The following is a 115,343-nucleotide window of genomic DNA, read 5'->3' as shown; positions in this document are numbered from 1 at the left end:
CAGCATGGTGCCGCCCGCCGCGCCGTCCCAGACGATGATGCTGGTGGCCGGGTTCTCGCCGACCAGGCTGGCGCCGAACTGGTTCTTGGAGACCAAGGTCTTGGTGATACGGTAGGTGCCAGCCGGGAAATACAGGACGGCCGGGGAACCGGGCTTCTCGATGTTCCAGTCGTATTTGTTTTTAATATACTTGTTCATGTCGTCCAGGGCTCTCTGCAACGCGTCCGTGTCGTCGGCCTTGCCGTCGCCGACGGCGCCATATGCCTTCACGTTGCCCCAGCTGGCGAACGGGCCGACCGCTTCCTCGGCGGTGACGCTGACCGACAGTGCCGGCGCCTCGGCTGCAAACGCCGCAGTGGGGCTGGCAAGCAATGCCGAAGCCAGCGATAAAGAGAACAAGGGGATGATTTTCATGGTCAACCTATAGGAAAAAAACAAGCGTTAAGATGCATGGCGCGGGTGCGCAATATGGCAAAAAAAGTCATTTTGCTTCTTTTGCAACTTATCATACTCTTTTTCCAACTCCGCCAGAGGAAATAAATGGCCGCAGGGAATCAATCCGACTAGTCAGACAGAGGGGGGCATTGTTCGAGGGGGGCGGTCAGCCAGCGCAGGAGGTGCCAGGCCGTGAGCCGTTAAACCGTCCTGGCGGCGCGCGGGGTGCTTGCCAAGCTGGCGTAAATACGTCGCTCCCGCGCAGGGCTGGGCGCCCAGCGGGACGACAGGGTGCTAGACAGAGTCTATTTGAGCCAGCCCCGCCGCAAGAACACCCACACCGGGGAAATCATCGACACCAGCATCAGGGTCAACGCCAGCGGGTAGCCGTACTGCCACTCCAGCTCCGGGAAGGCCTTGAAGTTCATGCCGTAAATACTGGCGATCAAGGTCGGCGGCAAGAACGCCACCGAGGCCACCGAGAAGATCTTGATGATCTTATTCTGGTTAATGTTGATGAAACCGACCGTGGCATCCATCAGGAAGTTGATCTTGTCGAACAGGAAGGATGTGTGGCCGTCCAGGGACTCGATGTCGCGCAAAATCTGCCGCGCTTCCTCGAACTGCTCGGCATTGAGCAGCCGCCCGCGCATCAGGAAACTCACCGCGCGCCGCGTATCCATCATGTTGCGCCGGATACGCCCGTTCAAATCCTCTTCGCGCGCGATGGCGTTAAGCGCGTCGGCCGCGTCTTTATCGGTGAATTCCTTCTGCAGCACCAGCCCGCTGACTTCCTCCAGGTGCTGGTAGATCCCTTCCAGCGCATCGGCCGAATACTCGGCGTCGGTGGCGTACAGATCGAGCAGCACATCCATATAGTCGGCGATCGATCCCGGCCGCGAGCGGGCGCGCATGCGCACCAGGCGGAACACGGGCAAATCGTCGGTATGCACCGAAAACAGCATCTTGCGCGCGAGAATGAAAGCGACCGTGACCACGCGCGACGGGCCATCGTCTTCTTCCAGCAGGAAATCGGTGCGCAGATGCAGGTCGCCGTTTTCCGCTTCGTAATAGCGGGCCGACGCTTCGATATCCTTCACTTCGTCTTCGCCCGGCAGAATCACGCCGTAGATTGTCTTGACCCAGGCGCGCTCGTCGTCGTTCGGATCGGTCAGGTCGACCCAGACCGGCGCCACGTTTTCCAGATCCGCGCGGGACTCGATCGGTACCTGATTGAGTCGGCCATTTTGTAGGACAAATACGTTGATCATGCGCTTTCTCGGCCGGATTCAAAACAGCGCAAGTGTACCCGTTAGGCCTGAGCCCGGCCACCCCGAAACACGTAAATCGGGTCAGCGCAGCTGTTTTTCGATGATTTTGTCGAGGACCGGGTTCGAGCCCGGCGCGGCCTTCTCCACCGGCGGCTTTTTCGGCGCTTCAAAGCCCTTGGTGTCGTGGATCTGGATCACCTTGCTGGTGCGGTTCTCCGGCGTGCAATCGGTGTTGGAAATGACGGTCTTGCCGTTGATGACGCACTTGCGCATCACGCCGTCGCCCTTGCCGGTGACACCCTTGACGGCATCCCTGGCCGAATCGATCACCTTGCCGGCCGGACTGGTACCGACCATCTTGCCGGCCTTGGCCGCGCCTTCGGCGAACAGGTTGCGTTCGGAACCGATGGAAAACAAGGCGGCCATGCCGATCGCGGCCAGCAAGGCCGAGCCGATGGCGCCCCAGAACAGGGAAATGGCACCGCGCTGGTAGGTGCCGCGCTGGCAACGCAGAGGATGGAACATGGTCGTCTCCTGAGGAGGGATTAAGGCAATTCCGCCGAACTCATGCGGTTGACGATCAGCGTGGTGCGGCGCGCCAGGTAGCTCGAGCTGCGGTGCCGGTCGTAATAGCGCGGATTGGGCAGCATCACGGCCAGCTTGGCGGCCTGCGCCACGCCCAGCTTGGCCGCGCTGGTGCGGTAATAATAGCGCGAAGCGGCCTCGGCGCCGAAAATGCCGCGCCCGAATTCGGCCACGTTCAGGTAAATTTCCAGGATGCGCTGCTTGCTCATGACCGTTTCGAGCATGAAGGCGATGATCATTTCCTGGCCCTTGCGCAGGTAGCTGCGCGAGCCGGACAGGAACAAATTCTTGGCCAGCTGCTGGGTGATGGTGGAACCGCCGCCGACCACCTTGTGCCTGCGGTTGTTGCGCTCGTACGCTTTCTGCAGCGCTTCCCAGTCGACTCCGTCGTGCTCGGAAAAATTGGCGTCTTCCGAGGCGATCACGGCCCGTTTCAGGTTCTCGGAAATGCGTTCGTAGGGCACCCATTGCTGCTGCAGCACGGCCTTGGGGGTTTTCGCGCGCATCAGCGCCAGCTGGTCGTTCATCATGCTGGTGGACGAGGGATTGAACCAGACCCACCAGCAAATCATGAGGAAAAAGTACAGCTGGACCAGCGCGATGATCAGCAAGGGGCCGAGGAACAGCCACTTGATCCAGCGCCGGCCTCCCGCTTTGCCGCCCTTGCCGCCCTTGCTCATGTCATACGCCCTGGCGCAACCGTTCCAGGATGGCCGCGGTCTCGGGACGGGCGCCGCGCCACAGCAGGAATGCTTCGGCGGCCTGCTCGACCAGCATGCCCAGGCCATCGCGTTCGCGTGCGCCATGCTCGCTGGCGAATACCATGAAGCGGCTCGGCACCTTGCCGTACATCATGTCCAGCGCCAGGGTGCCAGCCCTGAAGGCGCTGCCCGGCACTGGCGGCAAGTCGTCGGCCAGGCTGGCCGAGGTGGCGTTGATGACCACATCGTACGGCCCGGCAATGTCCTCGAAGGCGCAGGCGGCCAGGCGCTGGTCCTGCGCCAGCTGGGCGGTGAAACGGTCGACCAGGGCGTCGGCCGTGGCCACGGTGCGGTTGGCGATGGTCAGTTCGGCCGGCGAGGCGGCCAGCAGCGGCACGATGGCGCCGCGCGCCGCGCCGCCCGCGCCCAGCAGCAGCACGCGCTTGCCTTCCACGTCGACCCCGGCATTGCGGGTGATGTCGCCCACCAGCCCGGCGCCATCGGTGTTGTCGCCGATGATGCCGCCGCTGCTATTAAATATGAGTGTATTGACGGCGCCGGCCGCGCGCGCGCGTTCGGTCAGGCGGTCGGCCATGTCGGCGGCCTGCAGCTTGAAGGGCACGGTGACGTTGGCGCCGCCATAACCGGCGGCCACCAGCGCGCGCACGGTCACGTCAAACGCGTCGAGCGGCGCCAGGCAGCGCTCGTAGAGCATGTCTTGCCCGGTCTGCAGGGCAAAGGCGGCGTGGATCTCGGGCGATTTGCTATGGGCAATCGGGTTCCCGATGACGCAGTAGCGCTCGCTCATCGCGTGTCGCCACGCAGCTCGGCTTCCAGTTTGTCTTCACGCGTGAACTTGAAGCGCGTGATGATGACCCACAGGTCATCCTTATCGGAAGAGAGCATGTTTTTCGGAAAAGCTCCGAACGGCGCGGCGCGGCGCACGATGGCCAGCGCAGCCTTGTCGAGCGCCGGATTGCCGGAACTCTTTTCGATGCGCACGCCGCCATCCTTCTGATAAATGGTGCCATCCTGGAAGATCGGAATGTACACGGTCAGCTCGCCGTACAGCTTCTTGCCGTCGCGCTGGGGGAAGTTCAGGGTGCCGATATCCTCGACCCGCTTTTGCATGGTCTTGTAATAGATCGCATACCCCACCGCTTGCGTGCTCGGCGTGATGTAAGTCTTGCGCGGGCGCTTGTTCTGGTCTTCGATGCGCTGGGCAATCTCGGCCGTCTTGCGCGCCAGCGGCCGCGTGCTTTCGATCAGGTCGGCGCCGTCGCGGTCCGGATCGGGCTTTTCCTTCTCGGTGACGGGTGAGGCTTTCAGGGACGAGTCGCGCGTCTTGGTCAGCAGGTTCTGCTGCATCTGCTCAAGCTCGGTGATGCGGCGCAAGGTCGATTTGACGCTTTCGCCGGTCTCGTTCTTGTGCATGTCGGGCAGGGGCGAGGCGGCGCGTCCGCTGTCGGCATTGCCGCCGCCATCCAGATTGGCCTGGGCCAGGGCATCGGCTTTCAGCGGTTTATTGGCATGCTTGGCGTTGACCAGGATGACTTCGAGGCCGGGATCGGCCGGGGTCAGGGTGAACGCCTCGGGCGCGACGAAACGGACCGCCAGCAGGGCCGCGTGCACCGTGACCGAAACGGCGACGGCGATGGACAGGGAGCTTAAATTTTGAAAGTGCTTCACACGATACCGGGAAGAATCTGTTGAATCAGGGAACGGCCATTCTACATTCTAATGGCCGCCGTGGCGATGCTGACAAGGCACTAGCCGGCCGCCGGTTCGCTGGTGATGACGGTGACGGCGCCTTCGGCTTCCGCCGCTTCGGTGGCGGCCGCTTCGCCGCTATCGGGGGCGGCAGTGTCCGGCGCTGCCGCTTCTTCTTCCTCGTAGTCGAGGTCGGCATCGGCGGCGATCTCGCTGCTGGCGGGCAGTTCCAGCAGGCGCGCTTCGATCGTCAGCTCCAGCTCGTCCCAGCGCAGGATATCGAGTTTGACCTGCGCCCCGCGCGCCACCTGCGGCATGCCGGGCAGGCGGATGATCAGCGGAATGTCGGTCAGGCGCAACACTTCATCCTTGAGCACGACCGCTTCGACCTGGCGCTGGTCTTGCTGGCCGAGCCAGCGCAAGCACCAGTAACGCTCCATGTTCTGCTGGTGATCGTTGTAGGCGGCGTAGGCGGCATCGAACGCCGAGACGATGGCGAACAGGTTGGCGTCGCGCGGCTTGAACGGGGCCACCAGCGGCGCCGTCACGCCGTGCTCGGCGCAAGCGAGGATCTGCCACTGGTTGACCAGGTCGGTGTAGCGGCGCAGCGGCGAAGTGCTCCATGCGTACTGGTCCACGCCCAGGCCCTGGTGCGGGGCGGCGTGGGTGACCATGCGCACCTGCATCTTGGCGGCCCAGCCGGCGCCGCTGCCCGCGCCTTGCGAGCGGTAAATACCCGGCACGCCCGAGTCGTGCATCAGCTTGCCCCAGGTGCTGTTGGCGAAGATCATCAGCTCGGCCACGATCTTGTCGAGCGGGGCGCCGCGCTTGCGCCGCAGCACCGTCACCACGTCGTCTTCGACGTAGAAATTGAAGTCGACCCGGTTATTCTGCTCGGGTTTCAGGCCGAAGCCTTCGCGCTTGACCATGCGCGCCGCTTCCAGGGTGAGCGCCCACTGCCACAGCACGCCCAGCTCGGCCTTGTGCGGATAGTCGCCGGTGCCCGCGGCCAGCGCTTCTTCGCTGACCACATCGTCCAGGTCGTTGTTGCGCAGATTGCTCTTGATCGGCACCAGTTCGGCGCGGGTGACGGTCGACTTCACGCTCCAGTCGGCCGGGTCGATGGTGGCGTACAGCGACACCGCCGGGCACGTCTTGCCTTCGGCCAGGGTGAACGCGGCCACCAGTTCATCCGGCAGCATGGTAATTTTGTCGCCCGGCATGTAGACGGTCGACATGCGCGCGCGCGCCATCTTGTCGATGGCGTCGTCGGGGCGAATGCCCAGGCCCGGCGCGGCGATGTGGATGCCGACCTGCACCATGCCGTCGGCCAGGGTGACGACCGAGAAGGCATCGTCGATTTCGGTGGTGGTGACGTCATCGATCGAGAACGCGGCCACGCCGGCCAGCGGCAAACTGGCCGGCGCGGCTGGGACCGTCACGGCGGGGAAACCCGAGCCACGCGGGAAATTCTCGAACAGGAAGCGCGCCATGTGCAATTCCTTGGGCGAACCGATGCCGCCGGCGGCCAGCATCAGGCGCTGCGGCGTGGTGTGCAGTTCGTTGCAGGCGGCGTCGAGCGCCTTGAATTCGATGCTGTTCTTGTCCGGCTTGAACAGCAATTGCTGCACCAGCGGACGCATGGTTTCCGGCAAGCGGTTGGCCTTGAGCTCGTCCACATAGCCGGCCTGGATCAGACCCTGCTGTTTCTTTTTCTCGATGCCGGCCTGGGCCGCGCGCAGCGATGCTTCCGGGGCCGCCTTGTAGCGTCCGCGTCCTTTTTTGTAGAAGTAGATCGGCGCGCCATGCAGCGCCAGGATCAGGCCGGCCGCTTCCGGCGGCAGCGGAGCGTGGCCGAAATACTCGGCGCCCAGCTCGGCGAAACCGAACTCTTCCTGGCCGGCGACTTCCCACAGGAACTCGAAATCGACGTCGGCGGCGACCGCCTTGGCCGCTTCCAGCAGCTCGGCCGCGGAGGGCTTTTCGTACTGCAGCAGCACGTCCTTGACCTTGACCTTGGTGCGCTTACCGCTTGGCATTTCGACCTGGTAGGCCTCGCCCGCTTGCGACAACACGGTGCCGACCTTGAAATCGCCGGATTCTTCAAAAAATAGATTCATGTGAATGCTTTGTCTTTACTTGGTATTGTTAGTTGGCGCCGCGGTCACGTCGCGCCGGACCAGTGCCGCAACCGGGGGCAAGAACACCTCGGTCACGAGCAACACGCCCCGGTGGCGGCGATACAGGCAGCGCCGTGCATATAAAACAGTCTCGCCCGCCAGGTTCAGGTCCAGGGCCGCGCGGGCGCGCTCCATCAGCGGGTGGCCGGCGCGGATGCGCGCAAACTCCAGTTCGCCGCGCGCGACTTGCGGGTCGTAAAACAGGGTGCTGCCGAGCGAGCGTTCACCCAGGCCGCCGAACAGCGGCCAGTCGCTGGCGGTGGCCGACAGCGGCACCACCGTGTGCGCAAACACCACCGGCGTGTCGTCGCAGCGCAACAAGACCTCGCGTTCCAGTACCTGGACCGCGCGCGGCAGATGCAGTGCGGCGGCCTCGTCCGCCAGGCACGGGGCGCGCCGCTGGTGCAGACGCTGCACGCGAAATGCCTCGCCATGCGCCATCAGGCGCGCCGTGAGCGAGCCGCCGCTGGTGAGCCAGTCGCGCAGCGCGGGCGGCGCGTTGACACGGTTCACATACGGATGCCACAACGCCTGGCGCAGCGAGGCGCCGCTCACCGCACCGGGCCGGCGGCGCCGTCCAGGCAAAACGCCAGGACGTCGTCCACGTAGTTCCCGAATTCGGCGATGGCGTGGTCGCTGCCATCGATCACGTGCTGGCGCGCGCCGGCGTAATGGGCCGTCATGTCGCGGTAGTCGAGCACTTCGTCGCCGGTAGCCGCGATCAGGAAGTAGCGCTCGGGCCGGGTGATGGCGGGCACCGCCAGCGCGCCCAGTTCGTCGATATATTCGCGCTTGAATTCAAAAACTTTGTCGGAATGATACTCGGTCGTGACGCCGACGTGCTTGTCGAGGTCTTTCAGGGGGTAGACCGCCGGATTGAGCAGCACTGCGCGGCAGCCGAGGCGCTCGGCCAGCCAGGTGGCGTAGTAACCGCCCAGCGAGGAACCGATGATGGCCAGCTCGCTGGCGTCATAACGCTCGACCAAGGTCAGCGCCAGGGCCATGGCTGCTGTCGGCGAGGCCGGCAATTGCGGGCAGATCAGTTCGGAAGCGCGTCCCAGCGCCGCCATCTTCTCGCCCACCACGCGCGCCTTGAACGAGCGCGGCGAGGAGCGGAAACCGTGCAGGTAAAGAATCATCGGGCCAGCGCCTCAAGCAGTTTCTGGTGCACGCCGCCGAAGCCGCCGTTGCTCATGACCAGGATGTGGTCGCCCGGCTGGGCCGCGTCGACCACGGCCTTCACCAGGAAATCGATCTGGTCGAAGCTGTGGGCGATGGCGCCCAGCGGACACAGGGCGTCGGCCAGGCTCCAGCCGAGAGCCTGCTGGCTGCCGAAGCCGAACACCAGGTCCGCTTCACGCAGGCTGCCCGGCAAGGCATCCTTCATCGAGCCGAGCTTCATGGTGTTCGAGCGCGGTTCCAGCACGGCCAGGATGCGGCCCTGCGCCTTGTCGCCGCTGCCGATCTTCTGGCGCAAGCCGTTGACGGTGGTGGCAATCGCGGTCGGATGGTGGGCGAAATCGTCGTACACGGTAATGTCGCGCACCACGCCGCGCACTTCCATGCGCCGCTTGACGCTCTCGAACCGGGCCAGCGACTCGGCCGCCTGCGCCACCGGCACGCCCACGTGGCGCGCCGCGGCAATCGCCGCCAGCGCGTTCAGACGGTTGTGCTTGCCGGTCAGGCCCCAGGCCACGGTGGCCACCACCTCGCCCTTGAAGACGACGTCGAAGTTGCCGCCGGCGTGTTCCGTCATGGTCCAGTCGCCCCCGTCGCTGGCGCCGAACGTTTCCTTCTCGCTCCAGCAGCCGCGCTTGAGCACGCGGCCCAGCGAGGCTTCGTCGCCGTTCACGATGAGGCGCCCCACGCCGGGCACGGTGCGCACCAGGTGGTGGAATTGGGTTTCGATGGCACCGATATCGGGGAAGATGTCGGCATGATCGTATTCGAGGTTGTTCATCACGGCCGTTTTGGCGTGGTAATGCACGAACTTGCTGCGCTTGTCGAAAAAGGCCGTGTCGTATTCGTCCGCTTCGATCACGAAGAAGATCGATGGCTCGGCACCCGACAGGCGCGCCGAAATGCCGAAGTTCATCGGCACGCCGCCGATCAGGAAGCCCGGCGCATAGCCCGCGTCTTCCAAAATCCAGGCCAGCATGGCCGAGGTGGTGGTCTTGCCGTGCGTGCCGGCCACGGCCAGCACCCATTTATCGTGCAGGATGTGTTCGCCGATCCACTGGGGACCCGACATGTACGGCAGGCTGCGGTTCAAAATTTCCTCGACCAGCGGATTGCCGCGCGCCACCACATTGCCGATCACATACAGATCGGGATTGAGCTGGGTCTGCTCCGGGCTGAAGCCCTGGATCAGTTCGATGCCCTGGGCTTCGAGCTGGGTGCTCATCGGCGGGTAGACATTGGCGTCACAGCCGGTGACCTTGTGGCCGGCTTCTTTCGCCAGGACCGCGAGGCCGCCCATGAAGGTGCCGCAAATGCCGAGGATGTGAATATGCATGATGTCGGGGTGTGGCCAAATGAATGAATACGCGATTTTACCCGACCCAATGGGATTTACCGTTCCAGAGTATTATCTCGCTCATGATGCCTACCCCGATTGACGATCTCTCCCTGCTGCGCGCGGAAATCGCCGCCGTCGCCGCGCGCATGATTGCCCAGGACGGCGCCGACTATGCCAGCGCCAAGCGCAAGGCCGCGCTGCAGGTGCTCGGCGAGCGCGCCGATGCCGCCCGCGCGTATGCCGCCAACCTGCTGCCCGACAACGCGCAGATCGAAGACGCCGTGCGCGATTACCAAGCCCTGTTCCTGGCCGACACGCAGCCGGCGCGCCTGCTCGCGCTGCGCCAGGCCGCGCTGCAAGTGATGGATGCGCTGGCCGAATTTTCGCCCTACCTGACCGGCGCGGTACTGAACGGCACCGCCGGCGAGTACGACGACATCGAGCTGCAACTGTTCGCCGACAGCGCCAAGGAAGTGCAGATTTATCTGCTGAACCGCAACGTCACCATCGATATTTCCGAAACGCCGCACTTCAAGGGCGCGCGTTACGACCCGGTCGAGACGGTGAGCTTTTTGTGGCATGGCGAAGGCGTGCACGCCGAACTGTATGAAAAGCACGACTTGCGCGGCGCCCTCAAGCCACGCGCCGACGGCCGCTTGCTGCGCGCCGACGCCGCCACCGTGCGCAGCATGATGACACCCCCGACTTCACCCCAGGACCCGACATGAACAAGCAGACCCTTTTCACTTTTGCCGGCATTGCCGTGCTGGCCGGCGCGCTGGGCGCGTATGTCGGCGTGCGGCATAAGCAGGAACCGGCGCTGGCGTCCACCACGCCGGCCGCCGGCCCCGCTGCCGGCGCCGCAGGCACCCCGGTCGAGTCGCTGTTTGCCGAAACCATGAACGACCCGGCCGGCAAGGCCCAGGCCCTGGCGCAGTGGAAGGGCAAGCCGCTGGTGGTCAATTTCTGGGCGCCGTGGTGCCCACCGTGCGTGGAAGAAATGCCGGAACTGGCCGACGTGGCGCGCGAGCACAGCGCGAAAAACATCAATGTGATCGGTATCGGCATCGATTCGCCAACCAACATCGCCGAATTTGCCACCAAATTCAAGATCACCTATCCCATCTACGTAGCCGGCATCAGCGGTACCGATCTGTCGCGCAAGTTCGGCAACAGCGCCGGCGGGCTGCCGTACACGGTGCTGATCGGGGCTGACGGCCTTGTCAAGAAAACTTATCTGGGGCGTATCAAGTTCGACGAGCTCAAGGCCGACCTGGCCGCGCTCAAGTCTTGAGAGGCAAAACCCGTGGTGTAACCGTGCTTTACGGTACGGAATGCACCAATAAGTAATTCCAAGCAATTTTTTTCGCTTGCCAATGCCCGCAGTTGGCGGCAAAATGCGGGACTTTCGCGTAATAACGTACCTTCAACCATGGCAAAAAAGCTCCTTCTGCTCAACGGCCCCAACCTGAATCTGCTGGGGACACGGGAGCCTGAGGTGTACGGCAAGGCAACATTAGCCGACATCGAGAACGCTGCGACAGCCCAGGCTGCCGCGGCGGGTGCCACGCTATCTTGCTTTCAGAGCAATCATGAAGGTGCGCTGATCGATGCCATCCATGCCGCCCGACTGGACGGCGTGGATGCCATTGTCATCAATCCGGGCGGGCTGACGCATACCAGCGTGGGCTTGCGCGATGCCCTGGCCGGCGTCGCCATCCCGTTTGTGGAAGTCCACATCTCGAATATCCATCAGCGCGAAGCGTTTCGCCATCATTCTTTCCTGTCCGCCATTGCGCAGGGCACCATTTGCGGGCTCGGCATTGATGGATATCGCTTTGCCATCGACTTTGCGCTTAAAAAGCGTTAATCTACTGGCATCTTCAAGCATTATGCGCGGTTATGCTTATATCATGAGCACGCCGCATACTCTTAAAACACAATAAATTCCAAGGGGTTTCACATGGATTTACGAAAACTCAAGACCTTGATCGATCTCGTCGCCGAATCGGACATCGCTGAACTCGAAGTAACCGAAGGCGAGAGCAAGGTCCGCATCGTCAAGTCATCCGCAATCCCGCAGAATCAAATGGTCATGATGCAGCCGCAAGGCATGCAGCAGCACTACGCCGGCGGCCAGGCACCGGCACCGGCTCCGGTCGCCGCCCCCGTGGCCGTGCCGGCCGAGCCGACCGGCCACATCGTCAAGTCGCCGATGGTCGGTACCTTCTACCGTTCGTCCGCTCCGGGCTCCCCAGCCTATGTCGAAGTCGGCTCCTCGATCAAGGAAGGCGAGACCCTGTGCATCATCGAAGCGATGAAGCTGCTCAATGAAATCGACTCCGACGTGTCCGGTGTCGTGACCAAGATCCTGGTCGAAAACGGTCAGCCTGTCGAGTTCGGCCAACCGCTGTTTGTGATTGGCTGACCGACCACTATGTTCGAAAAAATTCTCATTGCCAATCGTGGAGAGATCGCGCTACGTATCCAGCGCGCCTGCCGCGAGATGGGCATCAAGACCGTGGTGGTCCACTCCGAAGCCGACAAAGACGCCAAGTACGTGAAGTTGGCCGATGAATCGGTGTGTATCGGACCGGCGCCATCGTCCCTGAGCTACCTGAACATGCCGGCGATCATCAGCGCGGCCGAAGTCACCGATGCCGAAGCGATTCATCCCGGCTACGGCTTCCTGTCCGAGAACGCCGACTTCGCCGAACGCGTGGAAAAATCCGGCTTCGTCTTCATTGGTCCGCGTTCCGACTCGATCCGCCTGATGGGCGACAAGGTCTCGGCCAAACAAGCCATGATCCGCGCCGGCGTGCCGTGCGTGCCAGGTTCGGACGGCGCCTTGCCGGACGACCCGAAAGAAATCATCCAGACCGCGCGCCGCGTGGGCTATCCGGTGATCATCAAGGCAGCCGGCGGCGGCGGCGGACGCGGCATGCGCGTGGTCCACACCGAAGCGGCCCTGCTCAACGCCGTGGCGATGACCAAGACCGAAGCCGGTACCGCCTTCGGCAATCCGGAAGTGTATATGGAGAAGTATCTGGAAAATCCGCGCCACGTGGAAATCCAGATCCTCGCCGACGAACACAAGAACGCCGTCTGGCTGGGCGAGCGCGACTGCTCGATGCAGCGCCGCCACCAGAAAGTGATCGAAGAAGCGCCGGCGCCGGGCATTCCGCGCAAACTCATCGAAAAGATCGGCGACCGCTGCGCCGAAGCCTGCCGCAAGATCGGCTACCGCGGCGCGGGCACCTTCGAATTCCTGTACGAGAACAACGAGTTCTACTTCATCGAGATGAACACGCGCGTGCAGGTCGAGCACCCGGTCACCGAAATGATTACCGGCATCGACATCGTGCAGGAACAGATCCGCATCGCCTGCGGTGAAAAACTGCGTTTCCGCCAGCGCGACATCATGCTGTCGGGCCACGCCGTCGAGTGCCGCATCAATGCCGAAGATCCATTCAAGTTCACCCCGTCGCCGGGACGCATCGTCTCCTGGCACGCGCCGGGCGGCCCTGGCATCCGCGTCGATTCGCATGCCTACGCCGGTTATTATGTGCCGCCGCATTACGATTCGATGATCGGCAAGGTCATCGCCTACGGCGCCACGCGCGAGCAAGCCATCCGCCGCATGCAAATCGCGCTGTCGGAAATGGTAGTTGAGGGTATCCTGACGAATATCCCGCTGCATCGCGAACTGATGATCGATGCGCGCTTTATCGAAGGCGGCACCAACATCCATTATCTCGAGCAGAAACTGGCCGACAAGCCGGACCTGCCGAAAGGCCCGACCAGCCCTAACAAATCGGAAACGAAGGCAGACGCATGAGCTGGACAGAAGTTGTCATTGAAATTGCACGTGAACACGCAGAAGCGCTGTCCGATGCGCTGATGGAAGCAGGCGCCCTGTCGGTGTCGGTGGAAGACGCCGACGAAGGCACCGACCAGGAAAAGCCGCTGTTCGGCGAACCTGGCATGGAACCGACCGAAGCGGCGTGGGAACACAGCCGCGTGGTGGCCCTGACCGATGTCGACGCCGACCAGGCCGCCATCGTGGCCGAAGCGGCCGCGGCGATTGGCATCGAAACCACGCCGGCGTTTACCACGCGCGCCGTGGCCGACGAAGACTGGGTGCGTTTGACTCAGTCGCAGTTCGCGCCTATTCATATCGGCAAGAACATCTGGGTCGTTCCGAGCTGGCACGAAGCGCCGGAACCGGACGCCCTGATTCTCGAACTCGACCCGGGCCTGGCGTTCGGCACCGGCAGCCACCCGACCACGCGTTTGTGCATGGAATGGCTGGAGGCGCATCCCGCCCCCGGCAAGACCGTGCTCGACTACGGTTGCGGCTCCGGCATCCTGGCCATGGTGGCCAAGAAAATGGGCGCGGGCGACGTGGCCGGTGTCGATATCGATCCGCAAGCGATCGAATCGGCGCGCGACAATGCTGCTCGTAACCAGTGCGAGATCGACTATTACCTGCCAGACAGCTTCGCCACCTCGGCCAAGCCGCATCATGCCACCGGCAAGTTCAACACGGTCGTGGCCAACATCCTGTCGAGCCCATTGAAACTGATGGCGCCGATGCTGGCCGGCCGGGTCGCCCCGGGTGGTTCGCTGGTGTTGTCGGGCGTGCTCGCGCGCCAGGCTGAAGAAGTGGCCGAAGCATATGCGCCGTTCATCACGCTGGGCGTGTGGGCGGAGCAGGATGGCTGGGTAGCACTGCACGGCCAGCTTGGCAGCAACGTTCCACCTACCCCTCGCGGTCAATAAAGGCATGGCGCTCGCCACTCGATGCCCCCATTGCAGCACGACTTTCCGGGTCGCTTCCGACCAGCTGAAGTTACGTGGGGGCATAGTGCGCTGCGGCGCCTGCAATGAAATTTTTGATGGCAACGCGGCACTGGTCGAACTCGACGCGCTGCCGCCAGCCATCCCCTCCCCTGCTGCCGAACCGCCTGCCGCCCCGGCGGTGAGTACCTTCGCCGATCCCGGCAATACGGTGTCGACGCTGCAAATGGATACCTCCTTCGTTCCGGTGTGGCTCAGGCCACAACCGGTGGCGGAGCCTGTTCCTGAACCCGAACCTGAACCCGCGCTGGTGCATGCGCCGGAACCGGAACCGGAACCGGAGCCCGAACCGGAACCGGAGCCTGTCGTGGAACCGGAGCCGATGCCGGAACCGGAGCCCGAACCTGAACCGGCGCCGCCACCGCGCCCGAAACCCTTCATCCCGCTCTCGATCGCAACCTTTGTCGAGCCCGAGGACATGTATGACGAGCCTTACGCGGCCCCTTACGTCGAGCCGGAACCGCAGCCCGCAGCCTGGCGCGGCAAGGCCAAGACACCCTGGCCGACGATCGATATCGGCGCGCCCGAGGCATCGCAGCCGGCGTCAAGCCCAGCGCCATTTCCGGCTGACATGCCGATCGATGAAGAAATCGTTGCGATTGCGCCGCCAGAAGACCTGTCAGAGCCGGAATATGGCGAGCTGAGCTTCGACGCGTCGGTGCTCGACCTGACCTACCCATCTGCCCCGGTACGCGATCCGAACGCGCGCATCGAGCCGGTATTGTTCGAGCCGGAGCGCAAGGAGCCGACGTTCGTCGAGCCCTTGTTCGTGGAGCCGCACTTTGCCGAGCCGACATTCGCGGAGCCGCGCTTTGCCGAACCAGTTTTCGCGCAAGCTGCCCCGGCCGAAGCGCCGTCAGCGCCTATCGTAGCCGGGCCGCCTGCCGCGGAACCGGTATTTATCGCGCCTGCGCCAGTTGAACCGGCGCCGGTCGCGCCCACGTTTGTCGAGCCAGTGCGCGGCGAGCCAGCTCAGTTCGAAATGCCGCCGATCGAACCCGCGTTCGAGAAGCCAGTCCGCGTCGAACCGGCCCCGTTCGAACTGCCTCCGATCGAGCCCGCGTTCGACGAACCGGTCCATGCCGAACCCGAAGTCCCTGAGCCGGCCCGGTTCCTGCCGCCGCTGGTCGAGCCTGCATTCGACGAGCCGGTTCATGCCGAACCCGAAGTCGCCGAGCCGGCCCAGTTCCTGCCGCCGCTGGTCGAGCCTGCGTTCGACGAGCCGATCCACGTTGAACCAGCCGTGCCTGAGCCAGCCCAATTCCAGCGACCGCACGTTGAGCCGGCCTTCGACGAACCGGTCCACGTCGAACCACGCGTTGCCAAGCCAGCCAGGTTCGAGCCGCAGGTGGTCGAGCACGCGTATGACGAGCCGGGGCACACCGTGCTGGTGCTTTCCTACGCCGAAGAAACCACGCCGCACGACGACCAGGCGCACAGCGATGCATTGCTGAACCCAAACACCGAGCCGCTCGTGCGCGACCTGGAGCATGCCCCGCTGCCGCTGCTGCGCCAGTCGTCGGGCGAGAATCCGGCGCAAAAGCCGGCGAAAAAGGCGGCGAAGAAGCCGGCCAAGACGCCGGTCGCGCCACCGCCGCCTCCCGCGCCGGTTGCCGCCGAGCCGGACCACGACGAGCCCGATTTCCTGCGCCGTAGCCGCGAACTGGAAGAAAAGCAAGGCTCGCGCCGCATCGCGATGCTGCTCGGCACGGTCTTGCTGGCCATCCTGCTGGTGGGCCAGGGCGTCACCACCTTCCGCAACATCCTTGTGGCAAAGTTCCCTGTCATCAAGCCCGTGCTGGTCTCGGCCTGCGCGACGCTTGGCTGCAAACTCGAACTGCCGGCCCAGATCGACAGCCTGAGCATCGAAACGGGCGAGCTGCAATCGCTCGGCGCCAACGCCTTCACGCTGTCGACCCTGCTGCGCAACCAGAGCGACCTGACCCAGGCATGGCCGAACATCGAACTGGCGCTGACCGATGGCAACGACAAGACCCTGCTGCGGCGCGTGGTGGTGCCGTCCGAATACTTGCCCAAGGGCACGGTCACGGCCAAAGGCTTCGCGGCGCGTTCCGAACAGGCTGTCAAACTGACTTTTGAAGTAAAACAGATCAAGGCGTCCGGCTACCGCATCGCCATCTTCTATCCATAAGGCACATCATGACCAAGACCACATTGATCTGCGGATCGCTCGCATTCGACAAGATCATGCAATACAACGGCCGTTTCGGCGAAACGCTGCTGGCCGACCAACTGCACAAGGTCAACGTTTCCTTCCTGGTACCGACCTTGCGCACCGAATTTGGTGGCTGCTCGGCCAACATTGCCTATAACCTCAAGATGCTGGGCGGCGAGCCCCTGATCATGGCCGCGATCGGCCAGGATGGCGGCGAGTACCTGGAACGCTTCGACAAGCTCGGCATCGAGACGCGCGCGATTCGCAAGATCACCCACTCGTACACCGCGCAATGCTTCGTCACGGCCGACCTCGACAACAACCAGATTAACGCCTTCCACCCGGGCGCGATGGAATTCGCGCATGAAAACAATGTCGGCGACCAGGGCGAGCTGCGCGTGGCCATTATCGCGCCGGACGGGCGTGGCGGCATGATCAAGCACGCGCGCGACTGCGCGGCGCTGAAAGTACCGTTCATGTTCGACCCGGGCCAGCAATTGCCGATGTTCAGCGGCGACGAATTGATCGAATTCATCAACCAGGCGACCTATGTAGCCGCCAACGACTACGAATTCGAGATGCTGATGGACCGCACCGGCCTGACCCTGGCCGACATCGCCGGCCGCCTGGAAGCGCTGATCGTCACGCGCGGCGAGAAGGGTTCGGAGATTTACACCGGCGGCAAGCGCCACGAGATTCCCTGCGTGCAAGCGGCGGCGGTGGTCGATCCGACCGGCTGCGGCGACGCCTACCGCGCCGGGCTGCTGTTCGGCATCACGAACGAGCTCGACTGGCCAACCACGGGCCGCCTGGCCAGCCTGATGGGCGCGATCAAGATTGCGCACCAGGGTGGACAGAACCACGTCGTCACGGCCGCCCAGATCGCCGACAAGTTCGAAGCCGAGTTCGGCTACCGCTTCTAAGTTGCAAAACCGGGGTCAGAGCTCTAAATAGAAATCTTTCTAGTTAGAGCTCTGACCCCGGTTGTAGGACACGGCTGCATTTACTTTAGGAGTATCTGCGCTGCCTGCTCCGGCGTCAGGGTCGCCGACACCACTTCGACCAGCTTGCGCTTGCTGGTCAGCCCGTGCGTGATCGTGAGCGCGCTTTTCGGCACGCCCAATTCTCCCGATAAATATTTGATCAAGGCCTCGTTGGCCTTGCCTTCGATCGGCTGCGCCTGCAGCTTGAGCTTGAGCGCGTCGTCGAGCACGCCGATCACCTCGGTCTTCCTGGCGTTCGGGGTGATCTGCACCGCCAGCCGCAATGCGCCCGGCAACGCCGAACACCAGGCCCGGCTCACCGCAGGCCGAACATCATCTGCACCAGGATGTGCACGATCTTGAGCAGGATCATCGCCACCATCACCGACAGGTCGATCCCGCCGATCGGCGGCACCACTTTGCGCAGCGGACGCAGCAAGGGGTCGTTGAGGGCCTGCACGAAAGGCGCCATGGGCGCCTGCGGGTTGACCCAGCTCAAAATGACTTCGATGAACAGCAAGCCGATGAAGCCATACAGGATCCAGGTCAGGAAGGCGTACAGGGCCATGATGGCCACTATCTCGAACGAGGCGCCAAAGAACAGGATCACGGACGTCGCCAGCGCCACCACCAGAAAGGCGCCGACCAGGCTGGCCCAGTCGTAGCCACCCACGCCGGGAATGATGCGCCGCATCGGCAGCACCATCCAGTCCGACAGGGCGTAGATAAATTGCCCGAGCTGCGACGGCGGACGCACGCGGATCGCCTGCATCCAGAACCGCAGTAACAGGACCCCACCAAGAATGGTGGCGATGGTGTCGACGATCAACTGAACAATACTGTACACGTGCTCTCCTTAAAAAAAAACCGCTGTGTGATACGAGTCACACAGCGGTATTTTGCCTGATCCAGGCCCAACAACCTGTTACGGACGGCTGCTGGTCGGGAAAGGCCATGCTGCTGCCGGAGCCAACACAGTTTTCGCCGCTGGCGCCGGAGCCGGTGCTGCCGCTGCTGCTGGTGCAGGAGCTGCTGCTGGCTTCGATGCTGCGTCGGCTTTCGGTGCAGCTGCCTTCTTCGGCGCTGGTGCTTTCTTTATAACCGGCTTGGCTGCCGGAGCGGCTGGAGCCGCTGGCGCCGCTGCTGGCTTGGCTGCTGGCTTCGCCGCAGCCTTAACCGGCTTTTTTGCTGCTGGCTTAGCCGCCACCTTTTTTGCTGCTGGCTTTGCTGCTGCTTTCGCTGCTGGCTTTGCTGCTGCTTTAGTTACTGCTGGTTTTTTGGCGGTCGACGTCGCTGCTGCTTTTTTGGCGGCTGGCTTGGCTGCGGCTTTGCTGGCTGCTGGCTTCGCTGCTGCTTTTTTAGCGGCTGGCTTGGCGGCCGATTTGGCTGCGGCTTTCTTCGCTACCGGCTTGGCTGCTGGCTTCGCTGCCGACTTGGCTGCTGGCTTGGCCGACGACTTCGCTGCGGCTTTTTTCGCTGCCGGCTTCGCTGCTGCCTTCTTCGCTACTGGCTTGGCCGTGGCTTTTGCCTTGGCTGCTGGCTTGGCTGCTGCTTTTTTGGCGGCTGGCTTTGCTGCTGCTTTTTTAGCGACTGGCTTGGCGGCCGACTTGGCTGCTGCCTTTTTCGCTACTGGCTTGGCTGCCGGCTTGGCTGCCGACTTGGCTGCTGGCTTGGCGCTGGTTTTTGCTGCGGCTTTTTTCGCTACTGGCTTCGCTGCTGGCTTGGCTGCGGCTTTTTTCGCTGCTGGCTTTGCTGCTGGCTTGGCTGCGGTTTTCGCTGCGGCCTTTTTCGCTGCCGGCTTGGCTGCAGGTTTGGCTGCGGCTTTCGTGGCTGGCTTGGCTGCGGCTGCTTTCGCGGCGACTTTCTTCGCTGGTTTCTCGGCAGCGGCTTTTGCGGCTGGTTTCTTTACTGCGGGTTTCTTAGCGGCTGTTGCCATTTGGGTTCTCCTTCATCTGCGATGGAAAAAAATCACGCTACAAGATTTAAAACCCGTCCGACCCGTAACTGGAGGTCAGGCGAATTATTCATCGGCACAAACGTGATCGTGTTTATGCTAATGAATTCGGCACCAGCTGAACTGCTGCAACTCCTCAAGTTTGCAGCGCTTCAGCTATAGTCGTTTCTGAAAACAGAGACGACGGATACGGTGTTCATGGTTCGCTGTCCACATCCAAAAGCCCACAACCGTAAAAGAAAAAGCCGCCATGCCTGAACCGGATCAGGCAGTGCGGCTTTGTCTTTTGCAGAAGTTTAAGCACATATCTGTTGAATCAGCGTCCCATTTTGATCGATGATTTTGTCGTCGCGCGCGGCTTGCATCTTCGCGTTCACGTTTTGACAAATTCAATCACGTAAAGTACACGAAAACCTTGTCAGTGCGCAACCAGCACACTGCGTTTCGCTTACTTTTTTTTTCGACGGCGCGCGCGCCATGCGCGCGGCGCGTTTTGAAAATCGTTTATTCGCAGTTCAATGCGCCGCCGGTTTGGTATCTGGCCACGCGCGTCCCGACAACGTGGCGCTCCTTTTTCGGCTCGATCATCGCGCTCATCGACGGGCCCGGATTTTCTTCTCGCGCGAACAGCGCGCCGGGTCCGAACCGCTGCGCGCGGCGGTGCGCGATGAAGCACAGGCAAGCGTTGAACATGGCCGCGTCGGGGCCGGCACACTGCGCGCCATGATGCCGCCGGCGTGCGCATATTCGCGCTCGGCCGATTGCAGATTCAACGCTTGATCTCTTCGCCGAAAGCCGCCCCCCACGGCAGCGGATTTTCCATCGCGATCGCACCGATCGCGTCGGGCGCAAAATTGCAATGCATTGATTCGTCACGCAAAATGCTCCGATAGCGCTCCGCCGCACCCATCAATTTGTTGTGCCGCGCGAGCGTAGGAATCAGTGGAAAGCCGACGCAAAAGAACACTCCTTCGATCAGACAGGCGAACGCAATGGGCGACTTCGACAGCGCCCAATCGTCCTCCACGGCACCCGTGGCGAAGGCCGGATCGGTCGGGCGATTGATGAACGGAATGAGGAATTCTGCCTTGGCGCGGATCGCTTCGGCCTCGTTGCAGGCGTTGAAAACCTGCCCTTCATCGCGGCCCGGGACTGCATGATGTACTGGCAGATGGGCGAGTCAATCGCGACATCGCAGGCTTTCTGCGGCAGGTATTGGCGGCATTCGGGCGCGTGATGTGGTGCTCGGTTGCGAGCACGATGTCGTTCGCGGCGGGCGAATCGACGCCCGCAACGACGCCTGGATTTCTTTTTACGAGACGTCGCCCGTCATCGTCAAACCGTTGGGATTTTTCCACAACTCTGCCGCGCTGCATGACGCGCTCGCGCAGTTCGCGTTGCGCATGCCACACCGTTCGATGCGCTGACGCTCACGCCGTTGGCCGTGTTCATGTCGTGGCGCCGCGCGCGCCTGCTTGTCTGCTCCCGCGCATGCTGTCGGAGGCCGGCGGCATGAAAGCGCTGAAAGCAGACATCGCGGCATCGAGATTGGCGAGCTGTCCTTGCGCCGGTTTCAAGATAGAGATAGCGGTAGCGGTGGCGAGCATGCCCCGGCCGCGGCACCACATCGTGGAGTGGGCGTGAGGTCCAACTTGCAGTCGCTGCAAGATGGCGCAGAACCTGAGAGAGAGTACGGCCAGGATCGGCGTACCGTAAACGGACTCGGGCGAACATGGAAGTTCGCCCGAAGCTTGAAAGACAATCAATTGAGCAGAATCCTTCCTCAGCTCAATTCTCTGGGCTTACTCCCAGTTCAATGCACCACCGGTCTGATATTCGGTCACGCGCGTCTCGAAGAAGTTGCGCTCCTTCTTCAGGTCGATCATTTCGCTCATCCAAGGGAATGGATTTTCCTCTTGGGCGAACAGCGCATCCAGGCCGATCTGCTGCGCACGGCGGTTCGCGATGAAGCGCAGGTAACCCTTGAACATGGTCGCGTTCAGGCCGAGCACGCCGCGCGGCATGGTGTCTTCGGCGTACGCATACTCCAGGTCGACCGCTTCCAGGAACAGTGCCTTGATCTCTTCGCGGAAAGCCGGCGTCCACAGCAGCGGGTTTTCCATCTTGATCGTGTTGATCAAGTCGATCCCGAAGTTGCAATGCATCGATTCGTCGCGCAGGATGTATTGATATTGCTCCGCCGCACCCATCATCTTGTTCTGGCGTCCGAGCGCCAGGATCTGGGTAAAGCCGACGTAGAAGAACAGCCCTTCCATCAGGCAAGCAAACACGATCAGCGACTTGAGCAGCTTCTGGTCGTTCTCCACGGTACCCGTGGTGAAGGCCGGATCGGTCAGGGTATTGATGAACGGAATCAGGAATTCATCCTTGTCGCGGATCGACTTGACCTCGTTGTAGGCGTTGAAAATCTCCGCTTCATCCAGGCCCAGCGACTCCACGATGTACTGGTACGCGTGGGTATGGATCGCTTCCTCGAACGCCTGGCGCAGCAGGTACTGGCGGCATTCCGGCGCCGTGATGTGGCGGTAGGTGCCCAGCACGATGTTGTTGGCGGCCAGCGAATCGGCGGTCACGAAGAAGCCCAGGTTGCGTTTGACGAGACGACGCTCGTCATCGGTCAAACCGTTGGGATTTTTCCACAACTCGATGTCGCGCTGCATGTTGACCTCTTGCGGCATCCAGTGATTGGCGCAACCGGCCAGGTATTTGTCCCACGCCCATTTGTATTTGAACGGGACCAGCTGGTTCACATCGGTCTTGCCGTTGATGATGCGCTTGTCGTCGGCGTGCACGCGCTTGGCGACCGATGCGGCATCGGCGTCCGTTACGGCTGCGGGTTCGGTCCCCGCTACGGTACCCGCTACGGCGGCGCTTGGCGCCACGGGGCGCGCGGCTGGCGCGCTGGCTGTTTCATCGTCCCAGGACAACATGGTCATTTCCTCTTTTCGTCTGTCTTCAATTCGGTATTGCGCGCAGCGCCGTGGCGCTGCGCCTGTTTGCCGGGGATGACTCCGGCGATGACGCTATTACTGGCAGGCTTCGCATTCCTCGAAGCCATCGTCGCCCGGACGCAGGTAGCACGCCGCGCCGTCTTCCTCGGCCGCCGCCGCGGCTGCCGTCGCGGCCGCTGCGCTCGCAGCCACCTTGGCCGCCGTATCGGCCGCCGCACCCATTGCGTGGGCCGACATGCCGCCATCGACCGCCACCGCGTTCAGCGCGCCGGTCTTGGAAGTGGACTTCTCCATGTGGGTCGCCGCAATGGTGCGCAGGTAGTAGGTGGTCTTCAGGCCGCGCAGCCAGGCCAGCTTGTAGGTCTCGTCGAGCTTCTTGCCCGACGCGCCAGCCATGTAGATGTTCAGCGACTGGGCCTGGTCGATCCACTTCTGGCGGCGCGATGCCGCTTCCACCAGCCAGCTCGGCGAGACCTCGAACGCCGTTGCGTAAATGTCACGCAAGTCTTGCGGGATGCGGTCGATCTTGGCCAGCGAACCGTCGAAGTATTTCAGGTCGGCGATCATGACTTCATCCCACAGGTCGCGCGCCTTGAGGTCGCGCACCAGGTAAGAATTGATCTCGGTAAATTCGCCGGACAGGTTCGACTTCACGTACAGGTTCTGGAAGGTCGGTTCGATGCAGGCCGACACGCCGATGATGTTCGAGATCGTCGCGGTCGGGGCGATCGCCACGCAGTTCGAGTTGCGCATGCCGAACTGCTTGATGCGTTCGCGCACCACGGTCCAGTCCATGGACGAGGACATGTCCACTTCCAGGTAGCCGCCGCGTTCCTCGGCCAGCAGCTTGATCGAATCCTGCGGCAGGATGCCGCGGTCCCACAGCGAGCCGCTGTACGACTCGTAGCGGCCGCGCTCTTCGGCCAGCTCGGTCGAGGCCAGGTAGGCGTAGTAGCACACCGCTTCCATCGAGGAATCGGCGAATTGAACCGCCTGGTTCGACGAATACGGCACGCGCATCATGTGCAGGCAATCCTGGAAGCCCATGATACCCATTCCCACCGGACGGTGGCGCATGTTCGAGTTGCGCGCTTTTTCGACGGCGTAGTAATTGATATCGATGACGTTGTCGAGCATGCGCATCGCGGTGCGGACGGTTTTCTGCAGCTTGACCGGGTCGAGCTTGCCTTCTTTCATGTGCGCCGGCAAGTTCACGGAACCCAGGTTGCAGACGGCGATTTCCGACTCGTTGGTGTTGAGGGTAATCTCGGTGCACAGGTTCGAGCTGTGGACCACGCCGACGTGTTGCTGTGGCGAACGGATGTTGCATGGATCCTTGAAGGTGATCCATGGGTGGCCGGTTTCGAACAGCATCGAGAGCATCTTGCGCCACAGGTCGAGCGCGGCGATCTTCTTGAACACGCGGATTTCGCCGGCGGCCGCTTTGGCTTCGTAGCCGGTGTAGGCCAATTCAAACGCCTTGCCGACCTTGTCGTGCAGGTCAGGCGTTTCCGATGGCGAGAACAGGGTCCAGTCGCCCTTTTCCATCACGCGCTTCATGAACAGGTCGGGAATCCAGTTGGCCGTGTTCATGTCGTGGGTGCGGCGGCGGTCATCGCCCGTGTTCTTGCGCAGGTCGAGGAATTCTTCCACGTCCATGTGCCAGGTTTCCAGATAGGCGCACACCGCGCCCTTGCGCTTGCCGCCCTGGTTGACCGCCACGGCGGTGTCGTTGACCACTTTCAGGAACGGCACCACGCCTTGCGACTTGCCGTTGGTACCCTTGATGTGGGCGCCCAGGGCGCGCACCGGCGTCCAGTCGTTGCCCAGGCCGCCGGCGAACTTGGCCAGCAGCGCGTTTTCCTTGATCGCGTCGTAGATGCCTTCCAGGTCGTCCGAGACGGTGGTCAGGTAGCACGACGAGAGCTGCGAGCGCAGGGTGCCGGAATTGAACAGGGTCGGGGTCGAGCTCATGAAGTCGAACGACGACAGCAGGTTGTAGAACTCGACGGCGCGCGCTTCGCGGTTTTCTTCGCGCAGCGACAAGCCCATGGCAACGCGCATGTAGAACGCCTGCGGCATTTCGATGCGCACGTCGCGCACGTGCAGGAAGTAGCGGTCGTACAGGGTTTGCAGGCCGATGTAGCCGAACTGCAAGTCACGGTCGGCGACCAGGGCGCGGGCCAGCTTGGCCAGGTCGAAGGTGGCCAGGACCGGGTCCAGCAACTCGTTCTCGATGCCCTTGGCGATGTATTTCGGGAAGTACTCTATATAGTGTGCCGCCGCTTTCGCTTGCGGCACTTCTTCGCAGAACACTTCCTTGCGGATGGTGTGCAGCAGGATGCGGGCGGTCACTTGCGAGTAAGCCGGGTCCTTTTCCATCAGCGCGCGCGCAGCCAGGATGGCGGACTTGTGCAGCTCTTCGACCGGTACGCCGTCGTACAGGTTCTTGACCGTTTCAGCCAGGATGGCGTCGGCGTCGACGTGTTTTTCCAGGCCCACGCAGGCGGCGGCGATCAGGTCGCGCACCTGGTTCATGTCGAGCAGGCGGCGCTGGCCGTTTTCAGTCACGTGGATTTGCGGCGCGGCCAGTTGCGCGGAGGCACCTTGTGCCTCCTTCTGCAGGCGGCGCTCTTCCATGTGCTTGGCGCGGTACAGCACGTAGGCACGCGCCACGTCGTGCTCGCCCGAGCGCATCAGCGACAGTTCGACCTGGTCCTGCACGTCTTCGATGTGGAAAGTGCCGCCCGATGGCTGGCGGCGGATCAGGGCGGAAACGACGTTCTCGGTCAGTTGCTCGACCAGTTCGCGCACGCGCGCGGAGCCGGCGCTCTGGCCACCGTTAACGGCCAAAAAGGCCTTGGTGACGGCGATCGAGATCTTGGAGGGTTCAAAGGCGACGACAGCGCCGTTGCGGCGGATGATGCGGTAGTCGCCGCGGGCGGCGACGGCGGCGGCACTGGTCGGTGCTGGCTGGCCTGCTGCTCCAGGTGTGATGTGCAATTGGTTGATCGAAGAATCTTGGGATGTTTGCATTGAACCTCCTGGAGCGGCGGGCTTTGGTCTGCCGCCGGTTGTTATCAAGTGGACGGCGTCAATCAACCGTCCCCAACAAATATAAAAACAAAAAAACTACCCCCGCCAGCCTGGAATATCGAGGCCGGCGCCGTAAGGCGATGGTGGGTGGATTGCGTTAAAAACTAGGCTTGCCGTGCTGCGTTATGGATGCTGAGTTATCGGTGGCAGAGCTTCAAAAACCACTATATCTAGTCGATTCATCAAATGTGGGACTAATTGTAGTACCTCACCCGGGGAGTGGCAATAGAATTAAGTAGCAATATTTTCATGTGCGTCGCTTGACTTTTTTGACTCAGGCCGCATGAAGGACTGCCCGGTTAGCACATACTAACGGGTGCCCTTTTTTGAAGCAGCCGCCAGCGCGCGCCTGCCGTTTTTGCGTCGCGGGCAGCATTATAAACCGTGGGGGGAGCGGGCGTTGGAATGGGTTCCGCCGCGACCGCGCGCGCGCCGTCTTGCGCCCCCCGGCGTCGCCCCGCGCAAGGCGGCCCTCGGCCGGGGAGACCGATGCAGGTTCGCAGGAAGATGGGGAACTGGCGCGACGCCAACAGCGCCGGACCTTCAGAGAAGCGGGCCGGCACCGGGCACCCTAGCCCTCCGGCTCCTGGATATCGAGCTTCTGCATCTGGTACCGCAGCTGCCGGAAACTGATCCCCAGCAGCAGGGCCGCCTGGGTGCGGTTGAACTGGGTCTGGGTCAGCGCGCGCAAGATGATCTCGCGCTCGACCTGTTCCAGATAATCGGGCAGGCTGCTCGGCAACTCCGCCGGCCCGCTTGCGCTCACCGGCGCGGCCGCCACCGGCGTTGGCGCCGGTGGCGCCTCGGCCGCCGGCGCCGGCCGCTCGGCCACCCGCGCGCCCTTGAGCGAGAGGTCGCCCACTTCGATCACGCCATCGTTGGCGAACGCCAGCGCCCGTTCCAGCACATTCTCCAGCTCGCGTACATTGCCCGGGAACGAATACGTGCTCAAGGTTTCCAGCACCTGCGGCCCGAGCGCGGCTTTCTGCCCCGGTCCGGCCAGGCGCGCCAGCATGCCATCGACCAGCACCCCCAGGTCGTCGAGCCGCTCACGCAATGGCGGCACGCTCAATTCGATCACATTCAGGCGGTAAAACAGATCCTGGCGGAACTTGCCGGTCTCGACGCACTGTGCCAGATTCTGGTGCGTGGCGCTGATGATGCGCACATCGACCGGCTCCTCGCTGGTGGCGCCGATCTTGCGCACGCGCCGTTCCTGGATTGCGCGCAGCAGCTTGACCTGCATCGCCAGCGGCAGATCGGCCACTTCATCGAGCATCAGGGTGCCGCCGTTGGCCGCATGGAAAAACCCGTCGCGCTCGTCGGCCGCGCCCGTAAACGCGCCCTTGCGGTAGCCGAAAAACTCGGCTTCCATCAGCGCTTCGGGAATCGCGCCGCAGTTCACGGCAATGAAGGGCTTGCCCGCGCGCGAACTGCGGGCGTGGATTTCGCGCGCCACCAGTTCCTTGCCGCTGCCCGACTCGCCCGTAATCGCAATCGGCGCCATCGAGCGCGCCAGCCGTTCGATCTGATTGCGCAGCGACTGCATCACGGCCGATTCGCCGATCAGGCGCGAGGCCGTGCCGGCGGCGGCCGGGCTGCCGGTCTGCGCGGACGGGGCCGACAGGCGCAGGGCCGACTGCACCATCACGCGCAAATCGTCCAGCACCACCGGCTTGGACACGTAATCGAAGGCGCCCGCTTTCAAGGCCACCACCGCGTTTTCGGCGCTGCCGTAAGCGGTCACGACCGCGATCGGGGTCGATTTATTGGAAGCGTTCACTTCCTGCACCAGTTCCAGGCCCAGGCCGTCGGGCAGGCGCATGTCGGTCAGGATCAGGCCATACTCGTTCTGCGCCAGGAAAGCGCGCGCCTCGCGCAGCGTTTCGGCGCTGTCCACATCGAGCCCCATCCTGACCAGCGTGATTTCCAGCAGTTCGCGTAAATCCGCCTCGTCATCGACGACCAGTACGCGGGGTGATGTCATGTTGTTGCCTTTCTGTTACTAGTGGCGCCGCGCGCTCCCAGCGGCTGCGCGAACGAAATCACAAACCGGCCGCTGGCCTTGCGCACCCCGAAGCCGCTGGCATCGAAGCGATACTCGTAATCGAGCATCGCCGCGTTGTTCAGGCACAGCTCGCGCGCCAGGTACAGCCCCAGCCCGGTGCCCTTGCTCGAGGTCGTATAAAACGGTTCGAACAGGTGAGCCCGCACATCGGGCGTGATGCCCGGCCCGTCGTCCTGCACGTGCAGCTCCATGCCGCCGGCCGCATCGGTGACGACGTACACGCGGATACTGCCCTCCCCGCCGCTGGCGTAGCGCAGCGCATTGGTCAGCAGGTTGATCAGCACTTCGCGCAGGTGCAGCGCGTCGAAACGCACCGGCACGGCTCCAGTGTTGCCCAACCACACTATATCATTGGCGACCCCTTGGGTTTCGTCAAATTCGGCTTTCAGCTCATTCAAAAAGGGGCCGAGCAACAACGGATCGCCGTTGGGCTGGACCTTGCGCGACAATTGCAGTATGTCTTCGACCATGCGGTTCACCCGCGCCACATTGTCGCCGACGATCTTGAGCAGGCGCGCCTGGCCCGGCTCGTGCAAGTCTTCCGCCAGCAGCGCGGTGGCGTGGCCGATGGCCGAGAGCGGATTGCGTACCTCGTGCGCGATGCTGGCGGTCAGGCGTCCCATCGAGGCCAGTTTCAGTTCCTGGGCCTGGTTTTCGATGGCGGTGACGTCCTGCAAAAAAATGACGCAGCGCTCGGACGCCTCGTCGACCGTGTCGACCCGCGCGAAACGCAGCTTGAGGTGGGCCGCCAGGTCGCGCCGGCCGCTCCAGGCGGCCGTGCCGGCGTCGCCGCCGCCGCTGTCGCGGTACGGCTTGACGGTCACGAAAGCGGCGCGCGGCCCGCCCGCGGCCGGTCCGACCTGCCGCTGCCACTCCGAAAACGCATGCGCGACCGGTTCCAGCGCAGGTACCCCGGACAGGGCGAAGCCGCTGTCGCCGTTGGCCAGCCCCAGCATGTGCTGGGCGGCCGGGTTGCCGGCGAAAATGTGCCCGTCGCGGTCGACCACGAGGATGCCGTCATCGACGTCGGCGATGATGATCTGGTTGATCGCCTGCTGGATTTTCAGGTCGGCCCCGTGGCGCGCGGCCAGTTCTTCCTGCCGGATCAGCTTGGCGGCAAGGCGGCTGACCACCATCACGATGGCGAAGAAGGCGGCCCCGTACAGCCCGGCCTGGGTGAGCGGCATGCCGGCCATACCCAGGAACACCTGGTACAGGGAATCGATCAGCAGGAACAGGGTAACCAGCGCGGCCGAAAACAGGGCCAGCAGGCGCGGCGCCAGGATCGCCGCGCCCGCCAGCGGGAACAGGTACAGGATCACCAGGCTGCCGCGGCTCGCTTCCGCGGCCATGAACAGTACCGAAATGACCGCGATGTCGACCGCGATCTGCACCACCACCTGCATCAGGAAGTGCTTGCGCACGTACACGCTGGCCAGCACGAACGCGCCGGCCAGCGCCAGGTAGGCAATGCAGGTTTCGGTATACAGATGGTGGCCGGCGCGGGCCACGCCTTTCTGGTCGAACGCCAGATACGCCAGCAGCACCAGCGAAATGACGATGCGGGTGGCGGTCAGCGCCTGCAGCGAGCGCCAGAATGTTTCGCGCGACTCTGCCGACAGCGCGCTCCAGAAGGACATCACTCAGGCGGGTGGCAAACGGGCGTGGTCCGGGCTGCAATACTCCCGGCCGTCGGCCTTGACCGCTTCCGACTCGGGGAAGTACACGTGGCAGTGGGCGCAGGCGATCATGGTTTCGGCCTCGCGCGCCGGCGCTTGGCGCGGAGCGGCGCCCTGCCCGGGCGGCGGCGCCATGCCGCGCAGCTTGCTGCGGATGGCCGCGATCACCAGCGCCACCAGCGCGATCCAGAACAGAATGCGTGTCATGCCAGTCCCCGGTGCAAAACGACTTCAAGTACGAAACGGCTGCCGACATAGGCCAGCACCAGGGTGGCGAAACCGGCCAGGGTGAAACGCAGCGCGGTCTTGCCGCGCCAGCCGCGCCAGCGCCGTCCGGCCAGCAGCGCGGCGAACAGAAACCACGACAGCAAGGTGAAGACGCTCTTGTGATCCCACTTGAGCACGGTGCCGAACACTTGCTCCGAAAACACGATCCCCGACAGCACGGTCAGGCTGAGCAGCACGAAGCCGATCCAGATCAGGCGAAACAGCAGTTTTTCCATGGTCAGCAGGGCCGGCAGCTGGTCGAGCGCCGTGGCCAGCCAGCCCGCTTGCGGGTTGCGCGCATGCAGGCGCGTTTCCTGCAGCGCCATCAGGACCGCATGGAAGGCGGCAATCGTCAGCGTGCTGTAGGCCAGGATGGCCACCGAGATATGCCAGCCGAAGGCCGGGGCGCGCCCTTCGAGCTGCAGCACGCTGCCCGGGAACACGGCCGGCAGCAGCGCGGCGGCGGCGGCGCAGGGCATGACCAGGCGGCGCAGGCCGTCGAGCGCGAAATTGCGGTTTTCGATCCAGTAGGCCGCCACCGAGATCCACAGCGCGGCGGAAATCATCAGCGCGAAGCCGATCCGCACGCTGCCGGGCGCCATCATGTCGAGCCACAGGGCGGCGCCGTGCAGCAGCCAGGCCCCGGCCGTGACGGCGGAAATGAGCGTGCCCCGGGCCGTGGGGAGAATGGCGCACAGCGCGTACAGCAGCGCCGCTGCGATAAGTAAGTAAGTCTGCATGCTGCAAGTTTACACTATCGGCGCGTGCCGGCGGGGACGGCGTGAGGGCACCGCCGCCAGCCCCGCCGCCGGCGCCCTGCCCGCCTCCCTAATCGACTGCCGCCATGCGCAACTCGTCGTTGTGATGGCGCTGCTGCTCTTCCATGACCAGCTGCCCCAGCTCGCGCTTGAGCGCATTGAACTCGGGCGCGGCCGGGTCGCGCAGGCGCGGCAGGTCGACCATGACGTCGCGCTTGACCGTGCCCGGACGGTAGGTCATCACCACGATGCGGTCGGCCAGGTAGATCGCTTCCTCGATGCTGTGGGTGACGAAAATGATGGTCTTGCCGGTGGCGGCCCAGATGCGCAGCAGCTCGTCCTGCAGGTTGCGCCGGGTCAGCGCGTCGAGCGCGCCGAACGGCTCGTCCATCAGCAGGATCGGCGAGTCCAGCGCCAGCACGCGCGCAATCGCCACGCGCTGGCGCATGCCGCCCGACAAATCCTTGGGGAAACGCTGGCGGAAGTCGCTCAGCGACAGCATCTCGAGCAGACGGGCGACGGTGGCGTTGATGGCACCCTTGTCCACGCCCTTGATTTCCAGGCCGAAGGCGACGTTCTGCTCGACCGTCATCCAGGGAAACAGCGCGTACTCCTGGAACACCATGCCGCGGTCCGGCCCCGGCCCCGTCACCGGATGGCCGCCGGTGCGGATGGTGCCGCGCGTGGGCAGCGCAAAGCCGGCCACGGCGTTGAGCAGGGTCGACTTGCCGCAGCCCGACGGTCCGAGCAGGCAGGTGAATTGCCCGGCCGGGATGTCCAGGTTGATATCCTTGAGCGCGACCAGCTCGCCCCCGGCGCTGCTGAATGTCTTGTCGACGCCTTCGATACGGATCGGTGATGCAGTCATGTCAGTTCTCCAGGCCGCGGTGCCAGCGCAGCAGGTAATTGTTCAGGCGGTTCATGCCGACGTCGATCGCCAGCCCCAGCATGCCGATGGTGATCATGCCGGCCATGATCTTGTCGGACCAAAAATATTCGCGCGCTTCCAGGATGCGGAAACCCAGGCCATTATTGACCGCGATCATTTCCGAGACAATCACGACGATGAAGGCGGTGCCGATCCCGATCCGCACGCCCGACAAAATATAGGGCACGGCGGCCGGCAGGATCACGCGCACGAACATGGTGCGCTGGCTGGCGCCCAGGTTGCGCGCCGCGCGCAGGTAAATGCCGTCCACCTGGCGCACCCCGGCGATGGTATTGATCAGCACCGGAAAGAAGGCCCCCAGCGCGATCAGGAACACGGCCGGCGGATTGCCCAGCCCGAACCACAGGATCGCCAGCGGAATGTAGGCGATCGGCGGAATCGGCCGCAGCAGCTGTACCAGCGGATTGAGCCAGGCGTACACGCGCGCATTGGCGCCCATGGCCAGCCCGAGCGGCAGCGCCAGCCCGGCGCCGATGGCAAAGCCGAGCAGCACCCGGTACATGCTGGTGAGCGAGTCGACCATCAGTTCGCCCGACACAGCCCAGGCCAGCCAGCTGCCGTCCGCGTGCGGCTGCAGCGGCAGCAGGTACTCGATCCATTTGTGCAGCACCGCCAGCGGCGACGGCAATACCTGGGGATTGACCAGGCCCTGCGCCGCCGCCAGCTGCCACAAGGCGATCACCACGGCCGGCACCACCAGGCCGATTCCCACTTCACGCAACTGTCTGCTGTTCATGCCACCTCCGGAAACGTTGTTTTCATGCTGTTGACCCTGTCGGGTTGTCGAACGGGGGACCTGTTCACCTTACCCCCAGGCTTTTCTTGGCCGCGTCGAGCAGATCGGTCCTGACCCAGTCCCTGGCCAGGGGCGGGCGCACCATGCGGCCCACGCCGGTCTTGACCATGGTGTCGGTGGTGATCTGGATATGCTCGGCCGTCACGTCCAGGGAATACGGCGAATTGCTGATCGCATCCTCGAAGTCGTCCCTGGTGATCTGGCCCTTGTAGATCACTTCGCGCACGTATTTCTCGGCGATGGACGGATGGGCCATGAAGGTGCGGGTCGCTTCGACGAAGCAGCGCATGAACTTGTCGGCCAGTACCCGCTTGCCGTTGTAGAAGGCTTCGGTCATCACCATGGTGCGCACCGGCTCGCCGATCGGCGTGTCGTAGGGTTTCATCACCTCCATCCCGAAACCCTTGTTGATGGCCTGCGACGATTGCGGCTCGGACTGCATCATGGCGTCGATGTTCCTGCCCATCAGCGCCTGGTTCAGGTCGGCGAACGGCAGGTAAATCACGTGCACATCCTTGCCGGGCGCGCTGTCGGCGCTCATGCCGAATTTTTTCAGCTGGGCCATCAGCAGCACTTCCTGGATGCCGCCGCGCGTCACCCCGACCTTCCTGCCTTTCAATTCCCGAATGCCCCTGATGCCGAGATCGGGCCGCGCCACCAGGCGCGCGCCGCCCTTGGCGAAACCGGCCACCACGAAGATCGGCGCCCCGCTGGCGCGGCCCGAAATGGCCGCCTCGGATGCGGTCGCGCCGACATCGAGCTCACCGGCGATGATCGCTTGCATCACATCGAGCCCCTTGGCGAAAATCCTTTCCTCGACCTTGATGCCGCACTTGGGTGCGATTTCCTTGATGTACGAAACGGCGCCGAAATGCGCGAACTTCAGGTTGCCAAGACGGATCACATCCTGGGCGTGGCTGTTGCTGGCGGCGAACAGCGCCGCCAGTACGATGGTCTTGCCGATGAACTTCCCTGTCATGCCTGTCTCCGTTGGATGGTGCAGAGTCGATGAGGTACCGCGCGTGTTGTCATGCATGCGAATAAGACGCAACCGGTCTCCGTTTGCCGGGCCGTTGCCGCATTTATTCATGCTTGCCCCAGAGAAAGATAGCCCGGAGAGAAATCAATGTCTAACGACTGGCGCAAGCTTTGCGCTGATAAGATGACGCCCCCCCAGTGAAAGAAATCAATGAAACCCATTTTGCATAAGCGTGCCGGCGCACCGTTGTTTTTCATGATGGTCGGCCTGGCCGCCATGACGACGGCGCAGGCCGGCGAGCGCCGCTGCACCTTTTATGAAGACCCGTCGGCCGACGGCAACGTGTTCGAGCCGCCGCGCTGGCCGGGCAGCCTGACGCCGGGCATGTTCGCCCAGCCCGGCATCGTGCGCGCCGGGCGCGACGACTTCTATCAGTTCATCGCCTGGCGCGCGCTGGCCGGCATGCCGCTCGACGCCGCCGCCCAGGATCGCCTGCGCCCTTTCGACCCCTGCTGGCTGAACGAAACAAGCGAGCGGGGCGGCCACAATCCGCATAACGACCCCGCACTCAAGCGCGCGCTGGAAGGGTGGCAAACCGAGCGCGCGCGCGCCGGCGGGCCCAAGCTCGCCGCGCTCGCCATCACCGGCAAGGACGCTTCCGTGCTGAACTGCCCGGCGGACGCGTTTCGCAACGCTACCCGCACCCTGGCTATCCGCCTGGCCAGCTACGGCAACGACGCCACCTTGCGCGACTGGATCGTGGGCCAGGATGCCGTGTTCGCCAACTGCGCCGCGCCCACCGCGATGCCGGCCGAGGCCCCAGCCGGCGCGCCCCACTGGCTGCGCATGGACCGCGCCTACCAGCAGGCAGCCGCCCACTTTTACCGCGCCGCCTACCCCGAGGCGGCCGTGCGCTTCGACGCCATCGCGCAGGATGCGGCATCGCCCTGGCACAGCATCGCGCCCTACCTGGCCGCGCGCGCCGACGTGCGCGCCGCCACCGCCGTCGGCTACGACACGGTCGATGCGGCGCTCATGGCGAGCGCCTTGAAGCGCCTGGAGCCGCTGGCCGACGCCGCCACCGACACGCCGCTGCGGGCCGACGCGCGCCGCCTGCGCCAGCTGGTCTTGCTGCGCACCGCGCCGGCGCAGGTACTGGCCCGGCTCGACGCCGAACTGGGCAGCGCCGCGCCGTCCGCCACGATCGGACAGGACGTGCGCGACTACAGCTATGCCTGGCGCACCACCGCGCCGGCAGAACGCGGTCAACTGGCGTATGGCGCCTGGCTGGCGGCGATGCGCAGCGCGCGCGCCGCCAGCGCCTCCCCGGCCGAAGCGCTGCGCCAGTGGGAAACGACGCAACAGTTGCCGTGGCTGGTGGCGGCGCTCACACTCGCCACGCCGCAGGCGCCGGCGCCTGCGGCGCTGCTGGCGGCCGCGCAAGCGCTGGAGCCCGACTCGCCGGCCTACCTGACGGCGCGCTACCACCTGGCCCGCCTGGCCGCGAGCGACGCCGAGGCGGTTGCCATCGTCGACGCGGCGCTGGCGCTGCGCCCGGCGATCGGCGCGGACGACGCCAACGCCTTCAAGCGCATCGGCCTGGCCCGCGCGCGCAACCTGGCCGACGCCGGCCGCTTCATCGTGCGCAGCAGCGTGCTGCCGGTACAGGGAGAAGCGCCGGTCGCCGCCATGGACGTGGCCACCTTCCTCAACACCGGCCTGCCGCTGGACATGCTGGTCACCCTGGCGCAGCAAAAAACCCTGCTGCCCAAGCTGCGCGCCGAGCTGGAAACGGTGGCCTGGACGCGCGCCCTGCCGCTGGGACGGCCCGACGTGGCCACCCGCCTGGCACCGGCGATCAAGGCGCGCTTTGCCGGTTCGGGGCCGCTGGTGGACCAGATGCTGGCCGAGACCGATCCGGCGCTGCGGCGCGGCATCAGCGCCATGCTGCTGGCGCGCTATCCGGGCATGGTCGGCAACGTCAGCCCGTTCATCCGCTACCAGACAGACCCCGCCGGGTTCGCCTCCCCGGCCATGCGTGCCAGCAACGACCTCGAACGATCGCGCGAGAACTGGTGGAGCGTCTTCGCCGGCGGCACTCCCACGTACGGCAAGCGCGTCGCGGTGAGCGCCATGCCCTCATTTTTGCCGGCCGGGGCGGCGGCCAGCTTGCGCGCCGAACGCGCCACCCTGGCGGCTTTGCCGAGCGGCACCGACTACCTGGCCGGCCTGGTCATGGAGCACGCCACGCGCGAGCCGCGCGATGCGCGCCTGCCGCAGGCACTGTCGATGCTGATCCGCGCCCATGGCGGCGACGCCAGGGGGCAATACACGGTCCCCATGTTCAAGCACCTGCACGCGCACTTCGCGCGTAACGAATGGGCCAAACGCACGCCCACCCACCGCTGACGGCCGCGGCAAGCGCCCACGGCGTTTTCCTGATACACAACATTACATATAAATAATAGTTTCAGCATACACTCGTCAAAACTAACCAGGAGTCAACAATGAATTCACGCTCGTTTCAGCTGCGCCGCATGACCCTCCAGATCGGCGCCGCGGCGTTCCTGACCGCGTGCGGCGGCGGCGATGGACCGACGCCGACGCCGACGCCAACCCCAACGCCGACCCCGACACCCACGCCGACCCCGACGCCCACACCGACACCAACGCCAACGCCGACCTACCCCGGCCCCGTGCTGCCGGCGGGACTGACCCTGATCGCCGGCGACACCGGCAGTATGGTCACGGCGGACGGCACCGGCGTCGACGCCCGCTTCGGCTACATCCGCGATGCGCTGATCGACAGCAAAGGCACGGTGTACATCAGCGAGACCAGAATGGACAACCGTGGCATCTTCGTGGGAACCGGCCCGACGATCCGTGCGTTCGGACGGGACGGCGTGGTTCGTACCGTATTGTCCGCCCCGGTGCCCGCCGATGAAAATCACGAGTCCCTCGATCCCACAGGCGCCGACCTGTCCTTTGACGGCGACGAGCAGATACGGGCAAGTGTGGGGCGCACGACTTACCTGATCCGGAAAGACGGCAGCACGACCCAGGTGCCGACCGAGCTCAACCCTACCTATCCCGACCAGTCCTTCATCGTCGGCAACGCGGCCGGCGTGCGTTACCGCATCAACTATGGCAGCGAGGGAGGGGGTATCTCGATCGCGCGCATCGGCGCCGACGGCAGCCTGACTGCGTTGGCGGGGAGCACCGTGCGCTCTTCGGAGCCGCGCGACGGCCAGGGCGCCGCGGCCCGCTTCGCCGCCATCCGCACAGATGGCGTGGTGGTCGACCCGGCCGGCAATCTGTATCTGATCGACGCGAATACGATACGCCGGGTCACGCCGGGCGGCCTGGTGACCACCTTGGCCGGCGTCGCCAATTCCACATTGCCGGCCCAGGATGGCAGCGGCAGTGGCGCGTACTTCGACGACCCCCGATCGATCGTCATGCATGATGGCCAGCTGCTGGTGCTCGACAAGACAGGGCTGCGCCACGTCAGCACCGGCGGCGTGGTCACAAGCGTCGGCCCCAAGCTGACGGACACGCAGCGCCTGCTGTCCGACGGCAAGGGAAACGTCTACGCCATCCACCGAAACCATGTTTCCCTGATTGTGCCCGATGGCGGCGCGTCTCTGTTTGTCGGCAAGCCCGACCTGTCCAGGTTGCCGGTGGACGGCAGCGGCGCCGCCGCCCGCCTGGTGCGCCCGAAGTTCATGACGGCCGACAGCGCGGGCAACCTGTTCGCCATCGAACAGCAACACATCGGCTACCGCTACGCCGGCTATGAGGAGGCCGGGGTGTACCTGCGCAAGGTGGCGCCGGACGGCACTACGACCAGCACCGTGACGTACGGAGGTTATCCGAGCGGCATCGCGGCGGACAGGGCGGGGAATGTGTATGTCTCGACCTTGTATTACATTGCAGTAGTCCATGGAGCGAGCCGGGGTGGCGCGGTCATACACAAGGTGGGCAGCGACGGCGTCTGGAGCGTGTTCGCGGGCGCCGACGGCGAACGCGGCAAGCAGGATGGCATCGGCGCCGCCGCCCGCTTCAACGCACCGTCGATTCTGGGCTTCGACAATGCGGGCGATCTGTATGTGCAGGACGAGGGCAACGGCTACCGCCGCATCAGCCCGGCCGGCGCCGTGACCACGGTTGCCGCCGTGCCGCCGGAAGTGGGCCAGATCACTGACGACGCCGGCAACCGCTACGTCGCCGACAGCGAGCACAGCACGATCTCGCGGATCAGCGCGGCGGGCGTCTCCAGTATCGTGGCGGGCATTCCGGATCGCGCCGCCACGGTGCTCGGCCCCCTGCCCGGCAGCATCGAACATCCGCGCGGACTGGTGCGGATCGGCATCAACAGCTATGCCTTCATCTCTGGCAGCGCCATCGTCAGGCCGGCGCTGCCGTAAACGGCGTAGCGGCCCGCATCCAAGACCGGCCCGGCGCCGGTCTTTTTCGTTAACTAATCAAGCTGACGATTCCCCCATGCCTGGCTGGTGATTCATCGCCCCCGAATACGCTCGCCAGGAAAATGGCTGAAGAGTAAGCACGCTTGCCCGATACACAACCTTACAATTTAAAAAATATTTCAACAGTACAATCATCGAAACCTAACTGGAGCCAACAATGACTGCACGCTCGTTTCAACTACGCCGGATGACGATCCAAATGGGCGCTGCCGCCTTCCTGACCGCCTGCGGCGGAGGCGACGGACCGACCCCAACACCCACGCCGACGCCGACGCCCACCCCGCCCCCAACGCCCACCCCGACGCCGACACCGGCCTACCCGGGCCCGGTGCTGCCGGCCGGCCTGACCCTGATCGCCGGCGACACCGGCAGCGCGCTGCGCACCGACGGGCTGCGGCAGGACGCCCGCTTCGAAGCCATCGCCGACGCCGAGATCGACAGCAAGGGCACCCTGTACGTCAGCGATCAAAAGCGCGACAACACCGGTGGCTACTATTTTTTTGGCTATGCGATCCGCAGCGTGGGACGCGATGGCACGGTGCGCACCGTGTACACCCACCCGTTCGACAACAATCCCGGCGCCACGCTCACCCCTGGCGACGCCAGGGTGTCGATCGACGCCCGCGACCAGGTGTTTTTCACCAACCTGAGCCAGACCCATGTTCTGGGCCAGGATGGCACGGCGACGCCGCTGCCCTTCGGCCAGGGCGGCGACCGCGTCGTCACCAGCGCTGCCGGCATCAGTTACCGCATCACCTACAGCACCATCTCGCGCATCGAGGCCGACGGCAGCGTCACCTTGCTCGCTGGCGCCGAAATCACGATACCCCTGGCCAGCAGCGATCCCGCCTTCTCCGGTCCGGTCGACGGCCCGGGCCGCAACGCCCGCTTCAAGTTCATCCGCCCCGAGACCGTCGTGCTCGACCCGGCCGGCAACCTGTACCTGGCCGACGCATCGATGATCCGCAAGGTCACGCCGCAAGGCGTGGTCAGCACCCTGGCCGGCGCCGACGATACCGCGGTCGCGCGCGACGGCACGGGCCATGCCGCCCGCTTCAGCGATCCGACCGGCATGGCGTACCACGGCGGCCAGCTGCTGGTGATCGACAATGGCGTGCTGCGCCGCGTGAGCCTGGACGGCGTCGTCACCACCACCCCGACCAGGCTGCCGAAGGCGCGCGTCCTGCGGGCCGACCGCGACGGCACCGTGTATGCGGTCTTCCCCGACCACATCGCCACCCTAGGCGCGGATGGCCAGCTGACCTTATTCGCCGGCAAACCCAATCTGTCGGAAACATCCGTCGACGGCATCGGCGCGGCGGCCCGCCTGCGCGGCCCGCAATGGCTGACGGCCGATCCGTCCGGCAACCTGTACGCCATCGAACAGCAAACGCTCAGCCACCGCAGCACCGGCCCGTATATCGACAGCGGCGTCAACCTGCGCAAGATCGCGCCCGACGGCAGCGTCACCACGCGCTTCCTCGCCGCCGGCCTGCCCAGCGGCATGGCGGCCGACAAGGCCGGCAATGTGTATGTCTCGACCCGATGGTACACCTCGGTCAACCCGGGCGCCGCGCGGGCCGGACGCGCCATTCACAAGCTCAGCCCGGATGGTCAATGGACCGTGTTTGCCGGCCTCGATGGCGGCCCGGATGAGAAAACCGACGGCACCGGCGCCGCCGCCAGGTTCAGCTCGCCGGTCATTCTCGGCTTCGACAAGGGCGGCAACCTGTACGTACACGATGCCGGCCCGGTCTACCGCCGCATCACGCCGGAGGCGGTGGTCACCACGGTCGGCACCGTGCCGGGCTACGTGGGAGAGGTATTCGACGACGCCGGCAACTACTACGACACCGATACCGCGCACAGCACGATCCTGAAATTCACCCCGGCTGACGTCAAGAGCATCATCGCCGGCACGCCGGACCGTGCGGCGACGGTGCCCGGCCCCCTGCCCGGCGGCGTCGAACACCCGAAGGGCCTGGTGCGGATCGGCATCAACAGCTACGCGTTTATTTCTGGCAACGCCATCGTCAGGCTGGCGCTGCCGTAATCGGGCGCGCGCGGCCATGAGGAGACCGGCCCGGCGCCGGTCTTTTTCGTTGTGACTAGGGTAAAATGACGCCACAACCGGCACGTGCCGGCATCGCCCTATATATTAGTCAGGTCTGCCATGCTAGATAACTTAACCCAACGCCTTGCCAAGGTCGTCAAGACCATGCGCGGTGAGGCGCGTCTGACCGAATCGAATACCGCCGAGATGCTGCGCGAAGTGCGCCTGGCCCTGCTCGAAGCCGACGTGGCCCTGCCCGCCGTGCGCGAGTTCATCAGCCGCGTCAAGGAAAAAGCCCTCGGCGAAGAAGTCATGGCCTCGCTCAGCCCGGGCCAGGCCCTGGTCGGCGTGGTCCAGCGCGAGCTGGGCGCGCTGATGGGCGCGGACCTCGGTCCCGAAGCGTCGCAGCTCAGTTTTGCGCAGCAGCCGCCGGCGATCATCCTGATGGCGGGTCTGCAGGGTGTGGGCAAGACCACCACCGTCGGCAAGCTGGCCAAGTACCTCAAGGAAGAGAAAAAGAAAAAGGTCCTGACCGTCTCGGCCGACGTCTACCGTCCGGCCGCGATCGCCCAGCTCGAATCGGTGACCAAACAGGTCGGCGCCGACTTCTTCCCCTCCGCCGCCACCGACAAGCCGGTCGACATCGCCCTGGCCGCGCTGGACTGGGCGCGCAAGCACTACCACGACGTCCTGATCATCGATACCGCCGGCCGCCTGGGTATCGACGAAGCGATGATGCAGGAAATCTCGGCCGTGCACGCGGCGGTCAACCCGATCGAAACGCTGTTCGTGGTCGACGCCATGCTGGGACAGGATGCGATCAACACGGCCAAGGCGTTCAACGACGCGCTGCCGCTGACCGGCATCGTGCTCACCAAGCTCGACGGCGACTCGCGCGGCGGCGCCGCGCTGTCGGTGCGTCACATCACGGGCAAGCCGATCAAGTTTGCCGGCGTATCCGAAAAACTCGACGGCCTGGAAGCGTTCGACGCCCAGCGCATGGCCAACCGCATTCTGGGCATGGGCGACATCCTGGCGCTGGTGGAAGAAGCGCGCAAGGGCGTCGACAGCAAGGCCGCGGCCGACCTGGCCAACAAGATCAAGGTCGGCGGACGCTTCGACATGAACGACTTCAAGTCGCAGCTGGGGCAGATGAAGAAGATGGGCGGCATGTCGAGCCTGATCGACAAATTGCCGGCGCAGTTCCAGCAGGCGGCGGGCGGCGCCAACATGGACCAGGCCGACAAGCAGGTGCGGCGCATGGTCGGCATCATCGATTCGATGACGCCGCAGGAACGCGCCAAGCCGGAACTGATCAAGGCCACGCGCAAGCGCCGCATTGCCGCCGGTGCCGGCGTGCAGGTGCAGGAAGTGAACCGCATGCTGGCCCAGTACGACCAGATGCAGGCCATGATGAAGAAATTCAAAGGCGGCGGCATGATGAAAATGATGCGCTCGATGAAGGGCATGATGCCGGGCGGGATGCGCTAGAAAGCGCAGTCGTTACAGCTTGATCCGTCGCCCCGCCGCAGAGTGCCGCCTTGGCGCGGGGGCGACGGCTACAGAAAAATCGCCTTCCGGGCCTTAGTTCTGGCTTTTCCCTATGAAAACGCCGAAAAATTCTTGAAAAACACTTGCGTCATCGGTAAATCCCCACCAATATAAGCCGTGCGATGAATTGCGCAATTTCCCATGTGTTCGTTAAGGAGGCTTGAAGATGGCAACAGCCAAAAAAACCCCAGCAGCAGCGCCAGCAAAAAAGGCCGCCGCAGCTAAGCCAGCCGCAGCGGCAAAGCCGGCAGCAGCGAAGAAAGCCGCTCCAGCAAAAGCTGCGGCAGCACCAAAAGCAGCAGCCGCAAAAAAACCTGCAGCAGCCCCACGCAAGCCGAACGCCGCCTTCATGAAGGCGATGACTCCGTCCGCCGTCCTGGCAGCCGTGGTTGGCGCAACGCCGCTGCCACGCACCGAAGTCACCAAAAAAGTCTGGGATTACATCAAGAAGCTCGATCTGCAAGACGCGGCCAACCGCCGCATGATCAATGCCGACGACAAGCTCAAAGCAGTCTTCGGCGGCAAAGCACAGGTATCGATGTTTGAAATGACCAAACTCATTTCCGACCATCTGAAATAAAAAACAGATTGCTCGTCCAAGCCTGATTACAAAAAGCCCCGGTTTCACAACCGGGGCTTTTTGTTTTCCAGCCAGTGCAATGGCAGCGGGCGCCGGACCCGATGTCCGGCGCCCGTCACGTTACGCCAGGCGCGGCGTCAGATCCTGCAAGGCGCTACCGGCCTGCAAGTTCTGGACTGCCGCGCCGAACGGCGCCGCCGCCAGCAAGGCCCCGGCCGGCGCCAGCGACAAGGCCGACAGATTGCCATTTTTGGCGTACTGGTAAGCCAGGTCGCCGCCGATGGCCGCCGTATCGCTGCCGCCCAGGTGGAAGCCCAGCAGCGAGGACGACAAGGCCCAGCTGGTCAAGGCCGGATTGGCGGTGCGCGCCTGGTCGAAGGCCGTTGCCAGCCCATCGAAATTGAAGCGCTCGACCTTCCTGTTGTTGATCGCATTGGGCGAGGCCGCGTTGTAGTCGCTGCCGCCTTCGATCACCACTTGCAGATTGGCCACGTTGCGGTTGTTGGCGCTGAGGTACCAATCCTTGAAGGTCAGCTGCTCGCTGACCCCGGTGACGAGCACCAGATCGTTGCCGGCCTTCTTGAACAGCAAGTCCGCATACGTGACGCCCTTGCCCAGCGACACCGTATTGTCCTTGCCGATACTGGCCGCGACCGTATCCTGGCCATCGCCGCGGTTAAACGCAATGATGTCGGCGCCGGTGGAGGTGACGATGCTGTCGTTGCCCGTGCCGCCGATGAACAGCTCGTTGCCCGCGCCGCCGGTCAGGGTATCGATGCCCGCGCCGCCATCGAAGACGTTCTTCCCGGCCGTGTCGTTCAAGGTATCTGCGCCCGCCCCGCCCTGCAGGATATCGTTGCCATCGGCGCCAGCGAGCACATTGTTGGCGCCATTTCCGATGAGCAGGTTGTCGAGCAGGTTGCCGCTGCCATTGATGAGCAGGGTGCCGGTCAAGGTCAGCGCTTCGACGTTGGCGCCGAGCGCATGGGTCACGCCGGAGAGCACCTGGTCGACGCCTTCGGCCGCGTTCTCGGCCACCGTGTCGGCACTGCTGTCGAGTACGTACACATCATTGCCCTGGCCGCCGGTCAGCTTGTCCGCCCCCGCGCCACCGTCGAGCCGGTCGTTGCCGGCCGCGCCGTTGAGGGTGTCGTTGCCGCCCATGCCACTCAAGGTGTCGTTACCGGCGCCGCCGTTGAGAAGGTCCGCATTGGCCGTGCCGTTCAATACCAGGTTGGCCACGCCAACCACCACGTCGAAGACATCCGAGACAGCCAGGCTGCCGCTGTCGGTGGCCGTCACGCGCACGCTGGCGGTACCGGTCGCCGTCGGCGTGCCGCCAAAGGTGCGCGTGGCCGGGTTGAACGTCAGCCAGGCCGGCAAAGGCGCGCCATCGGCCAGCGTCGCCTTGTAGCTGAGTTTGTCGCCCGTGTCCGGATCGGTGAAGGCCGCCGCCGCCACCGTGTAGGCGAACGGGGTACCCGGCGCCGCTTTCTGGTCGGGCAGCGCCGTGGCCAGCACCGGCGCGCGGTTGGCCGCGCCGACCACCAGGTTGACGCCTTGCCCGGCGCCGTTGCCGCCACTGTCGGTGCCCCACAGCTGGAACTGGAGCGTGCCGATATTGCCGGCCGCCGGGGTGCCCGACAACACCCGCGTGACCGGGTCGAACGTCAGCCAGGCCGGCAGCGCCGCGCCGCCCGCCATCTTGACGCTGTAGGTGACCGTATCCCACACATCCGGGTCGGTCACGGTATCGACCGGCACCGTGTAGCTGAACAAGGCATTGGCCTTGGCCTGCAGGGTCGGCAGATAGCTTTTGACCGTCGGCGGGCTGTTGTGGTTGGCGCGATCGATCACCGTCTGCAATTTGGCCTGGTCCCACACCGCGCCGCTGGCGAACTCGATCCTGTCGATCTTGCCGTCCGTGGCCGCCCCTTCCTCCGTCTGGCCGCCGGCAAAATAATCCTTGAAGGCGATCTGGTCGGTCCCACCCCTGAGCATCAGGAACACATCGGTGCCCTGCTGCATTGCCGAGACATCGGTCTCGAGGATGCCGGCGCCGAAGCGCAGGATATCGATGGCTTGCGCGATATCGGTATTGTCGATGGTGTCCTTGCCGTCGCCCTTCTCGAAGACATACACATCGTCGCCGGCGCCGCCCTCGATGTAATCGCTACCCTTGGCGCCGGTCAGCACATTGTTGCCCGCGTTGCCCCACAGGCCGTTGGCGAGCGCGTTACCGGTGGCGTAGAGTGCCTCGTCGCCGTTCAGTGCCAGGCGCTCGAGGTTCTCGCCCAGGGTCCAGCTGATATTGGCGCGCACGAAGTCGTCGCCCTGGCCGGCAGCTTCCTCGATGCGGTCGCCCGCATCGTCGACTTCGTAATAATCGTCGCCAGCGCCGCCGACCAGCAAGTCCAGCCCTTCGCGCCCGAACATGGCATCCTTGCCCAGGCCGCCGACCAGCGTATCGTTGCCTTCCAGTCCCAGCAGGTTGTTGTCGGCGTCGTTGCCGGTGATGAGGTTATCGAGTTCATTACCGTTGCCGCGCACCGCCTCGCCCACCAGCGTGAGGTTGTCGACGCCGCTGGCGAGGATATACGTGGTGTCGTAGCTGCGGATGATGGTGTCGCGGCCCTCGTCGGCCATTTCATTGACCTCGTCGCTTTCGCTGTCGGTCAGGTAAATATCGTCGCCACGCCCACCGTTCAAGGTGTCGGCGCCGGCGCCGCCGTCGAGCCGGTTATTGCCCTCGTTACCGGTGAGTGCATTGTCGGCATCGTTGCCGGTGCCATCGACATCGGCGCTGCCGGTCAGCGACAGGCCTTCGAGTTCGCTGGCCAGGGTGTACGTCAGGCCCGTTTCAACGGTATCGAAGCCAGCCTCGCCCGCCTCGATGATCTGGTCGGCCAGGGTATCGACCACGTAATAGTCGTTGCCCTGGCCGCCATCGAGCGTGTCGGCCCCGGCGCCGCCATCGAGGTTGTCGCCACCGTCACCCCCGGCAAGCGCGTCGGCGTCGGCACCGCCCATGAGCGTGTCGGTGCCGGCACCGCCATCGAGCGTATCGGCGCCGGCGCCGCCGTCAAGACGGTTGTCGTAGTTGTTGCCGGTGAGCCGGTTGGCGAGCGCATTGCCGCTGCCGTCGAAGGCACCGGTGTTTTCCAGCACCAGCGTTTCGATGTTGTCCGACAGCGCATACGTGGCGCTGGCCCTGACCGTGTCGTGGCCCTCGTCCGCGCCTTCGGCCACCCGGTCGGTGCTGGCGTCGACGATGAAGACATCGTTGCCCGCACCGCCAACGAGCACATCGCTGCCGGCCCCGCCGTCGAGCCAGTCGTCGCCGGCGCCGCCATCGAGGCCATTGGCCGAGGCATTGCCAAGCAGGCGGTTGGCGAGCGCGTTGCCGATGCCATCGGCGGCGCCGGCGAGCGCGTCGAGCTCCAGGTTCTCGACGTTCGCAGACAGGGTCGTGCTGGCCGAGGCGCGCACCGTGTCCACGCCTTCGCCGGGCAGTTCGACCACCACGTCGGCCGTGCTTTGCACCAGGTACAGGTCGTCGCCGGCGCCGCCGCTGGCGCTGTCGTCGCCCACGCCGCCATCGAGCGTGTCGCTGCCGGCGTCGCCGCGCAGCTGGTCGTCGCCCGCCTGGCCCAGCAGCACATCATGGCCGGCGCCGCCGCCGAGCGTATCGGCGCCATCGCCGCCATCGATGCGGTCGTCGCCGCCGCCGCCATTGATGCTGTCAGCCTTGGTGTAGCCGGCGATGAGGTCATTGCCCTCGGTCGGCAGCAACGCCTGTTCGAGTATCGCAGCCAGGTCCCACAAGGTGCCGTCGTGGAAGGCGATCTGCTCGATCCGGTGTCCGGTGCTGGCCTCGTCCTTGAAAAATCCCGGCACCAGCAGACTGTCGCCGCTGCCTTTCAACTGCAGCCGCAAGTCGTCAGTGACGCGGGCGATGCGCACGCCGGCGGGGCTGACCCCGGCGCCGAGGCGGATCGTATCGGTCTTGCCTGGCGTGCCATCGAACTCCTGGATCAGGTCCTGGCCGCCGCCGGCGCCGAACAGGAACACGTCATTGCCCGCCCCGCCGGTCAGGCTGTCGTTGCCGGCGCCACCATCGAGGGTATCGTCGCCATCGCTGCCGAGCAGCTGATCGTCGCCGCTGCCGCCGTCGAGCGCATCGGCGCCGCCATAGCCGCTCAGCGTATCGTTGCCGCCCGCGCCAGCGAGCTGGTCGGCCGTCTCGTAACCCGTGAGGGCATCGCTGCCGGCGCCGCCCAGCAGCACGCGGCGCTTGACCTCGGCCACGTCCCACACCTCGCCGGCGGCAAATTCGATCCGCTCGACCCGCTGGCGCTGACCGTAGAAATAGCCCTCGATGGTCACCGAGTCGGCGCCGCCGGCCACGCTGAGCACCAGCGCATCGCCGACCCGCTGGGCGGTGGTGTTGGCCACCGTCACATTGGCGCCGAAACGCAGCACATCGACCTCGCCCTCCTTGCCTTCCAGCTCGCGCAGCACATCCTTGCCGTCGCCGCCTGCGAACTGGTACAGATCGGCGCCGCCATGGCCTTCGAGAAGATCGTCGCCCGCGCCGCCGACCAGGACATCGTCGCCGGTGCCGCCCGACAGGCTGTCGTTGCCGGCGCCGCCATTGAGGCTGTCGCGGCCGGCCTCGCCCACCAGGGTGTCGTTGCCGCCGGCGCCGCCGATGCTGTCGTCGCCGGGAAAACCGGCCAGCAGGTCGGCCTGTTCGGTCGGCGCCAGGACCCGTTGCTTGAGCTCGGCCACGTCCCACACCACCCCGTCGCTGAATTCAATCCGTTCGAGCTGGGTGACCAACTGCGTGTCGTAGGTGAAGAAGCCGGCGACCGTAACGCTGTCGCCGGCGCCGAAATCGAGCAGCAGATCCTTGCCGACGTGGCGCGCGAGCGTCGTGGACGCGCTGATGCCGCTGCCCAGGCGCAGCACGTCGACCATGCCGGCGGCATCCCAGCCGTTGTTATCGGTGATGGTATCGCGCCCATCGCCGCGCTTGAAGAGATACACGTCATTGCCGAAACTGCCGTCGAGCACATCGTCACCGCGGCCGCCTTCGAGGGTATCGTCGCCGGCGTAAGCGAAGATGGTGTCGTTGCCGGCAAGGCCGGCGATGGCATCGTTCACCTCGTAGCCATAGATGGCGTCGGCCTGTTCGGTGGCGATGCCGACCAGGGTCTTGACCTTGGCCACCGTCCACACGGTCTGGTCGGCGAACACGATCTGGTCGACCTCGTTGCCGCCGGCACCGTCGCGGTAAAAGTAATCCTTGATCGTCACATGATCGGTGCCCCCGAAGGACAGCACCAGATTGGCGACATCGCGCCGCACCACGGTGCCCGCCGGGGTCAGGCCGGCGCCCAGGCGCAGCGTGACCAGCTTGCCGGCGTCACGCTCGTAGGTGTGGATCGCGTCGCTGCCGTCGCCGCGGTTGAACAGGAACACATCGTTGCCGCCACTGCCTTCGAGCATGTCGTCGCCCGTCCCGCCATGCAAGGTATCGTGGCCGCCGCGGCCATCGAGCGTATCGTTGCCGGCCAGCCCGCTCAGGACGTCGTTGCTGGCGGCATAGCCATACAGCGCCTCGTCGCCCGCGGTAGCCACCTGCACCATGGCCTTGATCTTGTCGATCTCCCACAGGGTGCCATCCTGGAACTCGATGCGCTCGATCTGCAGATAGCCCAAGGCATCGTTATGGAAGTACTGGCGCACGGTGACCGACTCGCTCTCGCCGAAGCGCAGCACCAAATCGCTGCCGACCCGGCGCGCCTGGGTGGCGCCCGGCGTGAAACCGGCACCCACGCGCAGCGTGTCAATCGTCTGGTCGCCAGCGTCATGGTCATGAATGATTTCGTGGCCATCGCCTTTTTCGTACAGATACACATCGGCGCCCGCGCCACCTTCGAGCAGATCGTCGCCGGCGCCGCCGTGCAGCACGTCCTTGCCACCGAGGCCGCTCAAGGTATCGTTGCCGGCGCCGCCATCGATCCAGTCGTCGCGCTGGGCTTCACCCTGCAGCACATTATTGCCGCGGTTGCCCAGAATCATGCCGCCGTCGAGCGCATGGCCCACCGGCGCCGGATACGGCAGTTGCGCGCCGATCGCGCGCAGGCGGTCAAGTTCGAGCGGCACGCCGTCCGCTTTCAGGCGCGCCAGCAGGCGCGCCATCGCCACGGTGTCGTCGTAGCTGGTGCTTTGCCCGAGTTTCGCCGCCAGGCTGTTGTTCACGCGCGCCGGATCGAAGGCATCGAAGCGGTCCTGGTCGACCGAGTAGAACACGCCGTCGAGCCAGCCCTTGTCGAAGGCCTGGGTGGACAGGCTGAGCGCCGCGCGGTCGGCGATGAAGCCGAACCGTTCGGCGATGTAACTTTCATCGAAGGTGGTGCGCGACATCGCATAGAAGGAATTGCCTTCGATGAATTTCTTGCTCATTTCGACGCCCGCCAGCGATTCGAGCATCCACACCTTGTCCATCGTGGTCAGTTCGCCGCTGCGCACCCGGCCAACGCGGACATAGGCCGCGTCCAGGCCGGTCCATCGGGCCATGAACTGGTCGATCTCGTCGCTGACGGCGCTCTTGCCGCGCCCGATCAGTGCGCTGACATAGGCGCGCAAGTCCAGGTTGTCCTGGAGCGCGTACGACAGGTCGCGCACGGTGCCGAAGCCGCGCAGGCGCGGCAGCATCGCCACCTCGCCGTCGAGTTCGAGCTGCTCGTCCAGATGGCGGGCCGGATTCGAATCGGTCAGCGCAAAGTTGACGGCCAGCTCGATATCGGCCACCAGCCGGGTCTGGCCATCCTGCACGAATTCGCCCTCGGCGATGATGCGGTTGTCGTTGCTGGCGATGGTGACCTTGGCCGACTGCGTGCCGATCGAGGTGATGCCCAGCTGGTCGAGCGTTTTCAGCTCGCCCGCCTGCGAAATGCCATCCTGGTTGGCGTCCTGCCACACCAGCAGTTCGCTGAACTTGGCGTCGCGGCGGTCGATCACGCCATCGAGGTTGCCGTCGAAACGGCGCTTCAGGCTGCTGAAGCCATCTTCCTGGGCATTGCCGAACAGCTCGGACAGATTGTCGACGAAGCGATTCTTGTTCTCGTCCGAGACCAGAATGCCGTCGGCGGGACTGATCCAGCCGGTGCGTTCGGCGATCGCATCGCCATTGAAGTCGAAGTACACGCTCGACTGGTCGGAGCCGACCGAATTGATCAGGCCATCGTGGTTCAGGTCCAGCACCAGCGGATCGATGCGGGCGCGGGTGCGGTTCGGATCGAACGGCGGCTTGGTCGGCACTTCCTTGTCGGTTTCCGACAGATGGATCTCGAGCTGGCCGTTGGTCCAGTTTTCGATGGTCAGCGCGCCCTCCGGTCCGTTCACCAGCAGGGTCGAGCCCTGGACGGTGTAGGAGATCTTTTTATCCCACGAATAGTAGACCGTCTCGCCCTTCTTGCGCCAGGCGCCATCGATATAGCGGCGCACGAAGCGCACCGTGCCCTGGCCATCGCTGTCGCGGATGGTGTCGCCCCCGGCCGACTGGTAAAAGTCGAAGCCGGCGCCGCCTTCGAGCGTGTCCGAACCCTGGGTGTCCCACTTGTCGGTGGCGCCCTTCAACACATCGTTGCCGATACCGCCTTGCAGGGAATCGTTGTCGGCCTGGCCGTCGAGGGTATCGTTGCCGTCGCCCCCGATCAGGGTATCCTTGCCCTTGCCGCCCAGCAGCTTGTCGTTATCGCCGCCGCCGTCGAGCGTGTCGGCGCCGATGCCGCCGTCGAGCGTGTCGTTGCCCTCGCTGCCGGAAAGATGGTCGTCGCCGCTGCCGCCTTCCATGTAATCCTTGCCCTTGCCGCCCGTCAATACATCCTTGCCGCCCATGCCGTACAGGTGGTCCTCGCCCTCGCTATAGCCGGGCGCATCGCCCGCAGCGGCGCCGAAGATGGTCTTGTGATCGAGGAAAAATGGGGTGAGGCGGCGGTCGGTCTTCAGATCGAGGAACAGGCGGTTGCCGCCCGGCGAGTCCGCACCGTCGGTTTTGTTATCGGCGAGCACGGCCACCAGCATTGCCGCCCGGTCTTTCAGGTAATTCTCGGTCAGCTGGCCGTCGCCGGTCTCTTCGTTGAAAACGTCGAGCTCACCGTTAGGATTGAATGGCGCATAGTTGGCGCCCACCACGGCGAACGGCAGCATTTCGCGCAGCGCGTAGCGGATCGCGATGGCCTCGCCGCTCGAACCGGGCACATTGGCGCGCGCGGCGATCGCTTCGCTGCTCAGGCCAACCAGATTGACCAGTTTCAGCGAGCCGTTGAGCTTGGCGCGCACTTCATTGATCGCCGTTTGCATGGCCGCGTTGTTACCGTACACCAGGTCGGGAGGCGTGGGCGCGACTTCGGCGCCGGCCAGGATGGTGCGCAAGCTGTCCACCACTTTTTCCAGCGATTCGAGCGGCTTGTGCGAGGCCGCTTCGAGCATTTTACGCGCGTCGACCAGGGTCAGCGCCGGGTCTATCCGCTCCAGCAATTCGGCCACGCCCAGCGCCTGATTGAGCAAGTCGAGACTATGATTCGATAATGTCTGGTTCTCGATAAAGACCGGCAGCTGCTGTCCGGGGGCGGTCGTGAATACACCGCCCGCACCGGAAATGATCTCGACGCCGGCGTCGCCGAACACATGGGTGATTTTCGCGCCCACGGTGGCCGTCGTATTTCCATGGAGCAGGATGTAAGGCACATTGATGCCTGGCGCTTCGAAGATGATTGCCTTGTTGACGCTCTCCAGGTGGCTGGCGGTAAACGCCGTAGCCAGGTGGCCGCCGAGCGAATCGCCGGTGACGTCGAAGGTGGTGCCGGCGGGCAGTTTGGCGCCGTCGGCCGCGAACAGCTTGTCATAAAAGGTGTTGAGCGCGAGGATCTGCAGGCCGGCCAGGCCGGTCTTGTAGATGGCGACATCGGCGGCGATATCGCGCAAATCGCCCGAAGTCGCACTGGCCAGTTCGGTGCCGCGGAAGGCGATTACCAGCTTGCCGCTATCCTTGGCCCGGAACACCGAGGCGGCAAAGCCGGAGTCATCCGAATAATGGTAGACCAGGGAATAATTGGCCGTCACTTCCTTGGCGTGCTCGTCGCTTGCAAACTGGAAGACAATATGATTGCTGTTGCTTTGCAGATCAGCTTCGGACATGCTCGATCCCGCGAATTCGGTATAGGCGGCGCGGGACAACATGGAAAACTGATAGGTCTCTTTGATATTCACTGTCTACCTTTACTGGTTAAAATAGCTTCGATAAGTCCCTGGGCGCCGGAAGCGAAGCGGCTGCCGCAGTAGTCATAGGGTGTGTTGCTGTCGTACGGCGCCGGCGCATCGGGAAACGCGGCCCGGCTGCGCCATCCGCCCGTATACGCGTACGTCACCGCGCGCGCCACCAGGGCTCCCGTGGCGCGCTCGGTCATGCTCCAGCGCATGGCGCACAGGCGAAACGTGGCCGCCGGTACGCTGCACGGTTCCATGCGGTGCTCGAGCAGATACGTGCTGGTGAGGGCATCGATGCGGTAGGCGCGAAAGCAGGCGCGCGGCAGCGGCAAGGCGGGGCCGGGCGCACTGCTGCACAGATTATCGACCCGGTAATAACCCGGCGCGGCCGGCTGGCCGTCGAGCGTCAGGCGCCGCGGCGCATTGCGCCCGCTGAAAGGCCCGCCATCGACAGTGGCCGCGACGCTTGCCGAATCGAATTGAAACTCCACATAGGCCAGATGCTTGCCCACATGGTTGGCGGTGTAGGTGGCGGCGATATCGGCAATGTCGCCGCTGCCGCCGATGCCGACCGGGTGCACGGCCAGAGTGTCGAGCCGGTCGATATGCCGGGCAATGTGGTCGCCGCCATCGGCGCGGCAGGCTGGCCTGAAATAGCGCCATTCGCCGTACCAGCGGTCGATATTCACCAGCCAGAAAGCGGCAAAAGGCGCGCCCAGCATGCCCGCCGCAGCCAGGGTGCGCGCCAGCGCCCCCGCACGCCCGCGCGCGGCGCGCCGGATGGCGAACCACAGGACGAGCGTGACGGCGCCGTAGCAAAGCAAGCCGATCAGCGGATCATGACCAAAAAATGGCTTCATGCCCGGCGCCCGGACGCGCGCGGCGCGGTCCAGGCGCGCGGCAAGGATGCCTGGCTATAGGGAGCGGCCGGTTGCTGCTGCGGGAATTCGGGAGAAACAGCTTGTGGGCGCGGTGTGCAAACTCCTTGCCACACCCTGAAAAACGTTTGCTTGCGACTTGCTTGTGGGTTCATGCGGATGAAGGCCTCGGCCGATTGGCAATATCGGCTGATATTTACGTGAAAATATAGCTCAAAAGCTACAATTTCGCTATGGAATTATTGATCATTCCATACATATATCAATTTCCCCACAGCATCGGGATAAAAAAAGCCCCGCTCTCACGAGCGGGGCCTGGATCGGAGGTGCGATTCAGAAGCCGAAGGCCGCTTTCATCAGATGAAACACCCTGGTGTTTTCCATCGTTCCCTTGAACACGCCCGACCCGGCGCCGGTGGCGAACAGCTTCACGTCGCCGCCGCCATGGGTCTCGCTGGTCAGGCGCACGCCGGTCTCCTGATGGTAGCCGTCGGCCAGCGCATGCGCGCTGTCGACGTCGGCCCGCTGATGGGAACGGTTCGGACCATTGCCGAACACCAGCGCCGTGTACGTCTTGCCATCGGCATCGCGCGCCGGCGCGCCATCGCCCACATTGCGCACGATATCGAGGATCGGGTTACCGCGCCTGGCGTAGCCGTTCATCACGATGGTGTGGTCGTGGTCCGCGGTGACCACCAGCAGCGTATTGCGCAGGCCAGGATCGAGCGCCTCCATCTTGTCGAGCGCCGTCTTGATGGCGTCATCGAAGTCGATCGTCTCGGCCAGGGCATTCTTCACGTTCGTGTCGTGCAGCGCGTGATCGATCTTGCCGCCTTCGACCATCAGGAAGAAACCCTTGGGGTTGGCGGCGAGCAGGTCGATCGCCTTGGACGTCATCTGCGCCAGCGCCGGCTGGCCGGCACGCCGGGCCAGGGCGTAATCGAGGTGGCTTACATCGCTGTAGATGCCGACGAATTTCTTACCCTGCGGCGCGGCATGCATCTGGCTTGCATTGGCCGCCACCGTGTAGCCGCGCGCCGCGAATTCGGCCATCATGTCGCGCCCGTCGGCGCGGCCCTTCGGATTGCGCGCCGCCTCGAACGGCGTGAAGTGATTGCGCCCGCCGCCCATCAGCACATCGACGCCGTCTTTTAACGACGGGTTGTAGCCGGCGCCGCCCGGCACCACCTGCGCCGCGATCTGATAGGCCATGTCGCGGTCGCACACATGCGAAAAGGTCGATGCCGGCGTGGCGTGGGTCAGTTCGGTGGTCGTGATCGCGCCCACCGACTTGCCGGCAGCCTTGGCCAATTCGAGGATGGTGGCGGCCGCGCGCCCGTTGCCAGGCGGGCAGGCATCGATGCTGGCATTGCCGTTGGCGTCCTTTTTGGGGCCGAACGGCTTGGCGTCGGCCATCGAGATCACATCGTTGTTGATCTTGATGCCGGTCATGTACGACCCCATCGACGGTGCGCTGTCGGTGGTCTGGGCATCGTTCGAGTACGTCTTGATGCGCGCCGAGCGCTCCATCCGCTCGAAATGCAGCAAGCCCTCCTCCTTGTAGCGGTGGATGCGCGCGGCGGTGATGGTGGTCGGGCCCATGCCGTCGCCGAGGAAGAAGATGATATTTTTCGCTGGTGGTGGCGCTGCGGCAGCGAAGGAAGGCGCCAGCGCGCACGAAGCGGCCAGCAGGAGCACGGGAAAGCGGGATGGCATCATGGTAGGTCTCATAAATGGGGCGCGGCTTACCAGCCGGCGGCCGCCTTGATCAGTTCAAACACGCGGGTGTTATCGATGGTGCCGCCGAAGCGCCCGGCGCCGGCGCCGATGGCGCCCAAGTACACATCGGTGCCGCTGTGGGTCTCGTAACCGGGCTCGGTGCGCACCACCGCCTCCTGGCGGTAATCGTCGGCGCTCACCTGGGCGCTGGTCAGGTGCGGGACCGCGCCGCGGCTGCCCTGCACCCGTTTTTCGCCGCTGCCGAAGCCGATGATGGTAAATGGCGCGCCATCGGCATCGAGCTTGATCTCGTTGTTATCGACGCGGCGCATCAGTCCCAGCACGCCCGGTTCGGACGGCGTGGTCTTGCCGGTGCGGCGCGAGTAGCCGTTCAGGAGCAGCGAATGATCGTGATCGGCGGTGGCCACGATCAGCGTGTTTTTCAGGTCCGGATCGATGGTGCGCATCTGCGCGATGGCCGCCTTGAGGGTATTGTCGAAAACGACCGTCTCCTGCAGGGCGCGGCGCGCGTTCGAATTATGCAGGGCCAGATCGATCATGCCGCCCTCGACGACCAGGAAGAAGCCTTTCGGATTATTCGCCAGGATGCCGATGGCCTTGCCGGCCATCTCGGGCAGGCCTGGTTCTTTGGCGGCATCGCGCATCGAATCGAAGCTCATGTCGTGCGCAGCGAACAGGCCGACCAGCGGCGCGCTGGAGGTGGTGTCGACCGCGTTGAGCTGGGCGCTGTCGGCGACCGAGCGAACGCCCTGCGCGGCCAGTTCGGCCAGCAGATCGCGCCCGTCGCTGCGCTTGCCGCCCTTGGCCGTGGTGGTGAAATGGGCGCTGCCGCCGCCGAGCAGCACATCGAGCCCGCGCGCGCCGAGGGCCGCGTTGTAGCCGGCGCCGCCGGGAACGAGGGCGGCGGCGATATCGTTCTCCATGCCGCGATGGCACACGTGCGAAAAGACCGCGCCCGGAGTGGCATCGGTGACGCGGGTGGTGGTGACGACGCCGACCGACATGCCGCGCTGTTTGGCCAGTTCGGCCAGGGTGGCGACGGGGCGGCCGCTGTTGCAGCGGCCAGCCAGCTTGTTGCCGGCGGCGTCCGGGGCGGGAGCGGCGGCGAGCGTATCGGTGCTCATCGACAGCACATTGTTATTGACCTTCACGCCGGTCATATAGGCCGACATCGACGCGGCGCTGTCGGTGACCTGGGCGTCGTTGGAAAAGGTCTTGATGAACGCCGATTCGGGCAGGGTATCGAGGGTCAGGTTCCCGTCTTCGCCGACGGCATAAATACGGGCGGCGGTCAGGGTATTGATGCCCATGCCATCGCCGAGGAAGAAGATGATGTTTTTGGCTGGCGCGTGGTTGGTGGCTTGGGACGGCGGCTGGACGCTGGCGCATCCCGACAAGACCGCCAGCGCGGACGCTGCGGCAAGAAGAGTCAATCGCATGTGCACTTTCGTGAGCTCTGAGAAAAAAAGCAGTCTACACCGCCGGCCGTCGCCGTGGTGCCGGACTTCAGCAGCTACTCACCTGCACGATTCGATAGTTACCTAACCAAATAGTTTCCTAACCGGGGTCAGAGCTCTGATTCGAAATACTTGCCTGCTTACCTAACCGGGGTCAGAGCTCTAATTCGAAATATTTCCGTGCCTCAGGGGTAAGAAAGTGCGCGTGGTAAAGACATTGAGCAGCTCATTTGCGCATCGACTTATACAGCAGCCGTTTTTTCAGCGCCGCGCGTTCGTGCGGGCTGGCGTTGCGGCCCTTGCGCTGAGCGGCCCAAGCGGCCGAGTCGATCTGATCCTTCAAGGGATGGTAAGCACGGCCATCCTTCCCCATTGCCCACACATTACTGACCTGGCGTTCCAGTACGGGCAGGTGCGATTCCAGCGCCTCGGGCGATGCGGCCACCAGCGCCTGGCGTTCGCGGGGACGAAAGCGACCATGCCAGTCCTTCTTGTCCCACCGCTCACTGCGGCAAATGGCGATTCCCCAAATGGGGTTGCGACGACGGCTACGGCTCAAGACAGGCGGTCCTTTACAAATTGCGGGCAGGCAAACCGGGGCTGGCTACGATATGCCAGCCGCCGGTTTTGCAATCAATTTCGAATCAGAGCTCTGACCCCGGTTGTGGGGGTCGTCCGCATTTTTAGGTAGGAAATTTCCACTTTTCCCAGGCGGCCAGGACGGCGTTCGGGTAGGCGGGCTTGCCGCGGCTGCCGTTGTAGCGGCCCAGCGCCAGGTACAGATTGCCATTTTCGATGTCGATGTACATCCGCAAGATCGAGCAGCCGTAGCGCAGGTTCGTTTGCATGTGGAACAGCTTGCTGCGGTCGCTGTCGCCGATCGCATTGGTCCAGAATGGCATCACCTGCATGTACCCGCGCGCGCCCACCATCGAGACGGCGTACTTGCGGTACGCCGATTCAACCTGGATCAGCCCCAGCACCAACCCCGTATCGAGCCCGGCACGGTTCGATTCGTACCAGACCGATTGCAGGAATTCGAGCCGCACCTGGTCGTCCGGCAGCTTGCGCTTGAGCCGGTCCGACATCGCCGCGAGCCATTGCTGGTAACGCACCCGCCCCGCCTCGTCGCGAAACACAGGCTGCGGCGGACGCGTGTCCTTGATCGCGTTCGACAGCGCCAGCCGCACCGAGTCGGCCATCGCTTCCTCTTTCTGGTTGCCGGCCCACGCAGTCCAGGAACACAGCAGCCCCGCCGCCAGCACCACCTGTGCCAGCGTGTTCACCATGACCGAAGCGCTCACTGGCTCAATTTGCCTTTGATGAACTCGACCATGCCGGCCACCGGCACGGCGGTCGCCTCGGCATCGCGCCGTCCCTGGTATTCGAGGTTGCCTTCCTTCAGGCCACGCTCGCCGATCACCACGCGGTGCGGCACGCCGATCAGTTCCCAGTCGGCGAACATGGCGCCCGGACGCAGCCCGCGGTCGTCGACGATGACGTCCACGCCCGCCGCCTGCAGCGCCGCATACAAGCTCTCGACTTCGGTCTTGACCGTCTCGCTGCGGTCCATCCCCATCGGGCACAGAACCACTTCGAACGGCGCGATCGCAGCCGGCCAGATGATGCCCTTGTCGTCGAAATTCTGCTCGATCGCCGCGCCCAGGATACGCGTCACGCCAATCCCGTAGCAGCCCATCTGCAGCGGCGCAGGTTTGCCGTTTTCGTCCAGAAAAGTAGCTTTCATGCTTTCGGAGTACGAGGTCCCGAGCTGGAACACGTGACCGACTTCGATCCCGCGCTCGATCGCCAGCACGCCCTTGCCGTCCGGCGAAGCGTCGCCTTCGACGACGTTGCGCAGGTCGGCGACGATTGCTTCCGGCAGGTCGCGCACCCAGTTGGCGCCCGTGTAGTGGAAGCCTTCTTCGTTGGCGCCGCAGACGAAATCGGCCATGTTGGCGACCGTGCGGTCGGCCACGATGGTGACCGGCTGCCTGGTGCCGATCGGGCCCAGGTAGCCGGGAATGCTGCCGTAGCAGGCCAGGATCTCGGCTTCGGTGGCAAAGCGGTGGGCGGCCAGGCCAGGTACTTTGCCGACCTTGATTTCGTTAAGTTCATGGTCGCCGCGCAGCAGCAGCATCCAGTTTTCCAGCACCTGCTTGCCGGCGACTTCCTTTTCCACCGTCAGGGCGATGGTCTTGACGGTCTGCGACAGCGGCAGCTTGAGCAGCTCGGCCACGGTTTCGCATTTGGTGGTGCCTGGCGTGGCGGTTTTGGTCAGGGGCGCAGTGGCGGCGGCGCGCGCGGCGGCCAGCGGCAGCGCTTCGGCCGCTTCCATGTTGGCCGCGTAGTCGGACGTCGGGCAGTAGACGATGGCGTCTTCGCCGGTGCTGGCGATGACGTGGAATTCGTGCGAGCCGGAGCCGCCGATGGCGCCGTTGTCGGCCGCCACCGCGCGGAATTTCAAGCCGAAGCGGTTGAAGATCGCCGTGTAGGCGTCGTACATGATCTTGTAAGAGACCTTCATGCTCGCTTCGTCGCGGTCGAACGAGTAGGCATCCTTCATCGTGAATTCACGCCCGCGCATGAGGCCAAAACGCGGACGGCGCTCGTCGCGGAACTTGGTCTGGATATGATAAAAATTGAGCGGCAGCTGGCGGTAGGACTTGATTTCGGAGCGCACCACGTCGGTGATGACTTCTTCCGACGTCGGCTGGATCGCGTACTCGCGGCCGTGACGGTCTTTCACGCGCATCAGTTCCGGACCCATCTTTTCCCAGCGGCCGGTTTCCTGCCACAGCTCGGCTGGCTGCACGAGCGGCATCAGCATTTCGATGCCGCCCGCCTTGTTCATTTCTTCACGGATAATCGCTTCGACCTTGCGGATCACGCGCAAGCCGGTCGGCATGTAAGTGTAGATGCCGGAGCCGAGGCGCTTGATCATTCCTGCGCGCATCATCAGCTGGTGACTGACGATTTCAGCGTCGGACGGTGCTTCTTTTAAAGTTGAAATAAAAAAACGGGAGGCACGCATATCGGTGAATTCTTTTTAAAAAGAGAGGGTTATAATCAACCTAATTTTAAAGGATTAGCTGGCTGATGCGTCCAATCTTTATACAAATGGGCCCGTTTGACGCGGTTCCCGCCGTTTTCGTACCCCGAAAGCCTGGCGGGGGCCAGAATTTGTGGGTAAATATGTAAGAAGGCGCGCGCTGGCAGAAAGTTTCGAGGTGCACTATGCTCGACCGTGAAGGGTTTCGGCCCAACGTCGGCATCATCCTGCTGAACGCCCATAACGAGGTGTGGTGGGGCAAGCGGGTGCGCGAGCACTCGTGGCAGTTCCCGCAAGGGGGCATTAAATACGGTGAGACACCGGAACAGGCAATGTATCGCGAACTGGAGGAAGAGATTGGGTTGCGCCAGGAGCATGTGAAGATTGTGGGACGCACCCGCGACTGGCTGCGCTATGAAGTGCCCGACCATTTTATCAAGCGCGAGATTCGCGGCCACTACCGGGGCCAAAAGCAGATCTGGTTCCTGTTGCGCATGTGTGCGCGCGATAACGACGTGAACCTGCGCCTGACCGACCATCCGGAGTTCGACGCCTGGCGCTGGCACGATTACTGGGTGCCGCTCGATGTGGTGATCGAGTTCAAGCGCGATGTCTACCAGCGCGCCCTGCAGGAATTATCGCGTTTCCTGACCTGGCCGGCCAATGGCGGCCATACGCACGAACGGCGCCACACGGCCCGTTACCTGCGCCAGCCGCATGCGCCGCGCCAGCCGGCACCGGAACAGCCCTGCGCTCCGGAACCGCAGCTGATACTGGTGCCGAGCAAGGAATAGCAGGACCCGACACACCCAACGGCGCTTCACGGCGCCGTTTTTTCGCCCTCGAAGTTGCACATCAGGCAAGTTAACGCGTTCGTATCCCACCCCTGGCCGGCGCGGGCGCTCGGGCCGTCCGGGACGGCGGCGCAGTGATGGCGGTACAATGCGGCTTACCTCATTTGCCTGCCCCGCCAACCATGTTCACCCCTTCTTCCGACGATGTGCGCCGTTTTTTCTGTGAAGCCTACCGCAAGCAGCGCAGCGGCGGGATTCTCAGCCCGATGGACGCCATCGCCGCCGACTGGATCGTCCAGCACCCCGAATACGCCGATGTGCTCTCCGACGCCGAGGCGGCCCTGGCGCGCGACTACTCGGTCGAGGGCGGACAGGCCAATCCGTTCCTGCACCTGTCGATGCACCTGTCGATCGCCGAGCAGGTGTCGATCGACCAGCCGCCGGGCATCCGCGCCGCCTGCAATGCGCTGACCCAGCGCCTCGGCGCGCACGATGCCCATCACGAAATCATGGAATGCCTGGGCCAGATGATCTGGACCTCGCAGCGCAACGGCGTGCCGCCTGACAGCGTCGCCTACGTCGAGTGCGTCCGCGCGCGCTGCGCTTGAACCGTCATTCCCGCGCAGGCGGGAATGACGGTTTGAGGGATAACGATTTTTAGATGCTGTATCGGGCTTGAACAGCTCTATTTATAGTCGGCCGCCAGCGCCTCCCTCGCCGTCTGCTGCCCACGCACCCACACCGTCACCACGCTGTCATACGCGCTCACGTCGTCCAGCGGCGAGGTTTTCATCAGCAGCAGGTTGGCCGCCTTGCCCACTTCGATCGACCCGAGTTCGGCATCGAGCCTGAAAGTGCGCGCATTATTGATGGTGGCCGCCTTGAAGATCTGCGCCAGCGACATGCCGGCTGCGTGCAGCTGCTGCATCTCGCGGTAGCCGTTCAGGCCAGGCAGATTGCCGTATGTCGGCGACGATGGCGTGTCCGAGCCGAACACGAAATTGGCGTCGCGGCTGGCCAGGTAGGCCACCACGGCGCGCTGGCGCCGCAGCGGCCCTTCCATGCCTTGCATGACCGCCGCGTCGTCCTCGCCATCGGTCACTTCGGGCTTGAACCACTGCCCTTGGGGCGTGGAAAACCAGGCCAGCAGCGAAGCCGGCACCACCTTGCGCAGGGCCGGATCGTTCAGGTAGCCCGGCTCCACATAGGCGCGCAGTCCGTACAGCACCTGCATGGTCGGCTGAAAACCGGTGCGCTGGTCGGCGATCTTGTCGAGCAGCGCCTTGATGTCGTTCGGCAGGCCGGCCTGGCCGTTCAGAGCCCCCCAGTGCCACATGCCGTGCGCCAGTACGTCGGCACGGCCAGCCACCGCGAACGACTGCGCCTCGAACGAATTGGCATGCGTGACCAGCACCTTGCCCGCCCGCGTGACGGCGGCGCGCACTTCGGCAAATTTGGCGCCGCTCATCACCGGCAGGTTGCGATCCTTGCCGAAACCGCGCTCGAAATGGGTCTTCACGCAGATGCCGCCGGCCTTGTCCACGCGCGCCACGCCCGCCGCCACGGTGTGGGCCGATGGCGCAAAGTGGGCCGGCACCGCGGTCGGCATGGCCGGATCGAACAGATAGTTACCGAAGCTCTGGAAGCGCGTTTCGGGCGTAAAGAACGACATCGGGTAGCCGTTGGCCAGCACCAGCGCTTCGCCGCAGTGAAATACGTCCGGATGCAGCGGCTCCTTGCGCAAGCGCTCGATCACGCCGTAATCCGACACCGCCAGGTCGATCACGGTGGTAAAGCCGTGATACAGGAAGGAACGCGGCATCTGGCGGAAGTAGTTTTGCGCCAGGCTCTCGCCGGACGCGCCCTGCTCCATGCTCATTCCCGGCACGACGTGCAGGTGCACATGGGAGTCGATCAGGCCCGGCGTGAGGTAGTAACCCTTGCCGTCGACGACTTTGGCGCCGACTGGCGCGGCCGTCGATGGCCCGCGTTCGACCCGGGCGATGCGCCCGCCGTCGATCAGCACACTGCCCGTTTCGATGCGGTCGAGCTTTTCGGGCGAGACCAGTTTGACGTTCGAAATCCAGATCCGGTCGGCGCCGAGGGCCGCGTTGCACAACATCAGGGTGGCCAGGCAGGCCGGCAACAGGGTACGTTTCATGAAAACTCCATGGCTGTGAGTGAAGGGGCGAATGGACCCATTTTCACGATTTAGCCCGGGCGAGTCGTCCCAGATGATGATTCGGCACCTGTTTCCACGCCAGCGCCGGCCCCGCTGCGGCGAAATTCGGACGGGGTCAGGCCGGTCTGCTTCTTGAATGCGCGGTTCAGGGTGGTCTTGCTATTAAAGCCACATGCAAGCGCCAGGTCGAGGATGCTGACGCTGGCCTGGTCGGGCGCATGCAGCGCCAGTTTGAGCGCGTCGACCCGGTAGCGGTTCAGGTATTCCTGCAGGTTGACGCCGCAGGCATCGTTAATCAGCTGCGACAGTTCGTGCGGCGTCATGGCCAGCAGCGCGGCCAGTTCGTCCAGCGTCAGTTCGCCGTTGCGGTAAACCTGGTCGACTTCCATGCACCGTTTCAGTGCATCGAGAAAGCTGGCGCGGTCCGGCTCGGACAGGCGCTTGTTGGCATAGCGCGGCGCCGGTTCCGGCAAAGGCACAGGCACGGGCGCCGCTGCGGGCAGGTGCGCGCGGTAGCCAAGCGGCAGGCGGATTGCCAGGAACGCGGTCGCATACACAAAACACGCCAGCGCGATGGCGCCCAGCGCGTCCGACGACAACGGCAGCTCCATGTCGAGAAATTCGATGCCGAAGGCGGCCACGCTGCCGGCCGCGCCAAGCACCCATATTTTGGTCAGGCGCGCCAGGCCGGCGGCCAACGGGCCGCTTGCCGCGCCGCGCATCAGGCGGTAGCAGGCCGCGACATACCAGATGAACAGCAGCGTTTTGACGAGCACGGACACGCCGACATACCACGGCAGCACCGGACGGCTCTGCATCCAGGCCAGCTTGGCCGCCGCGCTTTGCAGGTAAAACGGCAGCATGGCGGCCGTCGCCAGCAAAAATGGTGCCCCATGGAGCCAGTCGCGCGCGCGCAGGCGCTGCCCGGTCAGGGCGCTGCGCAGATATAAATACAGCAGCGGCCCGCTCAGCAAACCGATGGTGGCGATCGCCATGGCGCTGTGCGGATAGCTTGTATACAGGCGGTTGATGCCCAGCCAGGCATGGCCGATGACGGCCACGCTCCCCAGCAGCAGGGCGGCCAGCAGCCGGTTGGCCCCGTGCAGCTCGGCCTGGCGCGCCGCCAGCAGGGCAATCGCCAGGAACACGCCCTGCCCCATTGCCAGCAGCAGGAGTATGGAGAGCGCGCCCTGGGTCATGGATTCAGGCCAGTTTGTCGTCGGCGATGCGGTAGCGCGGATCCTCGGCCAGATTCACCTCGATCATGTCGCGCGCGTTTTCCAGCAGCTCGCGGCAGTCGGGGCTCAGGTGGCGCAGGTGCAGGTGCTTCCCGGCCTGGCGGTAGCGCAGCGCCAGCGCGTCGATGGCCTGGATGGCCGAATGGTCGACCACGCGCGCGCGCGCAAAATCGATCACCACCTCCTGCGGATCGTCCTTTGGCGCGAACAACTGGTTAAATTGCGCAACCGAGGCAAAAAACAGGGTGCCTTCCAGTGCGTACACGCGCGCGCCCTGCGGGTTGACATGGATGCTGACGCCGATCCGCTTGGCGTGCTCCCACGCGAACGCCAGCGCCGAGACGATCACGCCGGCGACAACCGCAATGGCCAGGTCGAAGATCAAGGTGAGCACCGCCACCAGCAGGCCGACCGCGATATCGGCGCGCGGCACCTTGCCGAACAGGCGGAAACTGCCCCAGGCGAAGGTCTTCTGGCACACCACGAACATGACCCCGATCAGGGCGGCCAGCGGAATGCGCTCGATCCATTCGGACGCGAACAGGATGAACGAGAGCAGGAACACGGCGGTGGCGATGCCCGACAGGCGCCCGGTGGCGCCATTGTTCACATTGATCATGCTCTGGCCGATCATGGCGCAGCCGCCCATGCCGCCAAAAAGGCCCGTGACCACATTGGCCACGCCCTGGGCCATGCTTTCGCGATTGGGCTGGCCGCGCGTGTCGGTGATGTCGTCAATCAGCGTGAGCGTGAGCAGCGATTCGATCAGTCCGACGGCAGCGAGCACCAGCGCATACGGGAAGATGATGCGCAGGGTCGCCCAATCAAGAGGCACGTCGGGCAGGTGAAAGACCGGCAGGCCGCCCTTGATCGAGGCCAGGTCGCCCACCGTCCTGGTATCGATGCCCAGGGTAGCGACCAGCACCGACACCAGCAAGATGCCGGCCAGGGTGGAGGGAATGGCGCGCGTCACGCGCGGCAGCAGGTAGATCACGGCCATGGTCAGCGCCGCCAGGGCGAGCATCGTGTACAGCGGCGCTCCCACCATCCAGTGCTGCGCGCCGTCGCGGCCCGTGACCTTGAAGTGGCCGAACTGCGCCATGAAGATCACCATCGCCAGGCCATTCACGAACCCGAGCATCACCGGATACGGCACCATGCGGATGAATTTACCCAGCCGGGCGGCGGCGAACAGCAGCTGCAGCACCCCCATCAGCACCACCGTGGCGAACAGGTATTCGACGCCATGCGAAACCACCAGCGCCACCATCACCACGGCCAGCGCGCCGGTCGCGCCCGAAATCATGCCCGGGCGCCCGCCGATGGCCGACGTAATCAGGGACACCATGAAGGCGGCGTACAAACCGGTCAGCGGCGACACATGCGCCACCAGCGCGAACGCGATCGCCTCCGGCACCATGGCCAGCGCCACGGTCAGGCCGCTGAGCAGGTTGGACTTGAGGTACTGGGGCGATAAAGTCGGCAAGGCGGCTCCGTGAACGAAAAACAGGGGGACAAAAACAAGGCGCCTTCCACCTTCCCGGCGAAGAGAAGATGGAAGGCGCCTTGATGACAGCGTCCGTATTGCCTGGGGCGGTTTAACGCTTCAGCGCCAGGTCCGAAGGAAGGCTGTGCAGGTAAGCGGCGATGTCGGCCATGTCCTGGTTGGACAGGTCCTTGACGAAAGCGCCCATGATCGGATTGTTACGCCCGTTCGGGCCATCGCCACGCTTGTAGGCGACCAGCGCGTGCTTGAGGTAGTCGGCGTGCTGGCCAGCCAGGCGTGGGTAGCTCGGGTCGGTCGGCTTGTTGAAGTCGGCGCCGTGGCAGGTTGCGCAGGTGCGCTTCTTGACCAGGGCTTCGCCGTTGGCGATGTTGCCGCCGGCGGTGGCGCTCAGGGAAACAGCGCCGCAGAACAGGGCGATAATCAGTTTTTTCATGGCTCTGTCCTTATTTTTTCTGCTGCGAATAGTAGGCAGCGGCGTCGGCGATGTCCTGGTCGGACATGCTGCCGGCGATACCACGCATCGAAGGGTGCTTGCGCTCGCCCTTCTTGTAAGCGATCAGCGCGTTTTCGATGTACTTGGCCGACTGGCCGCCAATCATCGGCACCGAATAGACTTCAGGGAAAGTCGCTTTGTAACCGGGGATGCCGTGGCAGCCGATACATTGTTCAACTTTTGCAGCCTTGGCGTTTCCAACGATGTCCGCTGCGGCGGACACGTTCGCGACGCAGGCGAGCACGAGGAGTGCGATGAATTTTTTCATGGTGGCGAGGGTAAGTGATAATCGGGTATCGCACGTGCAAAATTATTATGTTTTGCACTATCAACCTGAGATTTTAACCGAAGTGAAGTGCCCCGTCCACTTTCACTGTGTTGCAGTGCCACCCTTCCGGTTCTGGCTTATACTCCAAATAATTCCACTTTTGACCACACACGCACATGCACGCATCGCATTCGCAGGCGCACCGCTTCCAGGGTTCAAGCAGTTATGTCGCCACCGCCGACCTGAAACTGGCGGTCAACGCCGCCCTCACCTTGCAGCGTCCCCTGCTGATCAAGGGCGAGCCGGGTACCGGCAAAACCATGCTGGCCGAAGAAGTCGCCGCCGCGCTGAACATGCCGCTGATGCAGTGGCATATCAAGTCCACCACCAAGGCGCAGCAAGGCCTGTACGAATACGACGCCGTATCGCGCTTGCGCGACTCCCAGCTCGGCGACGAGCGTGTGCGCGACATCCACAACTACATCGTCAAGGGCGTGCTGTGGCAAGCCTTTACCGCGCCCGAGCCGGTGGTGCTGCTGATCGACGAAATCGACAAGGCCGACATCGAGTTCCCCAACGACCTGCTGCGCGAACTTGACCGCATGGAGTTCTACGTCTACGAGACGCGCGAAATGGTCGTGGCCAAGCACCGCCCCCTGGTCATCATCACCTCGAACAACGAAAAAGAGCTGCCGGACGCGTTTTTGCGGCGCTGCTTCTTCCATTACATCAAATTCCCCGACAAGGACACGATGGAGCAGATCGTCAAGGTGCACTACCCCACCTTGAAACAGGACCTGCTGGCGCAGGCGCTGCAAAGCTTCTACGAAGTGCGCGACGTGCCGGGCCTGAAGAAAAAGCCTTCGACCTCCGAATTTCTCGACTGGCTCAAGCTGCTGCTGGCCGAAGACATCCCGGCCGAAGCGCTGCGCAGCCAGGACGCCAAGGCCATCGTGCCGCCGCTGCACGGGGCCCTGCTCAAGAACGAACAGGACGTGCACCTGTTCGAGCGCCTGGTCTATATGTCGCGGACCAACCGCTGATGATCCAGGTCGACGCCCTCACCCTCGAATTTAACGGTGTGCGCCTCGAGCCGCTGTCGCTCGCGCACGCCGACGGCCTGCGCGCGGCCGCCAGCGACGGCGAACTGTGGAACATCCGTGTCACGTCGGTGCCGGAACCGCAGGACGCGGAGCAGTACATCCGCCATGCGCTCGATATGCCCGACCGCCTGGCGTTCGCCGTGATCGACGCCTCCAGCGGCGCGGTGATGGGCACCACCAGCTACCACGACATTCTGCCCAAGGTCGACCGCGTGGAAATCGGCTGGACCTGGTACGCCAAAAGCCGCCAGCGCAGCCACGTCAACACCAGCTGCAAATTACTGCTGCTCTCGCACGCCTTCGATACGCTCGGCTGCGCGGTGGTGGGCCTGCGCACCGATAACTTCAATCACGCTTCGCAGGCGGCCATCGAGCGCCTCGGGGCGAAGAAGGATGGCGTGATCCGCCACAGCGCCCTGCGGCGCGACGGCACCGTGCGCGACACGGTCATGTACAGCATCCTGCGCGGCGAATGGCCCGAAATCAAATCGCAGCTGCACTACAATCTGCAGCGGGCGGGGGCGAGGGGGGAGAGCATAAGGTGCTGATCGACTTCTTCTTTTCGCTCAAGGACGCCAAGATCCCGGTCACGATCAAGGAATTCCTCACGCTCCTCGAAGCGATGGAGCGCAACGTCGTCGGCGCGTCGATGGACGACTTCTATTATGTGTCGCGCCTCACCCTGGTCAAGGATGAAGCGCACTACGACAAGTTCGACCGCGCCTTTGCCCAGTACTTCAAGGGCATCAACGCCGCTTTCGAGACGAATGCCGCCATTCCGCTCGACTGGCTGGTCAAGCGCATGGAGCGCGAACTGTCGGACGAACAGAAACGCCAGCTAGAAAAATTCGGCTACGACAAGCTGATGGACCGCCTGAACGAACTGCTCAAGGAACAGAAGGAGCGCCACGAAGGCGGCAGCAAGTGGATCGGCACCGGCGGCACCTCGCCGTTCGGGAACGGCGGCACCAATCCGGAGGGTGTGCGCATCGGCGGCAAAGGCGGCAACCGTACCGCGGTCAAGGTGTGGGAACAGCGCGCCTACCGCGACTACGACGCCGAACGCGAACTGGGCACGCGCAACATCAAGGTCGCGCTGCGGCGCCTGCGCAAGTTCGCGCGCGAAGGCGCCGAAGACGAACTGGCGCTCGACGCCACCATTCACGCCACCGCCAATAATGCCGGCTACCTCGATATCAGGATGCGGCCGGAGCGCCGCAACAAAGTCAAGGTGCTGATGCTGCTCGATGTGGGCGGCTCGATGGACGACCATATCGAACGCACCGAGGAACTGTTCTCGGCGGCGAAGACCGAATTCAAGAACATGGAGTTCTTCTACTTCCATAACTGCGTCTACGACTACCTGTGGAAGAACAACCGGCGCCGCAATGCCGAGCGCTTTCCGACCTGGGACATCCTGCGCAAGTACCCGGCCGACACCAAGCTCATTTTCGTCGGCGACGCCACCATGAGCCCTTATGAAGTGCTCCATCCTGGCGGCTCGGTCGAATACAACAACGAAGAAGCCGGCGCCGCCTGGCTGGCGCGCTTTTGCAATGCCTTCCCCAAATTCGCCTGGCTCAATCCGGAGCCGGAAGGCGTGTGGCAGTACCGCCAGTCGATCTCCGTGATCCGCCAGATCATGAGTAACCGCATGTTCCCGCTGACGATCGAAGGCCTCGAGCGTGCCATGCGCACCCTGAGCAAATAAGGCGCGCGCCAGTCCTTGCGGCGCTACCCAAGTCGCATGATTGTGATTTGGCTAACATTTTTCGTTATGCGGAATCGTGCGCGCGGCACGGTCTTGTAGAATCTTGGCGCACCCATCGACCCGATGGAACGAAAGGAATACATGCCCGATCTGCTGACGATTCTCACCAATCTCGCCTGGCCCGTTGCGATCTGTCTCGCATGGCTGGCCGGCGAATTCGGCAAGCGCTGGACCGGCCTGCCGCGCATCAGTTTTTACGGCATCGTCGGCTTCGCCCTGGCCAGCACCCAGATCGGCGTGCTGCCGCCATCTGGCGCCGGCCCTGTGCTGGTGATGGCCGATATCGCCTTCGGCCTGATTCTGTTTGAACTGGGCTACCGCATCAACCTGCGCTGGCTGCGCACCAATCCCTGGTTCGGCATGGCCGCGCTGGTCGAAGCGCTGGGCACCTTTGTCGCCGTCTACTTCGTCGCCATGTGGTTCGGCGTCACCACCATGACCGCGCTGATGCTCGCCTCGCTGGCCATGTCCACCTCGCCCGCCACGGTGGTGCGCATCATCAATGAACAGCGCAGCTCCGGCCAGGTTACCGAGCGGGTACTGCACCTGTCAGCGATCAACTGCGTGCTCTCGGTGTTTACGTTTAACGTCATCGTCGGCTTCTGGATCTTTCACAGTTCGTCCGACATCGGCGACGCCACGATCAACAGCCTGGTCGCGCTCCTGATGTCGGGCGTGGTCGGCGCCGTGTTCGGCGTGGTGGTGCCGGCGCTGCTGCGCCACCTGGGCAACCTGGCGCAGGACGCCACGGTGGGTTTCGCACTGGCCGTCATCCTGCTCGTCTCGATCACCTACACCACGCATCTTTCGCCAGTGGTGGCCACGCTCGCCTTCGGCCTGACGGCGCGGCACCGGCGCGTGGCGTTCAGCCAGGCGCAGCGCAACTTCGGCGCGCTCGGCGAGCTGCTCACCGTGCTGTTGTTCGTGTATGCCGCATCGACCCTGGAATGGCGCGAAGTGATCGCCGGCGGTGCGCTGGCCGTGACGGTGGTGATCGTGCGCCTGGCCACCAAGACGCTGGGTGTGACGATATTCTCGCAGCTGTCCGGCATCTCCTGGCGCAAGGGCGCGCTGACGGGCCTCGCGCTGGCGCCCGTATCGGTGTTCGTGATTTTGCTGCTTGAGCATGCGCGTTTGCGCGGCATCGACATACAGGAACTGCGCTCGATGGCCGCGGTGACCATGCTGCTCGAAGTATTCGGCCCCATTATCATCCAGCGCGCCCTGATCTGGGCCCGCGAAACCACGGAGGCCTGAGATGGCGCTTGAACCGTTTGCCACTTCCAAGGCACTGACCTTTGGCGTCGAACTGGAGCTGCAGTTAGTCAGCCTGTCCGACTTCGACCTGACCGCCGCCAGCCCTGACCTGCTGCACCTGCTGGCGCAAAAGCCGTTCCCGGGTAATGTCACGCCCGAAATCGCCGAGAGCATGATCGAGATTAATTCGAGCGTGCACTCGAGCCACCTGCCGCTGCTGGCCGAACTGCTGGAAATCCGCGACATCCTAGTGGCGGCGGGCGACCGCCTCAATATCGGTTTGTGCGGGGGCGGCACGCATCCGTTCCAGCACTGGTCGGAGCAGAAAATCTATGCCAAGCAGCGCTTCCAGGAACTGTCGTCACTGTATGGCTACCTGGCCAAGCAGTTCACGGTATTCGGCCAGCACGTGCACATCGGCTGCGCCTCGGGCGACGATGCGATGTTCTTGCTGCACTCGCTGAACCGGTATATTCCGCACTTTATTGCGCTGTCGGCGTCGTCGCCGTTCGTGCAGGGGCACGACAGCCTGTTCGATTCTGCACGGCTCAACTCCGTGTTTGCGTTTCCGATGAGCGGACGCGCGCCGTTCACATTGAGCTGGGACGAATTTGCGAATGTGTATTTCGCGAAGATGGAAGGCACCGGCATCATCAAGAGCATGAAGGATTTTTACTGGGATGTGCGGCCCAAGCCGGAATACGGGACCATCGAGCTGCGCGTGTGCGACACGCCGCTGACGGTGGAACGGGCGGCGGCGCTGGCCGGGTATCTGCAAGCCTTGTGCCGGCATCTGCTGGAGCGGCGCGAGGAGCCGCCCGTGGAAGATGACTACCTGGTATATAACTTCAACCGCTTCCAGGCATGCCGGTTCGGGCTCGATGGGGCGATTACGCACCCCAAGACCTACGAAACCATGTCGCTGCGCGAAGATATTCTGACGACGCTACGCAAGATGGAGCCGCATGGCGAGGCGCTCGGAAGCCTGGGCGCGCTGCGGCATTTGTCGACGGCGGCGCAGGAGGCCAGCGACGCGACGTATTTACGCCAGCAGTACGAGGAACAGGGAAGCGCGGAGGGGATGGTCAATGCGGCGATCCGGCGCTTCAGGGGGAAGCGTTAGCCATTGCTCCGTCGTCTCCGGCATTGCCGGAACCGACTTCCCGCGCAGGCGGGAACGACGGGGCTAGAGCCGCGTCTCGCGCGCGGCGCGCAGGAATTCATCGAGAATCGGCGTGCAATCCAACAGGTCCTCCCCGCCGGCCCGGTGAAACTCCGGGTGCCACTGCAATCCCATGACAAAATTGGCGCGCTGATAGCGAATCGCTTCGATGATCCCGTCCGGGTCCGACATCGCCTCGACCAGCACATCGCGTCCCAGGTCCTTGACCGCCTGGTGGTGAATCGAATTGACCACCGGCCGGCGCACATCCGGGAACATGCGCCCGAGCGAGGACCCGGACGGAAAAATCACCTTGTGCCGGTGCGCGTCGTAATCGCTGTGCACGTGCGCATGCGCCGCCGGCACGTTGGTCGCCACGTCCTGGTACAAGGTGCCCCCGAACGCCACGTTGATCAGCTGGCACCCGCGGCAAATGCCCAGCACCGGCTTGCCGGCATCGACGAATTCGTGCAGCAGCTCGAGTTCGTACACGTCGCGCGCGCGGTCGCCGCTCCACTCGGGGCGCGTCGGGCTCTCCGAATACGTCTGTGGCGACACGTCGGCGCCGCCCTGCAGCACCAGCCCATCCAGATGGCGCGCATAGTGGCGCAAGGTGATGTTACTCGGATGAAGAAGCCCGTTGGTATTGACCGTCGGGATCATGAACACCAGCACATCGCGCGACATGACCCACTGCGCGATCGACTCTTCCAGATACTGCAGGTTCTTGCTGCGCAGTCCCGTCGACCCGGGCTCCGGATGAAAAATCCGCGCCGATACGCCAATGCGCAGGGTGCGGCGCATGAAATCGCGCCCGATCCGTTCGCGCAGGTTGCGCCAGCGCGAGGCCAGCACGCGGCGCGCCAACGCCAGCGGCGTATCGCTGTCCTTCTGGTAGCGCGGCAGCGCGTCGGCGCGGCGGTCGGGTACGCGCGGTGCATGAACGCCGCCATCCTTGTCCTGTTCGGACTGCGGAACAGGAACAGGATCAGGAACAGCAATAGGTGGCAAGGGCTTGTCGGTATCGGGCATGCCTTAAATATAGCGCTCCCATGCAAGCGCACGATTCAAAGTTGTAACAAAATTGTGACCGCCGCGTAATCAGGGCGGCAGCGACAGCAGCTTTTTGAGCGCCCCTACCAGATGGCGGTCGGCCATCGGCTTGTCGAGCAGCCCGCGTACGCCGGCCGTGCGCGCACGCGCCGTGTCATAGCCGGAAGCCTGGTTCACCAGCAGCACCACGGCGATGCGGTCGGCACGTTCCTGCTGTTTGATCTCGCTGCACAGCGCATACGGATCGATGCCGGGGGTCGAGGTATTGATCATCACCACCGATACCGGCGTCTCCGCGCACAGGCGCACGGCCGCCGCCGCGCTCTCGGTCCACTCCACCGACACCTGGTGCGCCGACAGCAGCCGCGCCACATGGTCGCGCAGCGCGCCGCGCTTGTCGACGATCAGCACCGCGCCGTTGGGCGCGTGGCGCCGCATCTTCACGAAATCGGCCGGATCGGTGGTGTCGAGATCGAGGCGAATGCGGCGGCGCCGCTCGTGCACGGGTGGCGCCTCGGGCGCCAGCATGCCGGTGAGCGCATCGGCGCGTTTGCGCGCCATCTCGGTGAGCAGCTTGAACATCTGGAACATGTCCAGCGGACGCGCCAGCTGCGCGCAGGGAAACTCCATCCCGGCCGAGCCGATCACCAGAGCGGGACGGGTCAGGTCCGGCTGCCACGCCAGCAAGGCGGCCAGCGCGCTCAGATCGTCGCCATTGGCAATGACCAGGTCCGGTTCTTGCAAACTATCGCCCAGCAAGCAAGAATACGATGGCCCGTCGCGCGGGGGATGCGCCAGCGCCGTGCCCAGCTCGGCCCCCTCGCCGGAAGGAAAGCCCAACAGGCGAACACTGAGTAACTGCCTCTTTGATTGCATTTTTTCTAACTTATGGAATGTTTTTATACACACTTCTTGGTGTGCGTACAAATCTAACCACAATCGCCCGGGCTGGCAAGCACATTCATCCAAGTCAATTTATCTCCTTTTCCGTCCGACAAGATAGAATGCGCAGGCATCCGCATAAAGAATTTAGATATGGCCACCAAAAAACCTGCATCCGACTACAGCGAATCCTCCATCCGGGTCCTCAAGGGACTCGAACCCGTCAAACAGCGTCCGGGCATGTACACCCGCACGGAAAATCCGCTGCACATCATCCAGGAAGTGATCGACAACGCCTCCGATGAAGCGCTGGGCGGGCATTGCAAGAACATCGGCGTGACGGTCAATGTGGACGGCTCGATCACGGTCGAAGACGACGGCCGCGGCATCCCGGTCGGCCTGCATCCCGAAGAAAACGTGCCGACGGTGGAAATCGTCTTTACGCGCCTGCACGCGGGCGGCAAGTTCGACAAGGGTTCGGGCGGCGCCTACGCCTTCTCGGGCGGCCTGCACGGGGTCGGCGTATCGGTCACCAATGCGCTCTCCTCGCGCCTGGAAATCACGGTCTGGCGCAAGGAAGACAACGGCAACGGCCTGCACAAGATGACGTTTGCCGACGGCGAAGTGATCGAGCCGCTGACGTCGATCCCGGCGCCGCGCGACGGCAAGAAGAGCGGCACCCGCGTGACCGCCTGGCCGAACCCCAAGTATTTCGACTCGCCCGCGATCTCGCAGGTCGAGCTGCAACGCCTGCTGCGCTCCAAGGCCGTGCTGCTGCCCGGCGTGACAGTGACCCTCACCCTCGCCAAAACCGGCGACGTGACGACCTGGAAGTACGACGAAGGCCTGCGCGGCTACCTCAATGAAATGCTCGCGCAAGGCACCAGCGGCGAGACCCTCATTCCCGTCTTTGAAGGCGCCCAGTACTCGAACGGCGAAACCGACGGCTTTGCCGAAGGCGAAGGCGCGGCCTGGGTGGTGGCATGGACCGAAGAAGGCGCGGTCGTGCGCGAATCCTACGTCAACCTGATTCCCACCTCGAACGGCGGCACCCACGAATCGGGCCTGCGCGACGGCCTGTATGGCGCGGTCAAGAGTTTTGTGGAGATGCACTCGCTGCTGCCGAAAGGCGTGAAGCTGCTGCCGGAAGACGTGTTCGCGCGCGTGTCCTTCGTGCTGTCGGCCAAAGTGCTCGACCCGCAGTTCCAGGGCCAGATCAAGGAACGCCTGAACTCGCGCGATGCGGTGCGGCTGGTATCGACCTTCGCCAAGCCGCCGCTCGAACTGTGGCTCAACCAGCACGTCGAATACGGCCGCAAGCTGGCCGAACTGGTGATCCGCCAGGCCCAGTCGCGCCTGCGTTCGCTGCAAAAAGTCGAAAAGAAAAAGTCGTCCGGCGTGGCAGTGCTGCCAGGCAAGCTGACCGATTGCGAATCGAGCGACATCGCCCGCAACGAACTGTTCCTGGTTGAGGGCGACTCGGCGGGCGGCTCGGCCAAGATGGGGCGCGACAAGGAATTCCAGGCCATCCTGCCCCTGCGCGGCAAGGTGCTCAACTCCTGGGAAACCGACCGCGACCGCCTGTTCGCCAACAATGAAATCCACGACATCGCGGTGGCGATCGGAGTCGACCCGCACAGCGTCGGCGACACGCCCGACCTGTCGGGCCTGCGCTACGGCAAGATCTGCATCCTCTCGGACGCGGACGTGGACGGCTCGCACATCCAGGTACTGCTGCTCACTTTGTTCTTCAAGCACTTCCCGGCCCTGTTCGCGCCCGGCCACATTTGCGTGGCGCGCCCGCCGCTGTACCGGGTCGACGCCCCGGCGCGCGGCAAGAAGCCGATCCAGAAGCTGTACGCGCTCGACGATGGCGAACTGGTGGCGATCCAGGACAAGCTGCTCAAAGAAGGCTTAAAGGAAGGCAGCTGGAGCATTTCGCGCTTCAAGGGCCTCGGTGAGATGAACGCGGAACAACTGTGGGAAACTACGATGAACCCGGACACGCGGCGTTTGCTGCCGGTATCGCTGGGCGACTTCAGCCACGTCGATGCCTCGGCGCGCTTCAACATGCTGATGGGCAAAGGCGAAGCCGCCGCCCGCCGCGCCTGGATCGAAGAACACGGCAACGAAACCGAAGCCGACATCTGATTCAATTTTTTGTGTGTTGAACAACCGCGGACACTGAACCATGATTATCGGAATCGACCTCGGCACCACCAACAGTCTCGTGGCGGTATGGCGCGACGGCAAGGCGCAACTCATCCCCAACGCACTGGGCAGCTTTCTCACGCCTTCCTGCGTCGGCATGGATGACGACGGCACCGTGCTGACCGGCGAAGCGGCGCGCGCGCGCCTGCAGACCCATCCCCACATGACGGCGGCCATGTTCAAGCGCTACATGGGCAGCGAACGCGAAACCCAGCTCGGGGCGCGCAAGTTCCGCCCCGAGGAGCTGTCGTCGATGGTGCTGCGCGCGCTCAAGGAAGACGCCGAAGTCTGGCTCGGCGAAAAGGTCGAGGAAGCCATCATCACCGTGCCCGCCTACTTCAGCGACGCCCAGCGCAAGGCGACCCGGGTGGCCGGCCAGCTGGCCGGGCTGCGCGTCGAGCGCCTGCTCAACGAACCGACCGCCGCGGCGCTGGCCTACGGCATCCAGGATACCAAGCGCGAAACCAAATTCCTCGTCTTCGACCTGGGCGGCGGCACCTTCGACGTCTCCATCCTCGAACTGTTCGAAGGCGTGATGGAAGTGCGCGCGACCGCCGGCGACAATTTCCTCGGCGGCGAAGATTTCGTCAGTGTGCTGGTGGACGCCTTCCTCTCGCGCAGCGGCATGGCCAAGGCCATGGACGGCACCGAGCTGACCGGCACCCAGCGCCAGCGCCTGCGCGCGGAAGCCGAACGCGCCAAGCGCGCCCTGTCGGACAGCTTGAGCACGCGCATGGCCTACCAGTTGGGCGGCCAGGAATACAGCTGGGAGCTGACCGAGGACTTGTTCGTGCTGCTGTGCGACCACCTGATCGCCCGCCTGCGCACCCCGGTCGAACGCGCACTGCGCGACGCCACCATCAAGGCCTCCGAACTCGATACGGTGGTGCTGGCCGGCGGCGCCACCCGCATGCCGCTGGTGCGCAAGCTGGCCGCGCGCATGTTCGGGCGCTTCCCGTCGATCAGTCTCGATCCCGATCAGGCGATCGCCCTCGGCGCGGCGGTGCAGGCGGGCCTGATGGCGCGCGATGCCGCCCTGTCCGAAGTGGTGATGACCGACGTGGCGCCCTACTCGCTCGGCATTTCGGTGGCGCGCGAAATCGGCCCGAACAAATACGAAGGCGGCCACTACCTGCCGATCATCGAGCGCAATTCGACGGTGCCGGTATCGCGCGTGGAAAATATCACCACCATCAACGACTACCAGAAGGAACTGGTGGTGCACGTGTACCAGGGCGAGTCGCGCAGGGTGTCGGATAACGTTTTCCTCGGCAAGCTCAATTTCCCGATCGAGTCGAAACGGGCCGGCGAAGTAAGCGCCGACGTGCGCTTCACCTACGATATCAGCGGCGTGCTGGAAGCGGAGATCACGGTGCTGCCGACCCAGGAAAAGCATACCCTGGTCATCACCGAGAACGCCGGCGTGATGACCCAGGCCGAAGTGGCAAAGCGCCTGGCCGAATTGAGCGAACTGAAAATCCACCCGCGCGACAAGATCGAAAACCGCACCCTGGTGGCGCAGGCCGACCGCCTCTACGAGCAATTGCTGGGCCACGAGCGCGAATACCTGGCGCAGCACATCGCAGCCTTCACGGCGGTACTGAACTCGCAGCAGCCATCGGCCATGCGGCGCGCGCACGAGACGCTGACCCAGGTCATGCGTGAGCTGGGCGGGAGTTCCTTCCTATGAACGTCTGGAGCGTGCTGGGAATGAAAGCCAGCCGCGACGAGCGCGCCATCAAGCGTGCCTACGCGGCCAAGCTGAAAGTGACCCGTCCGGAAGACGATCCGGTCGCCTTCCAGCTGCTCAACGACGCCTATCAGGCCGCGCTGCAGCTGGCGCGCCAGGCGCATGACATGGACTGGCCGGACGAGGAAGCGGCTCCGCGCGAGCAGGAGCGCAGGCAAGAGCCGGAGCAAGAGCAGCCGGTCTACATGGCGGCCTACGAATTCGATCCGGAGCCGGCGCGGACGCAAACCCAGGAGGAAGCGCCAATCTACACCGCCTTCTATGAATTCGATCCGTCGCTGCCGCAGCCCGAACCCAAGCAATATCGCCTGCCGCCGGCCTTGCCAGTCCCCATTCCCGGGACCGGCCCCGAGTCGCCCGTGATGGAAGCGCGCCGCATCTGGGCCGCATTCCTGACGCGCGCGCACCAGAACACGCGCGAGCGGCTCGAACAGCTGTTCGCCGGCGAGGAGCTGCTCAATATCGAGGTGCGCGACTGCTTCGAGGAGTGCGCGGTCCAGTACTGCGCCGGCGAAGGCTGCGAGGATGACTTCCGCGAAGCGATGGCCGGGCACTTCGGCTGGGCCGACGATGCCAGCTTCATGGGCCGCCAGATGCCCGACGAAACCGGCATGATGCTGGCACGCCTGCGCGCCCAGCGCTCGTACGCGCACTTTTGCCAGCTGGCCCTGGAGGACGAGGTGGTGCGGGCGCTGCTCGACGGCGACCCGCGCGGCGTCATCGGCAGGTATCCCGATGCCGCGTTCACGCAGCGTATGCGCGAACTGCTTGAGCATGTCCACTGCTACCATGGCGAGATGCTCGACCTCAGGCTCGATGCCGATATCGTCGAACGATGGGAAGCCGTCGTCCACGGCAGGGGATGGTCGCGCTGAGCACCGCCTCTGCAGCGCGCGGGATCAACCGTCGCGCCCCAAACAAACACACTCAATTTTCATAAGCACCTACGTACATGTCCTCACAATCGAATCTGTTTGATCCACCTCCACCGCCGCCGCCGCCGGAAGACGGCGAAACGCTGACGCTGTCGACCTTCGCCGAGCGCGCCTATCTCGATTACGCCGTGTCGGTCGTCAAGGGCCGCGCCCTGCCCGACGTGTGCGACGGCCAGAAGCCGGTGCAGCGCCGCATTTTGTACCGCATGAATGAACTGGGACTGAGCGCGACCGCCAAGCCAAGCAAGTCGGCCGCCGTGGTCGGCGACGTCATGGGAAAACTGCACCCGCACGGCGACCAGTCGATTTACGACGCGCTGGTGCGCATGGCGCAGGACTTCTCACTGCGCTATCCGCTGATCGACGGCCAGGGTAACTTCGGCTCGCGCGACGGCGACGGCGCGGCGGCGATGCGCTACACGGAAGCGCGCCTGACGCCCATCGGCAAGCTGCTGCTCGAAGAAATCGATGAAGGCACGGTCGACTTCCAGCCCAACTACGACGGCGAACACGCCGAACCGAAAGCCCTGCCGGCGCGCCTGCCGATGGTGCTGTTGAACGGCGCCTCCGGCATCGCGGTCGGCCTGGCCACCGAAATCGCCTCGCACAACCTGTCCGAAGTGGCACGCGCCACCGTGGCCATGATCCGCAATCCCAAGATCACCCACGCCGAACTGATGACGCTCATTCCGGGGCCGGATTTCCCGGGCGGCGGCCAGATCATCACGCCGCCGGCGCAGATCTCCGACATGTACGCCAGCGGACGCGGATCGATGAAGGTGCGCGCGCGCTGGAAGATCGAAGAACTGGCGCGCGGCCAGTGGCAGGCGGTGGTGTCGGAACTGCCGCCGGGAGTGTCGTCGCAGAAGGTGCTCGAAGAGATCGAGGAGCTGACCAATCCCAAGATCAAGCTGGGAAAAAAGGCGCTCTCGCCCGAGCAGCTGGCCCTCAAGCAGACCATTCTGGGCTCGCTCGATACGATTCGCGACGAATCGGGCCGCATCGCCCCGGTGCGCCTGGTGTTCGAGCCGAAATCGAAGAACCAGGATCAGACCGAATTCATGCTGATGCTGCTGGCGCATACCTCGCTTGAGTCGTCCAGTTCGATCAACCTGGTGATGATCGGCGGCGACGGGCGGCCGCGCCAGAAGGGGCTGACCGAAATCCTGCAGGAATGGATCGATTTCCGCTTCGTGACGGTGCGCCGCCGTACCGATTTCAGGCTGGGCAAGGTCAACGACCGCATTCACATTCTCGAAGGACGCGAAGCGGTCCTGCTCAATATCGACAAGGTGATCCAGATCATCCGCAATTCGGACGAGCCGAAGGCCGCGCTGATCGCCGAATTCCGCCTCTCCGACATCCAGGCCGAAGACATCCTGGAACTGCGCCTGCGCCAGCTGGCGCGCCTGGAGACGATCAAGATCCAGCAGGCTTTGGCAGAACTGCGCAAGGAAGAAGGCAGCCTGCGCGACATCCTCGACAACCCGTCGACGATGAAGCGCCTGATCATCCGCGAGATCGAAGGCGACGCCAAGCAGTTCGGCGATGCGCGCCGCACGCTGATCGAAGAAGCGCAGCGCGCCACCGCCGAGCAAAAGATCGTCGACGAGCCGGTCACGGTGATCGTGTCCGAAAAAGGCTGGGTGCGCGCGCGTACCGGCGTGGGCCACGACGTGGCGCAGTTCACCTTCAAGGCGGGCGACTCGCTGTATGCGGCGTTCGAGTGCCGCACCACCGACACCCTGCTCGGCTTCGGCGACAACGGCAAGGTGTATTCGGTGCCGGTGGCGGCGCTGCCGGGGGCGCGCGGAGATGGCGTGCCGATTACCACGCTGGTCGACCTGTCGGGCGGCGCGCGCATCCTGCATTATTTCGCGGGCAGTGGGCAGACCGTGCTCTTGATGGCGTCGAACGCGGGATACGGTTTCGCGGCCAAGGCGGGCGACATGGTCAGCCGCCTCAAGGGCGGCAAGTCCTTCATCACGCTTGACGACGGCGCGCAGCCGCTGCCGCCGCGCGTGATCGCGGCCAATGCCAGCGCGGTGGCCTGCCTGACCGAAAAAGGCAAGCTGCTGGTGTTCGGCATGGATGAACTCAAGACGCTGACCAACGGCGGACGTGGCGTGACCCTGATCGAGCTGGAAGACAAGGAAAAGCTGCTGGCGGTGCAGCCGATTTCGCAAAAAGGCGTCACCGTGCACGGGACCTGGGCGGGCGAGAAGCCGCGCGTGGTCGATTTGTCGGCGTCGGGCCTGGCGGTCCACTTCGGCAAGCGCGCACGCAAGGGCAAGGCGCTGGTGGCCAGGATCAAGGTGATTACGCTCACGCCGATCGGCTGATTCGCGGCGTTCCTGCCACTGGCAGGAACGCTTCGCGGGGCGGCTAAAAACAAAAACGGGGTAAGTGTTGCTTAACCGGGGTCTGACCCCGATTGAGCAATACTTACCCCGTTTTCACATCCATCACCCTGCAAGCAGGGTAATGCGATAATTACTTGGTAGCAGCTTTTTTAACGTCCGAAGCGGCTTCAACTTTAGCTTCGTGGGTTTTAGCAGCAGCGGTCGCTTTGTCGGCGCCAGCTTCTACAGCAGCTTTTTCAGCTTTTTCGTCGGCCTTGATCATTTTTTTCTCGGCTTTCAGATTGGCTTTACCGACTTTTTTCTCGGCCTTGGCTTCGGCTTTCATTTTGTCTTCCGGATCAGCCTTGGCAACGTCAGTGCTCGCTTCAGCGTGCTCTTTCACTGCTTTCGAGTGCGCTTTGGTTTTTTTCTCGGTAGCGTCGGCGGCTGCCTTGGTGGCTTTTTCGTCGGCTTTGGCGACTGCTTTGGCTTCCTTGGCTTCGGCTTTGGCGATGTCCTTGTTGGCGCTGGCTTCAGCTTTGACAACCGCTGGGGTAGCGGCTGGAGTTTGTGCGTAAACCGAAGTAGCGAACAGGCCGGCGATCAGGGTAACGAGTAATTTGTTCATGGTGTGTACCTTTAGAAGAGTGGTTGGGGTTTCTTATCCGTGGACGTTTGGGACCGAAGTCCGTTCGCCATCTATCGTTCTCAACTTTATATTTCGTCAAGGAACGGTGTCCAGAATATGTCTTACGAGACACGTGGTCTGTTCGTTAGCGCACGCAGTTTGAAGCTACCCAAAAGCAACTTACAACTAGGCGAACTGAGCATAAAAATGCCCGGATCGCCCGCCGTTGCAGGCGCTACGCCTATTTCCCCGCCCCCTTCTTTGCATACAAATCAATGATGGTGGTGATGCCGTCGTTACAGACGTTACAGAATCTTTCACTTCGATCGAACATCAAACACTGCATTTCCGGCCGATAGTAGCCGCTCGCCTCGTAATTGGCCCCCTCGAAGGCGCCCACGTCGTGCCGGTGCGCGGCCTTGGCGAACAGAGTATTGGTGTGCGTCAAGTCTTCGCGGAACAGCGCGCTCATCTCGGATTCGGGCCGGTTGGCGGCGCGCAGGGCGGCGCGCCGCTTCTGGTAGGCGCGCGCATATTCTTCGTATTGCGCCTTGGGCCAGGCGGTCGGCAGCGGCGTGCCGGCCTTGACGCGGCGCTGCCATTTCAGCTTGGCCGGGTCGCGCAGCGCGGTCACATTCGGCTCCCACGGCTCCATCCGCCCCGCGCTCGACTGGTACGCCACGGGCGAGGTGTAGTACTCGTCGGCCAGGCCGGCAAAGTGGTGGCCGAATTCGTGCACGAACAGGTAATTGGCCCAGTCGTTGCCGGCCGCCGCGGTGCTGAACTGGCCAAAGATGCCGCCGCCGCCGTAGGTATCGTTATTGACCAGGATTTCAATGAACTCGTACGGCGCATGCTGGGCGATGTCGCGCAGCGCGCGGTTATCCAGCGTGAGCACGTAACGCTCGCTGCCGAAAATATCGTAGCGCGTGCCCAGCGCCGATGCATGGTGCACGCCGGTCGACGGACGCGACACGCCGGTAGCAAAGGTCGGCACCGCAATGGCCCACACATTGAAATCGCCCGCGCGCTCCTTGAACGGCGAGACGGTAAACAGGTGATCGGCCAGGCGGCGCGCGTCGGCCTCGAATTTTTTCATCTCGCCGGCGGTGTAGCCGTCGCCCATGACCAGCAGGTCGACCTTGGCCGGCGACGCTCCGCTGACGCGGATAGGAATCGGCTTGGCGGGCGCCGGCGCCTGTTTGCGCACCACGTCCGGCGCGTCCGGGTCGACCTCGACGCTCCATGCGACCGAAAACTGATTGCGCTCGTCGCGCTTGAGCACCCGCACCCGCACCGGTTTGCCGAAGGCGGGAAAGCGCACCGATTCCTGGAAGCCGCGGCTGATGCGGTTTGCTTCCTCGGTGGTGCGCCATTCGCCGAAAATGGTCGAGAAGCCGCGCGAATAGAGCAGGTCGCCGGTCTTGGCGTCGACCACTTCGACCATGTTCTGCCCACGGTTGGTGGTGTCGACGTTTTGCGACAGGTCCCCGGGCCACGGCAGCGGTTCGATCACCACCCGTTCCAGCGCATACTGGTCTGACAGGGCATTGCCGCTGTGCTGATAGTCGACGCGGACGGTGGCGGGCGGCTGGGCGTGGGCGTGGGCGGCGGCGGCCAGCGCCAGCAGGCCGGCAACGCGGCGTATGAAACGGACGGGGGACAGCGGCATGGCGGTTTCCTTGCAAGCGTGGATCGTGCTGCATTGTAAACCCGCACTGTTGGGCGTTAAAGAGCTTAATCGGCATAGCGTTTCTGGCGCGCGCGGCGCCGTGGTAGCATGGCGCTTCCTTTGGAATCCCAGCGACGATGTACACAACGATTGAAAGCCAGGCTGAATCACTGATCCGCGACACCGGCGCGCGCCTCACCAAGCCGCGCTCGCGCGTGCTGGCGTATCTGCTGGCGCAGAACAAGCCCCTGACCCACCACGAGATCCAGGAAGGCCTGGCCGGCGCGGCGCTCGATTCGGTCACCTTGTACCGGGTGCTCGAATGGCTGACCGAGCACGAACTGGTGCACCGCATCGCCGGCGCCGACCAGGTGTGGCGCTTCAACGCGGGCGCGGGCCAGCACGGACACCAGCACGCGCACTTCCAGTGCACCCGCTGCGAAATGGTGACCTGCTTCACCGACATCGCCCTGCCCGCCCAGATCACTCTTCCGGACGGCTTTACCAGCGCCCAGGTCGACTTCCTGATCAAGGGCATTTGCCAGGTCTGTAACGCAAAAAAGTAAGGACCCGTGCCGCAGCGGCCACGCGGTTAACGCAACCCTATTGCATTAAAGAGGCATTCGACCTATTATAGCAACTCAGTTGCATTAAACCCTCCGCCTTGTCCGGCCCTTCCACGCCTGAAGAAATCCCACGCATGCACATCAAAACCGCCACCGCCGCCCTCCTTGCCAGTCTCGCGCCGCTGGCCGCCATCGCCGCGCCGGCGCCCACCGACACGGTGGTGATCGGCGGCCAGCGCGAACACTATCGCAGCCTGTCGGCCACCGGCGCGACCAAGACCGATGCCCAGCTCAAGGACCTGCCGCAAAGCGTGCGCGTGCTCACCAGCGAAGTGCTGCGCGACGCCGGCGTGAGCACGCTGGCCGGTGCGCTCGACCTGGCCAGCGGCATTTCGCGCCAGAGTGACCTGGGCGGTCTGTGGGACAGCTACGCCATGCGCGGCTTCACGGGCGACCCCAATTTCGGCTCCGACTTCCTGGTCAACGGCTTCAGTTCGAGCCGTGGCTACAACGGCCTGCGCGACACCGCCAGCACGCAGTCGATCGAAGTGCTCAAAGGCCCGTCCGCCGCCCTGTACGGGCGCGGCGAACCGGGAGGCACGGTCAACATCGTCACCAAAAAGCCGCGTTTCGTCCAGGAGCGCAGCATCAGCGCAGCGGTCGGCAGCTTCAACACCTACCGCAGCGCGCTCGACGTCACCGGTCCCGTGAGCGACACGCTGGCCTACCGCGTCAACGCCGCCTGGCAGCAAGGCGAGAGTTTCCGCGACACCGCCCGGCGCGACACGCTGCTGCTGTCGCCATCGTTCGTCTGGCTGGCGGGCGAGCACACCACGCTCTCCTACGAGATCGAAGCGACCCGGCAAAAAGCCCCGTTCGACCGCGGCGTGCCTGCGGTGAACGGCAAGCTCGGTGCGGTTCCCGTATCGCGCTTTCTGGGCGAGCCTGGCGATGGGCAGGTCAGCGTCAAGTCGCTGGGGCACCAGCTGTTCGTGCAGCACGTCCTGAACGACGACTGGTCGCTGCAATCGGGCCTGTCGTACCGCGACAGCGAACTGGCCGGTTTTTCGACGGAGGCCAACAACCTGCTGGCCGACGGGGCTACCTTGCGCCGCCAGCGCCGTCACCGCGATTTTTCAGCCACCGACACCTCCGGCCGCATCGAACTGCTCGGAAAACTGAGCACCGGCGGCTTGCGCCACAGTGTACTGTTCGGCGTCGACGCCTACCGCTTCGACGACCGCCGCGTGCAGCTGCGCCGCAATCCGTCAGCCGCCAATCCATACGCGATCGATATCTTCCAGCCGGTCTACGGCGGCGTGGCCGATCCGCTGACGCTGTCGATCGATACGCTGGAGCGCCAGCGCTCGCACGGCTTCTACGCGCAGGACCAGATTGACCTGGGCAGCCAGTGGAAAGCCCTGCTGGGCATTCGCTACGACAGCGCCGATCAAACCGTCACCAACAACCGCCTCAAGACGAGCAGTGCGCAAAGCCTGCACGCCAGCAGTCCGCGCGCGGGCCTGGTGTACCAGCCGGCCAAAACGTTGTCTCTGTACGCGACCGCGGCGCGCGCCTACCGCCCAAACAGCGGCATCAGCATCGACAACCGCGCTTTTGAAGCGGAAAAGAGCCTGTCCTATGAAGTGGGCGCGAAATTCGACGCCCTGGACGGAAAACTGAGCAGCACCGTGGCGCTGTACAAGATCGACAAGAAGAACGTCCTCACGACCAACCCCGCCAACGCCGACTTTGCGATCCCCGCCGGGGAAGTCGGCAGCCGCGGCCTGGAACTGGACGTGGCCGGCGCCGTGGCACGCGACCTGCAGCTCTCGGCCGCCTACGCCTGGACCGACGCCACCGTCACCAGGGGCGACAAGACCATCCGCACCGGCAGCCGCTTTCCGAACGTGGCGCGCCACAGCGCCAACCTGCTGCTGGTGTCGAGCTTCAAGCTGGGCGAGGCCAAGGCCAGTGTAGGGGGCGGCGCCAGCTACGTGGGCAAGCGCATGGGCGACGTGGCCGCGTCGAGCAGCTTCGAGCTGCCCGCCTACAGCACCGTCAAGCTGGTGGCGGCCTACGCGCCGGACCGCAAGCTGCGCATCGCGCTCAATATCGACAACCTGTTTAACAAGACCTGGTATGCCAGTTCGTACAGCCAGATGTGGGTAGCGCCGGGCACCGAACGCGCCGCCACGCTGACGGCCAGCTACAGCTTCTGAGGCACAGCATGACCGCCATGACCGCCAGCGCAGCCGTGCCGTCCAGGCGCATCGCCGCCATCGATGCGATGCGCGGTTTGATCATCCTGATCATGACGCTCGACCACGCGCGCGAAACCTTCTTTTTGCACCGCCAGGTCAGCGACCCGATGGACCTGGCCACTACCGAGCCGTCGCTGTTTTTCAGCCGCCTGGCGGCGCATTTCTGCGCGCCGATGTTCGTGTTCCTCACCGGCCTGTCGGCCTGGCTGTACGCCAATCCGCCCTCCGGGCCGCGCAGCCCGCGCGGCTTTTTGCTCAAGCGCGGCCTGTTCCTGATCGTGCTGGAACTGGTGTTCGTCAGTTTTGCGTGGTCGGGCCGCTTTCCCCCGCCGGTGCTGTACTTGCAGGTGATCTGGGTGATCGGCCTGTCGATGATCGCGCTGGCCCTGCTGCACAAGCTGCCGCTGCGCTGGCTGGCACTGCTCGGCGCCCTGATCGTGGCCGGCCACAATGCCTTGTCCTTCCCCGGACTGGAACTGGGAAGCCTGGCGCACGCTGCATGGACGGTGCTGGAGCAGCGCGGCTTCCTGGTGACCGAGGGCGCCACCCGCGTCAAGATCAGCTATCCGCTGCTGGCGTGGATCGGCGTGATCTTGCTCGGCTACGCGGCCGGCCCGCTGTTCTCGACAACGGTGCAGCCGCCGGCGCGGCGCCGTATCCTGCTGCTCGCGGGCGCGTCCTGTCTGCTGCTGCTTGCGCTGATGCGCGGCTTTAACATCTACGGCGAGGCGCTGCCGTGGACCGTGCAGGCAGACCTGCTGCACACAAGCATGTCGTTCCTGAACCTGACCAAATATCCGCCTTCGTTCAACTTCCTGTTGATGACGCTCGGCGTGGGGATGCTGGCACTGGCATGGATGGAAGTGGCCAATGAGCGCGTGGCGGCCTTCTGCGCCACCTTCGGCGCGGCGCCCTTGTTCTACTACCTGGCGCACCTGTACCTGCTGCTCGCGCTGCGCGGCCTGATGGCCGCCTTGTCGAACGGCGAGGCGCACCAGGCGGGCGGAATCGGGGAAGTATGGCTTTGGTCGGTGGCCGTGATCGCGGCACTGTACTACCCGTGCCGCTGGTTCGGGCACTACAAGCGCACCAGCGGCCGGGCGTGGGTGCGCTACCTGTAGCGGCTTACTTGTACTGGTACAGCGGCTGGCGGATCAGGATCGGCAGCACGTCGAGGCGGATGTTGAAGACCGAATAGGTATCCGAGATGGCCGACATGTAACCGATGCTGTCCTTGGTGCGGCTGAAGCGGAACTCGAAGCCCAGTTCCGGCTGCAGGTCGCGCGGGCTGCCGAGGGTCAGGCCGATGGCGTCGGTCTGGTCGCTGTCGATCAGGCGGTGCATCAGGTCCACCACCGTCGTGTTACCAAGAATATCGGCAAAGAACAGCGGGCCGCGATAGTAAGGCTTGGCCGAATCGAGCTTGTTGGCCAGCTTCTCGCGCGAGGGCGTAAATACTCCGCTCAACAGGTTGAAGCGGTCGCCGTTATCGAGGTAACTCAGTTTGGCGTTACTCACGTTGAAGTCGCCCGGCGTGAAGGTGGCGCCGTTCAAATCGATCACCAGAGCGCCCTTGTAGCCGAGGACCTCGACATCGCGGTTGCCGTGAATGATCATCGAGGTATTCTCGTCGATCCCCAGTCCCATCTTGTAGCCCTTGGCCAGCATGGCCGGCAGCATGCGCCCGAAGCGGCCGCGTACCAGCAAGTGCTGGTCCACGAAAACGTCCTTGCCGATGAAGCCCAGGCCCGGCGACAGTTCCATGCCGTCGGCCACGCCGCGCTTGAGGGTCGACAGCACCGAACTGGCATCGTAGAACATGGTGTCGCTCATGATCGCCGCGCCCGCGCTGGTACCGGCGATGACACCGCCGTTGCGGTACATGGCCCACAGCGCGTCGAGCATGCGGGTGCTGCTGCCGTCCTTCTTGCGCAGCGCTTCGGTGATGCGGGCCTGGTTGCCGCCGACGAAGTAGGCGCCATCCGCATGGCGCACCGCAGCGGCCAGCACCGGGTCGTTGGCCGCGACCCGGTAGTCGACGCCTTCGAGCTTGACGGCGACGGGGACGAAAAAGGCGTCGGCACCGTAGGAATTGAGTACTTCGACGTTGTTCTTGCCTGCGACATCCGGGCTGGCCGAGGCCGAGCCGAAGACGGCGATGCGCGCACCCGGACCGCCCGCCAGTTCGACGATGCGCTTCCAGACCGCCGCGTTCTCGCCGCGCAGCGCGCCGCCGATGATCACGAGCGAGCCTTTCGGTCCGCCCGGCGGCACGCTCGGCGCCGGCGCGGCCACTGCCTGCACCTGAGCTGCCGCCAGCAGAATGAGGAACAGGAACTGTAGGTATCGGCGGGCCAGGGTCAGCATCGGTGGTTCTTCCTTTATTCGGTAGGTCGGGCTGCGGGTGCGCGAGGCAGCGGCGCAGCCGATGTTATGTACAAGCAAGATGATACCCCGCTCAGAAATAATATGTCGTATTCCAGAAATGCGCCCTGGCGCATATTCGCAAACTACGCCCGCCGGGGCACGACGGCGGCAGTTTTTTATGCCACACTTCCGCCAACGTCATTTCACGGTCCCGACCATGCAAGCAAAAACCCATCGCATTTCCCTGGAGGACAGCAGCATGTCCTCGCAACTGGCCAGTTTCCATTTCGGTGCGCCCGGCGCCGGAAAAAAGGTGTATATCCAGGCCGCCCTGCACGCCGATGAAGTGCCCGGCATGCTGGTGTCCCAGTTCCTGCGCACGGAACTGCTGGCGCTGGAGGCGGCCGGCAAGATCCGGGGCGAGATCATCCTGGTCCCGGCAGCCAATCCGATCGGGCTGGCCCAGGCCATCCACGGCGCGCCCTTCGGCCGCTTCGACCTGTCGACCGGCACCAATTTCAACCGCGCCTACAAGCATGTGGCCGAGGACCTGAAAACCTCGCTCGAAGGCTTGCTCGGGCCCGATGCCGATGCCAACGTGGCCCTGATTCGCGCCCATGCGCGCGATTCGGTCGGCGCCTGGCAGCCGAAAACCGACGCCGACGCGCTCAAGAAGATCTTGCTGGGGATGGCCATCGATGCCGACATCGTGCTCGATCTGCACTGCGATAACGAGGCGGTGCTGCATATATATGCGGGCACGCCGCTGGCCGAGGCGGTGGCCCCGCTGTCGGCGCTGATGCAGGCGCATTGCGTGCTGCTGGCGCTCGAAGCGGGCGAGGAACCGTTCGACGAGGCTTGCAGCCGCCTGTGGTGGGACCTGGCGGCGCACTTCGGACCAGATTTTCCGATTCCTGCGGCCTGCCTGTCGACCACCGTGGAGCTGCGCGGCGAGATGGAAGTGAGCTACGAACTGGCCGAGCGCGACGCGCGCGCCCTGCTGCAGTTCCTGGCGCATGCGGGCGTGCTGGCCGTGGCGCCGCCCGAGCTGCCCGCGCCTCTGTGCGCAGCGACGCCGCTCGAAGGGGTGGAGCCGATCGCCGCGCCGCATGCCGGCGTGGTGGTGTTCCTCAAGCAGCTTGGCGAGAAGGTCAAAGCCGGCGACGCCATCGCCGACCTGGTCGAGCCGGTGAGCGGACGCACCACCACCCTGCGCTGCAGCGTCGATGGCGTGTTCTTTGCCCGCACCGCGCACCGCCATCTGCTGCGCGGCATGGCGGTCGGTAAAATCGCAGGACCTGTGGCTTTCCGCGCCGGAAAGCTGCTGAGCCAATGAAACTGCGCATCCCCAATACCTTCGTCCTGCTGTTCCTGATCCTGGCGATGATCGCCGTGGCCACCTGGCTGGTGCCGGGCGGCCAGTACGAGACCGTTCTGGTCGATGGCAAGCCGCGCATCGATCCCGGCTCCTTCCACTACGTGCAGAGTAATCCGCAGGGTTTCGTGGCGCTGATGATGGCGCCGATCAAAGGCTTCAAGGAAGCGGCCCAGATCATCGGCTTCGTGCTGATCGTCGGCGGCGCGTTCGCGGTGCTGCAAAAGACCGAGGCGCTCGATGCGATGATCCGCAGCGTGGCGCGCGCGCATACGCATTCGGCCTTCGTGCGGGCGATGCTCATTCCGGTGTTCGTGACCATCTTCTCTCTGGGCGGGGCCACGTTCGGCATGAGCGAGGAGTCGATTCCGTTCGTGCTCATTTTCGTGCCGCTGGCGCTCGCCCTGGGCTACGACTCGATCATCGGCGTATCGATTCCCTTTCTCAGCGCCCAAGTGGGCTTCGCGGCCGCCTTCCTCAATCCCTTCAATGTGGGTGTGGCGCAGAATATCGCCGGGATCGAGATGTTTTCGGGCGTGGGCTACCGCCTGATCGTCTGGTTCGTGGCGACCGCGATCACCATCGCGTTCCTGATGTGGTACGCGGCGCGCATCAAGCAGGACCCGACCCGCAGCCCGACCTACGCGCTCGATATCGACAAGCGCAAGGAAAGCAGCGACGCCCTCAGTAACCTCACCGGCATGACGCGCACCCACGGCACGGTGCTGCTGCTGTTCGTCGGCTTCATGGCCGCCATGGTGGTCGGCGTGATTCGCTACGGCTGGTACATCAATGAGATCGCGGCGCTGTTCCTGGTGATGGCGATCGTGGTCGGCGTCATCGGGCGGCTCGACAGCGATGCCTTCGTGGCCGCTTTCCTGCACGGCGCGCGCGACCTGGTCGGCACCGCGCTGGTCATCGCCCTCGCGCGCGGCACCATGATCCTGGCGCAGGATGCCAAGATCATCGACACTATGCTGCATTCGCTGGTGCCGCTGGTGCAGTCGTCCAATCCGGTATTCGCGGCGCAGAAGATGTTCATTATCCAGACGGTGATTAACTTCTTTATTCACTCGGGGACGGGACAGGCCGCGCTGACTATGCCGATCATGGCGCCGCTGGCGGACCTGGTGGGCATCACGCGCCAGACCGCAGTGCTGGCGTTCCAGCTCGGGGAACTGACTTTGCCGATGATTCCGACGTCGGGCGTGACGGTGGGGGTGCTGGCACTGGCGCGCATTCCGTGGCTGACCTGGGCCAAGTGGATGGTGCCGCTGCAGCTGGGGTATTTCGTGATGGCGCTGCTGTTGCTGATTCCGCCGTGTTTGATGAACTGGAGTTGATCTTCGTCGTTCCCGCGCAGGCGGGAACCCAATTTCGTTGAGCCGGTGACTGCGCTACAAACTTGGGTTCCCGCCAAGTGCCGCCCTAGCGCGGGAAGTCGTTTCTGGCAGTGCCAGGAACGACGGTTGCCTTAGCTAGCTGACGTAAATATTCGGAAAATACCGCTCCATCAGCGATTCCGGCCTTTGCGGCGGCGTGAATCCGAACTGCGCGTACAGCGCATGCGCATCGCCCGTGGCCAGCATCAGCCTGCGCAGCCCCTTCAGACTCGGATGCGCCAGCACCGTCTTCATCAGCTCCTTGCTGTAGCCGCGCCCCCGGTATTCGGGAATCACAAACACATCCACCAGGTTACCGAAAGTCGCAAAATCGGTAATCACCCGCGCAAACGCCACCTGGCACCCGTCCACATACCCCCCGAAACACAGGGAGTTTTCGATCGCGCGCTCCACTACCGGTCGCGAAATGCCGATGGCCCACGTCGACTGCTCGCTCAGGAAGCGATAAATTAACGGAACGTCGAGCTGCGAGCGGTCGGTACTGATCTGTAAATTGGACATGGCTGGGCGCATCCCTTTAAAAGAAACAATTCTACCTTCGTTCGCCGCGAGCGCAAGGGCCGCGCGTGAATTCGGAACACCTGTGCAACCCCCAACAGGAATTGCCCGCAGCCTGCTTTCCTTGTTTATAATCAGGTAACGCAAAGGAACTCTTCACATGACCGCACAACTCTCAAAGAAGGGCGAAGCCTGGTCGGCGCGCTTTTCCGAACCTGTCTCCGACCTCGTCAAACGCTACACCGCTTCCGTCTTTTTCGATAAACGCCTGGCCCTGTTCGACATCGCCGGTTCGCTCGCGCATGCCGAGATGCTGGCGGCCCAAAACATCATCAGCGCCGGCGACCGCGCCGAAATCGAGCGCGGCATGGCCCAGATCAAGGGCGAAATCGAAGCCGGCAGCTTCGAATGGCTGCTCGACCTGGAAGACGTCCACCTGAATATCGAAAAGCGCCTGACCGAACTGGTTGGCGACGCCGGCAAGCGCCTGCACACCGGGCGCTCGCGCAACGACCAGGTGGCGACCGACATCCGCCTGTACGTACGCGCCGCCATCGACGACGTCGTGGTGCTGCTGGGCGCCCTGCGCCTGGCGCTGACGGACCTGGCCGAACAGAATGCCGACACCATCATGCCCGGTTTCACCCACATGCAGGTGGCCCAGCCGATCACCTTCGGCCACCACATGCTGGCCTACGTCGAAATGTTCGGCCGCGACGTCGAACGCATGCAGGACACCCGCAAGCGGGTCAATCGCCTGCCGCTGGGCGCCGCCGCGCTGGCCGGCACCACCTTCCCGATCGACCGCGAACGGGTGGCGCGCACGCTCGGCTTCGACGACGTGTGCCACAACTCGCTCGACGCCGTCTCGGACCGCGACTTCGCGATCGAGTTCTGCGCCGCCGGCGCCCTGATCATGACGCATATCTCGCGCATGTCCGAAGAACTGGTGATCTGGATGAGCCCACGGGTCGGCTTTATCGACATCGCCGACCGCTTCTGCACCGGTTCGTCGATCATGCCGCAAAAGAAAAACCCGGACGTGCCGGAACTGGCGCGCGGTAAAACCGGCCGTGTTTACGGCCACCTGACCGGTCTCCTGACCCTGATGAAGGGCCAGCCGCTGGCCTACAACAAGGACAACCAGGAAGATAAGGAGCCGCTGTTCGACACCGTCGACACGCTGGTCGACACCCTGCGCATTTTTGCCGACATGGCCGGCGGGATCACGGTCAAGCCGGACGCGATGCGCGCCGCAGCACTGCAGGGCTACGCCACCGCGACCGATCTGGCCGACTACCTGGTCAAGAAAGGCCTGCCGTTCCGCGATGCCCACGAAGCCGTGGCGCGCGCCGTGCGTGCCTGCGACGACCTCAAATGCGACTTGTCCGACATGTCGATCGAGAAGCTGCGCGAGTTTTCCGACCTGATCGGCGACGACGTGTTCGCGGTGCTGACGCTGGAAGGCTCGGTGGCGGCGCGCGACCATGTGGGCGGCACCGCCCCGCGCCAGGTGCGCGCGGCGATTGCCCGCGTGCGCGCCCAGCTGGCCGGGTAGCCGCAGTACCATCAGTGACTGTTTATAGTCGACCGGCGCGCAAGACGCCGGCGACCGTGCTTGTTTTTGAACTTTTTGTTTGAAACTACTGGAGATACCAGCACCATGCTCATGTCACTTTTCATTGCGCTGTCGCGCGCGATCGATTCTCTCAACGAGAAGATTGCCAGCGCCGTCAGCTGGGCTCTGCTGGCCGCGGTCATCATCTGCGCCGCCAATGCCCTGATCCGCTACGCCTTCCATACCAGTTCCAATGCCTGGCTCGAAATCCAGTGGTACCTGTACGCCGCCATGTTCATGCTCGCTTCCGCGTACACGCTCAAGCGCGACGAACATGTGCGCATCGACGTCATTGTCGGCCGCTTTTCGAAACGCACCCAGGTCTGGATCGACCTGTTCGGCTTTTTGCTGTTCCTGTTGCCCGTGTCGCTGCTGATCCTCTGGTACGGCATCCCCTTCGCCCGCATCTCGATCGAAAGCGCCGAAATGTCGAGCAATGCCGGCGGCCTGATCGTCTGGCCCGCCAAGCTGATGGTGCCGGTGGCTTTTGCCCTGATTATCCTGCAGGGTATCTCCGAAATCATCAAGCGCGTCGCCTTCCTGGCCGGACGCATCGACGCGACCTCGTTTTCCAAGCAGGTCACCACGCCGCAGGACGAGATCGACGCGATCAAGGCCGCCAACAAGATCACCTAGAGCAGTTACGCAAACAGCCACTTCGGTCAGGGACACATGGAACAATTCATCATCGCCAATCTGGCGCCCATCATGTTTGGGGCGCTGGTCATCTTCTTGCTTTCCGGTTTTCCGGTCGCATTTTCGCTGGCCGCCAACGGCCTGTTTTTCGGCCTGGTCGGCATCGAACTCGGTTTGCTCAAGCCCGAACTGCTGCAGGCGCTGCCCAACCGGATCTTCGGCATCATGGCCAGCGACACCCTGCTGGCGATCCCCTTCTTTACCTTCATGGGCCTGATCCTGGAAAGGTCGGGGATGGCGGAGGACCTGCTCGACACCATCGGCCAGCTTTTCGGGCCGGTGCGCGGCGGCGTGGCGTATGCGGTCATTTTCGTCGGTGCGCTGCTGGCGGCAACGACCGGCGTGGTGGCCGCGTCGGTGATCTCGATGGGTCTCATTTCGCTGCCGGTGATGCTGCGCTACGGGTACGACAAGCGCCTCGCATCCGGCGTGATCGCGGCCTCCGGCACGCTGGCCCAGATCATCCCGCCCTCGTTGGTGCTGATCGTGATGGCCGACCAGCTGGGCAAATCGGTCGGCGACATGTACAAGGCCGCGTTCATTCCCGGCCTGATGCTGACTGCCATGTACGCCGGCTATGTGCTGGCCCTGTCGATCTTCAAGCCCCATCATGTGCCGGCGCTGCCGCTCGAAGCGCGCAACCTGGGTGAGCCGAACGGCGACAGCGGTGTGCGCTCGCTGCTCGCTCTGGTTGCCGGCACGGTGGCGGTGGCGTTCGCGTTCGCCGCGGCCTGGCGGCCAAGCCATCCGCAACTGGGCGCGGACGAACTGGGCATCTATTCCACCGCGGTCGGCATCACGCTCGCGTTTTCGTTCGCGCTGGCGAACCGTTATTTGAAACTGAACCTGCTCTCGCGCATGGCCGAGCGCGTGGTGTTCGTGCTGGTGCCGCCGCTGGCGCTGATCTTCCTGGTGCTGGGCACGATTTTCGTCGGCATCGCCACCCCGACCGAAGGCGGCGGCATGGGCGCGATGGGCGCAATCCTGCTGGCCATGATGAACGGCCGCCTGTCCTGGAGCCTGCTCAAGCAAGCCATGAATTCGACCACGCGCCTGTCGTGCTTCGTGATGTTCATCCTGATCGGGTCGACCGTGTTCGCGCTGGTGTTCCGCGGCGTGAACGGCGACCTGTGGGTCGAGCACCTGTTGACCAGCCTTCCCGGCGGGGTGATGGGCTTTCTGATCGTCGTCAACATCATGTTCTTCGTGCTGGCCTTCTTCCTCGACTTCTTCGAGCTGGCCTTCATCCTGGTGCCGCTGGTCGGGCCGGTGGCCAATAAGCTGGGCATCGACCTGGTCTGGTTCGGCGTACTGCTGGGCGTGAACATGCAGACTTCCTTCATGCACCCGCCGTTCGGCTTTGCGCTGTTCTATCTGCGCTCGGTGGCGCCGAAAGAGGTCAAGACCTCCGACATTTACTGGGGCGCCATTCCGTTCGTGGTGATCCAGGTGATCATGGTCTGCTTGATCATCGCCTTCCCGCACCTGGTCTCGGTCGAGAAAAAGGTCGACATGGAAGAGCAGCTTGAATTGAAACTCGATGCCCCGGCCGGCGAAGCGGAACCACTGACGCTGCCCGCCGCCGACGCCGACAAGAAGGATGAAGACAGTACCCCGGAACTGAACTTCTCGACCGATACCGAAACCGACCCTAAAACGAAATGAGCGCAATGAATATTGGTGGCAAAAGCATGGACGAGGCGCTGGCCGCCTTGTCCGACATGAGCGGCGGCCTTGAGCCGATCGGCAAGGAAGAACACGAGCAGCGCATCGGCAAGGCCCAGGCATTCATGCGCGCGCAGGGCATCAGCGCGGTGTTCCTGAACGCGGGCACCAACATGCGCTACTTCACGGGCACCAAGTGGTACGCCAGCGAACGCATGGTGGGCGCCATCCTGCCCGCCAGCGGCGCGCTCGAATATATCGCGCCGGTGTTCGAGGAAGGCTCGCTGACCGACTTCATGCTGGTCAAGGGCAAGGTCAATTGCTGGGAGGAGCACGAGAGCCCCTACCAGCTGTTCGTCGACGTGTTGGGCCGCATGGGCATCGCGCCCGATGCGGCCGCGCCGCCGCGTATCGGCATTTGCGAGAGCGCCGCTTTCTTCATCGCCGACGGCATTGCCCCGCTGGCGGCGGGCTATGCGCTGGAAAACGCCAAAACCGTCACGGCGTTCTGCCGCTCCCGCAAGTCGCCCGCCGAAATCGCCCTGATGCAGCGCGTGAAGGACATGACGCTCGAAGTGCACAAGGCCGCCGCCAGCATCCTGCATGAAGGGATCACCACGGTGGAGGTGAGCGACTTTATCGCGCGCGCGCACCGCAAGGTTGGTGCGCCAGGGTCGTATTTTTGCATCGTGCTGTTCGGCGAGGCGACCGCTTATCCGCACGGCGTCAGTTATGCGCAGACCCTGAAGCCGGGCGACGTGGTGCTGATCGATACCGGCTGCCAGCTGCATGGCTATATCTCGGACATCACCCGCACCTACGTTTTTGGCGAGATCAGCGAGCGCCAGCGCTTTGTGTGGAATGCGGAAAAGGCGGCGCAGCTGGCCGCGTTCGCGGCCGCGCAACTGGGCGTGCCGTGCCGCGAGGTCGATGCGGCCGCGCGTGCCTCGCTCGAGGCGAACGGCTTCGGCCCCGGCTACAAGCTGCCCGGCCTGCCGCACCGCACCGGCCACGGCATCGGCATGGATATCCACGAATGGCCTTACCTGGTCGGCAGCGACAGCACGCCGCTCGACGTCGGCATGTGCTTCTCGAATGAGCCGATGATCTGCATTCCGGGCGAATTCGGCGTGCGCCATGAAGACCACTTCTATATGACGGAGACAGGACCGAAGTGGTTCACGGAACCGGCGCACACGATCGACGATCCGTTCGGCATGGGCCGCTGAAGCCGCCCTGCCCGCGCGCCGGACGCCACAATGGCGGTCCGGCGCCACATGAAATAGTGCATTGCGGACAATACAATGTCCTTTACTGGCTGTTCAGGCTTCATCGCTTTCGACCCGCCCTGCATGAAACAGTGTTGCAAAGAAGTATAAAAACGCTGGGTTGTTACAAAATAAACAAACCTCCACGTTTATTTGTTTCCGCTAATCATCTACTATCTCTGGTTGTGGACACACCGGGATAATTTCATGCAAGAGCAACAAGTACTCGACGCAGACGTCGCGACCGACGCTGCCGTCGATCTGGACGAACACATGTCAACCATCCAGCTTGATGTTGCTGGCGATGAAGGAAGATCGGGCGTTTCCGTGGCCACGGCCACCACCGCGTTATTGTCGAGCGCGGTCCTGGCGGCCTGCGGCGGCGGCAGCTCGCCTGCGCCGGCTGCGCCGCCGATGATTCTGCCCGGATCGACCATGCCGGCCCCGAACGTGCCGATCCCGGCGCCGACACCCGTTCCGACCCCGATAGTACCAACGCCGGCCGGTCCTGCGCCGACTGTTCCGACGCCGGCTGTCCCGGCACCAACTGTTCCGACGCCGGCGGGTACGACACCGGCTGTCCCGACGCCGGCACCAAACGTTCCGACACCGACACCGACTGCGCCGACACCAACGCCGGCCGTACCGACACCGACCCAGACCGTCCCGACGCCGACCGCGCCGACGCCGACTGCCCCAGGCCCGGCCGCTCCGACACCCACGCCAACCCCGACGCCGACGCCGACGCCGACGCCAACCCCGACGCCAACAGCGACGCCAACACCAACCCCTACCCCCACGCCGGTGGAAAAAATCGGCGTCGCCGAAGCCTCGCGCTTCCTGGCGCAGGCGTCGATGGGCGCCACGCGCGAGCAAATCGCCCGGGTGCAGCAGTTGGGCTACGCCGGCTGGATCAACGAACAGATAGCCATGCCGCGGTCTCAGTCGCGCTGGGATTACCTGGTCGCAAAGAAATTGAACGGCGCCGAATCCAAGAACTCCGAAGCCGGCCACGATGCCGCTTTCTGGCGCAAGATGGTGGTCTCGCCCGACACCCTGCGCCAGCGCGTCACCCTTGCACTGTCCGAAATCCTGGTTGCGTCCCTGAGCGGTTTCAACGCAAGCTGGAGTAATTTTTCCAGCGCCGCCCACATGGACTTGCTGGAAACGCATGCCTTCGGCAACTACCGTACCTTGCTCCAGCACGTATCGCTGAGCGCACCGATGGGCGAATATCTGACCTATCGCGGCAACGTCAAGTTCAATCCGGCCACCGGCGCCCTGCCCGATGAAAACTACGCGCGCGAAGTCATGCAGCTGTTTACCATCGGCCTGGTGCAGCTGAACAACGACGGCACGCCCAAGCTCAACGGCGGCTTGCAGCAGGAAACCTATACCCTGGAAGACATCACCGGCCTGGCCCGCGTGTTCACCGGCTGGAATTACGACATGGCCGGCGCCGACAACAATTCGCCGGAATACAAGCGCCGCCCGATGATCGTGGCCGCCAACCGCCATGAAACGGGCGCCAAGAATTTCCTGGGCAGTAGCATTGCCGCCGGCACCGACGGCCTGACCAGCCTCACCCGCGCGCTCGACACCATCTTCGCCCATCCGAACGTGGGCCCGTTCATCAGCCGCCAGTTGATCCAGCGCCTGGTGTGCAGCAATCCTTCGCCCGCCTACGTGACCAGGGTCAGCGCCGTGTTCAATAGCGATAATAACGGCGTCAAGGGCAACCTGGCCAAGGTCGTGTCCGCCATCCTGCTCGACAGCGAAGCGCGCAGCGCCAGCCGGCTAAGCGACCCCAACTTCGGCAAGCTGCGCGAACCGGTGCTGCGCTTTACGGCGTGGGCGCGCGCGTTCAAGGCCAACTCGGCGACGGACGCCTGGGCGATCGGCAACACATCCGACCCCGCCACGCGTCTGGGACAAAGTCCCGGCCGCTCCGGCACGGTGTTCAATTTCTTCCGTCCGGGCTACGTACCGCCCAACAGCGCCATCGCCAATGCGCGCATGGTCGCGCCGGAGTTTCAGATCACCAATGAATCGACCGTGGTCGGCTATATCAACTATATGCAGACCGTGGTCAGCAAGGGCGTGGGCGACGTCAAGGCCGACTACAGCGCCCTGCTGCCGATGGCCGATGTGGCCGATACCCTCGTGGACGAGCTGAATCTGGTGCTGGTGGCGGGACAACTGGCGCCGGCGACAACCAACCTGATCAGGGGCGGGATCGATTCCATGCCCAAAGGAACCAACGCCGCCCGCCTGAACCGCATCTACGCCGCTCTGGTGCTGGTGCTGGCATCCCCCGAATTCATCGTCCAGAAATAGGAGCAGCCATGCAAAATAAAAATGGAACCAACGCATCGCGCCGCGCCTTTTTACAACGCGCTTCCGCGCTGTCGGTCGCCGGCGTTGCCGCGCCGTGGGCAATCAACGTCGCCGCCATGGCCGAGGCGAGTGCCGCCACGGCCACCGATTACAAGGCGCTGGTCTGCGTGTTTCTGTACGGCGGCAACGACTATGCCAATACCGTCACGCCCTACGATCCCGACAGCCACGCGAAGTATCAGTCGTTCCGCCCCAACTTCGCGCACAGCCGCGCCGCGCTGGCCGCGACTGCGCTGAACCCGACCGTGGTGCCGGTGGACTCGGCCGGCTTTCAGCACCAGTACGCCCTGGCTCCCGCCCTGGCGCCGCTGGTCCCGCTGTTTAACGACGGAAAACTGGCCGTGATGCTGAACGTGGGCAATCTGGTACAGCCGACCACCAAGCTCCAGTTCACCAACAAGTCCGGCCGCCTGCCGCCAAAACTTTTTTCGCACAACGACCAGCAATCGGTATTCCAGTCGTCGTCGCCGGAAGGGGCCACCTCCGGCTGGGGCGGCCGCATCGGTGACCTGTTCCAGGCGAGCAATACGCATTCGACCTTTACCTGCATCAATGTCTCGAACAATGCCGTGTTCTTGTCGGGTAATACGGCGGTGCAATACCAGGTATCGACCAGTGGTTCGGTGCCGCTGGCGGGACTCAAGAATCCGTTGTTCGGCTCGGCAAGTTCCTCGGCGGCACTGCGCACGTTGATGACGCAGCAGCGCACTCACATGCTGGAAAACGAATACAACCGCATCGGCAAGCGGTCGATCGAAGCCAATGAAGTGCTGACCGGTGCCCTGAGCTCGACGCCGGCGCCGAAAACGGCGTTCCCGACCGCGAACAACCTGGGCGACCAGCTGAAACTGGTTGCGCGCATGATCGCCGCCGGCCCGACCCTGGGTGCGAAACGGCAAGTGTTTTTCGTTTCCATGGGCGGCTTCGACACGCACGACGGCATGCTGACCAATCACCCGGCGCTGATGACCAAACTGGGCGACGCGATGGCGGCGTTTTACGCGGCGACGGTGGAACTGGGCGTGGCCGAGAAGGTGACCACGTTCACCGCGTCCGACTTCGGACGCACGATGGCGGGCAATGCCGACGGCTCCGATCATGGCTGGGGCAGCATGCACTTCGTGATGGGTGGCGCGGTCAAGGGCAAGCGCTTTTACGGCACCGCGCCGGTGGTGGCCAATGGCGGACCGGATGATGTCGGCCAGGGGCGTTTGCTGCCGACCACGTCGGTCGACCAGTTCGCCGCCACGATGGGCGCGTGGCTGGGGGTGTCGAACAGCGAATTGCTGGCGTTGCTGCCGAATCTGGGGAATTACAACGCCAGTACGCGTAACCTCGGGTTCGTGTAAGGCCACAAACCGCAAGTAAGTCGTTCCTGGCACTGCCAGAAAGTCGTTTCTGCCAATGGCAGGAACGACGGCTAGAGCCAATCACCCCTTCTTCATCACCAGCGTCAGAATGTCATAACTGGCCACCAGTTCGTCATTCTGATTGGTGACCTGCACATCCCACGCCACCACGCCCTGCCCCACGCCCTTGTCGTCGGTGCGGTTGCGATCCACCTTGCGCTTGCACGTCAAGCGCGCGCGGATCGTGTCGCCAATGGCCACCGGCGTGATAAAGCGCAGATTATCGAGCCCGTAGTTGGCCAGCACCGGCCCCGGTGCCGGCGACACAAACAGCCCCGCCGCCGCCGACAGCACAAAGTAGCCGTGCGCAATGCGCTTGCCGAACTGCGAATCCTTGGCCGCGATCTCGTCGAAGTGCATGTAAAAATAGTCGCCCGATATCCCGCCGAAGTTGACGATATCGGCCTCGCTCACCGTGCGCCGGTGCGTGAGCAGCGAGTCGCCCATCTGCAGTTCCTCGAAATATTTGCGGAACGGGTGCAGGGATTCCTCGCGCACGGCCGCGCCGCGCACGTACTCGCCCGTGATCGCCGCCAGCATGGTCGGCGAACCCTGTACCGCGGCGCGCTGCAGGAAGTGGCGCACCGCGCGGATGCCGCCCAGCTCCTCGCCGCCCCCGGCCCGTCCCGGACCGCCGTGCTTCAACTGCGGCAGGGGCGAACCGTGACCGGTCGAATCGACAGCCGCTTCGCGCTCCAGCACCAGCACGCGGCCGTGCGTGGCCGCCGCCACCGGCACCGCGCGCGCCGCAATGGCCGTATCCTTGGTCACCAAGGTGCTGACCAGGCTTCCCTTGCCGCGCGCGGCCAGCGCCAGCGCCTCATCCAGATCCGAATAGGTCATCATCGTGCTGACCGGGCCGAAGGCTTCGATATCGTGCACGGCATCGTTGCTCATGCCGTCACGGCACAGCAGCAGGGTCGGCGAGAAGAAGGCGCCATTGGCCGCGCCCTCGCCCACCGGATTGAAACCATCCTTGGCGCCGAACAGGATCTCGTTGCCGCGCGCGAGCATCTCGACCCGCTCGCTGACATCGCGGTGCTGGTCCATCGATGCCAGTGCGCCCATGCGCACCTCTTTCACCGACGGGTCGCCCACGACGATCTTCGCCAGGCGCTCGCGCAGGCGCTCGCCGACCGCTTCCACGTGCTGCTTGGGCACGATGATGCGGCGGATCGCGGTGCACTTCTGGCCGGCCTTGCCGGTCATTTCGCGCGCGACTTCCTTGACGAACAGGTCGAACTCCACATCGTCGGGGGTCACGTCCGGCCCCAGGATGGCGCAGTTGAGCGAATCCGCCTCGGCGGTGAACGGCACCGAATGGGCGATCAGGTTCTTGTTCACGCGCAGCTTGGCGGCGGTGTCGGCCGACCCGGTAAAGGTGACCACATCGGCGCCGGTCAGGCGGTCGAGCAGGTCGCCGGTGCTGCCGATGACCAGTTGCAGCGCGCCTTTCGGCAGCAGGCCGGAATCGTCCATCATGCGCACCACGGCTTCGGTCAGGTAGCTGGTGGCGGTGGCCGGCTTGCCGATGCACGGCATCGCCGCGAGAAAACTCGGCGCGAATTTTTCCAGCAGGCCCCAGATCGGGAAGTTGAAGGCGTTGATGTGCACCGCCAGGCCGCCACGCGGCACCAGGATGTGGGTGCCGGCGAAGCCGCCGTTCTTGCCGAGGGCGAGCGCCGGGCCTTCGTGCAGCACATTGCTCGACGGGAGTTCGCGGCTGCCCATGCTGGCGTAGGCGAACAAGGTGCCGATGCCGCCTTCGATATCGACCCAGCTGTCCGGGCGGGTGGCGCCGGTCAGGTGCGAGATGGCGTACAGCTCTTCCTTGCGCTCCATCAGATACAGCGCCAGCGATTTGAGGCAGGCGGCGCGCTTCTGGAAGTCGAGCGACATCAGGGCTGGCACGCCGGTGCTGCGCGCGTAGGTCACTGCCTCGTCGAAGTCGATTTTTTCGGCGTGGGTGTGATAAATCAGGCTGTTATTGAGTGCGCTGTGCAGCGGCACCGACGCTTCGGCGCCGAGCCAGCGCCCGCCGATCAGGCTTTGCAGGGTCGATATGGTTTGCATGGTGTCTTCTCCTAATTCTCGGTTCTGTTCTATTCTTTGGGGGCGTGCATGTCCGGGCCAAGATCGATGCGTGCGCGGTTCGGCTCGACTTCGGTCAGGGCCTCCACTTCGCGCATCGTTTCCATTGAACGCACTGCCAGGTCGTGGTACTGCTTCGTGCCGAAGCTTTTCCAGCTGATTTCCTTGTCCGTCAGTTCGCGCATGATACGCGCCGGCGTGCCCATGACCATGCTGCGCGGCGGGATCACCATGCCGGCCTTCACAAAACTCATCGCGGCGACGACCGATTCCTCGCCCACCACGGCGCGGTCCATCACGACGGCGTTCATGCCGACCATGGCGTTGCGCTTGATGCGGCAGCCGTGCAGCACGGCGCCGTGGCCGATGTGGCCATCGACTTCGACCACCGTGTCTTCGCCGGGGAAGCCGTGCATGACGCAGGTATCCTGCAGGTTCGCGCCTTCTTCGAGGATCAGCCGCCCGAAGTCGCCACGCATCGATGCCAGCGGGCCGACGTAGCAGCGCGGGCCGACGATCACGTCGCCGATCAGCACCGCGCTCGGGTGCACGTAGGCACTCGGGTGGACCACCGGCGTGACGCCATTGATTGCGTAGACCTTGACCATGGCGCGCACCTTATACTTTTTCGATGACGAGGGCAATGCCCTGCCCGACGCCGATGCACATCGTGCACAGCGCATAGCGCCCGCCCGTGCGGTGCAACTGGTTCACGGCGGCCAGCACCAGGCGCGCGCCCGAGGCGCCCAGCGGGTGGCCGATGGCGATGGCGCCGCCGTTCGGGTTCACATGCGCGGCGTCGTCGGCCAGGCCCAGGTCGCGCGTGACCGCCAGGCCCTGCGCGGCAAAAGCTTCATTGAGTTCGATCACGTCCATCTGGCCGATGGACAGGCCGGTCATTGCCAGTACCTTTTTGGTGGCCGGCGACGGCCCGAAACCCATGATGCGCGGCGCCAGACCCGCCATGGCCATGCCGACGATGCGCGCGCGCGGCGTCAGGCCAAAGCGTTCGGCGGCGCTGCCGGAGGCGATCAGGAGGGCGCAGGCGCCATCGTTGATGCCCGAGGCGTTGCCGGCGGTGACGGTGCCGCTTGGGGTGACCACGCCTTTGAGCTTGGCCAGCATCTCGATGCTGGTATCGGGACGCGGATGCTCGTCGGTGTCGAACACCCGCGCGTCGCCCTTTTTCTGGGGGATGGTGACGGGAACGATCTCATCCTTGAACACCCCGGCGGCATGGGCGGCGGCCCAGCGCTGCTGGCTGCGTAGGGCAAACGCATCCTGGTCGGCGCGGCTGATGTTAAATTCCTGCGCCACGTTTTCGGCCGTTTCGGGCATCGAATCGATGCCGTATTTTGCTTTCATGAGCGGGTTGACGAAGCGCCAGCCCATGGTCGTGTCTTCGATCCTGGCCGCGCGCGAAAACGCGCTGTCGGCCTTGCCCAGGACGAAAGGCGCGCGCGTCATGCTCTCCACCCCGCCGGCAATGATCAGGTTCGCTTCGCCGGCCTTGATGGCGCGCGCCGCAATGCCGACGGCGTCCAGGCTGGAGCCGCACAGTCGGTTGATGGTGCTGGCCGGGACTTCCGGCGGCAGATCGGCCAGCAGCGCGGCCATGCGGGCCACGTTGCGGTTGTCTTCGCCGGCCTGGTTGGCGCAGCCGAAGTACAAGTCGTCCACGGCCGTCCAGTCCACGCCGGGATTGCGCGCGATCAGGGCGGCGATCGGCAGCGCGGCCAGGTCGTCGGCGCGCACGCCGGAAAGCGATCCGCCGTAGCGGCCGAACGGGGTACGGATGGCGTCGCAGATAAAGGCGTCAGTCAGTTTGCTCACAGGTGCTCCTTGATTCAATTCGATTTCGGGCGCTGGTCGATCACGCGCCGGGCCTTGCCGGTCAGGGTGCGCTCGATGCCGTTTGCCGGCAGCAGGTTCACCCGCGTGCTCACGCCCACGTAGGTCTTGATACGGTGTTCGAGCTCGCGCGCCAGGGCCGCCACGGCATCCGGGGATGATGACCCGTCGCGCAGTTCGGCCACCACGTCGAGCTTGTCCAGATGGCCGTCGCGCGAGACCACCAGCTGGTAATGGGGAGCGAGTTGCGGCATCTGGAGGATCAGTTCTTCGATCTGGCTGGGGAATACGTTCACGCCGCGGATGATCAGCATGTCATCCGAGCGGCCCGTGATTCTGCCCATGCGGCGCATCGCGCGCGAGGTCGGCGGCAGCAGGCGCGTGAGGTCGCGCGTGCGGTAGCGGATGATCGGCAGCGCTTCCTTGGTGAGCGAGGTGAACACCAGTTCGCCCTCGGCGCCGTCGGGCAGCACTTCGCCGGTATCCGGATCGATCACCTCGGGATAGAAATGGTCTTCCCAGATCACCGGACCGTCCTTGCTCTCGATGCACTCGCTGGCCACGCCCGGCCCCATCACTTCGGACAGGCCATAGATATCGACCGCGTCGATGCCGGCGCGCCGTTCGATTTCGCCGCGCATGGCGTCGGTCCATGGCTCCGCGCCGAAAATACCGACCTTCAGCGACGACGCCGCCGGATCGAGCCCCTGGCGCGTGAATTCCTCGATGATGTTCAACATGTACGACGGCGTGACCATGATGATGTCGGGCTTGAAGTCGCAGATCAACTGCACCTGTTTTTCGGTCTGCCCGCCCGACATCGGGATCACGGTGCAGCCCAGCCGCTCGGCGCCGTAATGCGCACCCAGCCCGCCGGTGAAGAGGCCATAACCGTACGAGACATGCACCATGTCGCCCGCACGAGCGCCGGCGGCGCGGATCGAGCGCGCCACCACGTTGGCCCAGGTGTCGATGTCCTTTTGCGTGTAACCCACCACGGTCGCCTTGCCGGTGGTGCCGGACGAGGCATGGATGCGCACCACCTTCTCGCGCGGGACCGCGAACAGGCCGAAGGGATAATTGTCGCGCAGGGTTTTCTTGTCGGTGAACGGGAACCTGGCCAGGTCCGCCAGCGTGCGCAGGTCGTCCGGATGCACGCCGGCGGCGTCGAACGCGGCGCGGTAATGCGGCACGTTGTCGTAGGCGTGCCTGAGCGACCATTTCATGCGTTCGAGCTGCAGCGCTTGCAGTTCGTCGCGGCTGGCGCGTTCGATCGGCTCCAGGTCGCCGGGAGCGGGCGTGCGTTGGACCATGCTGTTCTCCTTATTGAGGAAGTTCGGCCACGTTGCCGGCCACGCGGTGCGATTTGCCGCGGAACAGGGCGACCGTGCGGCCGTCCTGGTTGGTGACCTTGATGTCATACACGCCGGTTTTACCGGCCAGCGCCTGCTCGGTCGCTTCGGCCGTCAGCAGGTCGCCTTCGCGGCCCGGGGCCAGGTAATCGATGGTGCAGCCCGCGCCCACCGTGTTCAGGTTGTGCGAATTGCAGGCGAAGGCAAAGGCGCTGTCGGCCAGCATGAAGATGTAGCCGCCGTGGCAGGTCTGGTGCCCATTGAGCATGTCGGAGCGCACCGGCATCGTCATGCGCGCGTAGCCGGGACGGATGTCGGCGAGCAGCATGCCGAGCGCCTGGCTGGCGGGATCGCGCTCGAACATCGTTTTGCCGGCCAGTTCGGCCAGCGCCTGAGGGTCAATTTGCATGGATCAGAAGCCGCTTCCATTGGCGAGTTTGCGGCGCAGCAGCGGCGAGACGCGGTAGCGGTCTTCGCCATACACGGCCGCCAGGTTGGCCAGCACGCTCACGATATGCGCGATGCCGACCGCATTGGCCCAGGCCAGCGGCCCGCGCGGGTAGTTGACGCCCTTCTGCATCGCGATGTCGACCGCCTGGACGGTGCACACGCCCTGGTTGACCGCGTCGGCCGCTTCGTTGGCGAGCATGGCGACGGTGCGCATGACCGCCATGCCCGGCACGTCGTCCAGCCGCGTAACCACGAAGCCGGCCGCCTGGAACAGGCCGACCGCCGCGTTCCAGGCTGCATCGCTGCACTGGTCGGCGCGCGCCAGGGCGATGCGGGTGGCCTTGCCGTAATCGAGCGCGAGGTCGAACAGCACCGTGTCCGGATGGCGGTTGGCGCTGGCGCGCTCGGTGGCGCTGCGACCGTCGGTGAGGAAGATGGCGGCGCCATTGCAGTGGAAAGCCGGTGCCTCGTTTTCGCCCGCATTCGGCAGCGGCTTGCGGTGGCCGACCGTGAAGCCGGCACCGGCGAGGCGCTGCTCCAGCGGATGCGTCACGGTGTCCGGCACGTCGGCGTCGATGCTGATGCTGACCACTTCCGGCCGCGCGTGCGCCGCCTCCTGGCTGGCCGCCGCCTTGGCCGCGCCCTCGCCGTACTGATAAAAGCCGCGGCCCGATTTGCGCCCGAAGAAGCCGGCGTTGACCATTTCCTGCTGCAGCACCGACGGCGTAAAGCGCGGGTCGCCGAAGTAGGCGTTGAACACCGACTGCGTGACCGAAAAATTGACGTCATGCCCGATCAGGTCCATCAGCTCGAATGGCCCCATGCGAAAGCCGCCGCAGTCGCGCATGATCGCGTCCAGGGTGGCGGCATCGGCGGCCTGCTCCTGCAACAGGCGCAGGCCTTCGGCGTAGAACGGGCGCGCCACGCGGTTGACGATGAAACCCGGCGTGGACTTGGCGTGCACCGGGTTCTTGCCCCAGGCGGCGGCGGTGGCGTACACCGTCGCGGCGACAGCCGGATCGGTGGCCAGACCGCTGATCACTTCCACCAGCGCCATCAGCGGGACCGGATTAAAGAAGTGCATGCCGACCAGGCGTTGCGGGCGGCGCAGCTGCGCGGCAATCGCCGTAACCGAAATCGACGAAGTGTTGGTCGCCAAAATGCAGTCGTCGCCGACCACGTTCTCAAGGTCGGCGAACAGCATGCGCTTCACATCCAGGTTCTCGACGATGGCTTCGACCACCAGGGCCGCGTCATCGACTTCTTTCAGGGTCGCCACGCTGTGCAGGCGCGCACGCGCCGCAATCGCCGCCTCGCCGCTCATGCGGCCTTTTTCCACCAGCGTCGTGTACACCTTGCCGATATCGGCAATCGCCTTCTCGACCGCGCCGGGGCGCGTGTCGAACAGCTTGACCGGATAGCCGGCGGCGGCTGCCACCTGCGCGATGCCGGCGCCCATGGCGCCACTGCCGATGACGGCGACGATGCTGCCTTGTTCCAGTGCTGCCATGCTCATTCCCCCATGAAGTGCGGCGTGCGCTTTTCGATGAAGGCGGTCACGCCTTCGCGGTAATCATGGCTGTAACCGAGTTCGCGCATCATCTCGCCTTCCAGCTTGAGCTGCTCGGGCAAGCTGTTGGCGTAGCTGGCCTGGATGGCGCGCTTGGTGAAAGCCAGGCCTTTGGTCGGAGCCACGGCGAAGTGTTCGGCCATGGCCATCGCATCGTCCATCAGGGCGGTGTCGGCAACGGCCTTCCAGATCAGGCCCCATTGCTCGGCCAGTTCGGCCGGGATTTTTTCACCCAGCATGGCCATGCCCATGGCGCGCGCGTGGCCAACCAGGCGCGGAAGGTGCCAGGTGCCGCCGGTGTCGGGAATGAGGCCCAGTTTGCAGAACACTTCGACGAAGCTGGCCGATTTGGCAGCCAGCACGATATCGCAGGCCAGCGCCAGGTTCGCGCCCGCGCCGGCGGCCACCCCGTTGACGGCGCAGATGACCGGCATCGGCAGCGAGCGCAGGGTCATCACCAGTGGTGCGTAGTAGGTTTCGACCGAGTGGCCCAGGTCCACGCCTTCGGCCCCCGGTTCCACCGCGCGGTCCGACAAATCCTGGCCGGCGCAGAAACCGCGCCCGGCGCCGGTCAGCAGCAGCACGCGCACCGTGGGGTCGGCCTGCACCGCGGCCAGCGCGGAACGCACCTCCAGGTGCATCGCCTGCGTGAAGCTATTGAGCTTGTCGGGGCGGTTCAGGGTCAGGGTGGCGATGCCGTGCTCGATCTGGAACTTGATGTTTTCGTAGTTCATGGCGCGTCCTGTTCTTTTGGGTTGGATTATTCGTGCTGGTCGAAATCGACGACCACTTTGTCTGTCACCGGGAAGCTCTGGCAGCTCAACACGAAACCGCGCGCGATTTCGTAGTCTTCCAGCGCGTAGTTCACGTCCATGTCGACCTTACCGTCGAGCAGCTTGCAGCGGCAGGTCGAGCACACGCCACCCTTGCACGAGTAGCGCATGTCGATGCCGGCGCGCAGGCCGGCGTCGAGGATGGATTCCTTGTCCTTGTCCATCGTGAAGCTGGTGTGGTTGCCGTCCAAAATGACGGTGACCTCGGTCTCGTTGCGCACCAGCGCGTCGAACTGGCGCGGCTTGTGCTGGTGCTTCGGAATGCTGGCGGCGAATAGCTCCACCTTGATATTCTGTTTCGGCATGCCGGCTTCCTGCAGCGCCGCCGAAACGCCGTGCATCATGTCTTCCGGGCCGCAGATGAAGGCGATGTCGATATCCTCGATGCGAATCCAGTGCTTGATGAACTGCTCGCACTTTTCCTTGGTGATGCGGCCGTTGAACAGTTCGATGTCCTGCTGCTCGCGGCTCATCACGTAGGCCAGGTTGAGGCGCTCCATGTAGCTGTCTTTGAGGTCGGTCAGTTCTTCCTTGAAGATGACGGACGACGAGGCGCGGTTCCCGTAGAAGAGCGTGAAACGGCTTTTCGGTTCGGTCAGGAGGGTGGTCTTGATGATCGACAGGATCGGCGTGATGCCGCTGCCGGCCGCAAAGGCGACGTAATGGCGCGCGTTATCCGCCGCCAGCGGCACGTTGAAGTGCCCCATCGGCGGCATCACGTCGAGCACCGCGCCGACCTTCAGGTGTTCATTGGCCCAGCTCGAAAACAGCCCGCCCTGGGTGCGCTTGATGGCCACGCGCAGCGCGCCATCCTGCACCGCCGAACAGATGGAGTAGGAGCGGCGCACGTCTTCGTCGCCGATCTGCGCGCGCAACGTCAGGTGCTGGCCCTGCTGATAGGCGAAGCTGGCGGCCAGTTCGTCCGGCACGGCGAAGGTGACGGCGATGGTGTCGCGCGTTTCGTTGCGCACCTTGGCGACGGTCAGTGGATAGAATTTGCTCATAACAGCCTTAGTGGCATTTGAAATAATCGAACGGTTCGCGGCAGTCCAGGCACTTGTAGAGCGCCTTGCACGGCGTCGAGCCGAATTGGCTGGTCAGCTCCGTATGGCTTGAACCGCAATTGGGGCAGCTGACGACCAGTTTCGGCGCCGCCACGCGCTTGACGCCCGAATGCAGGCCGCCGCGCAGTCCACTTATATCGATCGCCTGCTGCGCCGGCGGGGCAATGCCGTAGCCTTTCAGCGCGGCCTTGCCGGTGTCGCTCATCCAGTCGGTGGTCCAGGCGGGCGAAAGCTGGTTCACCAGCCGCACCTCAGGCACGCCGTGGCTGTGCAGCGCATCGCGCACCGAATCGGCGATCACCGTCATGGCCGGGCAGCCGGAGTACGTGGGCGTGATGGTGACCACGCAGGTCGCGTCTTCCCACGCGACGGCGCGCACGATGCCCAGGTCGACCACAGAGATCACCGGGATCTCCGGGTCGCTGACCTCGCCCAGCCAGGCCCAGACCTGTTCCGTGCTGGCCGGCTGCGTGCCCATTACCACTCGGCCCCGGGATAGGAGCGCTGCAGGAACTGCATTTCGGCCAGGATGTAGCCCAGGTGCTCGCTGTGGCGGCCGGTTTTGCCGCCGCGCTGCATCCACGCTGCCGGATCGGGCATCGTCAACGTGGCTTCGGCGAAGATCTCGGATACGTGTTCGATGAAGGCCGCGCGCAGGCCGTCGGCGGCGGGAGCGACGCCCTGCTCCACCATGGCCTCGTCGATGGCGTCGTAGAGGAACATCTCGCCGCTGTACATCCACAGTTCGTTGACGGCGGCCTGGGTCTTGGCGTGGCTCTCAAGCGTGCCGTCGCCGAGGCGCACGATCAGGTCGCCGCTGCGGCGCAGGTGGTAGGTGATTTCCTTGATCGATTTTTCGGCAATCTCCGCGATGCGCCCATCGACCGACTTGGTCAGCCCCTGCATCAGGAAGTAGTGCCAGGTGTCGAAGTAAAACTGGCGCACCATGGTGTCGGCGTAATTGCCGTTGGGCTGTTCGACGATCAGGCAGCAGCGCATGTCATGGGCGTCGCGCAGGAAGGCCAACTGGTCTTCGGTGCGCCCGCGCCCTTCCAGTTCGCCGGCATAGGTAAGCCACATGCGGGTCTGGCCGAGCAGGTCGAGGGCGACGTTGGTCAGCGCCATGTCTTCTTCGAGCGCCGGACCTTTGCCGCATAGTTTGGACAGCTGCTGCGACAGAATCAGGGCATTGTCGCCCTGGCGCAGCAGGTATTCGATTTTCTGATCCACAGGCACGCTCACAGGTTCTTGACTTCTTCCGGCATCGGGAAGAAGGTCGGGTGGCGATAGACTTTGCTGTTGGACGGCTCGAACAGGGCCGACTTGTCGCCCGGGCTGCTGGCGACGATGTCGGCGGCGCGCACCACCCAGATCGAGACGCCCTCGTTGCGGCGCGTGTAGACGTCGCGCGCGTTATTGACCGCCATTTCGGCGTCGGACGCGTGCAGGCTGCCCACGTGCTTGTGGGCCAGGCCGTGCTGGCTGCGGATGAAGACTTCCCACAGGGGCCATTCTTTACTCATTTTTATTCTCCGGTGCGGTTCTGTGGATGCTGTGGATCAGGCTGCGGCGCGCGCGGATTTTTTATCGGCGTAGGCCACCAGCGCATCGCGGAACCAGGCGCCGTCGTCATACGCTTTCACGCGCGTGCGCAGGCGCTCGCGGTTGCACGGGCCGTTCCCCTTCAAAACGTTCTGGAACTCGCTCCAGTCGATCTCGCCGAATTCGTAGTGGCCCGTCTCGGCGTTGAATTTGAGGTCGGGATCGGGCACCGTCAGGCCCAGGTACTCGGCCTGGGGCACGGTCTGGTCGACCATGCGCTGGCGCAGTTCGTCGTTCGAGAACAATTTGATGCGCCACTGCGCCGACTGCGCGCTGTTGACCGATTCGGCGTCGGATGGGCCGAACATCATCAAGGAAGGCCACCACCAGCGGTTCAGCGCATCCTGCGCCATCGCCTTTTGTTCGGGCGTGCCCTTGGCCAGGCTCATCATGATGTCGTAGCCCTGGCGCGCGTGGAACGATTCTTCCTTGCAGACGCGGATCATGGCGCGCGCATACGGCCCGTACGAGCAGCGGCACAGCGGGATCTGGTTGATGATGGCCGAGCCGTCGACCAGCCAGCCCACGGCGCCCATGTCGGCCCACGACAGGGTCGGGTAATTGAAGATGCTCGAATACTTGGCCTTGCCCGAATGGAGGGCGGCGAGCAGCTCGTCGCGCGAGACGCCCAGCGTTTCGGCGGCGCTGTACAGATACAGCCCGTGCCCCGCCTCGTCCTGGATCTTGGCCAGCAGAATCGACTTGCGCTTGAGCGTGGGGGCGCGCGTGACCCAGTTGCCTTCAGGCAGCTGGCCAACGATTTCGGAGTGCGCGTGCTGGGAAATCTGGCGGATCAGGGTCTTGCGGTACGCCTCGGGCATCCAGTCCTTGGCTTCGATCTTCACGCCGGCATCGATGCGCGCCTGGAACTCGCGCTCCTGCTCATCCATGTCCTCGGCGCTCTGGACTTTCTTGAGGCCGGTTTCTACGAGTTGTGCGTACATGGTGCTTCTCCCATTGCAAAGGCGATCAGGCGATAATACGATACGTAAAATCAGAAGTACACAGATTAATTGAGTCGTATTGTATATGTGTATCCGGTTAAGATGGAGGCGATGGCAAAAAAACCATGCTGCGCCGATCAGGCGGCAAAGTAAATGCCTGCTTTGCTTGACAATCACCCCTACCGCGCCAGACCATGCACCCATGAAACAACTTACCAGCACAGCATGGATCGCCGATTTTCTCGCCAGCGATCCGCCCCGTTCCAAGTCCCTTGTGATGACGATCTTCGGCGACACCATCGCCCCGCACGGCGGCACCATCTGGCTGGGCAGCCTGATCGAGTTGCTGGCGCCCTTCGGCGTGAACGACCGCCTGCTGCGCACCAGCGTGTTCCGGCTGGCGCAGGAAGGCTGGCTGGTGGCCAACCGGGACGGGCGCCGCAGTTCCTACGCGATCCTGCCGCAAGCGCTGCCCCGCTTCGAGCGCGCCAACCGGCGTATTTACGCGCCGCTGGCCGCGCACTGGGACGGCAACTGGACCCTGGTGCTGTGCGGCGCCGGCAATATCGACGCGCCCGAGCGCGCGCTGCTGCGCAAGGAATTGCTGTGGGAAGGCTACGCCATGATCGGGCCGGGTGTGTTCGGGCACCCCGCCAGCAATGCCGCCATCCTCGAAGAATTGCTCGCGCGCGTGGGCGTGAAGGACAAGCTGTTCGTGTGCCGCGCCAGCGCGCTGCCGGGCGTGTCAGGCAGGCCGCTGCAGGACCTGGTGCGCGATGGCTGGGACCTGTCGGGCGTGGTCGACGGCTACGGCCACTTCATCGCGCGCTTTTCGCCCTTGCTCGAGCTGCTGGGCACCGATGCCGCGCTCGCGCCCGAGCAGGCGTTCGTGATTCGCACCCTGCTGGTCCATGCATACCGGCGCGTGCAGCTGCACGACCCGATGCTGCCGATCGAACTGCTGCCCGATCCGTGGCCCGGCAGCAGCGCCTACGAACTGGCGCGCGCCGTGTATGCGCGTACCTACGCCGGCGCCGAAGCGCACATCGTGGCCACCCTGCGGCGCGAGGACGATGCGGTAGCGCAGGCCGACGCCGGCTTCTTCCAGCGCTTCGGCGGGCTGACCGATGGCGACGCGCTAGGCGACGCGCAAACTACGTCGCCGGCGCCGCGATAGCGACGCTACAATTACACGCAACTTTTGCGCGTACAAGCGGCTACAATTGGGCACACGTCCCTCAGCCACATTACAAAAAACTCGGAGACTGTCATGCAACGTCGTTCCTTCCTCACCAAAAGCGCGATCGGCGCCACCGCCGGCGTCGTCGCCGCGCCGGCGCTGGCGCAGATCAATCCTGAAGTCAAATGGCGCACGGCGTCAAGCTTTCCCAAGTCGCTCGATACCATCTTCGGCTCGGCCGAGGCATTCACCAGGCGCGTGGCGGAACTGACCGGCGGGCGCTTCCAGATCCGCCAGTTCGCCGCCGGCGATATCGTGCCGGGCCTGCAGGTGATGGATGCGGTACAGGCGGGTACGGTCGAAATGGGCCACACGCCGTCGTACTACTACTTCGGCAAGGACGCCACGTTTGCTTTTGATTGCGCGGTGCCGTTCGGCCTCACCTCGCGCCAGCAGACCGCCTGGTTCGACCAGGGCGGCGGGCGTGAACTGATGCGCGACTTCTTCAAGGGCTACGGCATCGTCAACTTCATGGCCGGGAACACGGGCACGCAGATGGGCGGCTGGTACCGCAAGGAGATCAAGTCGCTGGCCGACGTCAAGGGCATGAAGATCCGCATCGCCGGTTTCGCCGGCCGCGTGATGGAGCGCATGGGCGCGGTGCCGCAGCAGATTCCGGCCGGCGACGTGTATGCGGCGCTGGAAAAAGGCACGATCGACGCGGCCGAGTGGGTCGGGCCGTACGACGATGAAAAGCTCGGCCTGGCCAAGGTGGCGCCGCACTACTACGCGCCGGGCTGGTGGGAAGCCGGGCCGCAGCTGTCGTTCTACATCAATATCAAGGAATGGGAAAAGCTCCCCGCGCAGTACAAGGCGGCGGTGGAAGCGGCCAGTTTCGAGTGCCACGTGACGATGCAGGCCGAGTACGACACCAAGAATCCGCAGGCACTGGCGCGCCTGATCAAGAACGGGGCCAAGCTGCACACCTTCTCCAAGACGATCATGGACGAGGCGTACAAGATCTCGACCCAGGTCATGGAAGAGGAAGCGTCAAGGAACGCCAAGTTCAAAAAAGTGTACGATCCGTGGAAGCGGTTCCGCAACGACCAGAACATGTGGGCCTCGGTGTCGGAGCAGGTGATGCAGAACTATATGATTTCGATAGGAAGAAAGTAGCTTTAGGCTCATTTGCGCCAGGTCAAACGAATCGGCCGGCGCATTTGATACCTTCGATGCGGGCGACCCTGCCTGGGTGCGTCGCTTACCGGGGATTGACTTATGGATGGCATCTATTTTTCCTGCGCCGACGTGACGAGCCTGAGCCCGCACGGCTTCTGGCTGCAGTGTGGCGAGGAAGAGCTGTACTTGCCGTTTGTGGAGTTTCCGGTCTTCGAGCACGCGACCATTGCGCAGATCTGCCGCGTCAGGTGCGTGAGCACCGGGCGGGTGTACTGGCCGGAGCTCGATGTCGACCTGACGCTGGAGGCGATCCGCAATCCAATGGCGTATCCGCGCGATAGCATGAATTACGATTGCTGAGCTGCATTTGCCACTATCGTTTCTGCCAGGGGCAGGAACGATAGTGGCGAGCGAGCGCTACCGGACTTTATCTCATGTTTGCTGACAGCCGATATTACAGATGCCGCGTCTCCGCCGGCGTATTCCCCCAGTTATCGTTCAACCCATCCATATAATTCACCGGGGCCGCGATCAGCTCTTCCGGCGTCACGTCGTCCAGGGCGGCCACACTGATCGCTACCAACGCCCCGCCCAGCTGCTCCACATAACCGCGCCCGAACGAGTGCACGCCGCACTGCTTGCAAAACAGATGATGCCCGCTCATGGTTCCGAACTGGTAATCGCTCAGCTGCTCCTCTCCCGACAGCAAGCGGAACGCGTCCGGCTTGATCACCGCTTCCCAATTCCGCGCCTTGCGGCAGATCGAGCAATTGCACCTGCTGGTGCCCTCGCTCAGGTCGATATCGGCTTCGTAGCGCACCGCACCGCAATGGCAGCTGCCGTGATAGGTCTTTTTCATGGCCGTTCTCCTTCTCGTTGAATTCAACACTCAGGGTAAATCCCAAACAGGACAAATTCAGCCCTGTTAACGTCGATGTAAGCTGAAGGCGTATCATGGCGCCTCGCGCAGGAGCAGGAACACAAGCGGCACCTCGCCTCTCATTCACCAGCCAGGGACACACCATGTCTATCAAAATCAGCAGCCGGTTCGACGCCGGCGCCATCGATATCGTAAGCGCCACCAGCGCCTGCTCGATCGACCTGAACATCCGCAGCGACTCGCACGCGGACATCACCCAATGGTTTTATTTCCGCCTGCAGGGCGCGCAGGGCGAAGCGTGCACGATCCGCTTCCTCAACGCCGGCAAGAGCGCCTATCCGGCCGGCTGGGAAGGCTACCAGGCCATGGCCAGCTACGACCGCGTGGAGTGGTTCCGCGTGCCCACCAGCTTCGATGGCGAGGTCATGACGATCTCCCACACGCCCGAGATGGACAGCGTCTACTACGCCTATTTCGAGCCCTACTCGTGGGAACGCCACCTCGAACTGCTCGACCGCGCCCAGCTCTCCGAACAGGTACGCATGCTCGACCTGGGCAGCAGCGTCGAAGGACGCGACATGAACGTGCTGGTCATCGGCGACCCGGCCGCGAAGAAAAAAGTGTGGGTCATCGCGCGCCAGCATCCTGGCGAAACCATGGCCGAGTGGTTCGTCGAAGGCATGCTCGACGCCCTGCTCGACCCGGCCGACGCATTCGGCCGCCAGCTGCTCAAGGAAGCCGTGTTCTACGTGGTGCCCAACATGAACCCGGACGGCTCGGTGCACGGCAACCTGCGCACCAACGCGGCCGGCGCCAACCTCAATCGCGAGTGGAATACGCCGACCATGGAACGCAGCCCGGAAGTGTTCGTGGTCAAGAACAAGATGAAGGAAACCGGCTGCGACCTGTTCCTCGACGTGCATGGCGATGAAGGCTTGCCTTACGTGTTCGTGGCCGGAAGCGACTCGCTGCCGACCTTCACGCCAGAGCAGGCGGCGCAGGAAAAGCGCTTCGCCGAGGACTTCAAGATCGCCAGCCCGGACTTCCAGGACGTGCATGGTTACGGCGAGTCGCCTTATACCGACGAAACCCTCACCATGGGTTCGCCGCATATCACGCACGCCTTCGGCTGCCTGTCTCTGACACTGGAGCTGCCGTTCAAGGACAACGCCAACGATCCCGATCCGATCTGCGGCTGGGACGGCGCGCGCAGCGCACGCCTGGGCGCCGCGGTGCTGCAACCGATCCTGCGGTCGTTGCGCCACCCGGACTGATGCGATACGGCTTTTCATCATCGCTTTGATTTTTTGATTCACATCAACGATTTTGTTGAGGCCAATCAATAGACTTCTTCCATACCCAATGACAAACGAAGAAGGAAGTTGTGATGAAGAGCAAATTGTTAGCAGTCGCAGTCAGCATGCTGGGCCTGGTTGCCGTTCAAGCGCATGCCCAGGATGGACAATGGCTGGTGCGCGCACGCGCCGCGCACCTGAACCCGGCCGATAAATCGACGCCGGTCGGCGGCGTCGGTGCATCGGACCGCATTTCGGTGTCCG

At 64.0% G+C, this 115,343-nt stretch carries 97 protein-coding genes (2 of these 97 running past the window's edge); 44 read left to right on the top strand and 53 right to left on the bottom strand.

All coding sequences use genetic code 11. The features are described 5' to 3' along the window. From RBA40_RS05880 to mpl, 10 genes are all read right to left on the bottom strand, one after another. A protein-coding gene (locus RBA40_RS05880; protein ID WP_306646713.1) for a glycosyl hydrolase family 28-related protein crosses the window boundary here: on the bottom strand, positions 1-414 show its start. Its footprint begins 2,037 nt before the window's first position; only the first 414 of its 2,451 coding nucleotides appear in the window; its start codon is at positions 412-414; its stop codon lies beyond the left edge, outside the window. 326 nt (positions 415-740) lie between these two features. Then, positions 741-1,706 (bottom strand): magnesium/cobalt transporter CorA, encoded by a 966-nt coding sequence (corA, locus tag RBA40_RS05875; RefSeq protein ID WP_099875205.1) that lies wholly within the window; start codon positions 1,704-1,706, stop codon positions 741-743. A gap of 81 nt (positions 1,707-1,787) precedes the next feature. Further along, positions 1,788-2,231: a DUF4124 domain-containing protein gene (locus tag RBA40_RS05870; RefSeq protein ID WP_306646711.1), complete on the bottom strand. Its 444-nt coding sequence runs from the start codon at positions 2,229-2,231 to the stop codon at positions 1,788-1,790. 20 nt (positions 2,232-2,251) lie between these two features. After that, complete coding sequence (mtgA, locus tag RBA40_RS05865; protein ID WP_306646709.1) at positions 2,252-2,971, bottom strand: monofunctional biosynthetic peptidoglycan transglycosylase; 720 nt, start codon at positions 2,969-2,971, stop codon at positions 2,252-2,254. Position 2,972: 1 nt separating this feature from the next. Further along, on the bottom strand, positions 2,973-3,800 hold the full coding sequence (aroE, locus tag RBA40_RS05860; RefSeq protein WP_306646707.1) for a shikimate dehydrogenase: 828 nt from the start codon (positions 3,798-3,800) through the stop codon (positions 2,973-2,975). Further along, complete coding sequence (locus RBA40_RS05855; protein WP_306646705.1) at positions 3,797-4,681, bottom strand: energy transducer TonB; 885 nt, start codon at positions 4,679-4,681, stop codon at positions 3,797-3,799. Before RBA40_RS05855 ends, aroE begins: the two co-directional genes overlap by 4 nt. A gap of 80 nt (positions 4,682-4,761) precedes the next feature. Further along, positions 4,762-6,822 (bottom strand): ribonuclease catalytic domain-containing protein, encoded by a 2,061-nt coding sequence (locus RBA40_RS05850; RefSeq protein WP_306646703.1) that lies wholly within the window; start codon positions 6,820-6,822, stop codon positions 4,762-4,764. A 15-nt stretch (positions 6,823-6,837) separates the two neighbouring features. Next, the gene (locus RBA40_RS05845) at positions 6,838-7,437 is read right to left on the bottom strand and encodes a chorismate--pyruvate lyase family protein (RefSeq protein WP_306646702.1); all 600 of its coding nucleotides are present in this window, start codon (positions 7,435-7,437) and stop codon (positions 6,838-6,840) included. Beyond that, on the bottom strand, positions 7,434-8,021 hold the full coding sequence (locus tag RBA40_RS05840; protein WP_306646700.1) for a YqiA/YcfP family alpha/beta fold hydrolase: 588 nt from the start codon (positions 8,019-8,021) through the stop codon (positions 7,434-7,436). Before RBA40_RS05840 ends, RBA40_RS05845 begins: the two co-directional genes overlap by 4 nt. Beyond that, on the bottom strand, positions 8,018-9,397 hold the full coding sequence (gene mpl / locus RBA40_RS05835; RefSeq protein WP_306646699.1) for a UDP-N-acetylmuramate:L-alanyl-gamma-D-glutamyl-meso-diaminopimelate ligase: 1,380 nt from the start codon (positions 9,395-9,397) through the stop codon (positions 8,018-8,020). Before mpl ends, RBA40_RS05840 begins: the two co-directional genes overlap by 4 nt. A gap of 83 nt (positions 9,398-9,480) precedes the next feature. Between mpl and RBA40_RS05830 the strand changes: the two genes are divergently transcribed. The 8 genes from RBA40_RS05830 (at position 9,481) to RBA40_RS05795 (ending at position 17,359) form a co-directional block, all read left to right on the top strand. Next, positions 9,481-10,128, top strand: coding sequence for a hypothetical protein (locus tag RBA40_RS05830; RefSeq protein ID WP_306646797.1), 648 nt, complete (start codon positions 9,481-9,483; stop codon positions 10,126-10,128). Beyond that, complete coding sequence (locus tag RBA40_RS05825) at positions 10,125-10,694, top strand: TlpA family protein disulfide reductase (RefSeq protein WP_306646697.1); 570 nt, start codon at positions 10,125-10,127, stop codon at positions 10,692-10,694. Before RBA40_RS05830 ends, RBA40_RS05825 begins: the two co-directional genes overlap by 4 nt. 138 nt (positions 10,695-10,832) lie before the next feature. Next, on the top strand, positions 10,833-11,270 hold the full coding sequence (aroQ, locus tag RBA40_RS05820; protein ID WP_306646695.1) for a type II 3-dehydroquinate dehydratase: 438 nt from the start codon (positions 10,833-10,835) through the stop codon (positions 11,268-11,270). A gap of 93 nt (positions 11,271-11,363) precedes the next feature. Beyond that, positions 11,364-11,828: an acetyl-CoA carboxylase biotin carboxyl carrier protein gene (gene accB, locus RBA40_RS05815; RefSeq protein ID WP_306646694.1), complete on the top strand. Its 465-nt coding sequence runs from the start codon at positions 11,364-11,366 to the stop codon at positions 11,826-11,828. 9 nt (positions 11,829-11,837) lie between these two features. Continuing rightward, entirely contained in the window at positions 11,838-13,238 is a 1,401-nt protein-coding gene (gene accC / locus RBA40_RS05810) for an acetyl-CoA carboxylase biotin carboxylase subunit (RefSeq protein WP_099875192.1), read from the top strand. After that, positions 13,235-14,182, top strand: a complete 948-nt coding sequence (gene prmA / locus RBA40_RS05805) for a 50S ribosomal protein L11 methyltransferase (protein ID WP_306646692.1) — start codon at positions 13,235-13,237, stop codon at positions 14,180-14,182. The genes accC and prmA overlap by 4 nt, the downstream gene beginning before the upstream one ends. A 4-nt stretch (positions 14,183-14,186) precedes the next feature. Next, entirely contained in the window at positions 14,187-16,412 is a 2,226-nt protein-coding gene (locus tag RBA40_RS33695; RefSeq protein ID WP_306646691.1) for a zinc-ribbon and DUF3426 domain-containing protein, read from the top strand. An 8-nt stretch (positions 16,413-16,420) separates the two neighbouring features. Then, entirely contained in the window at positions 16,421-17,359 is a 939-nt protein-coding gene (locus tag RBA40_RS05795; protein ID WP_306646689.1) for a carbohydrate kinase family protein, read from the top strand. 80 nt (positions 17,360-17,439) lie between these two features. Here the strand turns inward: RBA40_RS05795 and RBA40_RS05790 are convergent, their stop codons facing one another. Both RBA40_RS05790 and RBA40_RS05785 read right to left on the bottom strand, forming a co-directional pair. Next, positions 17,440-17,715 (bottom strand): DUF167 domain-containing protein, encoded by a 276-nt coding sequence (locus RBA40_RS05790; protein WP_306646687.1) that lies wholly within the window; start codon positions 17,713-17,715, stop codon positions 17,440-17,442. 20 nt (positions 17,716-17,735) lie between these two features. Next, entirely contained in the window at positions 17,736-18,266 is a 531-nt protein-coding gene (locus tag RBA40_RS05785; RefSeq protein WP_306646685.1) for a YggT family protein, read from the bottom strand. A gap of 107 nt (positions 18,267-18,373) precedes the next feature. Between RBA40_RS05785 and RBA40_RS05780 the strand changes: the two genes are divergently transcribed. The 3 genes from RBA40_RS05780 to RBA40_RS05770 all read left to right on the top strand — a co-directional run bounded on the left by RBA40_RS05780 (position 18,374) and on the right by RBA40_RS05770 (position 20,153). Further along, complete coding sequence (locus RBA40_RS05780; protein WP_306646682.1) at positions 18,374-18,520, top strand: hypothetical protein; 147 nt, start codon at positions 18,374-18,376, stop codon at positions 18,518-18,520. Positions 18,521-18,567: 47 nt separating this feature from the next. Further along, positions 18,568-19,461: a hypothetical protein gene (locus RBA40_RS05775; protein ID WP_306646681.1), complete on the top strand. Its 894-nt coding sequence runs from the start codon at positions 18,568-18,570 to the stop codon at positions 19,459-19,461. 389 nt (positions 19,462-19,850) lie between these two features. Beyond that, a complete protein-coding gene (locus RBA40_RS05770) occupies positions 19,851-20,153 on the top strand; it encodes a hypothetical protein (protein ID WP_306646680.1) in 303 nt (100 codons plus the stop codon). Here the strand turns inward: RBA40_RS05770 and RBA40_RS05765 are convergent. Continuing rightward, the gene (locus tag RBA40_RS05765) at positions 20,143-20,472 is read right to left on the bottom strand and encodes a ribonucleotide-diphosphate reductase subunit beta (RefSeq protein WP_306646795.1); all 330 of its coding nucleotides are present in this window, start codon (positions 20,470-20,472) and stop codon (positions 20,143-20,145) included. The two genes, RBA40_RS05770 and RBA40_RS05765, sit on opposite strands and share 11 nt — an antisense overlap. A gap of 139 nt (positions 20,473-20,611) precedes the next feature. Between RBA40_RS05765 and RBA40_RS05760 the strand changes: the two genes are divergently transcribed. After that, on the top strand, positions 20,612-20,800 hold the full coding sequence (locus RBA40_RS05760; RefSeq protein ID WP_306646679.1) for a hypothetical protein: 189 nt from the start codon (positions 20,612-20,614) through the stop codon (positions 20,798-20,800). A 375-nt stretch (positions 20,801-21,175) separates the two neighbouring features. Here the strand turns inward: RBA40_RS05760 and RBA40_RS05755 are convergent, their stop codons facing one another. The 9 genes from RBA40_RS05755 to RBA40_RS05715 form a co-directional block, all read right to left on the bottom strand. Continuing rightward, positions 21,176-22,324, bottom strand: a complete 1,149-nt coding sequence (locus RBA40_RS05755) for a ribonucleotide-diphosphate reductase subunit beta (protein WP_306646793.1) — start codon at positions 22,322-22,324, stop codon at positions 21,176-21,178. A gap of 96 nt (positions 22,325-22,420) precedes the next feature. Then, positions 22,421-25,381, bottom strand: coding sequence for a ribonucleoside-diphosphate reductase subunit alpha (locus tag RBA40_RS05750; protein ID WP_306646677.1), 2,961 nt, complete (start codon positions 25,379-25,381; stop codon positions 22,421-22,423). A 631-nt stretch (positions 25,382-26,012) separates the two neighbouring features. Continuing rightward, complete coding sequence (locus RBA40_RS05745; protein ID WP_306646675.1) at positions 26,013-27,428, bottom strand: sigma-54-dependent transcriptional regulator; 1,416 nt, start codon at positions 27,426-27,428, stop codon at positions 26,013-26,015. Then, on the bottom strand, positions 27,425-29,149 hold the full coding sequence (locus RBA40_RS05740; RefSeq protein WP_306646673.1) for a sensor histidine kinase: 1,725 nt from the start codon (positions 29,147-29,149) through the stop codon (positions 27,425-27,427). The genes RBA40_RS05745 and RBA40_RS05740 overlap by 4 nt, the downstream gene beginning before the upstream one ends. Positions 29,150-29,152: 3 nt before the next feature. After that, positions 29,153-29,395 carry a PP0621 family protein gene (locus tag RBA40_RS05735; RefSeq protein ID WP_306646671.1) on the bottom strand — a complete coding sequence of 81 codons (243 nt, stop codon included), beginning with the start codon at positions 29,393-29,395 and terminating at the stop codon, positions 29,153-29,155. After that, positions 29,392-30,195 (bottom strand): cytochrome C assembly family protein, encoded by an 804-nt coding sequence (locus RBA40_RS05730; protein ID WP_306646669.1) that lies wholly within the window; start codon positions 30,193-30,195, stop codon positions 29,392-29,394. The genes RBA40_RS05735 and RBA40_RS05730 overlap by 4 nt, the downstream gene beginning before the upstream one ends. An 88-nt stretch (positions 30,196-30,283) precedes the next feature. Then, positions 30,284-31,081 (bottom strand): ABC transporter ATP-binding protein, encoded by a 798-nt coding sequence (locus RBA40_RS05725; protein WP_306646668.1) that lies wholly within the window; start codon positions 31,079-31,081, stop codon positions 30,284-30,286. Between the two features lies 1 nt (position 31,082). Continuing rightward, on the bottom strand, positions 31,083-31,898 hold the full coding sequence (locus tag RBA40_RS05720; protein WP_306646666.1) for an ABC transporter permease: 816 nt from the start codon (positions 31,896-31,898) through the stop codon (positions 31,083-31,085). A 64-nt stretch (positions 31,899-31,962) separates the two neighbouring features. Next, entirely contained in the window at positions 31,963-32,937 is a 975-nt protein-coding gene (locus tag RBA40_RS05715; protein ID WP_306646664.1) for an ABC transporter substrate-binding protein, read from the bottom strand. A 210-nt stretch (positions 32,938-33,147) separates the two neighbouring features. Here RBA40_RS05715 and RBA40_RS05710 point away from each other — a divergent pair, with 210 nt between their 5' ends. The 5 genes from RBA40_RS05710 (at position 33,148) to RBA40_RS05690 (ending at position 41,608) form a co-directional block, all read left to right on the top strand. Beyond that, complete coding sequence (locus RBA40_RS05710) at positions 33,148-35,346, top strand: hypothetical protein (protein WP_306646662.1); 2,199 nt, start codon at positions 33,148-33,150, stop codon at positions 35,344-35,346. A gap of 98 nt (positions 35,347-35,444) precedes the next feature. Then, positions 35,445-37,364 (top strand): NHL repeat-containing protein, encoded by a 1,920-nt coding sequence (locus RBA40_RS05705; protein ID WP_306646660.1) that lies wholly within the window; start codon positions 35,445-35,447, stop codon positions 37,362-37,364. A gap of 217 nt (positions 37,365-37,581) precedes the next feature. Further along, positions 37,582-39,477: an NHL repeat-containing protein gene (locus RBA40_RS05700; protein ID WP_306646658.1), complete on the top strand. Its 1,896-nt coding sequence runs from the start codon at positions 37,582-37,584 to the stop codon at positions 39,475-39,477. A 120-nt stretch (positions 39,478-39,597) separates the two neighbouring features. Then, a complete protein-coding gene (gene ffh / locus RBA40_RS05695; protein ID WP_054268437.1) occupies positions 39,598-40,968 on the top strand; it encodes a signal recognition particle protein in 1,371 nt (456 codons plus the stop codon). A gap of 226 nt (positions 40,969-41,194) precedes the next feature. Continuing rightward, positions 41,195-41,608: an SWIB/MDM2 domain-containing protein gene (locus RBA40_RS05690; protein WP_099875175.1), complete on the top strand. Its 414-nt coding sequence runs from the start codon at positions 41,195-41,197 to the stop codon at positions 41,606-41,608. 120 nt (positions 41,609-41,728) lie between these two features. On the opposite strand, the gene RBA40_RS05685 is transcribed toward RBA40_RS05690, so the two are convergent. The 7 genes from RBA40_RS05685 to RBA40_RS05655 all read right to left on the bottom strand — a co-directional run bounded on the left by RBA40_RS05685 (position 41,729) and on the right by RBA40_RS05655 (position 57,996). Next, complete coding sequence (locus RBA40_RS05685) at positions 41,729-50,818, bottom strand: calcium-binding protein (protein WP_306646655.1); 9,090 nt, start codon at positions 50,816-50,818, stop codon at positions 41,729-41,731. A 68-nt stretch (positions 50,819-50,886) separates the two neighbouring features. Next, positions 50,887-51,747: a hypothetical protein gene (locus RBA40_RS05680; protein ID WP_306646653.1), complete on the bottom strand. Its 861-nt coding sequence runs from the start codon at positions 51,745-51,747 to the stop codon at positions 50,887-50,889. A 351-nt stretch (positions 51,748-52,098) separates the two neighbouring features. Then, the gene (locus RBA40_RS05675) at positions 52,099-53,481 is read right to left on the bottom strand and encodes an alkaline phosphatase (RefSeq protein WP_374710456.1); all 1,383 of its coding nucleotides are present in this window, start codon (positions 53,479-53,481) and stop codon (positions 52,099-52,101) included. Positions 53,482-53,510: 29 nt separating this feature from the next. Continuing rightward, on the bottom strand, positions 53,511-54,944 hold the full coding sequence (locus RBA40_RS05670; RefSeq protein ID WP_306646649.1) for an alkaline phosphatase: 1,434 nt from the start codon (positions 54,942-54,944) through the stop codon (positions 53,511-53,513). Positions 54,945-55,188: 244 nt separating this feature from the next. Further along, a complete protein-coding gene (locus tag RBA40_RS05665; protein ID WP_306646647.1) occupies positions 55,189-55,521 on the bottom strand; it encodes a hypothetical protein in 333 nt (110 codons plus the stop codon). Between the two features lie 124 nt (positions 55,522-55,645). Next, positions 55,646-56,251, bottom strand: a complete 606-nt coding sequence (locus RBA40_RS05660) for a lytic transglycosylase domain-containing protein (RefSeq protein ID WP_306646792.1) — start codon at positions 56,249-56,251, stop codon at positions 55,646-55,648. Positions 56,252-56,262: 11 nt separating this feature from the next. After that, positions 56,263-57,996, bottom strand: a complete 1,734-nt coding sequence (locus RBA40_RS05655; protein WP_306646644.1) for a proline--tRNA ligase — start codon at positions 57,994-57,996, stop codon at positions 56,263-56,265. 203 nt (positions 57,997-58,199) lie between these two features. Between RBA40_RS05655 and RBA40_RS05650 the strand changes: the two genes are divergently transcribed. Beyond that, positions 58,200-58,808: an RNA pyrophosphohydrolase gene (locus RBA40_RS05650; RefSeq protein WP_306646642.1), complete on the top strand. Its 609-nt coding sequence runs from the start codon at positions 58,200-58,202 to the stop codon at positions 58,806-58,808. 182 nt (positions 58,809-58,990) lie between these two features. Further along, positions 58,991-59,416, top strand: a complete 426-nt coding sequence (locus tag RBA40_RS05645) for a DUF1841 family protein (RefSeq protein ID WP_306646640.1) — start codon at positions 58,991-58,993, stop codon at positions 59,414-59,416. Positions 59,417-59,493: 77 nt separating this feature from the next. Here RBA40_RS05645 and RBA40_RS05640 read toward each other — a convergent pair whose 3' ends face one another. From RBA40_RS05640 to RBA40_RS05620, 5 genes are all read right to left on the bottom strand, one after another. Further along, positions 59,494-60,969: an amidohydrolase family protein gene (locus RBA40_RS05640; protein ID WP_306646638.1), complete on the bottom strand. Its 1,476-nt coding sequence runs from the start codon at positions 60,967-60,969 to the stop codon at positions 59,494-59,496. Positions 60,970-61,019: 50 nt separating this feature from the next. Continuing rightward, positions 61,020-62,189, bottom strand: coding sequence for a helix-turn-helix domain-containing protein (locus tag RBA40_RS05635; protein WP_306646637.1), 1,170 nt, complete (start codon positions 62,187-62,189; stop codon positions 61,020-61,022). 4 nt (positions 62,190-62,193) lie between these two features. Continuing rightward, on the bottom strand, positions 62,194-63,714 hold the full coding sequence (locus RBA40_RS05630; RefSeq protein WP_306646635.1) for a SulP family inorganic anion transporter: 1,521 nt from the start codon (positions 63,712-63,714) through the stop codon (positions 62,194-62,196). Between the two features lie 112 nt (positions 63,715-63,826). Then, positions 63,827-64,168, bottom strand: a complete 342-nt coding sequence (locus tag RBA40_RS05625) for a c-type cytochrome (protein ID WP_306646633.1) — start codon at positions 64,166-64,168, stop codon at positions 63,827-63,829. A gap of 10 nt (positions 64,169-64,178) precedes the next feature. Continuing rightward, a complete protein-coding gene (locus RBA40_RS05620; RefSeq protein ID WP_099875163.1) occupies positions 64,179-64,496 on the bottom strand; it encodes a c-type cytochrome in 318 nt (105 codons plus the stop codon). A 176-nt stretch (positions 64,497-64,672) separates the two neighbouring features. Here RBA40_RS05620 and RBA40_RS05615 point away from each other — a divergent pair, with 176 nt between their 5' ends. The 5 genes from RBA40_RS05615 (at position 64,673) to RBA40_RS05595 (ending at position 69,750) form a co-directional block, all read left to right on the top strand. After that, positions 64,673-65,539: an AAA family ATPase gene (locus RBA40_RS05615; protein WP_306646631.1), complete on the top strand. Its 867-nt coding sequence runs from the start codon at positions 64,673-64,675 to the stop codon at positions 65,537-65,539. Beyond that, a complete protein-coding gene (locus tag RBA40_RS05610; protein ID WP_306646629.1) occupies positions 65,539-66,147 on the top strand; it encodes a GNAT family N-acetyltransferase in 609 nt (202 codons plus the stop codon). The genes RBA40_RS05615 and RBA40_RS05610 overlap by 1 nt, the downstream gene beginning before the upstream one ends. Further along, positions 66,141-67,310: a vWA domain-containing protein gene (locus RBA40_RS05605; protein ID WP_306646627.1), complete on the top strand. Its 1,170-nt coding sequence runs from the start codon at positions 66,141-66,143 to the stop codon at positions 67,308-67,310. The genes RBA40_RS05610 and RBA40_RS05605 overlap by 7 nt, the downstream gene beginning before the upstream one ends. A gap of 141 nt (positions 67,311-67,451) precedes the next feature. After that, complete coding sequence (locus tag RBA40_RS05600) at positions 67,452-68,627, top strand: cation:proton antiporter (protein WP_306646625.1); 1,176 nt, start codon at positions 67,452-67,454, stop codon at positions 68,625-68,627. Position 68,628: 1 nt separating this feature from the next. Next, positions 68,629-69,750: a YbdK family carboxylate-amine ligase gene (locus tag RBA40_RS05595; protein WP_306646623.1), complete on the top strand. Its 1,122-nt coding sequence runs from the start codon at positions 68,629-68,631 to the stop codon at positions 69,748-69,750. A 63-nt stretch (positions 69,751-69,813) separates the two neighbouring features. On the opposite strand, the gene RBA40_RS05590 is transcribed toward RBA40_RS05595, so the two are convergent. After that, the gene (locus RBA40_RS05590; protein ID WP_306646621.1) at positions 69,814-70,821 is read right to left on the bottom strand and encodes a gamma-glutamyl-gamma-aminobutyrate hydrolase family protein; all 1,008 of its coding nucleotides are present in this window, start codon (positions 70,819-70,821) and stop codon (positions 69,814-69,816) included. Positions 70,822-70,890: 69 nt separating this feature from the next. Next, positions 70,891-71,682, bottom strand: a complete 792-nt coding sequence (locus RBA40_RS05585; RefSeq protein ID WP_306646619.1) for a response regulator — start codon at positions 71,680-71,682, stop codon at positions 70,891-70,893. A 195-nt stretch (positions 71,683-71,877) separates the two neighbouring features. Here RBA40_RS05585 and RBA40_RS05580 point away from each other — a divergent pair, with 195 nt between their 5' ends. The 4 genes from RBA40_RS05580 (at position 71,878) to parC (ending at position 78,962) form a co-directional block, all read left to right on the top strand. Next, complete coding sequence (locus RBA40_RS05580; protein WP_306646617.1) at positions 71,878-73,875, top strand: DNA topoisomerase IV subunit B; 1,998 nt, start codon at positions 71,878-71,880, stop codon at positions 73,873-73,875. Between the two features lie 40 nt (positions 73,876-73,915). Further along, entirely contained in the window at positions 73,916-75,625 is a 1,710-nt protein-coding gene (locus RBA40_RS05575; protein ID WP_306646615.1) for a molecular chaperone HscC, read from the top strand. Further along, a complete protein-coding gene (locus tag RBA40_RS05570) occupies positions 75,622-76,560 on the top strand; it encodes a J domain-containing protein (RefSeq protein WP_306646613.1) in 939 nt (312 codons plus the stop codon). The genes RBA40_RS05575 and RBA40_RS05570 overlap by 4 nt, the downstream gene beginning before the upstream one ends. A 77-nt stretch (positions 76,561-76,637) precedes the next feature. Continuing rightward, the gene (gene parC, locus RBA40_RS05565) at positions 76,638-78,962 is read left to right on the top strand and encodes a DNA topoisomerase IV subunit A (RefSeq protein ID WP_306646611.1); all 2,325 of its coding nucleotides are present in this window, start codon (positions 76,638-76,640) and stop codon (positions 78,960-78,962) included. A 151-nt stretch (positions 78,963-79,113) separates the two neighbouring features. Here the strand turns inward: parC and RBA40_RS05560 are convergent, their stop codons facing one another. After that, a complete protein-coding gene (locus RBA40_RS05560) occupies positions 79,114-79,590 on the bottom strand; it encodes a hypothetical protein (RefSeq protein WP_306646609.1) in 477 nt (158 codons plus the stop codon). 241 nt (positions 79,591-79,831) lie between these two features. After that, positions 79,832-81,262 carry an IgA Peptidase M64 gene (locus tag RBA40_RS05555; protein ID WP_306646607.1) on the bottom strand — a complete coding sequence of 477 codons (1,431 nt, stop codon included), beginning with the start codon at positions 81,260-81,262 and terminating at the stop codon, positions 79,832-79,834. Between the two features lie 137 nt (positions 81,263-81,399). Here RBA40_RS05555 and RBA40_RS05550 point away from each other — a divergent pair, with 137 nt between their 5' ends. The 3 genes from RBA40_RS05550 to RBA40_RS05540 all read left to right on the top strand — a co-directional run bounded on the left by RBA40_RS05550 (position 81,400) and on the right by RBA40_RS05540 (position 85,213). Continuing rightward, positions 81,400-81,828 carry a Fur family transcriptional regulator gene (locus RBA40_RS05550; protein ID WP_306621605.1) on the top strand — a complete coding sequence of 143 codons (429 nt, stop codon included), beginning with the start codon at positions 81,400-81,402 and terminating at the stop codon, positions 81,826-81,828. 134 nt (positions 81,829-81,962) lie between these two features. Further along, positions 81,963-84,050, top strand: a complete 2,088-nt coding sequence (locus RBA40_RS05545) for a TonB-dependent siderophore receptor (RefSeq protein ID WP_306646605.1) — start codon at positions 81,963-81,965, stop codon at positions 84,048-84,050. 8 nt (positions 84,051-84,058) lie between these two features. Next, positions 84,059-85,213 carry an acetyltransferase domain-containing protein gene (locus tag RBA40_RS05540; RefSeq protein WP_306646604.1) on the top strand — a complete coding sequence of 385 codons (1,155 nt, stop codon included), beginning with the start codon at positions 84,059-84,061 and terminating at the stop codon, positions 85,211-85,213. Positions 85,214-85,217: 4 nt separating this feature from the next. Here the strand turns inward: RBA40_RS05540 and RBA40_RS05535 are convergent, their stop codons facing one another. Continuing rightward, positions 85,218-86,537 (bottom strand): cyanophycinase, encoded by a 1,320-nt coding sequence (locus RBA40_RS05535; protein ID WP_306646602.1) that lies wholly within the window; start codon positions 86,535-86,537, stop codon positions 85,218-85,220. A 139-nt stretch (positions 86,538-86,676) separates the two neighbouring features. Here RBA40_RS05535 and RBA40_RS05530 point away from each other — a divergent pair, with 139 nt between their 5' ends. Both RBA40_RS05530 and RBA40_RS05525 read left to right on the top strand, forming a co-directional pair. Beyond that, positions 86,677-87,795, top strand: coding sequence for a succinylglutamate desuccinylase/aspartoacylase family protein (locus tag RBA40_RS05530; RefSeq protein ID WP_306646600.1), 1,119 nt, complete (start codon positions 86,677-86,679; stop codon positions 87,793-87,795). After that, positions 87,792-89,177 carry a YfcC family protein gene (locus tag RBA40_RS05525; RefSeq protein ID WP_306621619.1) on the top strand — a complete coding sequence of 462 codons (1,386 nt, stop codon included), beginning with the start codon at positions 87,792-87,794 and terminating at the stop codon, positions 89,175-89,177. The genes RBA40_RS05530 and RBA40_RS05525 overlap by 4 nt, the downstream gene beginning before the upstream one ends. A 135-nt stretch (positions 89,178-89,312) precedes the next feature. Here RBA40_RS05525 and RBA40_RS05520 read toward each other — a convergent pair whose 3' ends face one another. After that, complete coding sequence (locus RBA40_RS05520; RefSeq protein ID WP_306646790.1) at positions 89,313-89,750, bottom strand: GNAT family N-acetyltransferase; 438 nt, start codon at positions 89,748-89,750, stop codon at positions 89,313-89,315. Positions 89,751-89,895: 145 nt separating this feature from the next. Between RBA40_RS05520 and argH the strand changes: the two genes are divergently transcribed. The 6 genes from argH to RBA40_RS05490 all read left to right on the top strand — a co-directional run bounded on the left by argH (position 89,896) and on the right by RBA40_RS05490 (position 98,728). Beyond that, on the top strand, positions 89,896-91,293 hold the full coding sequence (argH, locus tag RBA40_RS05515; protein WP_306646599.1) for an argininosuccinate lyase: 1,398 nt from the start codon (positions 89,896-89,898) through the stop codon (positions 91,291-91,293). A 111-nt stretch (positions 91,294-91,404) separates the two neighbouring features. Continuing rightward, positions 91,405-91,989, top strand: coding sequence for a TRAP transporter small permease subunit (locus tag RBA40_RS05510; protein WP_374710455.1), 585 nt, complete (start codon positions 91,405-91,407; stop codon positions 91,987-91,989). Positions 91,990-92,025: 36 nt separating this feature from the next. Next, positions 92,026-93,714, top strand: coding sequence for a TRAP transporter large permease (locus tag RBA40_RS05505; RefSeq protein WP_306646597.1), 1,689 nt, complete (start codon positions 92,026-92,028; stop codon positions 93,712-93,714). A 5-nt stretch (positions 93,715-93,719) separates the two neighbouring features. Further along, positions 93,720-94,943 (top strand): M24 family metallopeptidase, encoded by a 1,224-nt coding sequence (locus tag RBA40_RS05500; protein WP_306646596.1) that lies wholly within the window; start codon positions 93,720-93,722, stop codon positions 94,941-94,943. Positions 94,944-95,189: 246 nt separating this feature from the next. Next, positions 95,190-97,319, top strand: a complete 2,130-nt coding sequence (locus RBA40_RS05495; RefSeq protein ID WP_306646594.1) for a DUF1800 domain-containing protein — start codon at positions 95,190-95,192, stop codon at positions 97,317-97,319. A gap of 8 nt (positions 97,320-97,327) precedes the next feature. Continuing rightward, positions 97,328-98,728, top strand: a complete 1,401-nt coding sequence (locus RBA40_RS05490) for a DUF1501 domain-containing protein (RefSeq protein WP_306646593.1) — start codon at positions 97,328-97,330, stop codon at positions 98,726-98,728. An 81-nt stretch (positions 98,729-98,809) separates the two neighbouring features. On the opposite strand, the gene paaZ is transcribed toward RBA40_RS05490, so the two are convergent. From paaZ to paaA, 12 genes are read right to left on the bottom strand one after another with little or no spacing between them, the layout of a single operon-like run. Beyond that, positions 98,810-100,861 carry a phenylacetic acid degradation bifunctional protein PaaZ gene (gene paaZ / locus RBA40_RS05485; protein ID WP_306646592.1) on the bottom strand — a complete coding sequence of 684 codons (2,052 nt, stop codon included), beginning with the start codon at positions 100,859-100,861 and terminating at the stop codon, positions 98,810-98,812. Between the two features lie 29 nt (positions 100,862-100,890). Further along, a complete protein-coding gene (gene paaY / locus RBA40_RS05480; RefSeq protein ID WP_306646591.1) occupies positions 100,891-101,487 on the bottom strand; it encodes a phenylacetic acid degradation protein PaaY in 597 nt (198 codons plus the stop codon). A 10-nt stretch (positions 101,488-101,497) separates the two neighbouring features. After that, positions 101,498-102,703 carry a 3-oxoadipyl-CoA thiolase gene (gene pcaF / locus RBA40_RS05475; RefSeq protein WP_306646789.1) on the bottom strand — a complete coding sequence of 402 codons (1,206 nt, stop codon included), beginning with the start codon at positions 102,701-102,703 and terminating at the stop codon, positions 101,498-101,500. Positions 102,704-102,726: 23 nt separating this feature from the next. Continuing rightward, positions 102,727-104,043 carry a phenylacetate--CoA ligase PaaK gene (gene paaK / locus RBA40_RS05470; RefSeq protein WP_306646590.1) on the bottom strand — a complete coding sequence of 439 codons (1,317 nt, stop codon included), beginning with the start codon at positions 104,041-104,043 and terminating at the stop codon, positions 102,727-102,729. Between the two features lie 10 nt (positions 104,044-104,053). Next, on the bottom strand, positions 104,054-104,491 hold the full coding sequence (gene paaI, locus RBA40_RS05465) for a hydroxyphenylacetyl-CoA thioesterase PaaI (protein ID WP_306646588.1): 438 nt from the start codon (positions 104,489-104,491) through the stop codon (positions 104,054-104,056). A gap of 3 nt (positions 104,492-104,494) precedes the next feature. Further along, positions 104,495-106,042 (bottom strand): 3-hydroxyacyl-CoA dehydrogenase PaaH, encoded by a 1,548-nt coding sequence (gene paaH, locus RBA40_RS05460; protein WP_306646587.1) that lies wholly within the window; start codon positions 106,040-106,042, stop codon positions 104,495-104,497. 2 nt (positions 106,043-106,044) lie between these two features. Next, a complete protein-coding gene (gene paaG / locus RBA40_RS05455; RefSeq protein ID WP_306646585.1) occupies positions 106,045-106,836 on the bottom strand; it encodes a 2-(1,2-epoxy-1,2-dihydrophenyl)acetyl-CoA isomerase PaaG in 792 nt (263 codons plus the stop codon). A 26-nt stretch (positions 106,837-106,862) separates the two neighbouring features. After that, positions 106,863-107,939, bottom strand: a complete 1,077-nt coding sequence (paaE, locus tag RBA40_RS05450) for a 1,2-phenylacetyl-CoA epoxidase subunit PaaE (RefSeq protein ID WP_099875136.1) — start codon at positions 107,937-107,939, stop codon at positions 106,863-106,865. Between the two features lie 7 nt (positions 107,940-107,946). Continuing rightward, positions 107,947-108,477 (bottom strand): 1,2-phenylacetyl-CoA epoxidase subunit PaaD, encoded by a 531-nt coding sequence (paaD, locus tag RBA40_RS05445; protein WP_306646584.1) that lies wholly within the window; start codon positions 108,475-108,477, stop codon positions 107,947-107,949. Next, a complete protein-coding gene (gene paaC, locus RBA40_RS05440) occupies positions 108,477-109,229 on the bottom strand; it encodes a 1,2-phenylacetyl-CoA epoxidase subunit PaaC (RefSeq protein ID WP_306646582.1) in 753 nt (250 codons plus the stop codon). The genes paaD and paaC overlap by 1 nt, the downstream gene beginning before the upstream one ends. A gap of 8 nt (positions 109,230-109,237) precedes the next feature. Continuing rightward, complete coding sequence (gene paaB, locus RBA40_RS05435) at positions 109,238-109,522, bottom strand: 1,2-phenylacetyl-CoA epoxidase subunit PaaB (RefSeq protein ID WP_054268390.1); 285 nt, start codon at positions 109,520-109,522, stop codon at positions 109,238-109,240. Between the two features lie 36 nt (positions 109,523-109,558). Next, on the bottom strand, positions 109,559-110,545 hold the full coding sequence (gene paaA, locus RBA40_RS05430; RefSeq protein ID WP_306646581.1) for a 1,2-phenylacetyl-CoA epoxidase subunit PaaA: 987 nt from the start codon (positions 110,543-110,545) through the stop codon (positions 109,559-109,561). 202 nt (positions 110,546-110,747) lie between these two features. On the opposite strand from paaA, the gene paaX reads away from it, so the two are divergent. The 3 genes from paaX to RBA40_RS05415 all read left to right on the top strand — a co-directional run bounded on the left by paaX (position 110,748) and on the right by RBA40_RS05415 (position 113,264). Then, positions 110,748-111,722, top strand: coding sequence for a phenylacetic acid degradation operon negative regulatory protein PaaX (paaX, locus tag RBA40_RS05425; RefSeq protein WP_306646579.1), 975 nt, complete (start codon positions 110,748-110,750; stop codon positions 111,720-111,722). Between the two features lie 93 nt (positions 111,723-111,815). Beyond that, positions 111,816-112,901 (top strand): TRAP transporter substrate-binding protein, encoded by a 1,086-nt coding sequence (locus RBA40_RS05420; protein ID WP_306646578.1) that lies wholly within the window; start codon positions 111,816-111,818, stop codon positions 112,899-112,901. A gap of 102 nt (positions 112,902-113,003) precedes the next feature. Then, positions 113,004-113,264 (top strand): DUF2442 domain-containing protein, encoded by a 261-nt coding sequence (locus RBA40_RS05415; RefSeq protein ID WP_099875130.1) that lies wholly within the window; start codon positions 113,004-113,006, stop codon positions 113,262-113,264. Positions 113,265-113,358: 94 nt separating this feature from the next. On the opposite strand, the gene RBA40_RS05410 is transcribed toward RBA40_RS05415, so the two are convergent. After that, positions 113,359-113,763: a GFA family protein gene (locus tag RBA40_RS05410; RefSeq protein WP_099875129.1), complete on the bottom strand. Its 405-nt coding sequence runs from the start codon at positions 113,761-113,763 to the stop codon at positions 113,359-113,361. A gap of 164 nt (positions 113,764-113,927) precedes the next feature. Between RBA40_RS05410 and RBA40_RS05405 the strand changes: the two genes are divergently transcribed. Next, positions 113,928-115,058, top strand: coding sequence for a M14 family metallopeptidase (locus RBA40_RS05405; RefSeq protein ID WP_306646576.1), 1,131 nt, complete (start codon positions 113,928-113,930; stop codon positions 115,056-115,058). 113 nt (positions 115,059-115,171) lie between these two features. Then, a protein-coding gene (locus tag RBA40_RS05400; RefSeq protein ID WP_306646574.1) for an OmpW/AlkL family protein crosses the window boundary here: on the top strand, positions 115,172-115,343 show its 5' portion. 440 nt of this gene lie beyond the right edge of the window; the window shows 172 of its 612 coding nt (coding positions 1-172); its start codon is at positions 115,172-115,174; its stop codon lies beyond the right edge, outside the window.

Source organism: Massilia pseudoviolaceinigra, from assembly GCF_030846505.1.
Classification (GTDB): domain Bacteria; phylum Pseudomonadota; class Gammaproteobacteria; order Burkholderiales; family Burkholderiaceae_D; genus Telluria_A; species Telluria_A violaceinigra.
The sequence above is the reverse complement of the archived record's forward strand: the minus strand, read 5'-3'. Positions and strand labels throughout refer to the sequence as shown.

Excerpts from the sequence above, each read along its gene's own strand:
- corA (WP_099875205.1), bottom strand. The coding sequence starts at position 1,706 with ATGATCAACGTATTTGTCCTACAAAATGGCCGACTCAATCAGGTACCG.
- RBA40_RS05870 (WP_306646711.1), bottom strand. The coding sequence starts at position 2,231 with ATGTTCCATCCTCTGCGTTGCCAGCGCGGCACCTACCAGCGCGGTGCC.
- mtgA (WP_306646709.1), bottom strand. The coding sequence starts at position 2,971 with ATGAGCAAGGGCGGCAAGGGCGGCAAAGCGGGAGGCCGGCGCTGGATC.
- aroE (WP_306646707.1), bottom strand. The coding sequence starts at position 3,800 with ATGAGCGAGCGCTACTGCGTCATCGGGAACCCGATTGCCCATAGCAAA.
- RBA40_RS05850 (WP_306646703.1), bottom strand. The coding sequence starts at position 6,822 with ATGAATCTATTTTTTGAAGAATCCGGCGATTTCAAGGTCGGCACCGTG.
- RBA40_RS05840 (WP_306646700.1), bottom strand. The coding sequence starts at position 8,021 with ATGATTCTTTACCTGCACGGTTTCCGCTCCTCGCCGCGCTCGTTCAAG.
- mpl (WP_306646699.1), bottom strand. The coding sequence starts at position 9,397 with ATGCATATTCACATCCTCGGCATTTGCGGCACCTTCATGGGCGGCCTC.
- RBA40_RS05830 (WP_306646797.1), top strand. The coding sequence starts at position 9,481 with ATGATGCCTACCCCGATTGACGATCTCTCCCTGCTGCGCGCGGAAATC.
- RBA40_RS05825 (WP_306646697.1), top strand. The coding sequence starts at position 10,125 with ATGAACAAGCAGACCCTTTTCACTTTTGCCGGCATTGCCGTGCTGGCC.
- aroQ (WP_306646695.1), top strand. The coding sequence starts at position 10,833 with ATGGCAAAAAAGCTCCTTCTGCTCAACGGCCCCAACCTGAATCTGCTG.
- accB (WP_306646694.1), top strand. The coding sequence starts at position 11,364 with ATGGATTTACGAAAACTCAAGACCTTGATCGATCTCGTCGCCGAATCG.
- accC (WP_099875192.1), top strand. The coding sequence starts at position 11,838 with ATGTTCGAAAAAATTCTCATTGCCAATCGTGGAGAGATCGCGCTACGT.
- prmA (WP_306646692.1), top strand. The coding sequence starts at position 13,235 with ATGAGCTGGACAGAAGTTGTCATTGAAATTGCACGTGAACACGCAGAA.
- RBA40_RS33695 (WP_306646691.1), top strand. The coding sequence starts at position 14,187 with ATGGCGCTCGCCACTCGATGCCCCCATTGCAGCACGACTTTCCGGGTC.
- RBA40_RS05795 (WP_306646689.1), top strand. The coding sequence starts at position 16,421 with ATGACCAAGACCACATTGATCTGCGGATCGCTCGCATTCGACAAGATC.
- RBA40_RS05780 (WP_306646682.1), top strand. The coding sequence starts at position 18,374 with ATGCTGCTGCCGGAGCCAACACAGTTTTCGCCGCTGGCGCCGGAGCCG.
- RBA40_RS05770 (WP_306646680.1), top strand. The coding sequence starts at position 19,851 with ATGCGCGCGGCGCGTTTTGAAAATCGTTTATTCGCAGTTCAATGCGCC.
- RBA40_RS05755 (WP_306646793.1), bottom strand. The coding sequence starts at position 22,324 with ATGTTGTCCTGGGACGATGAAACAGCCAGCGCGCCAGCCGCGCGCCCC.
- RBA40_RS05750 (WP_306646677.1), bottom strand. The coding sequence starts at position 25,381 with ATGCAAACATCCCAAGATTCTTCGATCAACCAATTGCACATCACACCT.
- RBA40_RS05745 (WP_306646675.1), bottom strand. The coding sequence starts at position 27,428 with ATGACATCACCCCGCGTACTGGTCGTCGATGACGAGGCGGATTTACGC.
- RBA40_RS05740 (WP_306646673.1), bottom strand. The coding sequence starts at position 29,149 with ATGTCCTTCTGGAGCGCGCTGTCGGCAGAGTCGCGCGAAACATTCTGG.
- RBA40_RS05735 (WP_306646671.1), bottom strand. The coding sequence starts at position 29,395 with ATGACACGCATTCTGTTCTGGATCGCGCTGGTGGCGCTGGTGATCGCG.
- RBA40_RS05730 (WP_306646669.1), bottom strand. The coding sequence starts at position 30,195 with ATGCAGACTTACTTACTTATCGCAGCGGCGCTGCTGTACGCGCTGTGC.
- RBA40_RS05725 (WP_306646668.1), bottom strand. The coding sequence starts at position 31,081 with ATGACTGCATCACCGATCCGTATCGAAGGCGTCGACAAGACATTCAGC.
- RBA40_RS05720 (WP_306646666.1), bottom strand. The coding sequence starts at position 31,898 with ATGAACAGCAGACAGTTGCGTGAAGTGGGAATCGGCCTGGTGGTGCCG.
- RBA40_RS05715 (WP_306646664.1), bottom strand. The coding sequence starts at position 32,937 with ATGACAGGGAAGTTCATCGGCAAGACCATCGTACTGGCGGCGCTGTTC.
- RBA40_RS05710 (WP_306646662.1), top strand. The coding sequence starts at position 33,148 with ATGAAACCCATTTTGCATAAGCGTGCCGGCGCACCGTTGTTTTTCATG.
- RBA40_RS05705 (WP_306646660.1), top strand. The coding sequence starts at position 35,445 with ATGAATTCACGCTCGTTTCAGCTGCGCCGCATGACCCTCCAGATCGGC.
- RBA40_RS05700 (WP_306646658.1), top strand. The coding sequence starts at position 37,582 with ATGACTGCACGCTCGTTTCAACTACGCCGGATGACGATCCAAATGGGC.
- ffh (WP_054268437.1), top strand. The coding sequence starts at position 39,598 with ATGCTAGATAACTTAACCCAACGCCTTGCCAAGGTCGTCAAGACCATG.
- RBA40_RS05690 (WP_099875175.1), top strand. The coding sequence starts at position 41,195 with ATGGCAACAGCCAAAAAAACCCCAGCAGCAGCGCCAGCAAAAAAGGCC.
- RBA40_RS05685 (WP_306646655.1), bottom strand. The coding sequence starts at position 50,818 with ATGTCCGAAGCTGATCTGCAAAGCAACAGCAATCATATTGTCTTCCAG.
- RBA40_RS05680 (WP_306646653.1), bottom strand. The coding sequence starts at position 51,747 with ATGAAGCCATTTTTTGGTCATGATCCGCTGATCGGCTTGCTTTGCTAC.
- RBA40_RS05675 (WP_374710456.1), bottom strand. The coding sequence starts at position 53,481 with ATGCCATCCCGCTTTCCCGTGCTCCTGCTGGCCGCTTCGTGCGCGCTG.
- RBA40_RS05670 (WP_306646649.1), bottom strand. The coding sequence starts at position 54,944 with ATGCGATTGACTCTTCTTGCCGCAGCGTCCGCGCTGGCGGTCTTGTCG.
- RBA40_RS05660 (WP_306646792.1), bottom strand. The coding sequence starts at position 56,251 with ATGGTGAACACGCTGGCACAGGTGGTGCTGGCGGCGGGGCTGCTGTGT.
- RBA40_RS05655 (WP_306646644.1), bottom strand. The coding sequence starts at position 57,996 with ATGCGTGCCTCCCGTTTTTTTATTTCAACTTTAAAAGAAGCACCGTCC.
- RBA40_RS05650 (WP_306646642.1), top strand. The coding sequence starts at position 58,200 with ATGCTCGACCGTGAAGGGTTTCGGCCCAACGTCGGCATCATCCTGCTG.
- RBA40_RS05645 (WP_306646640.1), top strand. The coding sequence starts at position 58,991 with ATGTTCACCCCTTCTTCCGACGATGTGCGCCGTTTTTTCTGTGAAGCC.
- RBA40_RS05640 (WP_306646638.1), bottom strand. The coding sequence starts at position 60,969 with ATGAAACGTACCCTGTTGCCGGCCTGCCTGGCCACCCTGATGTTGTGC.
- RBA40_RS05635 (WP_306646637.1), bottom strand. The coding sequence starts at position 62,189 with ATGACCCAGGGCGCGCTCTCCATACTCCTGCTGCTGGCAATGGGGCAG.
- RBA40_RS05625 (WP_306646633.1), bottom strand. The coding sequence starts at position 64,168 with ATGAAAAAACTGATTATCGCCCTGTTCTGCGGCGCTGTTTCCCTGAGC.
- RBA40_RS05620 (WP_099875163.1), bottom strand. The coding sequence starts at position 64,496 with ATGAAAAAATTCATCGCACTCCTCGTGCTCGCCTGCGTCGCGAACGTG.
- RBA40_RS05615 (WP_306646631.1), top strand. The coding sequence starts at position 64,673 with ATGCACGCATCGCATTCGCAGGCGCACCGCTTCCAGGGTTCAAGCAGT.
- RBA40_RS05610 (WP_306646629.1), top strand. The coding sequence starts at position 65,539 with ATGATCCAGGTCGACGCCCTCACCCTCGAATTTAACGGTGTGCGCCTC.
- RBA40_RS05600 (WP_306646625.1), top strand. The coding sequence starts at position 67,452 with ATGCCCGATCTGCTGACGATTCTCACCAATCTCGCCTGGCCCGTTGCG.
- RBA40_RS05595 (WP_306646623.1), top strand. The coding sequence starts at position 68,629 with ATGGCGCTTGAACCGTTTGCCACTTCCAAGGCACTGACCTTTGGCGTC.
- RBA40_RS05590 (WP_306646621.1), bottom strand. The coding sequence starts at position 70,821 with ATGCCCGATACCGACAAGCCCTTGCCACCTATTGCTGTTCCTGATCCT.
- RBA40_RS05580 (WP_306646617.1), top strand. The coding sequence starts at position 71,878 with ATGGCCACCAAAAAACCTGCATCCGACTACAGCGAATCCTCCATCCGG.
- RBA40_RS05575 (WP_306646615.1), top strand. The coding sequence starts at position 73,916 with ATGATTATCGGAATCGACCTCGGCACCACCAACAGTCTCGTGGCGGTA.
- RBA40_RS05570 (WP_306646613.1), top strand. The coding sequence starts at position 75,622 with ATGAACGTCTGGAGCGTGCTGGGAATGAAAGCCAGCCGCGACGAGCGC.
- parC (WP_306646611.1), top strand. The coding sequence starts at position 76,638 with ATGTCCTCACAATCGAATCTGTTTGATCCACCTCCACCGCCGCCGCCG.
- RBA40_RS05560 (WP_306646609.1), bottom strand. The coding sequence starts at position 79,590 with ATGAACAAATTACTCGTTACCCTGATCGCCGGCCTGTTCGCTACTTCG.
- RBA40_RS05555 (WP_306646607.1), bottom strand. The coding sequence starts at position 81,262 with ATGCCGCTGTCCCCCGTCCGTTTCATACGCCGCGTTGCCGGCCTGCTG.
- RBA40_RS05550 (WP_306621605.1), top strand. The coding sequence starts at position 81,400 with ATGTACACAACGATTGAAAGCCAGGCTGAATCACTGATCCGCGACACC.
- RBA40_RS05545 (WP_306646605.1), top strand. The coding sequence starts at position 81,963 with ATGCACATCAAAACCGCCACCGCCGCCCTCCTTGCCAGTCTCGCGCCG.
- RBA40_RS05540 (WP_306646604.1), top strand. The coding sequence starts at position 84,059 with ATGACCGCCATGACCGCCAGCGCAGCCGTGCCGTCCAGGCGCATCGCC.
- RBA40_RS05530 (WP_306646600.1), top strand. The coding sequence starts at position 86,677 with ATGCAAGCAAAAACCCATCGCATTTCCCTGGAGGACAGCAGCATGTCC.
- RBA40_RS05525 (WP_306621619.1), top strand. The coding sequence starts at position 87,792 with ATGAAACTGCGCATCCCCAATACCTTCGTCCTGCTGTTCCTGATCCTG.
- RBA40_RS05520 (WP_306646790.1), bottom strand. The coding sequence starts at position 89,750 with ATGCGCCCAGCCATGTCCAATTTACAGATCAGTACCGACCGCTCGCAG.
- argH (WP_306646599.1), top strand. The coding sequence starts at position 89,896 with ATGACCGCACAACTCTCAAAGAAGGGCGAAGCCTGGTCGGCGCGCTTT.
- RBA40_RS05510 (WP_374710455.1), top strand. The coding sequence starts at position 91,405 with ATGTCACTTTTCATTGCGCTGTCGCGCGCGATCGATTCTCTCAACGAG.
- RBA40_RS05505 (WP_306646597.1), top strand. The coding sequence starts at position 92,026 with ATGGAACAATTCATCATCGCCAATCTGGCGCCCATCATGTTTGGGGCG.
- RBA40_RS05500 (WP_306646596.1), top strand. The coding sequence starts at position 93,720 with ATGAATATTGGTGGCAAAAGCATGGACGAGGCGCTGGCCGCCTTGTCC.
- RBA40_RS05495 (WP_306646594.1), top strand. The coding sequence starts at position 95,190 with ATGCAAGAGCAACAAGTACTCGACGCAGACGTCGCGACCGACGCTGCC.
- RBA40_RS05490 (WP_306646593.1), top strand. The coding sequence starts at position 97,328 with ATGCAAAATAAAAATGGAACCAACGCATCGCGCCGCGCCTTTTTACAA.
- paaZ (WP_306646592.1), bottom strand. The coding sequence starts at position 100,861 with ATGCAAACCATATCGACCCTGCAAAGCCTGATCGGCGGGCGCTGGCTC.
- paaY (WP_306646591.1), bottom strand. The coding sequence starts at position 101,487 with ATGGTCAAGGTCTACGCAATCAATGGCGTCACGCCGGTGGTCCACCCG.
- paaK (WP_306646590.1), bottom strand. The coding sequence starts at position 104,043 with ATGGTCCAACGCACGCCCGCTCCCGGCGACCTGGAGCCGATCGAACGC.
- paaI (WP_306646588.1), bottom strand. The coding sequence starts at position 104,491 with ATGCAAATTGACCCTCAGGCGCTGGCCGAACTGGCCGGCAAAACGATG.
- paaH (WP_306646587.1), bottom strand. The coding sequence starts at position 106,042 with ATGGCAGCACTGGAACAAGGCAGCATCGTCGCCGTCATCGGCAGTGGC.
- paaG (WP_306646585.1), bottom strand. The coding sequence starts at position 106,836 with ATGAACTACGAAAACATCAAGTTCCAGATCGAGCACGGCATCGCCACC.
- paaE (WP_099875136.1), bottom strand. The coding sequence starts at position 107,939 with ATGAGCAAATTCTATCCACTGACCGTCGCCAAGGTGCGCAACGAAACG.
- paaD (WP_306646584.1), bottom strand. The coding sequence starts at position 108,477 with ATGGGCACGCAGCCGGCCAGCACGGAACAGGTCTGGGCCTGGCTGGGC.
- paaB (WP_054268390.1), bottom strand. The coding sequence starts at position 109,522 with ATGAGTAAAGAATGGCCCCTGTGGGAAGTCTTCATCCGCAGCCAGCAC.
- paaA (WP_306646581.1), bottom strand. The coding sequence starts at position 110,545 with ATGTACGCACAACTCGTAGAAACCGGCCTCAAGAAAGTCCAGAGCGCC.
- paaX (WP_306646579.1), top strand. The coding sequence starts at position 110,748 with ATGAAACAACTTACCAGCACAGCATGGATCGCCGATTTTCTCGCCAGC.
- RBA40_RS05420 (WP_306646578.1), top strand. The coding sequence starts at position 111,816 with ATGCAACGTCGTTCCTTCCTCACCAAAAGCGCGATCGGCGCCACCGCC.
- RBA40_RS05415 (WP_099875130.1), top strand. The coding sequence starts at position 113,004 with ATGGATGGCATCTATTTTTCCTGCGCCGACGTGACGAGCCTGAGCCCG.
- RBA40_RS05410 (WP_099875129.1), bottom strand. The coding sequence starts at position 113,763 with ATGAAAAAGACCTATCACGGCAGCTGCCATTGCGGTGCGGTGCGCTAC.
- RBA40_RS05405 (WP_306646576.1), top strand. The coding sequence starts at position 113,928 with ATGTCTATCAAAATCAGCAGCCGGTTCGACGCCGGCGCCATCGATATC.